The 113,310-nt window shown below is 71.2% G+C and carries 97 protein-coding genes and 13 pseudogenes (2 of these 110 running past the window's edge); 43 read left to right on the plus strand and 67 right to left on the minus strand.

Annotation, left to right across the window (positions count from 1 at the left end; genetic code table 11):
- Positions 1-1,544, minus strand: the 5' portion of a protein-coding gene (gene tkt, locus ACIBNA_RS10095) for a transketolase (RefSeq protein WP_399164760.1). It extends 532 nt beyond the left edge of the window; only the first 1,544 of its 2,076 coding nucleotides appear in the window; it begins with the start codon at positions 1,542-1,544; its stop codon lies off the left edge, out of view.
- A 157-nt stretch (positions 1,545-1,701) separates the two neighbouring features.
- On the opposite strand from tkt, the gene ACIBNA_RS10100 reads away from it, so the two are divergent.
- Positions 1,702-2,589, plus strand: coding sequence for a helix-turn-helix domain-containing protein (locus ACIBNA_RS10100; RefSeq protein ID WP_399164761.1), 888 nt, complete (start codon positions 1,702-1,704; stop codon positions 2,587-2,589).
- Positions 2,590-2,653: 64 nt separating this feature from the next.
- Here ACIBNA_RS10100 and ACIBNA_RS10105 read toward each other — a convergent pair whose 3' ends face one another.
- From ACIBNA_RS10105 to ACIBNA_RS10115, 3 genes and pseudogenes are all read right to left on the minus strand, one after another.
- A complete protein-coding gene (locus ACIBNA_RS10105; protein ID WP_399164762.1) occupies positions 2,654-4,048 on the minus strand; it encodes a glycoside hydrolase family 16 protein in 1,395 nt (464 codons plus the stop codon).
- 230 nt (positions 4,049-4,278) lie between these two features.
- Positions 4,279-5,211: pseudogene (locus tag ACIBNA_RS10110) on the minus strand (glycoside hydrolase family 16 protein); the annotation flags it as partial.
- A 101-nt stretch (positions 5,212-5,312) separates the two neighbouring features.
- Positions 5,313-5,546 carry a hypothetical protein gene (locus ACIBNA_RS10115; protein WP_399164763.1) on the minus strand — a complete coding sequence of 78 codons (234 nt, stop codon included), beginning with the start codon at positions 5,544-5,546 and terminating at the stop codon, positions 5,313-5,315.
- Positions 5,547-5,701: 155 nt separating this feature from the next.
- Here ACIBNA_RS10115 and ACIBNA_RS10120 point away from each other — a divergent pair, with 155 nt between their 5' ends.
- Complete coding sequence (locus ACIBNA_RS10120) at positions 5,702-6,157, plus strand: VOC family protein (RefSeq protein ID WP_399164764.1); 456 nt, start codon at positions 5,702-5,704, stop codon at positions 6,155-6,157.
- 58 nt (positions 6,158-6,215) lie between these two features.
- Here ACIBNA_RS10120 and ACIBNA_RS10125 read toward each other — a convergent pair whose 3' ends face one another.
- From ACIBNA_RS10125 to ACIBNA_RS10140, 4 genes are all read right to left on the minus strand, one after another.
- On the minus strand, positions 6,216-7,007 hold the full coding sequence (locus ACIBNA_RS10125; RefSeq protein ID WP_399164765.1) for an IclR family transcriptional regulator: 792 nt from the start codon (positions 7,005-7,007) through the stop codon (positions 6,216-6,218).
- A complete protein-coding gene (locus tag ACIBNA_RS10130) occupies positions 7,004-8,332 on the minus strand; it encodes an alpha/beta hydrolase family protein (protein WP_399165023.1) in 1,329 nt (442 codons plus the stop codon). The genes ACIBNA_RS10125 and ACIBNA_RS10130 overlap by 4 nt, the downstream gene beginning before the upstream one ends.
- A gap of 35 nt (positions 8,333-8,367) precedes the next feature.
- Positions 8,368-9,717 (minus strand): MFS transporter, encoded by a 1,350-nt coding sequence (locus ACIBNA_RS10135; protein WP_399164766.1) that lies wholly within the window; start codon positions 9,715-9,717, stop codon positions 8,368-8,370.
- A 79-nt stretch (positions 9,718-9,796) separates the two neighbouring features.
- Complete coding sequence (locus ACIBNA_RS10140) at positions 9,797-10,222, minus strand: MarR family winged helix-turn-helix transcriptional regulator (RefSeq protein ID WP_399164767.1); 426 nt, start codon at positions 10,220-10,222, stop codon at positions 9,797-9,799.
- 226 nt (positions 10,223-10,448) lie between these two features.
- Here ACIBNA_RS10140 and ACIBNA_RS10145 point away from each other — a divergent pair, with 226 nt between their 5' ends.
- The 4 genes from ACIBNA_RS10145 to ACIBNA_RS10160 are packed head-to-tail and all read left to right on the plus strand — an operon-like array spanning position 10,449 to position 14,227.
- Positions 10,449-11,366: an SDR family NAD(P)-dependent oxidoreductase gene (locus ACIBNA_RS10145; RefSeq protein ID WP_399164768.1), complete on the plus strand. Its 918-nt coding sequence runs from the start codon at positions 10,449-10,451 to the stop codon at positions 11,364-11,366.
- Positions 11,366-12,241, plus strand: a complete 876-nt coding sequence (locus tag ACIBNA_RS10150; RefSeq protein WP_399164769.1) for an amidohydrolase family protein — start codon at positions 11,366-11,368, stop codon at positions 12,239-12,241. The genes ACIBNA_RS10145 and ACIBNA_RS10150 overlap by 1 nt, the downstream gene beginning before the upstream one ends.
- A 10-nt stretch (positions 12,242-12,251) precedes the next feature.
- Positions 12,252-13,760 carry a long-chain fatty acid--CoA ligase gene (locus tag ACIBNA_RS10155; protein ID WP_399164770.1) on the plus strand — a complete coding sequence of 503 codons (1,509 nt, stop codon included), beginning with the start codon at positions 12,252-12,254 and terminating at the stop codon, positions 13,758-13,760.
- 11 nt (positions 13,761-13,771) lie between these two features.
- Positions 13,772-14,227, plus strand: a complete 456-nt coding sequence (locus ACIBNA_RS10160; protein WP_399164771.1) for a MaoC family dehydratase — start codon at positions 13,772-13,774, stop codon at positions 14,225-14,227.
- Here ACIBNA_RS10160 and ACIBNA_RS10165 read toward each other — a convergent pair.
- From ACIBNA_RS10165 to ACIBNA_RS10210, 10 genes are all read right to left on the minus strand, one after another.
- On the minus strand, positions 14,218-15,045 hold the full coding sequence (locus ACIBNA_RS10165) for a PaaX family transcriptional regulator C-terminal domain-containing protein (protein WP_399164772.1): 828 nt from the start codon (positions 15,043-15,045) through the stop codon (positions 14,218-14,220). The genes ACIBNA_RS10160 and ACIBNA_RS10165 overlap by 10 nt on opposite strands.
- 24 nt (positions 15,046-15,069) lie before the next feature.
- Positions 15,070-15,918: a hypothetical protein gene (locus tag ACIBNA_RS10170; RefSeq protein ID WP_399164773.1), complete on the minus strand. Its 849-nt coding sequence runs from the start codon at positions 15,916-15,918 to the stop codon at positions 15,070-15,072.
- 4 nt (positions 15,919-15,922) lie between these two features.
- Entirely contained in the window at positions 15,923-17,596 is a 1,674-nt protein-coding gene (locus ACIBNA_RS10175; protein ID WP_399164774.1) for a PHP domain-containing protein, read from the minus strand.
- A 17-nt stretch (positions 17,597-17,613) separates the two neighbouring features.
- The gene (locus ACIBNA_RS10180) at positions 17,614-19,449 is read right to left on the minus strand and encodes a LamG-like jellyroll fold domain-containing protein (RefSeq protein ID WP_399164775.1); all 1,836 of its coding nucleotides are present in this window, start codon (positions 19,447-19,449) and stop codon (positions 17,614-17,616) included.
- Positions 19,450-19,480: 31 nt separating this feature from the next.
- Positions 19,481-22,414, minus strand: a complete 2,934-nt coding sequence (locus ACIBNA_RS10185) for a glycoside hydrolase family 2 TIM barrel-domain containing protein (protein WP_399164776.1) — start codon at positions 22,412-22,414, stop codon at positions 19,481-19,483.
- A complete protein-coding gene (locus ACIBNA_RS10190) occupies positions 22,411-23,319 on the minus strand; it encodes an alkaline phosphatase family protein (RefSeq protein ID WP_399164777.1) in 909 nt (302 codons plus the stop codon). The genes ACIBNA_RS10185 and ACIBNA_RS10190 overlap by 4 nt, the downstream gene beginning before the upstream one ends.
- A 141-nt stretch (positions 23,320-23,460) precedes the next feature.
- Positions 23,461-24,309 carry a carbohydrate ABC transporter permease gene (locus ACIBNA_RS10195; protein ID WP_399164778.1) on the minus strand — a complete coding sequence of 283 codons (849 nt, stop codon included), beginning with the start codon at positions 24,307-24,309 and terminating at the stop codon, positions 23,461-23,463.
- Complete coding sequence (locus ACIBNA_RS10200; RefSeq protein ID WP_399165024.1) at positions 24,306-25,190, minus strand: carbohydrate ABC transporter permease; 885 nt, start codon at positions 25,188-25,190, stop codon at positions 24,306-24,308. Before ACIBNA_RS10200 ends, ACIBNA_RS10195 begins: the two co-directional genes overlap by 4 nt.
- A 124-nt stretch (positions 25,191-25,314) precedes the next feature.
- Positions 25,315-26,592 carry an ABC transporter substrate-binding protein gene (locus ACIBNA_RS10205; protein ID WP_399164779.1) on the minus strand — a complete coding sequence of 426 codons (1,278 nt, stop codon included), beginning with the start codon at positions 26,590-26,592 and terminating at the stop codon, positions 25,315-25,317.
- A 46-nt stretch (positions 26,593-26,638) separates the two neighbouring features.
- Positions 26,639-27,691: a carbohydrate kinase family protein gene (locus tag ACIBNA_RS10210; protein ID WP_399164780.1), complete on the minus strand. Its 1,053-nt coding sequence runs from the start codon at positions 27,689-27,691 to the stop codon at positions 26,639-26,641.
- A gap of 149 nt (positions 27,692-27,840) precedes the next feature.
- Between ACIBNA_RS10210 and ACIBNA_RS10215 the strand changes: the two genes are divergently transcribed.
- The 5 genes from ACIBNA_RS10215 to ACIBNA_RS10235 all read left to right on the plus strand — a co-directional run bounded on the left by ACIBNA_RS10215 (position 27,841) and on the right by ACIBNA_RS10235 (position 35,271).
- Positions 27,841-28,605: a DeoR/GlpR family DNA-binding transcription regulator gene (locus tag ACIBNA_RS10215; protein WP_399165025.1), complete on the plus strand. Its 765-nt coding sequence runs from the start codon at positions 27,841-27,843 to the stop codon at positions 28,603-28,605.
- On the plus strand, positions 28,602-29,939 hold the full coding sequence (locus ACIBNA_RS10220) for a 6-phospho-beta-glucosidase (RefSeq protein WP_399164781.1): 1,338 nt from the start codon (positions 28,602-28,604) through the stop codon (positions 29,937-29,939). Before ACIBNA_RS10215 ends, ACIBNA_RS10220 begins: the two co-directional genes overlap by 4 nt.
- Before the next feature lie 20 nt (positions 29,940-29,959).
- On the plus strand, positions 29,960-33,004 hold the full coding sequence (locus tag ACIBNA_RS10225; RefSeq protein WP_399164782.1) for an alpha-mannosidase: 3,045 nt from the start codon (positions 29,960-29,962) through the stop codon (positions 33,002-33,004).
- Positions 33,005-33,007: 3 nt separating this feature from the next.
- On the plus strand, positions 33,008-34,258 hold the full coding sequence (locus ACIBNA_RS10230; RefSeq protein ID WP_399164783.1) for an alpha-L-fucosidase: 1,251 nt from the start codon (positions 33,008-33,010) through the stop codon (positions 34,256-34,258).
- 143 nt (positions 34,259-34,401) lie between these two features.
- Positions 34,402-35,271 (plus strand): sulfotransferase family protein, encoded by an 870-nt coding sequence (locus ACIBNA_RS10235; RefSeq protein WP_399164784.1) that lies wholly within the window; start codon positions 34,402-34,404, stop codon positions 35,269-35,271.
- 31 nt (positions 35,272-35,302) lie between these two features.
- Here the strand turns inward: ACIBNA_RS10235 and ACIBNA_RS10240 are convergent, their stop codons facing one another.
- Entirely contained in the window at positions 35,303-36,439 is a 1,137-nt protein-coding gene (locus ACIBNA_RS10240) for an ATP-grasp domain-containing protein (RefSeq protein WP_399164785.1), read from the minus strand.
- Positions 36,440-36,700: 261 nt separating this feature from the next.
- Here ACIBNA_RS10240 and ACIBNA_RS10245 point away from each other — a divergent pair, with 261 nt between their 5' ends.
- Together ACIBNA_RS10245 and ACIBNA_RS10250 are read left to right on the plus strand one after the other, a co-directional pair.
- Positions 36,701-37,561, plus strand: coding sequence for a metallophosphoesterase family protein (locus tag ACIBNA_RS10245; protein ID WP_399164786.1), 861 nt, complete (start codon positions 36,701-36,703; stop codon positions 37,559-37,561).
- Positions 37,558-38,238, plus strand: a complete 681-nt coding sequence (locus ACIBNA_RS10250; protein ID WP_399164787.1) for a 4'-phosphopantetheinyl transferase — start codon at positions 37,558-37,560, stop codon at positions 38,236-38,238. The genes ACIBNA_RS10245 and ACIBNA_RS10250 overlap by 4 nt, the downstream gene beginning before the upstream one ends.
- Positions 38,239-38,928: 690 nt before the next feature.
- Here the strand turns inward: ACIBNA_RS10250 and ACIBNA_RS10255 are convergent.
- From ACIBNA_RS10255 to ACIBNA_RS10265, 3 genes are all read right to left on the minus strand, one after another.
- Complete coding sequence (locus ACIBNA_RS10255) at positions 38,929-39,159, minus strand: hypothetical protein (RefSeq protein ID WP_399164788.1); 231 nt, start codon at positions 39,157-39,159, stop codon at positions 38,929-38,931.
- A gap of 158 nt (positions 39,160-39,317) precedes the next feature.
- Positions 39,318-39,848 (minus strand): toxin-antitoxin system, toxin component, encoded by a 531-nt coding sequence (locus tag ACIBNA_RS10260; RefSeq protein ID WP_274822242.1) that lies wholly within the window; start codon positions 39,846-39,848, stop codon positions 39,318-39,320.
- A 32-nt stretch (positions 39,849-39,880) separates the two neighbouring features.
- Complete coding sequence (locus ACIBNA_RS10265; protein ID WP_274821039.1) at positions 39,881-40,540, minus strand: helix-turn-helix transcriptional regulator; 660 nt, start codon at positions 40,538-40,540, stop codon at positions 39,881-39,883.
- A 238-nt stretch (positions 40,541-40,778) separates the two neighbouring features.
- On the opposite strand from ACIBNA_RS10265, the gene ACIBNA_RS10270 reads away from it, so the two are divergent.
- From ACIBNA_RS10270 to ACIBNA_RS10300, 7 genes are all read left to right on the plus strand, one after another.
- Positions 40,779-41,438 carry a hypothetical protein gene (locus tag ACIBNA_RS10270; protein ID WP_399164789.1) on the plus strand — a complete coding sequence of 220 codons (660 nt, stop codon included), beginning with the start codon at positions 40,779-40,781 and terminating at the stop codon, positions 41,436-41,438.
- Positions 41,439-41,538: 100 nt separating this feature from the next.
- The gene (locus ACIBNA_RS10275) at positions 41,539-42,693 is read left to right on the plus strand and encodes an NAD(P)/FAD-dependent oxidoreductase (RefSeq protein ID WP_399164790.1); all 1,155 of its coding nucleotides are present in this window, start codon (positions 41,539-41,541) and stop codon (positions 42,691-42,693) included.
- A complete protein-coding gene (locus ACIBNA_RS10280; protein WP_399164791.1) occupies positions 42,690-43,034 on the plus strand; it encodes a (2Fe-2S)-binding protein in 345 nt (114 codons plus the stop codon). The genes ACIBNA_RS10275 and ACIBNA_RS10280 overlap by 4 nt, the downstream gene beginning before the upstream one ends.
- Positions 43,024-44,388, plus strand: a complete 1,365-nt coding sequence (locus tag ACIBNA_RS10285) for an FAD-dependent oxidoreductase (protein WP_399164792.1) — start codon at positions 43,024-43,026, stop codon at positions 44,386-44,388. The genes ACIBNA_RS10280 and ACIBNA_RS10285 overlap by 11 nt, the downstream gene beginning before the upstream one ends.
- Positions 44,385-45,275 carry a dihydrodipicolinate synthase family protein gene (locus tag ACIBNA_RS10290; protein ID WP_399164793.1) on the plus strand — a complete coding sequence of 297 codons (891 nt, stop codon included), beginning with the start codon at positions 44,385-44,387 and terminating at the stop codon, positions 45,273-45,275. The genes ACIBNA_RS10285 and ACIBNA_RS10290 overlap by 4 nt, the downstream gene beginning before the upstream one ends.
- A gap of 5 nt (positions 45,276-45,280) precedes the next feature.
- A complete protein-coding gene (locus tag ACIBNA_RS10295) occupies positions 45,281-46,282 on the plus strand; it encodes a proline racemase family protein (RefSeq protein ID WP_399164794.1) in 1,002 nt (333 codons plus the stop codon).
- A 41-nt stretch (positions 46,283-46,323) separates the two neighbouring features.
- A complete protein-coding gene (locus ACIBNA_RS10300) occupies positions 46,324-46,998 on the plus strand; it encodes a GntR family transcriptional regulator (RefSeq protein ID WP_399164795.1) in 675 nt (224 codons plus the stop codon).
- On the opposite strand, the gene ACIBNA_RS10305 is transcribed toward ACIBNA_RS10300, so the two are convergent.
- The 8 genes from ACIBNA_RS10305 to ACIBNA_RS10340 all read right to left on the minus strand — a co-directional run bounded on the left by ACIBNA_RS10305 (position 46,970) and on the right by ACIBNA_RS10340 (position 54,044).
- On the minus strand, positions 46,970-47,836 hold the full coding sequence (locus ACIBNA_RS10305) for an SDR family oxidoreductase (RefSeq protein ID WP_399164796.1): 867 nt from the start codon (positions 47,834-47,836) through the stop codon (positions 46,970-46,972). The two genes, ACIBNA_RS10300 and ACIBNA_RS10305, sit on opposite strands and share 29 nt — an antisense overlap.
- A 48-nt stretch (positions 47,837-47,884) precedes the next feature.
- Positions 47,885-48,364 carry a MarR family winged helix-turn-helix transcriptional regulator gene (locus ACIBNA_RS10310; protein WP_399164797.1) on the minus strand — a complete coding sequence of 160 codons (480 nt, stop codon included), beginning with the start codon at positions 48,362-48,364 and terminating at the stop codon, positions 47,885-47,887.
- An 11-nt stretch (positions 48,365-48,375) separates the two neighbouring features.
- A complete protein-coding gene (locus tag ACIBNA_RS10315; protein ID WP_399164798.1) occupies positions 48,376-49,437 on the minus strand; it encodes an alkene reductase in 1,062 nt (353 codons plus the stop codon).
- Positions 49,438-49,513: 76 nt separating this feature from the next.
- Entirely contained in the window at positions 49,514-50,419 is a 906-nt protein-coding gene (locus tag ACIBNA_RS10320) for an NADP-dependent oxidoreductase (RefSeq protein ID WP_399164799.1), read from the minus strand.
- Positions 50,420-50,706: 287 nt separating this feature from the next.
- Positions 50,707-51,486, minus strand: coding sequence for an ABC transporter ATP-binding protein (locus ACIBNA_RS10325; protein WP_399164800.1), 780 nt, complete (start codon positions 51,484-51,486; stop codon positions 50,707-50,709).
- Positions 51,487-51,506: 20 nt separating this feature from the next.
- Complete coding sequence (locus tag ACIBNA_RS10330) at positions 51,507-52,286, minus strand: ABC transporter permease (protein ID WP_399164801.1); 780 nt, start codon at positions 52,284-52,286, stop codon at positions 51,507-51,509.
- A complete protein-coding gene (locus tag ACIBNA_RS10335; RefSeq protein ID WP_399164802.1) occupies positions 52,283-53,056 on the minus strand; it encodes an ABC transporter permease in 774 nt (257 codons plus the stop codon). Before ACIBNA_RS10335 ends, ACIBNA_RS10330 begins: the two co-directional genes overlap by 4 nt.
- Before the next feature lie 13 nt (positions 53,057-53,069).
- Complete coding sequence (locus ACIBNA_RS10340; protein WP_399164803.1) at positions 53,070-54,044, minus strand: ABC transporter substrate-binding protein; 975 nt, start codon at positions 54,042-54,044, stop codon at positions 53,070-53,072.
- Between the two features lie 192 nt (positions 54,045-54,236).
- Between ACIBNA_RS10340 and ACIBNA_RS10345 the strand changes: the two genes are divergently transcribed.
- Positions 54,237-55,088 carry an IclR family transcriptional regulator C-terminal domain-containing protein gene (locus ACIBNA_RS10345; protein ID WP_399164804.1) on the plus strand — a complete coding sequence of 284 codons (852 nt, stop codon included), beginning with the start codon at positions 54,237-54,239 and terminating at the stop codon, positions 55,086-55,088.
- On the opposite strand, the gene ACIBNA_RS10350 is transcribed toward ACIBNA_RS10345, so the two are convergent.
- From ACIBNA_RS10350 to ACIBNA_RS10375, 6 genes and pseudogenes are all read right to left on the minus strand, one after another.
- Positions 55,003-55,938 carry a PDR/VanB family oxidoreductase gene (locus ACIBNA_RS10350; RefSeq protein ID WP_399164805.1) on the minus strand — a complete coding sequence of 312 codons (936 nt, stop codon included), beginning with the start codon at positions 55,936-55,938 and terminating at the stop codon, positions 55,003-55,005. The two genes, ACIBNA_RS10345 and ACIBNA_RS10350, sit on opposite strands and share 86 nt — an antisense overlap.
- A complete protein-coding gene (locus tag ACIBNA_RS10355; protein WP_274821056.1) occupies positions 55,935-56,114 on the minus strand; it encodes a hypothetical protein in 180 nt (59 codons plus the stop codon). The genes ACIBNA_RS10350 and ACIBNA_RS10355 overlap by 4 nt, the downstream gene beginning before the upstream one ends.
- Complete coding sequence (locus ACIBNA_RS10360; protein ID WP_399164806.1) at positions 56,111-57,181, minus strand: Rieske 2Fe-2S domain-containing protein; 1,071 nt, start codon at positions 57,179-57,181, stop codon at positions 56,111-56,113. Before ACIBNA_RS10360 ends, ACIBNA_RS10355 begins: the two co-directional genes overlap by 4 nt.
- 202 nt (positions 57,182-57,383) lie before the next feature.
- On the minus strand, positions 57,384-58,010 hold the full coding sequence (locus ACIBNA_RS10365; RefSeq protein WP_399164807.1) for a cation:proton antiporter: 627 nt from the start codon (positions 58,008-58,010) through the stop codon (positions 57,384-57,386).
- A gap of 133 nt (positions 58,011-58,143) precedes the next feature.
- Positions 58,144-58,377 (minus strand): annotated as a pseudogene (locus ACIBNA_RS10370) (cation:proton antiporter); the annotation flags it as partial.
- 80 nt (positions 58,378-58,457) lie between these two features.
- Entirely contained in the window at positions 58,458-58,724 is a 267-nt protein-coding gene (locus ACIBNA_RS10375) for a hypothetical protein (RefSeq protein ID WP_399164808.1), read from the minus strand.
- Positions 58,725-59,028: 304 nt separating this feature from the next.
- Here ACIBNA_RS10375 and ACIBNA_RS10380 point away from each other — a divergent pair, with 304 nt between their 5' ends.
- From ACIBNA_RS10380 to ACIBNA_RS10405, 6 genes and pseudogenes are all read left to right on the plus strand, one after another.
- Positions 59,029-59,904, plus strand: a complete 876-nt coding sequence (locus ACIBNA_RS10380; protein WP_399164809.1) for a thioesterase II family protein — start codon at positions 59,029-59,031, stop codon at positions 59,902-59,904.
- A pseudogene (locus ACIBNA_RS10385) lies at positions 59,901-60,302 on the plus strand (beta-ketoacyl synthase N-terminal-like domain-containing protein); the annotation flags it as partial. The gene ACIBNA_RS10380 and the pseudogene ACIBNA_RS10385, both read left to right, overlap by 4 nt.
- 22 nt (positions 60,303-60,324) lie before the next feature.
- Positions 60,325-61,572: a polyketide synthase dehydratase domain-containing protein gene (locus tag ACIBNA_RS10390; RefSeq protein WP_399164810.1), complete on the plus strand. Its 1,248-nt coding sequence runs from the start codon at positions 60,325-60,327 to the stop codon at positions 61,570-61,572.
- A gap of 212 nt (positions 61,573-61,784) precedes the next feature.
- Positions 61,785-62,999, plus strand: a pseudogene (locus ACIBNA_RS10395) (SDR family oxidoreductase); the annotation flags it as partial.
- Between the two features lie 198 nt (positions 63,000-63,197).
- The gene (locus ACIBNA_RS10400; RefSeq protein WP_399165026.1) at positions 63,198-63,695 is read left to right on the plus strand and encodes an acyl carrier protein; all 498 of its coding nucleotides are present in this window, start codon (positions 63,198-63,200) and stop codon (positions 63,693-63,695) included.
- 31 nt (positions 63,696-63,726) lie between these two features.
- Positions 63,727-64,005, plus strand: a complete 279-nt coding sequence (locus tag ACIBNA_RS10405) for a ferredoxin family protein (RefSeq protein ID WP_399164811.1) — start codon at positions 63,727-63,729, stop codon at positions 64,003-64,005.
- Between the two features lie 194 nt (positions 64,006-64,199).
- On the opposite strand, the gene ACIBNA_RS10410 is transcribed toward ACIBNA_RS10405, so the two are convergent.
- Complete coding sequence (locus tag ACIBNA_RS10410) at positions 64,200-65,057, minus strand: alpha/beta fold hydrolase (RefSeq protein WP_399164812.1); 858 nt, start codon at positions 65,055-65,057, stop codon at positions 64,200-64,202.
- A 113-nt stretch (positions 65,058-65,170) separates the two neighbouring features.
- Here ACIBNA_RS10410 and ACIBNA_RS10415 point away from each other — a divergent pair, with 113 nt between their 5' ends.
- Entirely contained in the window at positions 65,171-65,797 is a 627-nt protein-coding gene (locus ACIBNA_RS10415) for a winged helix-turn-helix transcriptional regulator (RefSeq protein ID WP_399164813.1), read from the plus strand.
- A gap of 288 nt (positions 65,798-66,085) precedes the next feature.
- Here the strand turns inward: ACIBNA_RS10415 and ACIBNA_RS10420 are convergent, their stop codons facing one another.
- Positions 66,086-66,508 carry a nuclear transport factor 2 family protein gene (locus ACIBNA_RS10420; protein ID WP_399164814.1) on the minus strand — a complete coding sequence of 141 codons (423 nt, stop codon included), beginning with the start codon at positions 66,506-66,508 and terminating at the stop codon, positions 66,086-66,088.
- A gap of 214 nt (positions 66,509-66,722) precedes the next feature.
- A pseudogene (locus tag ACIBNA_RS10425) lies at positions 66,723-67,303 on the minus strand (TetR/AcrR family transcriptional regulator).
- Positions 67,304-67,745: 442 nt separating this feature from the next.
- Between ACIBNA_RS10425 and ACIBNA_RS10430 the strand changes: the two are divergent.
- From ACIBNA_RS10430 to ACIBNA_RS10440, 3 genes are all read left to right on the plus strand, one after another.
- On the plus strand, positions 67,746-68,981 hold the full coding sequence (locus ACIBNA_RS10430; protein WP_399164815.1) for a PP2C family protein-serine/threonine phosphatase: 1,236 nt from the start codon (positions 67,746-67,748) through the stop codon (positions 68,979-68,981).
- Between the two features lie 95 nt (positions 68,982-69,076).
- Complete coding sequence (locus ACIBNA_RS10435; RefSeq protein WP_399164816.1) at positions 69,077-69,505, plus strand: peptidoglycan-binding protein; 429 nt, start codon at positions 69,077-69,079, stop codon at positions 69,503-69,505.
- Between the two features lie 119 nt (positions 69,506-69,624).
- Positions 69,625-70,710, plus strand: coding sequence for a hypothetical protein (locus ACIBNA_RS10440; RefSeq protein ID WP_399164817.1), 1,086 nt, complete (start codon positions 69,625-69,627; stop codon positions 70,708-70,710).
- Between the two features lie 14 nt (positions 70,711-70,724).
- Here ACIBNA_RS10440 and ACIBNA_RS10445 read toward each other — a convergent pair whose 3' ends face one another.
- Positions 70,725-72,008, minus strand: a complete 1,284-nt coding sequence (locus ACIBNA_RS10445; protein ID WP_399164818.1) for an MFS transporter — start codon at positions 72,006-72,008, stop codon at positions 70,725-70,727.
- Positions 72,009-72,177: 169 nt separating this feature from the next.
- Between ACIBNA_RS10445 and ACIBNA_RS10450 the strand changes: the two genes are divergently transcribed.
- Entirely contained in the window at positions 72,178-74,229 is a 2,052-nt protein-coding gene (locus ACIBNA_RS10450; protein WP_399164819.1) for a phosphocholine-specific phospholipase C, read from the plus strand.
- Here the strand turns inward: ACIBNA_RS10450 and ACIBNA_RS10455 are convergent.
- Together ACIBNA_RS10455 and ACIBNA_RS10460 are read right to left on the minus strand one after the other, a co-directional pair.
- The gene (locus ACIBNA_RS10455; protein ID WP_399164820.1) at positions 74,219-75,166 is read right to left on the minus strand and encodes a hypothetical protein; all 948 of its coding nucleotides are present in this window, start codon (positions 75,164-75,166) and stop codon (positions 74,219-74,221) included. The two genes, ACIBNA_RS10450 and ACIBNA_RS10455, sit on opposite strands and share 11 nt — an antisense overlap.
- A 7-nt stretch (positions 75,167-75,173) precedes the next feature.
- Positions 75,174-75,977 (minus strand): annotated as a pseudogene (locus tag ACIBNA_RS10460) (phosphatase PAP2 family protein); the annotation flags it as partial.
- Between the two features lie 151 nt (positions 75,978-76,128).
- On the opposite strand from ACIBNA_RS10460, the gene ACIBNA_RS10465 reads away from it, so the two are divergent.
- The gene (locus tag ACIBNA_RS10465) at positions 76,129-76,737 is read left to right on the plus strand and encodes a TetR/AcrR family transcriptional regulator (RefSeq protein ID WP_274821064.1); all 609 of its coding nucleotides are present in this window, start codon (positions 76,129-76,131) and stop codon (positions 76,735-76,737) included.
- A gap of 186 nt (positions 76,738-76,923) precedes the next feature.
- Here ACIBNA_RS10465 and ACIBNA_RS10470 read toward each other — a convergent pair.
- From ACIBNA_RS10470 to ACIBNA_RS10485, 4 pseudogenes are all read right to left on the minus strand, one after another.
- Positions 76,924-77,811 (minus strand): annotated as a pseudogene (locus ACIBNA_RS10470) (hypothetical protein); the annotation flags it as partial.
- 531 nt (positions 77,812-78,342) lie between these two features.
- Positions 78,343-78,456: pseudogene (locus ACIBNA_RS10475) on the minus strand (DUF2510 domain-containing protein); the annotation flags it as partial.
- 57 nt (positions 78,457-78,513) lie between these two features.
- Positions 78,514-78,789, minus strand: a pseudogene (locus ACIBNA_RS10480) (anhydro-N-acetylmuramic acid kinase); the annotation flags it as partial.
- A 1-nt stretch (position 78,790) separates the two neighbouring features.
- Positions 78,791-79,012 (minus strand): annotated as a pseudogene (locus ACIBNA_RS10485) (MFS transporter); the annotation flags it as partial.
- Between the two features lie 243 nt (positions 79,013-79,255).
- On the opposite strand from ACIBNA_RS10485, the gene ACIBNA_RS10490 reads away from it, so the two are divergent.
- Positions 79,256-81,940: an ATP-binding protein gene (locus tag ACIBNA_RS10490; RefSeq protein ID WP_399164821.1), complete on the plus strand. Its 2,685-nt coding sequence runs from the start codon at positions 79,256-79,258 to the stop codon at positions 81,938-81,940.
- Between the two features lies 1 nt (position 81,941).
- On the opposite strand, the gene ACIBNA_RS10495 is transcribed toward ACIBNA_RS10490, so the two are convergent.
- The 8 genes from ACIBNA_RS10495 to ACIBNA_RS10530 all read right to left on the minus strand — a co-directional run bounded on the left by ACIBNA_RS10495 (position 81,942) and on the right by ACIBNA_RS10530 (position 89,285).
- Positions 81,942-82,733 (minus strand): SDR family NAD(P)-dependent oxidoreductase, encoded by a 792-nt coding sequence (locus tag ACIBNA_RS10495; protein ID WP_399164822.1) that lies wholly within the window; start codon positions 82,731-82,733, stop codon positions 81,942-81,944.
- A 64-nt stretch (positions 82,734-82,797) separates the two neighbouring features.
- Positions 82,798-83,919: a 3-oxoadipate enol-lactonase gene (gene pcaD / locus ACIBNA_RS10500; RefSeq protein WP_399164823.1), complete on the minus strand. Its 1,122-nt coding sequence runs from the start codon at positions 83,917-83,919 to the stop codon at positions 82,798-82,800.
- Positions 83,916-85,211 carry a 3-carboxy-cis,cis-muconate cycloisomerase gene (gene pcaB, locus ACIBNA_RS10505; protein ID WP_399164824.1) on the minus strand — a complete coding sequence of 432 codons (1,296 nt, stop codon included), beginning with the start codon at positions 85,209-85,211 and terminating at the stop codon, positions 83,916-83,918. Before pcaB ends, pcaD begins: the two co-directional genes overlap by 4 nt.
- Positions 85,208-85,813 (minus strand): protocatechuate 3,4-dioxygenase subunit alpha, encoded by a 606-nt coding sequence (gene pcaG / locus ACIBNA_RS10510; RefSeq protein ID WP_399164825.1) that lies wholly within the window; start codon positions 85,811-85,813, stop codon positions 85,208-85,210. The genes pcaB and pcaG overlap by 4 nt, the downstream gene beginning before the upstream one ends.
- A gap of 6 nt (positions 85,814-85,819) precedes the next feature.
- Positions 85,820-86,593, minus strand: a complete 774-nt coding sequence (gene pcaH / locus ACIBNA_RS10515) for a protocatechuate 3,4-dioxygenase subunit beta (protein ID WP_399164826.1) — start codon at positions 86,591-86,593, stop codon at positions 85,820-85,822.
- A gap of 93 nt (positions 86,594-86,686) precedes the next feature.
- Entirely contained in the window at positions 86,687-87,889 is a 1,203-nt protein-coding gene (locus ACIBNA_RS10520; RefSeq protein ID WP_399164827.1) for a thiolase family protein, read from the minus strand.
- Entirely contained in the window at positions 87,886-88,530 is a 645-nt protein-coding gene (locus ACIBNA_RS10525; RefSeq protein ID WP_399164828.1) for a CoA transferase subunit B, read from the minus strand. The genes ACIBNA_RS10520 and ACIBNA_RS10525 overlap by 4 nt, the downstream gene beginning before the upstream one ends.
- Positions 88,530-89,285 carry a CoA transferase subunit A gene (locus tag ACIBNA_RS10530; RefSeq protein ID WP_399164829.1) on the minus strand — a complete coding sequence of 252 codons (756 nt, stop codon included), beginning with the start codon at positions 89,283-89,285 and terminating at the stop codon, positions 88,530-88,532. The genes ACIBNA_RS10525 and ACIBNA_RS10530 overlap by 1 nt, the downstream gene beginning before the upstream one ends.
- A 208-nt stretch (positions 89,286-89,493) precedes the next feature.
- Here ACIBNA_RS10530 and ACIBNA_RS10535 point away from each other — a divergent pair, with 208 nt between their 5' ends.
- Complete coding sequence (locus ACIBNA_RS10535) at positions 89,494-89,958, plus strand: MarR family winged helix-turn-helix transcriptional regulator (protein WP_274821073.1); 465 nt, start codon at positions 89,494-89,496, stop codon at positions 89,956-89,958.
- Positions 89,959-89,975: 17 nt separating this feature from the next.
- On the opposite strand, the gene ACIBNA_RS10540 is transcribed toward ACIBNA_RS10535, so the two are convergent.
- Positions 89,976-90,980: a DUF3048 domain-containing protein gene (locus tag ACIBNA_RS10540; RefSeq protein ID WP_399164830.1), complete on the minus strand. Its 1,005-nt coding sequence runs from the start codon at positions 90,978-90,980 to the stop codon at positions 89,976-89,978.
- 182 nt (positions 90,981-91,162) lie between these two features.
- Between ACIBNA_RS10540 and ACIBNA_RS10545 the strand changes: the two genes are divergently transcribed.
- A complete protein-coding gene (locus tag ACIBNA_RS10545) occupies positions 91,163-92,353 on the plus strand; it encodes a zinc-dependent alcohol dehydrogenase (protein WP_399164831.1) in 1,191 nt (396 codons plus the stop codon).
- A gap of 12 nt (positions 92,354-92,365) precedes the next feature.
- On the opposite strand, the gene ACIBNA_RS10550 is transcribed toward ACIBNA_RS10545, so the two are convergent.
- A complete protein-coding gene (locus ACIBNA_RS10550) occupies positions 92,366-93,430 on the minus strand; it encodes an ATP-dependent DNA ligase (protein ID WP_399164832.1) in 1,065 nt (354 codons plus the stop codon).
- 74 nt (positions 93,431-93,504) lie between these two features.
- Here ACIBNA_RS10550 and ligD point away from each other — a divergent pair, with 74 nt between their 5' ends.
- On the plus strand, positions 93,505-94,536 hold the full coding sequence (ligD, locus tag ACIBNA_RS10555) for a non-homologous end-joining DNA ligase (protein ID WP_399164833.1): 1,032 nt from the start codon (positions 93,505-93,507) through the stop codon (positions 94,534-94,536).
- On the opposite strand, the pseudogene ACIBNA_RS10560 reads toward ligD, so the two are convergent.
- Positions 94,523-96,385 (minus strand): annotated as a pseudogene (locus ACIBNA_RS10560) (OmpL47-type beta-barrel domain-containing protein); the annotation flags it as partial. The gene ligD and the pseudogene ACIBNA_RS10560 sit on opposite strands and share 14 nt — an antisense overlap.
- Positions 96,386-96,575: 190 nt before the next feature.
- Here ACIBNA_RS10560 and ACIBNA_RS10565 point away from each other — a divergent pair.
- Positions 96,576-97,613, plus strand: coding sequence for a LacI family DNA-binding transcriptional regulator (locus ACIBNA_RS10565; protein WP_399164834.1), 1,038 nt, complete (start codon positions 96,576-96,578; stop codon positions 97,611-97,613).
- 17 nt (positions 97,614-97,630) lie between these two features.
- Here ACIBNA_RS10565 and ACIBNA_RS10570 read toward each other — a convergent pair whose 3' ends face one another.
- Positions 97,631-98,416, minus strand: coding sequence for a VOC family protein (locus tag ACIBNA_RS10570; protein WP_399164835.1), 786 nt, complete (start codon positions 98,414-98,416; stop codon positions 97,631-97,633).
- 234 nt (positions 98,417-98,650) lie between these two features.
- Between ACIBNA_RS10570 and ACIBNA_RS10575 the strand changes: the two genes are divergently transcribed.
- The gene (locus ACIBNA_RS10575) at positions 98,651-98,896 is read left to right on the plus strand and encodes a WhiB family transcriptional regulator (RefSeq protein ID WP_274821082.1); all 246 of its coding nucleotides are present in this window, start codon (positions 98,651-98,653) and stop codon (positions 98,894-98,896) included.
- A 91-nt stretch (positions 98,897-98,987) separates the two neighbouring features.
- On the opposite strand, the pseudogene ACIBNA_RS10580 reads toward ACIBNA_RS10575, so the two are convergent.
- Positions 98,988-99,104, minus strand: a pseudogene (locus tag ACIBNA_RS10580) (NPP1 family protein); the annotation flags it as partial.
- A 308-nt stretch (positions 99,105-99,412) separates the two neighbouring features.
- Here ACIBNA_RS10580 and ACIBNA_RS10585 point away from each other — a divergent pair.
- On the plus strand, positions 99,413-100,237 hold the full coding sequence (locus tag ACIBNA_RS10585) for a recombinase family protein (RefSeq protein ID WP_399164836.1): 825 nt from the start codon (positions 99,413-99,415) through the stop codon (positions 100,235-100,237).
- A 55-nt stretch (positions 100,238-100,292) separates the two neighbouring features.
- A complete protein-coding gene (locus ACIBNA_RS10590; protein ID WP_399164837.1) occupies positions 100,293-101,291 on the plus strand; it encodes an aminoglycoside phosphotransferase family protein in 999 nt (332 codons plus the stop codon).
- A 31-nt stretch (positions 101,292-101,322) separates the two neighbouring features.
- Here ACIBNA_RS10590 and ACIBNA_RS10595 read toward each other — a convergent pair whose 3' ends face one another.
- The 6 genes from ACIBNA_RS10595 to ACIBNA_RS10620 all read right to left on the minus strand — a co-directional run bounded on the left by ACIBNA_RS10595 (position 101,323) and on the right by ACIBNA_RS10620 (position 108,271).
- Entirely contained in the window at positions 101,323-101,622 is a 300-nt protein-coding gene (locus ACIBNA_RS10595; protein ID WP_399164838.1) for a hypothetical protein, read from the minus strand.
- Positions 101,623-101,692: 70 nt separating this feature from the next.
- Complete coding sequence (locus ACIBNA_RS10600; protein WP_399164839.1) at positions 101,693-102,220, minus strand: DUF4158 domain-containing protein; 528 nt, start codon at positions 102,218-102,220, stop codon at positions 101,693-101,695.
- A gap of 147 nt (positions 102,221-102,367) precedes the next feature.
- The gene (locus ACIBNA_RS10605; protein WP_399164840.1) at positions 102,368-102,493 is read right to left on the minus strand and encodes a hypothetical protein; all 126 of its coding nucleotides are present in this window, start codon (positions 102,491-102,493) and stop codon (positions 102,368-102,370) included.
- Between the two features lie 348 nt (positions 102,494-102,841).
- Entirely contained in the window at positions 102,842-103,819 is a 978-nt protein-coding gene (locus ACIBNA_RS10610) for an acyl-ACP desaturase (RefSeq protein WP_399164841.1), read from the minus strand.
- Between the two features lie 191 nt (positions 103,820-104,010).
- Positions 104,011-104,787 (minus strand): dimethylargininase, encoded by a 777-nt coding sequence (gene ddaH / locus ACIBNA_RS10615; RefSeq protein WP_399164842.1) that lies wholly within the window; start codon positions 104,785-104,787, stop codon positions 104,011-104,013.
- A gap of 1,099 nt (positions 104,788-105,886) precedes the next feature.
- Entirely contained in the window at positions 105,887-108,271 is a 2,385-nt protein-coding gene (locus ACIBNA_RS10620; protein WP_399164843.1) for an Orn/Lys/Arg decarboxylase N-terminal domain-containing protein, read from the minus strand.
- Between the two features lie 776 nt (positions 108,272-109,047).
- Between ACIBNA_RS10620 and ACIBNA_RS10625 the strand changes: the two are divergent.
- Together ACIBNA_RS10625 and ACIBNA_RS10630 are read left to right on the plus strand one after the other, a co-directional pair.
- A pseudogene (locus ACIBNA_RS10625) lies at positions 109,048-109,332 on the plus strand (ABC transporter substrate-binding protein); the annotation flags it as partial.
- Positions 109,333-109,576: 244 nt separating this feature from the next.
- Positions 109,577-110,164, plus strand: coding sequence for a hypothetical protein (locus ACIBNA_RS10630; protein WP_399165027.1), 588 nt, complete (start codon positions 109,577-109,579; stop codon positions 110,162-110,164).
- Here the strand turns inward: ACIBNA_RS10630 and ACIBNA_RS10635 are convergent.
- Positions 110,148-112,466 carry an ATP-binding cassette domain-containing protein gene (locus ACIBNA_RS10635; RefSeq protein WP_399164844.1) on the minus strand — a complete coding sequence of 773 codons (2,319 nt, stop codon included), beginning with the start codon at positions 112,464-112,466 and terminating at the stop codon, positions 110,148-110,150. The genes ACIBNA_RS10630 and ACIBNA_RS10635 overlap by 17 nt on opposite strands.
- 10 nt (positions 112,467-112,476) lie before the next feature.
- Positions 112,477-113,310, minus strand: partial view of an ABC-F family ATP-binding cassette domain-containing protein gene (locus ACIBNA_RS10640; RefSeq protein ID WP_399164845.1) — the 3' portion only. It continues 792 nt past the right edge of the window; the window shows 834 of its 1,626 coding nt (coding positions 793-1,626); its start codon lies off the right edge, out of view; the stop codon is at positions 112,477-112,479.

Genomic DNA, 113,310 nt, shown 5'->3' on the forward strand with positions numbered 1-113,310 from the left:
CGTACGACGTTCAGGCCCGGGATGGCCCGCAGCGACGCCAGGTGCTCGACCGGCTGGTGGGTCGGGCCGTCCTCGCCCAGGCCGATGGAGTCGTGCGTCCACACATACGTCACGGGCAGCTGCATCAGGGCCGACATCCGCACGGCGTTGCGCATGTAGTCGGAGAACACAAGGAAGGTGCCGCCGTAGATGCGCGTGTTGCCGTGCAGCGCGATGCCGTTCATCTCCGCGGCCATGGAGAACTCGCGGATGCCGAAGTGGATCGTCCGGCCGTACGGGTCGGCCTCCGGCAGCGGGTTGCCCCGCGGCAGGAAGGACGACGTCTTGTCGATCGTGGTGTTGTTCGAACCGGCCAGGTCGGCTGAGCCGCCCCACAGCTCGGGGACGACGGCGCCGAGGGCCTGGAGCACCTTGCCGGACGCGGCACGGGTGGCGACCGCCTTGCCCGGCTCGAACACCGGCAGGGCGTCCTCCCAGCCCGCGGGCAGCTCGCCCTTGCTGACCCGGTCGAACGTCGCGGCGCGCTCCGGGTTCTCGCCGCGCCAGGCGGCGATCCGCTTGTCCCAGGCGGCGTGCGCCTCGGCGCCCCGGTCCAGGGCCCTGCGAGTGTGCGCCAGCACCTCGTCGGCGACCTCGAAGGTCTCCTCCGGGTCGAAGCCGAGGAGGCGCTTGGTGGCGGCGACCTCTTCCTCCCCGAGCGCCGAGCCGTGGGAGGCCTCGGTGTTCCGCGCGTTCGGGGCGGGCCAGGCGATGATGGTGCGCATCGCGATGATCGAGGGGCGCCCGGTCTCGGCCTGAGCCTCCCTCAGCGCCGCGTACAGCGCGTGCACGTCGACGTCGCCGTCCTCCCGCGGCTCGATCCGCTGCACGTGCCAGCCGTAGGCCTCGTACCGCTTCAGCACGTCCTCGGAGAACGCGGTCGCGGTGTCGCCCTCGATGGAGATGTGGTTGTCGTCGTAGAGGAAGACCAGGTTGCCGAGCCTCTGGTGGCCGGCCAGCGAGGAGGCCTCGGCGGAGACGCCCTCCTGGAGGTCGCCGTCGGAGACGATGGCCCAGACGGTGTGGTCGAAGGGGGATTCGCCCTCGGGGGCGTCGGGGTCGAACAGACCGCGCTCGTAGCGGGCGGCCATGGCCATGCCGACCGCGTTCGCGACGCCCTGGCCGAGCGGGCCGGTGGTGGTCTCCACGCCCGCGGTGTGCCCGTACTCGGGGTGGCCGGGCGTCTTCGAGCCGTGCGTGCGGAACGCCTTCAGGTCGTCCAGCTCCACCTCGTAGCCCGCGAGGTACAGCTGCGTGTAGAGGGTCAGCGACGTGTGGCCGGGGGACAGGACGAAGCGGTCACGGCCGGTCCACTCCGGATCGGCCGGATCGTGCCGCATCACCTTCTGGAAGATCGTGTAGGCGGCCGGGGCCAGGCTCATCGCGGTGCCGGGATGGCCGTTTCCGACCCGCTGGACGGCATCGGCCGCCAGCAGACGGGCGGTGTCGACGGCACGCCGGTCGAGTTCGGTCCATTCGAAGCTGTCCGCTGTCTGCGTGCTCATCTTCAAGAAGTCCTCGATAGGAACGAAGTGGCTGGTCTGACGTGTTCAAAACTAAAAGTCTGACTTTTTCGGCGGAAGGTCGCGGTGTGCCAGCCTGTGGTGAAAGTGGGACACCCACAGGCAGCGCGGCACGCGAACGGGGCGGTACGAGGCGGACATGGCAGACAGAAGCATCCAAGGCGGCGACGGGATCAGAACGTTCCCCTTCCCGGTCGAGCTGAGCGTCGGCGGCGTCGGCATGCAGGTCGGCCCGATGGGCACCGGCCGCACCTGGCACGCCGACGCGCCCCTGGAGCGCGTGCACCGCATCGACTTCCACGTCGTGCTGCTGTTCGGCGAGGGCCCGGTCCGGCACATGGTCGACTTCACCGAGTACGAGGCCGCGGCCGGGGACCTGCTGTGGATCCGCCCGGGGCAGGTCCACCGCTTCTCCCGCACGAGCGAGTACCGCGGAACGGTGCTGACCATGCAGCCGGGCTTCCTGCCCCGCGCGACCGTGGAGGCCACCGGCCTGTACCGCTACGACCTGCCGCCGCTGCTGCGCCCCGACGCGGCCCAACTCGCCGGTCTGCGCAACGCGCTCGGCCAGCTGCGACGCGAGTACGAGGACACGGCCACGCTGCCGCTGAGCCTGCACACCGCCGTCCTGCGCCACTCGCTGACCGCGTTCCTGCTGCGGCTCGCCCATCTCGCCGCCAGTTCGGCGGAGTCGGTACGGCAGCCGTCCGACTCCACCTTCACCCTCTTCCGGGACGCCGTGGAGAAGGACTTCGCCACCAACCACAGCGTCAGCGCCTACGCCGACGCGCTCGGCTACTCCCGCCGCACCCTGGTCCGCGCGGTCCGCGCCGCGACCGGCGACACCCCCAAGGCCTTCATCGACAAGCGCGTGGTCCTGGAGGCCAAACGGCTCCTCGCCCACACCGACCTGCCGATCGGCCGGGTCGGCGCGGCGGTCGGCTTCCCCGACGCCGCGAACTTCTCCAAGTTCTTCCACCAGCACACGGACCTGACGCCGGCGGCGTTCCGGACGGAACTGCGCTGAGGCCTCGGAATCCGGGCAGCGAACAGGGGCCCCACGCGCGCGTGGAACCCCCTGCCGAGGATCGTCAGTGCCCGAAGGTGAACCAGTTGACGTTCACGAAGTCCGCCGGCTGTCCGCTGGTGAAGGTCAGATACACGTCGTGCGTGCCCGTCACGGAACTGATGTTCGCCGGGATCGTCCGCCACGACTGCCAGCCGCCGGTGTTGCCCACCGCGAAACTCCCGACGGGGGCGTTGCTCCGGCTGTCCAGCCGCACTTCGACCAGTCCGCTGACGCCGCCCGCCGCACCGCTCGCGACCCGGGCGCTGAACTGCCGGGCGGCCGTGGAGCCGAAGTTGACGCCCTTGAAGTGCAGCCAGTCGCCGTTCGCCAGCGAGCCGACGTTCTGGCCGCCGCCGGAGTCGGACGTCGTCTCGGTGCTCACGCCGGACTGGCCGTCGTAGGACTCGGCCTGGATGGTGGAGTAGGCGTCGCGGTTGCCGGTCGGGGGAGGCGTGGTGCCGCCGCCGGACGACAGCACCTGGACGTAGTCGACGACCATCGGGTGGCCTGCTTGCGTCCCGGCGTCCGGGCCGCCGCCGAACGCGTCCGGGAAGCCGCCGCCCATCGCGACGTTCAGGATGATGAAGAAGCCGTGGTCCGTGGCGTTGCGCCAGGTCGTCGCGTCGACCTGGTTGGCGCGCACCGTGTGGAAGTTGACGCCGTCGAGGTAGAAGCGGATCTCCTCGATACTCGTCGAGCGGTCCCACTCCATCCGGTAGGTGTGGAAGCCGGCCTGGCAAGTGGTGCCCTGGCAGGTGGTCGAACTGCCGATGCCGCTCGTCTCGTTGCAGGGGCCGCCCGGCGAGGTGCCGCAGTGCATCGTCGCGAACACCGTGTTCTGGCCCTGGGTGTTCTCCATGATGTCCAGCTCGCCGACGCCCGGCCAGTTCCAGTAGTTGCCGCGGTAGGGGGCGCCCAGCATCCAGAACGCCGGCCAGTAGCCCTTGGCCGCGGCCCCGGTGACGTTCGGCACCTGGATGCGCGACTCCACGCGGAGCTTGCCGCCGGCCGGGGGCTGGAAGTCGGTGCGGTTGGTCTCGATGCGGCCGGAGGTCCAGTTGCCGGCACCGTCACGCCGGGGGGTGATGCGCAGATTGCCGTTGCCGTCGAGGGAGACGTTGTCGGTGCTGTCCGTCATCGTCTCGATCTCGCCGGTGCCCCAGTTGGCGGGGCCGCCCGGGTAGCCCTTGCCGGTCGCGTACTGCCAGTTGGACGTGTTGACGCCGCTGCCCGCGGGGCCGTTGAAGTCGTCGAGGAAGACCTGGCTCCAGCCCGACGGGGGCGGCGGCGCGGAGGCGCTCGCGGACGGAGTCGCGGCGGTGGCGGCGACCGCGGCGAGGCCGAGTGTGCTGACGACGGCGACGAACGCCCGCCGCAAGGGGCGCCGTGCGCGGGGTCTGCCGGAGGTGTCACTCATGTGGGGATGCCTCTCGGATACGGATGCGGGATGGTGAGAGCGCTCTCAGAGTGTCGTCAATGTGCTCCACGTCACCCGCGTCGTCAAGAGGTGAAACCCGGAAAAGTGTGAGGCGGCTGGTGAGTGCACGTCCTGAAGGGGCTCTGCCGGCCGGGGTGTTGCGGGCATGACGGAGGGGCGGGCCGTGGGGTGCCCGCCCCTCGTGCGGTGGGTGGTCAGCTCGCCGTCTGCAGGACCCGGACGTAGTCGACCACCATCGGCCGGCCCGGCTGGGTCGCGGCGTCCGGCCCGCCGCCGAAGGCGTTCGGGAGGGCGCCGCCCATCGCGACGTTGAGGATGATGAAGAAGCCGTGGTCGGTCGCGTTCTTCCAGGTGGTCGCGTCGACCTGGCTCTCCTTGACGGTGTGGTAGGTCGTGCCGTCGACGGAGAAGCGGATCTCCTCCGCGGCGGCCGACCTGTCCCACTCCAGGGCGTACGTGTGGAAGCCCGCGTTGCACGCCGTGCCGGGGCAGGTGGTGGTGCCGCCGATGCCGCTGTTCTCGTTGCAGGGGCCGCCCGGCGAGGTGCCGCAGTGCATGGTGCCGAACACCGTGTTCTGGCCCTGGGTGTTCTCCATGATGTCCAGCTCGCCGACGCCCGGCCAGTTCTGGTAGTTGCCGCGGTAGGGCGCGCCGAGCATCCAGAAGGCCGGCCAATAGCCCTTGGCGGCAGCGCCGTTGACGTCCGGCGTCCGGATCCGGCCCTCGACGCGGAGTGTGCCGCCGGCCGGGGGCTGGAAGTCGGTGCGGTTGGTCTCGATGCGGCCGGAGGTCCAGTTGCCGGCGCCGTCGCGCCGCGGGGTGATGCGGAGGTTGCCGTTGCCGTCGAGGGAGACGTTGTCGGTGCTGTCCGTCATCGTCTCGATCTCGCCGGTGCCCCAGTTGGCGGGGCCGCCCGGGTAGCCGGTGCCGGTGGCGTACTGCCAGTTGTCCGTGTCGACCTTGGAGCCCGCCGGGCCTTCGAAGTCGTCCGCGAACACCTGGGTCCAGCCCGACGGGGGCGGCGGCGCGGAGGCGTTCGCGGGCAGGGTGACGGCCGTTGCGGCTGCCGCCAGACCCAGCGTGCCGAGGACGCCGGCGAGCAGCCGTCGACGGGGGATGCGTTTGCTGTGGTTTCCGCTCATGGGGCCTCTTCATCGAGGAGTGGGGGGAATGCGGACCTCCTCTGAGAGCGCTCTCAGAGGAGGGCTAGCGGTGCACAATGTGCTCCCTGTGACACCAGTCGTCAAGAGTTGGCGTCGTCCCGGGCCGACTGCGCCTTCGGGTCGGTGCCCCACTTCTTGACGTACCAGTGCAGCACGTCGTCGATGATGAGCAGCAGGACGATCCCCACCGCCAAGGTCCACTCGGGAAGCCCGGCCCAGGCAAGGACGAGACCCGTCAGCCCCGCGAGGACGAGCAGGAGAAGCAGCCGCAGCACGTGCTGCCACCCGGTGTGGCGCGCCAGCCATCTTGCCAACCGCTGCGGCTTTCCCGGCCGTTGAGGCTTTCCCGACCGCACCATCGCCGATTCCCCCGTCTCAGGTGTTGTGGGGCTTTGCGGGGTTCGACTTCCGGCGGGGCGCGACGGTTGTCCCAGGGGCCGTTGTCAGACCCTGCTGCGATGCTCACGGCATGGACGTCACCTTGCAGCTGACCATCGACTGCGCCGACCCGGCGAAACTCGTGACCTTCTGGACCGAGGCCCTCGGATACGTGCCCGAACCGGCCCCCGGCGGGCACCCCACCTGGCGGGCCTACTGGGCGGACATGGGGGTGCCCGCGGAGGAACTGACCGAGGGAGTGGGTGAGGTCCCCGAGTCGATCGTCGATCCGGAGGGACAGGGGCCCCGCATCTGGTTCCAGCGGGTGCCGGAGGGCAAGACCGTCAAGAACCGGGTGCATCTCGACCTCAAGGTCGGCGGCGGCAGAGGTGTTCCCCTGCCGGAGCGCACCCTGAGGATCAGGGCCAAGGTGGACCGGCTGACCTCGACCGGCGCGACGGTGGTGCGGGTCATGGACGAGCCGGACATGGACTACTACGGCGTCGTGCTGCGGGACCCGGAGGACAACGAGTTCTGCGTGGCCTGAGGGTCACGGACCGCTTCGCCCGGAAACCCGAGGCCGGGCGACTGCTGAAGCCGCCCCCTCAGGCCCGCTCCGGCTGCCACCCCAGGGCCCGTGAGATCCCGCGCGCCGCCACCCGTACCGCCGGAGCCAGCACCGGCACCTGGGCGTCGGCGTGCGGCACCACGATGGACACGGCGGCGGCCACCGAGCCGTCCGTCGAGCGCACCGGCGCGGCCACCGACAGGGCGTCCTCCGTTACCTGACGGTCGCTCACCGCGACGCCGGCCCGGCGCACTTCGGCGAGTGCCCGCCGCAGCCGCGCCGGGTCGGTGATCGTGTACGGCGTGAAGGACGCGAGTTCGCCCGCGCAGTACTCCTCCTGGAACTCCGGGTCCCCGTGGGCCAGCAGGGCGAGCCCGACCCCGGTGGCGTGCAGCGGCCAGCGCGCGCCGACGCGGATGTGCACGCCGACCGCCGAGCGCCCCGACAGCCATTCGATGTAGACGACGTCCGAGCCGTCCCGCACCGCCAGCTGCACGTTCTCGTGCGTCGCCTCGTACAGGTCCTCCAGGTACGGCAGCGCGATCTGCCGCAGGGCGAGGCCGCGCGGCGCCAGTGCGGCGATCTCCCACAGCCGGAGCCCGACGTGGTAGACGCCGGACTCGTCCCGTTCCAGGGCACCCCACTCGGTGAGCGCGCCCACCAGCCGGTGCGCGGTGGTCAGGCTCAGCCCGGCCCGCCGGCTGATGTCGGTCAGGCACAGGGCCGGGTGCTCGTGGTCGAAGGCCGCGAGGACGGACAGCAGCCGGTCGGTCGCCGTGGGCGCGCCCCCTGTGCCGGAGGAGCCGAGAACTCGGGGCAGAGCGGTCATGGCCGGGTGTCTCCCGGGTGGGCGAGGTCGTAGGGGCGGGGGTAGGAGCTCGGCCGGTACGGGACGTAACGGGGCTCGGCTGTCGGATCCTCCGCCCTGGACCGGGAGTTGAGGGCGCCGGGCGAGGTGTCCCAGCGGCCGGTGTCGAGGCGGTGTTCCAGGGTGTGCAGGGCGGCCAGGGTCTCGCCGGGGGTGAACGTGCAGTGGCCGGGGGCGTCGACGTAGGCCTGGCGGAACAGCGGCCCTGAGTCGGCCGCGGTGGCCGCCCGCCGGTAGGCGCTCTCCGCCTGCACCGGTATCAGCGCGTCACCGGTCGTGTGGATGTTCAGCTGGGGGTCGGCGAGCCGGCCGGAGAGCACGCTGGTGTTCCGCATCCACCGCACGGCCGGCGGATCGGCGAAGACTCGGGGTGCCCGGCCCAGGGCCGAGAGGTCGGTACGCAAGGACAGTCCCGCCTCCTTGTAGAGCTCGCTCACCTCTTTGTACAGCGGGGAGCGGGCGAGCATGGCGGTGTAGTCGACACCGGTGTTCCACGACGGGTTGCCGCCCGCCCGGCTCTCGGCCTCCTGCCGCCAGCTGAACGCGGGCATCTGGATCAGGCCCCGCACGGCGGTGTACTGGTTGGCCTGCTGCGTCTGCCAGTCGGTGGGGCCCGGCTCGGTCTGCGAGGCGTCGTTGTAGCCGGGGATGTCGTGCAGGGCGGCGGCCAGGGCGATCCGCGCCCGGCCCTCGGGGGTCCGCTGCGCGGCGTCGACCTTCGTGGTGAGCGCCTTCCCGGCGGCGACCGCTTCCGCCTGGCCGTCGAAGCCGGTGAGCCGGATCTCGGAGTCCGGCGCGAGGAGCGTGCGCAGCGCGAACACCGGGTCCAGGGTGCTGTTCCAGTTGGCGACGCCGCCCTGCACCAGCCCGCACATCGACAGCGAACCGTCGAACCGGCCGGCGTGCCGTTCGGCGAGCATCGTGGTGACGAAGCCGCCGTACGAGGTGCCCCAGGCGAGCGTCCGCCGCGCCGCCCCGAACTTCTCGGTGAACAGGTCCAGCGTGGCGAGCTGGTCGGGCACCGCCTCGGTGACGGCCCAGCCGTTCGTCGCGTACGAGGAGCCGATCAGGGCGTAGCCCTCGGCCAGCAGCTTGTCCCGGGCGGCCGCACCCGGGGTGTTCTGGGCCGGGTTGGGGGCTCCGGCCGGGGTGTAGCCGTGGCTGTACAGCAGCACCGTGCCGTTCCAGGACGCGGGGACGTCCATCACGTACGCGGCGCCGGAAGGGAGCCGGCCCTCCAGGTGCGTGTCCGTGGCGGCGGCCTGCGCCGGCAGTGCGGTCGCCATGGACAGGCAGGCGGTCAGTAAAGCGAGGCGGATCCTCAACGCGGGGTCCCTTCCAGGGTGGGGGTGGTGGCGGCGGGGGAGTCCAGGGCGTCGGTGTGCGTCTCGCGCAGCCGCCACACGGTGACGGCGGTGATCGCCGCGCCCGCGCACAGCAGCAGCGAGACGGGCGTGCTCCCGCCCCCGTACGAGGCGAGGAGGCTGCCGGCTATCAGCGGAGAGAACCCGGCGCCGACCAGGGTGGCCGCCTGGTAGCCGAGCGAGGCGCCGGTGTAGCGGACGCGGGTGCCGAACATCTCGGTGAGCAGGGCGCCGAGCGGCCCGTACATCGTGGACTGGGCGACACCGTGACCGAGGGCGAGGGCGAGGATCAGCAGTCCGGGCGAGCCGGAGTCGACCAGCGCCAGGACGGGGAAGGCGAGCGCGGCGGAGGCGACCGCTCCGGCGAGCACGACGGGCCGGCGGCCGACCCGGTCCGACAGCGCGGACGCGGCGGGCAGCACGGCGAGGGCCACGCAGGAGGCGAGGGTCACCGCGGTCAGCACCTGCGGGCGGGTGTACCCCTGGTCGACGGCGTAGGAGATCATGAAGCTGGTCAGCAGCGACTGCGTGGTGAACGCGCCGATGCCGACGCAGGCGGCCAGCAGGACGGGCTTCGGGCGGCGCAGCACCTCCACGATCGGCGGCTTGTCCACCGGGCCCCGCTTGACCTGGGCGAACAGCGGGCTCTCGGCGACCTTCAGGCGCACGAACAGCCCGACGGCCAGCAGCACGATGCTCAGCAGGAACGGCACCCGCCAGCCCCAGGAGCGGAACTCGTCGTCGGGCAGGCCGGCGACGATGGTGACCACACCGGCTGACAGCACGGAACCGAGCGGGGCGCCGAGCTGGGTGAAGCTGGACCACAGGCCGCGCCGGGAACCCTGCGTGTGCTCGGCGTGCTCGACGACCATCAGCATGGCGCCGCCCCACTCGCCGCCGATCGCGATGCCCTGCACCACACGCAGGGCGACCAGCAGGACCGGTGCCCAGATGCCGATCGCGTCGTACGTCGGCAGCAGGCCGATGAGGAAGCTGCCGCAGCCCATCAGGACCATGGTCAGCAGCATCATCGACTTGCGGCCGATCCGGTCGCCGAAGTGGCCGAAGACGATGCCGCCGAGCGGACGGGCGAGATAGCCCGCGGCGAAGGTGCCGAACGCCGCGATGGTGCCGACCGCCGGGTCGGCCTGAGGGAAGAACAGCTCGCCGAAGACGAGCGCGGCGACCGTGCCGTAGACGAGGAAGTCGTAGAACTCGACGGCCGTACCGAGCAGGCCGGAGACGGCCACGCGGCGCAACTGCCGGGAATCGGGGGCGGGGTGAGCGGCGGAGGGGGATGGCTGCACGGGAGCTCCCTGGGGACGGGTCTCGGTTAGCCGGTGAAGTTATGCATACGCCGTGCAGCCGTCAATCATTTGCACAACATCAGTTCAGTCCGTCCTCGGCGATCCGCAGCAGCAGCGCGTGCAGCGCCTCGCGCTCGGCGGGGTCCAGCGGGCCCAGGAGTTCGTTCGTCACCCGTTGGCCGGCCTCGTCGATGTCGCGCAGGAACGCGCGGCCGCTCTCGGTCAGCACGACGATCCGGCTGCGGCGGTCGTCGGGGGAGGGGCGGCGCTCGGCGAAGCCCTGCTTCTCCAGGTCGTCGACGAGGCCGACGATCGCGCTCGGGTCGTAGCCGAGCCGGGTGCTCAGCTCGCGCTGGAGGACGCCCTCGGAGGTGGCGAGGAAGCGCAGCACCGCGTAGTGGCGCAGGCGCAGGCCCGACTCCTGGAGGCAGGCGTTGAACAGCTGCCCCGAGCGCAGGCCCAGGCGGTACAGCAGGTAGCCCGTGTCGGCGTGCAGAGCGCGCATCCACGGCTCGTGCGCGTCGATGGGGGCCGGGTTCGTGACGTGCTGGCGGCTGATGGCGGGCTCCCTGGTCGTGCGGCGGTCCGGCGGTGCTGGGCACAGTCTTGCGCACCCCGCGGTCAGCAACAACTATTGACGTCAACAATTATTGCTCTTAGCTTCGATCTCGAAGCCGCGCCGCATCCCGTGGATGCGCACCACCCGCATCACCATGTGAAGGGACCCGCCCGTGCCCAGCATCGATCTCACCGGCAAGGCCGCCGTCGTCACCGGAAGCGGCCGGGGCCTCGGCCTCGCCTACGCCCACGCCCTGGCCGCCCACGGCGCGTCCGTGGTCGTCAACGACGTCGACGAGGCGGTGGCCGAGGCGGCCGTGAAGTCCATCTTGGAGGCGGGCGGCAAGGCCGTGGCGGAGGTGGTCCCGGTCGGTACGACCGAGGCGGCGGACCGGCTGGTCGCCCGAGCGGTCGAGGAGTTCGGCCGGCTGGACGTCCTCGTCACCAACGCGGGCATCCTCCGCGACAAGGTGCTGTGGAAGATGACCGACGAGGACTTCGACGCGGTGATCACCACGCACCTCAAGGGCACCTTCACCTGTGCCCGCGCCGCCGCCGTCCGGATGCGCGAGCAGGGCGAGGGCGGCTCGCTGATCCTGGTCGGCTCCCCGGCCGGACAGCGCGGCAACTTCGGCCAGACGAACTACGCCGCCGCCAAGGCCGGCATCGCGGCGATGACCCGCACCTGGTCCATGGAGCTGGGCCGCGCGAACATCACCGTCAACGCGATCGTGCCGGTCGCCGCGACCGCGATGACCGAGACGATCCCGGCCTTCGCCCCGTACATCGAGGCCATGCGCGGCGGCGAGCCGCTGCCGGACTTCCTGCGCAAGGGCGAGGGCTTCGGCACCCCCGAGGACTGTGCCGCCCTGGTCCCGTTCCTGGCCTCCGAGGCCGCGCGCGGCGTGACCGGTCAGTGCATCGGCATCGGCGGCGACAAGGTGGCACTCTGGTCGCATCCGCAGGAGATCAGGGCGGCGTACGCCGACGGCGGCTGGACACCCGGAGCCCTGGCGGACGCCTGGCTCACCTCGGTCGGTGCCGAGCTCCAGTCGGTCGGCATCCCGGCGCCGAAGTTCCCGGAGGCGTGATGGACCTGAACGACCTCGTCGCGATCGACGTCCACACCCACGCGGAGGTCTCCTCCAAGGGCCACTCCTCCCTGGACGACGACCTGCACGACGCCTCCTCGGCCTACTTCAAGGTCGAGGGCAAGCGGAAGCCGACCCTGGAGGAGACCGCCGCCTACTACCGCGAGCGGAAGATGGCCGCCGTGATCTTCACGGTCGACGCCGAGTCCGCCACCGGCACGGCGCCCGTCCCCAACGAGGAGGTCGCCGAGGCCGCCGCCGCCAACGCCGACGTCCTCATCCCCTTCGCCTCCATCGACCCCTTCCGCGGGAAGGCCGGCGTGAGGCAGGCCCGGCGCCTGGTCGAGGAGTACGGGGTGAAGGGCTTCAAGTTCCACCCCAGCATCCAGGGCTTCTTCCCCAACGACCGGTCGGTGGCGTACGACCTGTACGAGGTGATCGAGGAGACCGGCACGATCGCCCTGTTCCACACCGGCCAGACCGGCATCGGCGCCGGCGTGCCCGGCGGGGGCGGCATCCGCCTCAAGTACTCCAACCCGCTGCACGTGGACGACGTCGCCGCCGACTTCCCGCACCTGAAGATCATCCTGGCGCACCCGTCGTTCCCCTGGCAGGACGAGGCCCTGGCCGTCGCCACGCACAAGCCGGGCGTGCACATCGACCTGTCCGGCTGGTCGCCGAAGTACTTCCCGCCGCAGCTCGTGCAGTACGCGAACACGCTGCTGAAGGACAAGGTCCTCTTCGGCTCCGACTTCCCCGTCCTCACCCCCGACCGCTGGCTCGCCGACTTCGACAAGCTGACGATCAAGGAAGAGGTCCGGCCGAAGATCCTCAAGGAGAACGCCGCCCGCCTGCTCGGGCTGACGAAACCGTAAGGGGCGTGACATGCGCAACGAGGGACTGGGGTCGTGGCCCGCACGCCGGGCCCGCAAGACCCCGCACCGCACCGCCCTGATCCACGGCGACACCACCCGCACCTACGCCGGCCTGTACGACCGCACCACCCGCCTCGCCCACGCCCTGCGCGAGCGGGGCGTCCGCCGCGGCGACCGCGTCGCCTACCTCGGCCCGAACCACCCCTCCTACCTGGAGACGATGTTCGCGGCCGGCACGCTCGGCGCGGTCTTCGTCCCCCTCAACATCCGGCTGGCCGGCCCGGAGATCGCCTACCAGCTCGCCGACTCCGGCGCCAAGGCCCTCGTCTACGGCCCCTCGCACGCCGGTCTGGTCGCGGGACTGCCGGGCAGCACGGACGTCCGTACGTACGTCGAGGTGGGCGCCGAGTACGAGGAGGCGCTGGCCTCGGCCTCCCGGGAGCCCATCGACACGCCGGTCAGCCCGGACGACACCTGCATCATCATGTACACCTCGGGCACGACCGGCCGTCCCAAGGGCGCGATGCTCACCCACGGCAACCTCACCTGGAACGCGATCAACGTCCTCGTCGACCACGACCTGGTCGCCGACGAACGCGCCCTGGTCTCCGCCCCGCTGTTCCACACCGCAGGCCTGAACATGCTGACGCTGCCGGTCCTGCTGAAGGGCGGCACCTGCGTCCTGGTCGAGGCCTTCGACCCGGACGCCACCTTCGACCTGATCGAACGGCACCGGATCACCTTCATGTTCGGCGTGCCCACCATGTTCGACCAGGTGGCCCGGCACCCACGCTGGCCGGCGGCGGACCTGTCGTCGCTGCGCATCCTGACCTGCGGCGGCTCCCCGGTCCCCACTCCGCTGATCGCGGCGTACCAGAGGCGCGGCCTGACCTTCCTCCAGGGCTACGGCATGACCGAGGCCGCCCCCGGCACTCTGTTCCTGGACGCCGAACACGCCGTCGGCAAGGCGGGGTCGGCGGGCGTGCCGCACTTCTTCAGCGACGTACGCGTCGTACGGCCCGACCTCGCGCCGGTCGAGGTCGGCGAGGTGGGCGAGGTCGTGGTGCGCGGGCCGCACGTCATGCCCGGCTACTGGGGGCTGCCCGAGGAGACGGCCGCGTCCTTCGCGGACGGCTGGTTCCGCAGCGGCGACGCCGCCCAGGTCGACGAGGACGGCTACGTCCACATCGTCGACCGCATCAAGGACATGATCATCTCCGGCGGCGAGAATATCTACCCCGCCGAGATCGAGGACCAGATCCTCGCCCACCCGGACATCGTCGAGTGCGCCGTGATCGGCGTCCCGGACGACAAGTGGGGCGAGGTGCCCCGCGCGGTCGTCGTACCCCGCGAGGGCGCCGCACTCGACCCCGACGAGGTGCTGGCGTCGCTCGCCGGCCGCCTCGCCAAGTACAAGATCCCGAAGTCGGTCGTGGTGGCGGACGAGCTGCCCCGCACCGCCTCCGGGAAGCTCCTCAAATCCCGTGTGCGCAAGCGCTACGGCACCGACTCCCAGTGAAGGACGGCTCCATGAGCATCACCGTCAACGGCCTCGACGAACTGAAGAAGCTCGCGGGCAGCGACCTCGGCACCAGCGAGTGGATCGAGGTCACGCAGGAGCGGATCGACACCTTCGCCGACGCGACCGGGGACCACCAGTGGATCCACGTGGACCCCGAGAAGGCCAAGGAGGGCCCCTTCGGCGCCCCCATCGCGCACGGCTACCTCACGCTCTCCCTCTTCATCCCGCTGTTCACCGAGCTGCTGGACGTCCAGGGCGTGACGACGAAGGTCAACTACGGCCTCAACAAGGTGCGTTTCCCCTCCCCCGTGAAGGTCGGCTCCCGCATCCGGCTGGCGGCGAAGCTCGCCGAGGTCGAGGAGGTGCCGGGCGGTGTGCAGATCACGGTCGACGGCGCCATCGAGATCGAGGGCGGCACCAAGCCGGCCGCGGTGCTCCAGAGCCTGTCGCGGTTCTACGCCTGAGGCCGCGCGGGCACCAGGTCGAGCAGGCGTTCCGAGGCGTCACGCGCGAGAGGTGAGAGCCGCTCGTGCACGGCCCGGAACGTCTTCTCGGCCTGTTCCGCCGGCCAGTCGTCCGGCAGGTGCTTGACGGGCAGGCGCGGATCGCGCCGGACGATCCGCAGCCACTCGGTCGCCAGCCGCAGCCGCAGCACGAGAGCGTCGTCGGCGTCCGGCAGCCCCTCCTCCCACGACTGCCAGCGCCGTACGAACGCCTCGTAGCGGCCGGCCAGGTCGGACAGCTCCCAGGTCTCCTCGATCATCTGGCCGATGTCCATTCCGGCGTCGGCGTGCGCGCGGAAGACCTTCACATGGGCGGACAGGCCGAGCTCGGCGACCAGCGCCGACACGTCGACCTCGCCCGGCGCGATCCACAGGCCGTTGAACAGCGGACCGAAGCCGCTCCAGGTCAGCCGGGAGCGCAGGTCGTGGCGTTGGCGCTGCCAGGACTCGGGCAGGGAGAAGCCGAGCAGGGTCCAGGTGCCGTCCCAGTGCCGGTTGACGGCGCCGGTCTGCCAGATGCGCCGCTCGCCGTCGCGCAGCACGGCTTCCGAGCGCTCGGTCAGCCCGAAGTACATCCGGCGGCCCTCACGCTGGCGGCGCAGCAGGTCGCGGCCCACCATCCGGGTCAGCGTCGAGCGGGTGGCCTGCTCGCCGATCCCGGCGCGGGCGAACACGTCGATGACGCTGCCCGAGTACACGCACACGTCGCGCCCGAGTACCTGGTCGCCCAGGAACGTCAGCATGAGGGACTGGGGCCGCAGCGACTCTTCACCGGTCACGCGGCCCACCGTACCTCCGCTCGATCAGTCCGTGAGCTGCTGGTACGCGTGGACGGCCGTCGTCACGGCGCACACGCCCGGCGGGATCATCTGCGCCCGCAGGGTGCCGCTGTCCGGGTCGTAGTCGACGCCCTCCGTCTCGAAGGTGCCCGTGCACACGCTGCGCTGCGGCAGCGCGAACAGGCTCTGCACCGTGCCGGTGACCGGCTGCCCGTCCGGCTCGCGGGGCAGGTCGACCTGGAGCAGCGGCCGGACCTCCGGGAACAGGGTGCCCGAGGCGTCGTTCGAGGCGCACAGCAGGCGGGTGTCGGTGACGAAGTCGCAGCCCTGGATGTCGCGCACGGGCTTGTCCAGGGTGATCTGCCCGGCCTCCCTCAGCTTGCCACCTGTGGGCGGCGTGGAGGGGTTGAGCAGCGGCGCCGGGAAGACCTGGAGCCGGTTCTGCACACCCCACTCGCCCGACACCAGCCACTGGCCGTCGGGCGAGACGGTGGCGAAGGAGTTGTTCAGCTTCTCGCCCGGGTTCAGCGGGTGGACGTACTCGTAGCGCTTTCCGGCCGGGGTGGTGACCGCGAACATCTTGGAGGTGGCCGTGTCCGGGCCCTGGTAGGCGTCGAAGACATGGCCGCGCGCGATGTCCGGGTCGCCTATGTGGTTCCAGCCCTTGACCCGCAGGTCCAGCGGGATGGAGGCCAGCCCGCGGTACAGCAGGGAGCCGTCCGCGCGGCTGGCCAGGCCCTGCCCGCCGCCGAGGGTGTCGGTGTACGCCGTGCCGGTCTGCGCCCACTGCGGGGCACCGGCGGCCGAGGCCGTACCGGCGCCCAGCGTGCAGGCGCCCAATAACGCGGTGACGGCGAGCAGTTGACGTCTCATCAGGTCAGGCACCTTCCACGTCGACGAATACCGGGTTCGAATAGAACCACGTATCCGCCCACGGGTCACCGTCCCCGGGCGCGTGCGGAACGGGCCCGTGCGGGTCGACCGAGGCGCCGAGGTAGCCGGTGCCGTTCCGGTTGCCGTCGCTGCCGCGCAGCCGGACGTAGAAGGACTCCTCGCCCGCGGTCAGCGGGATGCGCAGGGTGTAGGTGCCCGTGCGGCCGGAGACGTCCTGCGAGCGGACGACGCGCGTGTCGGGGGCCTTCCAGGTGTCGCGGTCGGCGACCGGGCCGCGCACCGCGCCGCGGATGACGTCCACGTGTGCCAGCTCGGGCAGGATGCCCTGCGGGTTGGGCCGCGAGGCGGTCGTCACGGTGACGTCCAGGGTGAGCCTCTCGCCCTTGCGGACCCGCAGCCGGCCGCCGAGCGTCACGCCCCGGCCCCGGTCGCGGTCCCGCTTCAGCCGGACGTCGAGCCCGTCGAGCAGATGCCCGTGGTCGAGCCAGACCCGGCCCGCGCGCAGGCCCGCCATGACCGCGCGGTAGCCGTACCGAGTCACGCCCACATGAGTACGGCTGAACTGGCCGGGCCAGAAGTCGCTGCCCGGCTGCGGGGTGTCCGTGTTCACCGGGTCGGGCAGCTTCCCGGTGCTGTCGAAGGTCTGGCCTGGCTGCCAGTCGCCGTTCTTCCAGGTGTCGAAGACGATCCGGTGGGCGTCGGAGTTGGTGGTGATCGTGAGCAGCCGCCCCTCGGCGAGCATCGAGTCCCACAGACCGCCGACGGTGGCGGTCGCCCAGTCGAATCCGCCGTAGGTCAGGTAGGCGTCCGCCGGGTAGCCCGGCCAGGACTGCGCGGACGGCTTGTTCTCGTACTCGCCGCGGATCGACGCGGCGCCCCGCCAACCGGGGATGGCGGCGCCCTGGGCGCCCGGCGCGCCCTCCATGCCGATCATGATCCCGGGCGCCGCGTCCCGCCAGTTGCGCATCTCGTGCGGGGAGTCGATGCCCAGGCGCATCGGGTGGTTGGCGAGGACCAGCACGTCGTCGACGTATCCCGAACTTCGCTGCTCGGCCAGCCACTTGAGGGCCTTGACGGCATGTGCCTCGTTGCGGGCGGTGTCCGCGTCGGCGGGGCCTCCCTTGTCGTAACCGAGGAGCTTGCCGTCGTAGGCGCGCTCGAACCGGGTCAGCAGGTCGACCTCGTGCGGGCCGGGCGCGGTGAACACCGTGCAGTGCTCGGCCGCCGGGATGTACCACTCCAGGCCCTGGAAGATCAGCTGACGCGGGTTCTCGGCACGCGCCTTCAGGATCTCCCGGTGCTCCAGCGCGGCCCCGAAGTCGGCGTGCCCGAAGTTGGAGTGCTCGGTGAACACCATCCAGTCCAGGCCGTACTTCGCGCCCGCGGCGGCCAGTTGGGAGAACGTGTACTTGGCGTCGTGGCTGTAGACGGTGTGGATGTGGTGGTCGCCGACGAGGTAGGCGAGGCGGGGGTCCTCGCCGCCCAGCCGGCTGCTGTCGCGGTCGGCGGCCAGGGCCGGGGCCGCCGGGCCCAGGGCGAACGCGGCGCCGAACAGACCCGCGCGGCGCAGGAGCCCGCGGCGGGAGACGCCCTGGGGATCGAGGGCGGCGGGGGAGACGGACGGGTCGGCCCAGGCGGGCAGCTGCTGCTCGGTCATGAAGGTTCCCTGGGAGGTCAGTGGTTCATGAAGGAGGTGACGGGCAGCGCCCGGGCGACGATCCGGACGTCGCCGAGCCGGCCGCGGAAGATCTGGTCGATCTTTCCGCCGTACTCGTAGCCGCCGAGCAGCCACGGCAGGCCGACGGAGGTGATGCCGACGGAGGACGCCCTGGGGTTGCGCAGGACCGGGCAGCCCTCGACGTACATCGTGGTGTGTCCGCCGTCGTTGACGACCGCGAGGTGCCACCAGGTCTCCAGCGGGGTCTCCTGGCCCCAGTTGGTGGCGATGCCCTGCTGGTTGAGCGGGCGCATCGCCCACTGCGGTTCACGGTCGTTGGACAGGGACAGCGTCGCCAGCGGCTCGTCGGGGTCGTCGGCGGTCTTCCCGGCGGCTCCGCCCGTGCCCGTGCGCCCGACCAGACCCGACCAGGCGTTGTGGTCCGGGTCCCAGTCGGCGGGCAGCCGGTAGAACGCCTCGATGGTGTAACCGTCCTCGAAGGTGGCCGAGTTGAGCGGGGCCCCGTCGACCGTGCGCAGACAGGCGCCCTTCAGCGGGGACTTGAAGCCCTGGAACTCCAGGCTGCCGTGGCCCGGCTGGTCGGGGTGGTGGTCCGCCGACCAGCCCAGCGCGCCGCCGCCCACCGTGACGAGCGAGAGGTCGTTGCCGCGCCCGGACAGGTCCCGGACCGTTCCGGCCGTGCCGTCGACGGGCTTCTCGAATCGCCAGTACGCCACCGTGCCCGGCACCAGCATCTTCGCGGCGGGCCGCGCCGGCCGGGCGGGCACCGGCGCGAAGCCGGAGAAGCGCTCCTGGAAGTCGATCTCGACGGAGAACCGGTCGGCGTCGCCGCTCAGCTCCATCTCCTGACGCTCCAGCTCGTTGAGCCCCTTCTTCGCCCGGCCCAGGATCCACGGGGAGACCGTCTCCACGTCGATGACGTTGCGGTCCAGGTCGAACCGGTAGAGGCGGATCATCGCCGCGCCGCCGAAGTAGCGGTTCTGGTAGTTCGTCAGATGCAGGTGGACGTCGTGCCCGGCCGCGTTCTTCCGCGTCGCGCGGGCGGCGGGCCAGTAGTGCCCGTTGAGGGTGAGGAAGATCTGGTCGTGGTCCTCGATCAGCCGGTCCCACAACTGCTGCCCGTACGCCGACAGGGAGTCCTGCTCGGCGACCAGTTCATGGGTGGTGAGGATGACGGGCGTCTTCGGATGCCGTGCCATGACCTCCTTCGCCCATGCGTAGCCCTGCGGCGACAGCCGCCAGTCCAGCGCGAGCACCATCCACTCCCGGCTGCCCCCGGTGAACAGGTGGAAGGTGTTGTAGCCGTCCGGGGAGGCACCGCCGAACGCCGGCTTCCCCTTGAACCGCTGCGGCCCGAAGGCGTCCAGATACGGCGTCGCACCGCGCTGGTCGGTCGTCGACGACTGCACGTCGTGGTTGCCGGCCAGGACGCTGTAGCCGACGCCCCGCCGGTCCAGCAGCGAGAACGCCTCGCCGATCGCGGCGAACTCCTCCATCGCGCCGTTCTGCGTGAGGTCCCCGAGGTGGGACAGGAAGACGATGTTCTCCTGACTGCCGTGCTCCAGCAGATAGCGCAGCGACGCCTCGACCGGCGCTTTGTCGATGCTCGGCCCGTCGAAGAGGTACTGCGTGTCCGGCATCACGGCGACGGTGAAGCGGCGGCTGCGCGGGTCGGGGCGCGGGCTCGCCGGTGCCGCCGCGGCGGTGACGGCCGGCAGCGCGGCCACCGCCGTGGCGGTCGCGCCGAGCAGCGCGGTCGCGCGCAGGAAACCGCGTCTTCCGGCACCGGCCTGGGGAGCCTCGCCCAGGTCGTGGTCATGCGAAGTGCACACGGGTGCTCCATGGGGTGAAAGAGGGGAGAACTCAGAGAACGCGCAGCGTCCAGCTCCAGCGATGGACACCGGCCGCGACGAGGTAGGCGGCGAAGGTGTCGGGCCCGCAGGAGGCCGTGCCCAGCCCGCGGTGCGCCGCGTCGACGTGCACCACGCACCCGGCCCGCGGCACCAGTTCGTCGTGATGCGCGGCCGAGGCGAGGTCGGTCGCGCGATGGCGGGTCACGCAGACCTGGCGGGGCCGGTCCAGCCGCACCGCGAGTCCGGTGGCGTCCGGCGCGGACAGCGTGAACCGCCGTACGCCGTGCCGCCCGCCGCTCTCCTGCGGCCGCAGATACGGGGCGAACAACTCGTCCACCGGCAGCGCGTGGTGGCCGACGGGCGCGCCCGCGCACCGGTCCGGATACGACTCCCAGGGGCCCCGCCCGAACCACTCCAGCAGGTTCAGCCCGGCGGCCGTCTCGAAGACCGACCCCACCCGGGCCACGTCGTCCAGCGCCTCGGGCAGCTCGGCGCACTCCTCCACCAGCAGCCCGCCCTCGACCGCCGTGAACACCTGCTCGTGCCGGACGGTCCCGCCCCGGCAGAGGTAGTCGCAGACCACCGCCACCCGGCCCCGGTCACGCCGTACGGCGACGACCTTACGGGTGGGCGCGTCGAGCCCCCAGTCCCGCCAGCGGGCCGCCATGCCGCCCAGTTCGTCGTTGTCGGTGGGCGCCCGCCACAGCGACAGCGTCGGCCCGGCCGTCAGCAGCGGATGGACCAGCAGCCCGTCCTCGTCGACCTCCACGGGGCGGTGCGTGACGGGGGCGTGCCGCACCGAGGGAGCATGCCGCAGCCGTACCTGCGGCATGCACACCACCGTGCCGCGCGGCGCCCACGGCTCGTCCCCGGCCGTCGTGACCCGCAGCGTCAGCCACGCCTCGCCGCCGTCCTCCGGCAGCTCGAACGGCAGCGGTACGGCGGCCGTCTCGCCCGGCCGCAGACCGGGCAGCTCGGCGGGGGCGGTCAGGGTGCCGCCGTCGGCGAGGGCCAGCTCCCACTCGCCGGACAGCCAGTCCAGGCCGCGGAAGTGCTGGTGGTTGCTCAGCACGACGCCCTCGTGCCGGAAGCGCTCGATGCGCACCGGCGCGGCGATCTCCCGGTGCTCGAACATCACGGGCTTGGGGGTGCGGTCGGGGAAGACGACACCGTCGGCGATGAAGGCGCCGTCGTGGACCGTCTCCCCGAAGTCGCCGCCGTACGCCCAGCGATGCCCGGGCGCGGCGACGCCGTTGTCGTAGAGCCCGGCGCCCCCACGCCCGGCCGGTCTGCCGTCGTTCACACGCTGGAGGATGCCGTGGTCCCAGAACTCCCAGATGAACCCGCCCTGAAGACCCGGGGTGGCCTCGATGGCCGCCCAATGGTCCGCGAGCGTGCCGTTGCTGTTGCCCATGGCGTGCGAGTACTCGCACTGGATGAGCGGCTTGGTCTGCCGCCCGGACATGGCGTGCGCGAGGCACTCCTGCAGCGGCGCGTACATCGGGCAGGCGATGTCGGAGGCCAGGTCCGGATCGGCCCAGCCGCGCTTGGCCGCGCCCTCGTACTGCACCGGCCGGGTCGGGTCGTGCCGGCGTACCCAGCCCGCCGCCGCGTCGTGATTGGCGCCGTAGTCGGACTCGTTGCCCAGCGACCAGATGATGACGGACGGGTGGTTCTTGTCCCGGAGCACCATCCGCGCGACCCGGTCGACGAAGGCGCCCAGATAGCGCGGGTCGTCGGCGATCTCGTGCGCGTGGTCGTGGGACTCGATGTCGGCCTCGTCGACGACGTAGAAGCCGAGCTCGTCGGCCAGGTCGTACAGGGCCGGGTCGTTCGGGTAGTGCGCGGTGCGGATCGCGTTGAAGCCGAACCGCTTCAGCAGGACGAGGTCGGCGCGCATGTCGTCGTACGACACCGTCCGGCCCGTCAGCGGATGGAAGTCATGCCGGTTGACGCCCCGGATGAACACGCGCTCGCCGTTGACCAGCAGGTCCCGGCCGGTGATCTCGACGTCACGGAAGCCGATCCGGTGGCGCGAGGTGTCGGCGACGGTGCCGTCGGCGCGGTGGAGGCGGACGGTCAGGCCGTACAGCTCGGGCGTCTCGGCGTTCCAGGTGCGCACGTCCGGCACGGCGGCCCGCAGCCGGGCCTCGCCGAGGAAGCCGGAGACGCGCTCGTCCTCGGCGCACGCCCGGTCGAACTCCGTGTCCTGCGTGAGCAGCTGCCCGTCCAGCTCCCCGCTGACGTACCAGCCCTCGGGCAGGGCCCCGCCGGAGTCCCGCACGAGGCAGTCCACGCGCAGGTCACCGTCCCGCCGGGCCCGCACGGTCACGTCCGCGAGATACAGCGGGTCCCTCGCGTACAGCAGCACCGAGCGGGTGATACCGCCGTGCCACCACTGGTCCTGGTCCTCGATGTGCACGGCGTCCGACCACTTCACGACGGTCAGGCGCAGGGTGGCCCGCTCCCCGGGGCGCACCACGCCCGTCAGATCGAACTCGGCGGCCAGGTGGGAGTCCTTGGAGAGTCCGACCGGCCGCCCGTCCACGTGCACCAGCAGCACGCTCTCCGCCGCCCCGACCTGGAGCACGATCCGCCGCCCGGCCCACTCGGCCGGCATGTCCACCGCACGCTCGTACACGCCCGTCGGATTGGCGGCGGGCACGTCCGGCGGGAACTCGTCGAACGGCATGCGGACATTGAGGTACCGCGGGAGATCGTACGTGCCCTGCATGGTCCACACGCCGGGCACGTACGACGACGACCAGACCTCCCCGAGCGGGGCGTCCGGGGCGGGCAGCAGCTGGAAGCGCCAGTCGCCGTCCAGACAGACGGCCCCGGCCCGCCGGTCGACGGCGTTCATCGGCAGCCGCCCCCAGGAGGTCACCTCGGGTGCCTCCCAGGGGCGCAGGGCGATCAGGGGGTCGGGGTGTGCGTCGGTCATGACCATTCCGAAGTCGGTGCGGTGCGCCGGGGCAGGACGCGCCCTTGCAGGTCCCAGAGGGGGTCGACGGGGATGCCGAGACGGTCGAGGACGGTGGGGGCGATGTCGATGAGACGGGGCGTGTCGAGCCTGGTGCCGGCGGGCCCGCCGGGCTCGGCGAGGATGACGAAGACCTCCCGTTCGGCACGTGTGTCGCCGCCGTGGCCGCCGGTGTCGAGGTGACCGTGGTCCGTGGTGACCAGCACGGTCCAGTGCTCGTAGGCGCGCCGCGCGTCGATCGCCTCCAGGAGCCGCCCGAGGTGGGCGTCCTGGGTGAGCAGGGCCCGGTCGTAGGCGGGGGAGAGGGGGCCCGTGGCGTGGCCGGCCTCGTCGGTGGCGCCGAAGTACACGAACAGGGCGTCCGGGGCGTCCTCGGTGAGCCGGCGGGCGGCGGTGTCGGCGACGAGGCGGTCCGCGGTTTCGTAGCCGTCGGACTCGCCGTCGTAGCGCACCCGCCGGCCGACGGCGGTGCCGAGGACGCCCCGGACGACCAGTTCCGGCCAGGACACCACCGCCGCCGTGCGCAGACCGGGCCGGGCGGTGGCGGCGCGGCTGAGGAAGTCGGGGTAGCGGGCGTAGTCGGCGCCGAGGAAGTCGTTGTCGGTCACCCCGTGACGGTCGGGCCACACCCCGGTCAGCACGCTCGACCAGCCGGGTCCGGAGTCCGTGTAGGCCGTGCCGGCCGACGGCCCGTCCTCGGCCCGGCCGTAGGGCAGCATGCTGGTGCCGTGGGCGCCCGCGGCCATCAGGCCGTGCAGCACGGGTGCGTTGGACGGCGAGCGGGTCACTCGGTCGTAGCGCAGCCCGTCCATGCCTACGACGAGCACCTTGGCGCGTGCGCTGCTGTCGGCGTCGATGTCCGTCACTCCTCCCTCGTCGCTCGTGTGTGCTGCACTGGCCCGATCACCACGAGCTCGGGGCGGCTTGTCCGTTGTCGGCTGCCGGGACGCTGTGGCTGATCGCGCAGTTCCCCGCGCCCCTTGGGGGCGCCCCCCCAAGGGGGCGCGTCAGCTTCCCTGCACCGCTCCCTCGGTGGCTCCCGCGATGAAGCCGCGGGCGAAGATCGTGAAGACCACGACCAGCGGGACGGACGCCATGAGCACACCGGCCATCACCATGCTGTAGTCGGTGGTGTGGCCCACATGGAGCTGGGCGAGCGCCACCTGGAGGGTGAGGTGGCCGGGGTCGGTGAGCACGACGAGCGGCCAGATGTAGTCGTTCCAGGCACCGACGAAGGCGTAGATGGCGAGGAACGACAGCGCGGGTTTGATCATCGGCAGCACGATGTTCCAGTACTGGCGGAAGAAGCCCGCGCCGTCGATGCGCGCTGCGTCGAGGAGTTCGTCCGGCACGCCGTTCTCGATGTACTGGCGCAGCCAGAAGATGCCGAAGGCGTTGGCGAGGGCGGGCGGGATCAGCGCCTTGAGCGTGCCGACCCAGCCGAGGTCGGACATGAGGATGAACTGCGGGAGGACGGCCAGCTGGAGCGGCAGCATCATGAACCCCACCAGCATGGCGAACAGCACCTTGCGTCCGGGGAAGTCGAACTTGGCGAAGGCGAAGGCCGCCAGGGAGTCGACGAACAGGACCAGGACGGTGGTGACGGTCGCGACGACGAGCGTGTTCAGCATCGACCCGAAGAAGTCGATGGTGTCGAGCACGTGCCGGACGTTCTCCAGCAGCTGGGAACCGAAGGTCAGCTTCGGCGGGCTCTTGTAGATGTCCTGGGTGGTGTTCGTCGCCATGACGATCGTCCACACGAACGGGAAGACCGAGATCAGGACGGCCAGGACGAGAACGATGTGCGCGGTCATGCCCCTGGGGCGCCGGGACCGCCTCGTGACCGCTGCGGTCATGACTTCCTCCCGCGCTGGACGAGACGCCAGTTGACGACGACCAGCACCATGATCAGTACGAAGAAGGCCCACACGATGGCCGCGCCGTAGCCGTAGTCGTTGTTGACGAAGGCCGACTGGTAGAAGTACAGCAGCGTGGTCAGGCCCGCCTGGCCCGGGCCGCCGAGGTTCGGGTTGGCGGCGTTGCTGCCGAACAGGACCTGGGGTTCGCTGAAGCTCTGCAGGCCGTTGATGGTCGAGATGATGACGGTGAACAGGATGATGGGCCGCATGATCGGCATGGTGATCTGGAAGAACGTACGGACGGGTCCGGCGCCGTCCAGCTTGGCGGCCTCGTAGATCTGCGTCGGGATGGCCTGGAGACCCGCCAGGTAGATGATCATGTTGTAGCCGGTCCACATCCAGGTCATCAGCAGCGCGATGACCAGTTTGATCAGCCACGGGTTGCTCAGCCACGGGACGGGTGAGATGCCGACCGTGCCCAGGATCGCGTTGACCAGGCCGAAGTTGTTGCTGAACACCGCGCCGAAGAAGATCGACACGGCGACGATCGAGGTGACGTTCGGTATGTAGAGGGCGATGCGGTAGAAGCTCTTGAAGCGGCGCACCGAATGCAGCAGCGTCGCCAGCACCAGGGCGCCGAACAGCGTGGGGACGGTGGACAGGACCCAGATCACCAGGGTGTTGCGGATCGACATCCAGAAGACCGGGTCCGACCACAGGAACCGGAACTGGTCCAGACCCACGAACTGCATGGTGCCCATGCCGTCCCAGCGCTGGAAGGCGAGGTACAGCGAGTAGAAGACCGGGAAGAACGAGAAGACGCCGAAGATCACGAAGAAGGGTGAGATCGCCAGGTACTGCCGCCAGTGGGACAGCACCCCGCGACGGCTTGGCCGCACGGTGCCCGCGGGCGGCGTGCGCCGCGGGCGGAAGCGGGCCGGGCCCGGCCCGCCGCGGTGCCGGGGCACTGCGGCGGGACCGGTGACCGGAGGTGACGTCACCTCACTTCACCCCCTGCCGCCGGGCGATCTGCCTGGCCTGGCTGACCGCGTCCTTCCAGGCGTCCTCGGGCTTCTTGCCCTTGGCCTCGATGCTGGTCAGCTCGGTGAAGTAGGGAGCCATGACGGCGGCGTCCGCGGGTGCCTCGTAGCTGGCCGGGATGGCCTTGGCGGCCGGGCCGAACACCTCGATGACCTTCTGCCCGCCGAAGAAGGGGTCGCCGCCCGTCATGGCCGGCATGGTGTACGCCGCCGGCGCGGCCGGGAAGATGGCGGCGTCGGCGAAGCCGCGGGCGTCGTTCTCCGGGCTGAGGATCCAGCTGATGATCTTGAATGCCTCTTCGGGGTTCCGGCACTGCTTGGGCAGGGCCAGGTAGGAGCCGCCCTGGTTGGCCGGTCCGCCGGGCGTCGCGCAGACCCGCCACTTGCCCTTGGTGTCCGGGGCAGCCTGCTCGATGTCCAGCGCGTGCCAGGCCGCGCCGAGTTCGGTGGTCAGGCTCTTGCCGATGGCGGCGTTCCAGGTGTTGTCGTTGATCTTGGCGTCGATGCCGAGGGTGTAGGGGCGGATCGCCGTGGTCCACGCGGTGCGGATGTGGTCCTGGTCGCCGATGAAGCGGTTGTTCTTGTCGATGAACCGCTCGGTGCCCTGGCCGACCGCGATGTTGAACACCGAGCTGATGTTGTTGACCAGGTAGGTGCCGGGCAGCTTCTTCCGCAGCTCGGTGCCGAGCGCGAAGTACTCCTCCCAGGTCCCGGCCTGGGCGGCGACCTCGTCGGGGTCGGTGGGCAGCCCGGCCTTGTCGAACAGGTCCGCGCGGTAGAAGAGCGCGGTGGGACCGATGTCGATCGGGAAACCGATCTGCTTGCCGTCCTCGGTCTGGGCGAGCTTGGTCTTCCAGTCCAGGTACTTGGACGAGATCTCCTTGAAGCCCAGGTCGTTCAGGTCGAGGAAGCGGCCCGCGTTGGGCAGGAAGGACGCCATGTCCTCGCCCTTGATGCCGGTGATGTCGGGCACGGAGCTGCCCGCCGCGAGCGTGGTGGTGAGCTTCTGCTTGAAGTCGCCGCCGATGGATGCGGCGGTCAGCTTGACCCGGCCGCTGAAGTGCGTCTTGGCTTCGGCGACCACCTTGTCGCTGAGCGCACCTCCCCAGTACCACAAGGTGAGGTTCTTGCCGTTCTTGCTGCCGGCCGATCCTGAGCCGTTGCCGCATGCGACGGTCAGACCGGAGGCGGCCGCGGTGAGCGCGGCTGCCTGGAGGAAGCCTCTACGAGAAAGGTCCACGGGTTACTCCTGTTGTTCCTGTTCGACGTGCCAAGGGGTGGGAGAGTCAGTGCCGCCGTTCCCAGGCCCGTGGGCCGACGGACGTGTGAGGGGCCGGCGGGGTGGCCGGGGCGTATTGCACGGGCGGTCCCGGGTTCGCCGGGAGCCGGTCCGCCAGGAAGCCGTAGGCCCGCTTCAGTTCGGGGTCGGTCAGGGAGCGCCACCAGCGGTCCACGCCGTACCAGCCGGGTGCGGCCAGCGCCCCGCCGTGGTGGCCGACGGACAGCCCGGCGGCGAGCACCGCGAACCGCAGCCGCTCCACGAGCGGCCAGCCGCCGAGCGAGGCGGTGACGAACGCGGCGCCGAAGACGTCCCCGGCACCCGTCGCGTCCAGCACCTCGACGTCGAGGGCGGGCACCTCGGCGTACTCGCCGGTCGTCTGGTCGACGGCCACCGCGCCGTCCCCGCCCCGGGTGACCACCGCGACCGGCACCAGCTCGGAGAGCGTGCCGAGCGCGGCCACCGCACTGTCGGTGCGGGTGTAGGCCATGGCCTCCGTCTCGTTCGGCAGGAAGGCGTGGCACAGGGCGAGCTGGTCCAGGAGGGCCGTCGACCACTCCTGGGCGGGGTCCCAGCCGACGTCGGCGTAGACCTGGGTGCCGCCCGCGGCGGCCTTGGCGAGCCACTCGCGCGGCTCGGCCTCGATGTGCACCAGGGCGGTACGCGCCTCGGGCGGATCGCCCATCAGCACGTCCTGCGAGAACGGCGGCTCCTGGCCGTGGGTGAGCAGGGCCCGGTCGTGGCCGTAGGCGACGGAGACGGTGACCGGGTTCGGCCAGTCGTCCGCCGTACGGGAGAGCGAGAGGTCGACACCCTCCTGGTCGCACAGGACGTCCCGGCAGTACTCGCCGTAGAAGTCGTCGCCGAACACCGTGGCCAGGGAGGTCCTGAGGCCGAAGCGGGCGGCGGCCACCGCCAGGTTGGCGATGCCGCCCGGGCCGCAGCCCATGCCCGTCGTCCAGATCTCCTCGCCCGGGGTCGGGGGCTTCCCGAGCCCTGTGAGGACGAGGTCGTAGAAGAGCAGCCCGGTCAGCAGCACATCGGGCCGGTCGTCGTCCACGGAGGCGTCCTCTCGCTCGAAGCTTCGACGGAGATCGTCAAAACTCTTCATTTCCGTGAGCGGAATCGTGCGCTGATCGGAGAGATTGGTCAATACCCGAGCAGAAATGAGCATGGCGATGATTGGAGATGACGAGTAATGTGCACGGCGTGCTGGCAGAACGACGACACCAACTCATCCTGCGGGCCCTGCGCGCCGGTGGCCCCGCGGCTGTGACCGACCTCTCCGAGCAGCTGGGCGTGAGCCCCGCCACAATCAGGCGTGACCTGGTCAAACTGGAAGAAGACGGGCTGCTCACGCGCGTCCACGGCGGCGCCGTGGTCGAGGAGGGCGACCAGCCCTTCGCCGAGGTCGCCGAGGTGCGCGTGGCCGAGAAGGACGCCATAGCCGAGCGCGCGGCGGCGATGGTCAGGGACGGCCAGTCGGTGCTGCTCGACATCGGCACGACGGCCTACCGCCTGGCCCGGCAGCTGCACGGCCGCCGGCTCACCGTGATCACCAGCAACCTGGTGGTCTACGAGGAACTCGCCGACGACGAGGGCATAGAGCTGGTCCTGCTCGGCGGCATGGTCCGCCGCGAGTACCGCTCCCTGGTCGGCTTCCTCACCGAGGACAACCTGCGCCAGCTGCACGCCGACTGGCTCTTCCTCGGCACCAGCGGCGTGCGGCCCGGCGGACAGGTCATGGACACGACGGTCGTGGAGGTGCCGGTCAAGCGCGCCATGATCAAGGCCGGCGAGAAGGTCGTGCTGCTGGCCGACGCGGCGAAGTTCCCGGGGCACGGGATGGCGAAGGTCTGCGATCCCGAGAACCTGGACGTGGTGGTGACGAACGAGCCGGTCGACACGGTGACGCGGGCCTCCTTGCAGGAGGCAGGCGTCGAGGTCGTCGTGGCGGGAAAGGTGCAGGCGTGAAGCTGACGATTCTGGGCGGCGGAGGATTCCGCGTGCCACTGGTGTACGGGGCGCTCCTGCAGGATCACGCCGAGGGCCGGGTGACGCACGTCGTCCTGCACGATCTGGACTCCGCGAGACTGTCCGCGGTGACGCGCGTGCTCGCCGAGCAGGCGGCCGGTGTCCCCGACGCGCCCGAGGTGACCGCCACCACCGATCTGGACGAGGCCCTGCGCGGCGCCGACTTCGTGTTCTCCGCGATCCGCGTCGGCGGTCTGGAGGGCCGGGCGAACGACGAGCGCGTGGCCCTGGCCGAGGGCGTCCTCGGCCAGGAGACGGTCGGCGCGGGCGGCATCGCCTACGGCCTGCGCACCGTCCCGGTCGCCGTCGACATCGCCCGGCGGGTCGCCCGCCTGGCGCCGGACGCCTGGGTCATCAACTTCACCAACCCGGCCGGCCTGGTCACCGAGGCCATGTCCCGCCGCCTCGGCGACCGCGTCATCGGCATCTGCGACTCGCCGGTCGGCCTCGGCCGCCGCATCGCCCGGGTGCTGGGCGCGAACCCCAAGGAGGCCTGGATCGACTACGTCGGCCTCAACCACCTCGGCTGGGTGCGCGGCCTGCGCGTCGCCGGCCGCGACGAGCTGCCGCGACTGCTCGCCGACCCCGACCTGCTCGGCTCCTTCGAGGAGGGCAAGCTCTTCGGCGTCGACTGGCTCCGGTCCCTGGGCGCGATCCCGAACGAGTATCTGCACTACTACTACTTCAACCGGGAAGCCGTACGGGCCTACCAGCAGGCCGAGAAGACGCGTGGTGCCTTCCTGCACGAGCAGCAGGCCCGTTTCTACGCGGAGATGAGCAACCCGGACGCCCCCGCGTGGAAGGTCTGGGACCAGACCCGCGCCGAGCGTGAGGCCACCTACATGGCCGAGAACCGCGAGAGTGCCGGTGCCGGCGAACGCGACGAGGACGACCTGTCCGGCGGCTACGAGAAGGTGGCCCTCGCACTGATGCGGGCCATCGCCAGGGACGAGCGCACGACCCTGATCCTGAACGTCCGCAACCAGCGCACCCTGTCGGTCCTGGACACGGACGCCGTCATCGAGGTTCCCTGCCTTGTCGACGCCAACGGCGCCCACCCCGTCACCGTCGACCCGCTGCCCGGCCACGCCACCGGACTGGTCTGCGCGGTCAAGGCGGTCGAGCGCGAGGTGCTGGCCGCCGCCGACTCCGGCTCCCGCACGACCGCTGTGAAAGCCTTTGCCCTGCACCCGCTCGTCGACTCCGTCAACGTGGCCCGGCGCCTCGTCGACGGGTACACCGCCGTCCACCCCGGCCTCGCCTACCTCAAGTAGAGCCTCAGGAGACCTGTCCCATGCATGACGAAAGCCGCCGGATCGAAGAGCGCGTGCAGCGCCTCCACGACCAGCGCATCAAGACCGCGATCCACGCGGCCACCGTCCCCTTCGAGGTGGAGGCGTGGCAGGCTCCGGGGGAGCCGGTGCCCTTCGAGGAGGCGGCCGCCGCGTCCTACGAGCCGTTCGCGATGGGCACCCCCTGGGGCCCGCCCTGGGGCACCACCTGGTTCCGTATGCGCGGACAGGTGCCCAAGGAGTGGGCGGGCCGCCGCGTCGAGGCCGTCATCGACCTCGGCTTCGTGGGCGACTGGCCCGGCAACCAGGCCGAGGCCCTCGTCCACCTCACGGACGGCACCCCGCTCAAGGCCGTGAACCCGCTCAACCAATACGTCCCCATCGCCAACCCGGCGACCGGCGGCGAGACGATCGACTACCTGGTCGAGGCCGCCTCCAACCCGGACATCCTCGCGGACAACTTCTCCAAGGTCACGCCCCTCGGCGACAAGCTGACCGCGGGCGACAAACCGCTCTACACCTTCCGCAGCGCGGACATCGCCATCCTCGACGAGGAGGTCTGGCACCTCGACCTCGACGTCCAGGTGCTGCGCGAGCTGATGCTGGAGCTCGGCGAGCACGACCCGCGCCGGCACGAGATCGCGCACGCGCTCGACCGGGCGATGGACCTGCTGGACCTGGACGACGTCTCCGGCTCCGCGCCCGCCGTCCGCGAGGCCCTCAAGCCCGTCCTCTCCCGCCCCGCGCACGCCAGCGCGCACACGATCTCCGGCGTCGGCCACGCCCACATCGACTCGGCCTGGCTCTGGCCGATCCGGGAGACCAAGCGCAAGACGTCCCGCACGTTCTCGAACGTCACGTCCCTGGCCGACGAGTACGACGACTTCATCTTCGCCTGCTCCCAGGCCCAGCAGTACGAGTGGGTGCGCGACAACTACCCCAAGGTCTGGGCCCGCATCCAGGAGTCGGTCAAGAAGGGCCAGTGGGCGCCGGTCGGCGGCATGTGGGTCGAGGCCGACGGCAACCTGCCCGGCGGCGAGGCCGTCGCCCGCCAGTTCATCCACGGCAAGCGGTTCTTCATCGAGAACTTCGGCATCGAGACCAAGGGCGTGTGGCTGCCGGACTCCTTCGGCTACAACGCGGCCTACCCGCAGCTCGCCAAGCTCGCCGGCAACGAGTGGTTCCTCACCCAGAAGATCTCCTGGAACCAGACCAACAGGTTCCCGCACCACACCTTCTGGTGGGAGGGCATCGACGGCACCCGCATCTTCACCCACTTCCCGCCGGTCGACACCTACAACGCCCGCTTCAGCGGCGCGGAGATGTCCCGCGCGGTCCGCAACTACCAGGAGAAGGGCGGCGCCAGCCGCTCCCTGGCCCCCTTCGGCTGGGGCGACGGCGGTGGCGGCCCCACCCGCGAGATCATGGAACGCGCCCGCCGGCTGGCGGACCTGGAGGGCTCCGCGAAGGTCGTCGTCGAACACCCCGACGAGTTCTTCGCCAAGGCCCGCGAGGAGTACCCGGACGCGCCCGTCTGGGTCGGCGAGCTCTACCTGGAGCTGCACCGCGCCACCTACACCTCCCAGGCCCGCACCAAGCAGGGCAACCGCCGCTCCGAGCACCTCCTGCGCGAGGCCGAGCTGTGGGCGACCACGGCCGCGCTGCACGCGCCGGGCTACACGTACCCGCACGAGAAGCTGGACCGGCTCTGGAAGACGGTGCTGCTGCACCAGTTCCACGACATCCTGCCCGGCTCCTCCATCGCCTGGGTGCACCGGGAGGCCGAGGCCGAGTACGCCCGCGTCGCCCGCGAGCTCCAGGCACTGACCGCCGAGGCGGTGGCCGCGCTCGGCGCCGACGGGACGCGCGTCTTCAACACAAGCCCCTACGACCGCGCCGAGGTGGTCCGCACCGCCGACGGCGCACCGGTGTACGTGGAGGTGCCCGCGAGCGGCTCCGCGCCTCTCGCCGACGCCGAGCCCCCGCAGCCGGTGACGGTGAGCGGCCGGGTGCTCGACAACGGGCTGGTCCGGGTGGAGGTGGCCGAGGACGGCACCCTGTCGTCCGTCCGCGACCTGCGCGCGAACCGCGAGGTCCTGGCCGACCAGGGCAACCTGCTCCGCCTGCACACCGACCTGCCCAACTACTGGGACGCCTGGGACATCGACAAGCACTACAAGAACCGCTACACCGACCTCCTCGACGCCTCGTCCGTCACGGTCGTCGAGCAGGACCGGCTGGTCGGCGCGATCCGCGTCGAGCGGGCCTTCGGCAAGGGCTCGACGATCACCCAGACGATCACCGTCCGCGCCGGCAGCCCCCGTATCGACATCGAGACGGACATCGACTGGCACGAGACCGAGAAGATCCTCAAGGCGGCCTTCCCGGTCGACATCCGGGCCCCGCACTCCTCCGCCGAGATCCAGTTCGGCCACATCCAGCGCCCCACCCACACCAACACCAGCTGGGAGGCGGCCCGCTTCGAGGTCTCCGGCCACCGCTGGGTGCACATCGGCGAACCCGGCTACGGCGTCGCGGTCATCAACGACTCGACGTACGGCCACGACGTCTCCCGCACGGTGCGCGAGGACGGCGGCACCACGACCACCGTCCGCCTCAGCCTGGTCCGCGCCCCGCGCATCCCGGACCCCGAGGCCGACCAGGGCCGCCACCGCTTCACCTACGCGCTGCTGCCCGGCGCGAGCATCGAGGACGCCGTCGCCGAGGGCTACGCCCTCAACCTTCCGCTCCGGGTGGCCGACGCGGCAGGCGCCCCCGCACCGGTCGTCTCCACCGAGGGCGAGGGCGTCACCGTGGAGGCGGTCAAGCTCGCCGACGACGCCTCAGGCGATGTCGTCGTACGGCTCTACGAGTCCCGCGGCGGCCGGGCCCACGGCGTCCTGCGCACCGGCTTCCCGCTCGCCGGCGCCCAGATCACCGACCTGCTGGAGCGACCACTTCATCAGGCGCGCGTGGACGGCGACGGCGGAGTCCCCGTCGCACTGCGGCCCTTCCAGATCCTGACATTGCGTCTGCGCAGGGGCTGACCCATGGCCATGCAACCCTGGTTCAACGACGCCAAGCTGGGGATCTTCATCCACTGGGGCATCTACGCCGTCGACGGCGTCCAGGAGTCCTGGTCGTTCTACGACGGCATCGTCCCCTACGACCAATACATGTCCCAGCTCGACCGCTTCACGGCCTCCCGCTACGACCCGCGCGACTGGGCGAAGCTCTTCGCGCGGGCCGGCGCGAAGTACGCCGTGCTGACCAGCCGCCACCACGACGGCGTCGCCCTGTGGGACACGGCGTACGGCGACCTGAACGTGGGCCGCGACCTGATCGCCGGCTACGCCGACGCCCTGCGCGAGCAGGGCCTCAAGGTCGGGCTCTACTACTCGCACTCGGACTGGAGCCACCCCGACTACGCCTCCACCCGCAAGCCGGGCCGCCCACCGGAACTGGAGGACAACCGCTACTCGGAGGTCGCCGCCGAGGACGAGGACCTTCAGGCCTGGGAGAGGTTCCTCGCCTACCGGGACGGCCAGATCCGCGAACTGACCTCCCGCTACAAGCCGGACCTGCTGTGGTTCGACGGCGAGTGGGACCGCAGCGAAGAGCAGTGGCGCATCCCCGAACTCGCCGCGCTCATCCGCTCCGAGGTACCGGACGTCGTGTTCAACGCCCGCATGCTCGGCGAGGGCGACTACGCGACACCGGAACAGGGCGCCCCGGTCGTCCCGCCCGAGGGCCCCTGGGAGTTGTGCCTGACGATCAACGACTCCTGGGGCCACCAGCACCACGACCACAACCACAAGTCGGTCGACCAGCTGATCCGCTACTTCACCGAGACCATCGGCGGCGGAGGCAACCTGCTGCTCAGCGTCGGCCCGCGGGAGGACGGCACGATCCCGGCCGAGCAGGCGGAGCGGCTGGAAGGGCTCGGCGACTGGATCGCCAGGCACGCGGAGGCGGTGTACGGCACCGGACGAGGACTCCCGCCGGGCCACCACTACGGCCCGAGCACCCTCTCCAAGGACCTCCGCACCCTCTACCTGATCCTCTTCGACGCCCCACGCGCCGAGATCAACGTGCGCGGCCTCCTCGGAAACGTCCGCAGGGTCTCGGTGCTCGGCAGCGGCACCGAACTGGCCCACCGCGTCACCGGCGGTCTCCACGAGACACCGGGCGTCCTGTGGATCGAGCCTCCCGCCGCGCCGGACCTCGACCCGCACGCCACGGTGCTGGCCGTCGAACTGGAAGCGGAACTGGAGCTGTACCGCGGAGCCGGCCGATTCTGACGAAAGTTTAAGAAACGGGTAAACGGCCTGCTCACGGGCGGTATGTGGACGCCCGTGAGCACGCCGGTTCGCCTTCCGGACACCTGAAGTTCGCCCGTTCCCCCTGGGATGCGGAATGTACAACGCGAACGAAAGGTGTCACCGTGCGAGACCCGCGTATGGCTGCGATCGGCAAGGGCCTGAAGCGTCGCGGAAGGCTGGTGATGCAGGCGGTGAGTCCACCCCGCCGGAACCTCGACGCCATCCCAGCCCCTCGCCCGGCCGCCGACACCTACACCGCCCCGCCCGCCCCCCGGCTGGTGGACTCGCCGGTCTTCGTGCTGTCGTCGGTGCGCTCCGGTTCGACCCTGCTGCGCGTCCTGCTCAACAGCCACAGCCGCATCCGAGCCCCGCACGAGATGCATCTGCGCACGGTGCACGTCAACCTGTCCCGCGACTTCACCGCGGACGCCATGCGGGCGCTCCACCTCGACAAGGACGAGCTGGAACACGTGCTGTGGGACCGGGTGCTGCACCTGGAGCTCACCCGCAGCGGCAAGGACGTCATCGTCGACAAGACCCCGCCGAACACCCTCATGTGGCCCCGCCTGCGCCGATGCTGGCCGAACGCCCGCTACATCCTGCTGCTGCGCCACCCCGGCGCGGTCGTCACCTCCCTCACCGCCCGGCGCGCCGACCCCGATCACGAAGCCGTCCGCGCCGAGGTCCTCGACTACAGCGAGAAGCTGGAGGAAGCCCGCCAGAACCTCGCCCCCCACGTGATCACCTACGAGGAGCTCACCGCCGAGCCGGAGAAGGCCACCCGGGGCATCTGCGACCACCTCGGCGTCCGCTGGGAGCCCGGCATGCTCGACTACGGCAGCAAGGACCACGGCACCTTCCGCCCTCAGCTCGGCGACTGGTCCAGCACCATCAAGTCCGGCCGCATCCAGTCGGCCCGCTGCGCCGACCCGGGCGTCGAACTTCCCCCACGCCTGAGGGAACTGGCCCAGGCGTGGGGGTACAGGGACTGAAGGGGTACAAGCGGATGGAGAGGTACAGGGGCTAGAGAGGCAGGGCCCCGACCGTGCCCCGCGGGGCCGCCGTCTCGACGGAGCCGGCCGGCACCGCGGGCAGCGGCTGCTGCTCCGTCGCCTCCGCCCGCTGCTGCGACAGCTGCACCGGCCGCAGCGGACGCGGCCCCGACACCACCGTGTAGTCCTGGCCCAGGAACGGCGGCACCACCTCGCCCGGGTCCTCGCCGAGCGCCAGCTGGACGGCCGCCCAAGGGGCGTTGACACCGCACAGCGACAGCTGGTGCAGGCCGCCGGCCGGGCGGGTGTTGACGTCCATCAGGACCGGCCGGTCGCCGAACATCCGGAACTGGATGTTGGACAGGTAGTGCAGGCCGAAACCCTCAGCGATCCGCCGTGCCGGGTCCAGCCACTGCTCGTGCAGCGTGAAGCCCCGGCGGCGGCCGTTCTTGGTGCGGCCGATGGCCAGCCGGACCCGGTTGTCCGGACCGGTCAGGCAGTCCACCGACACCTCCGGCTGCTCCAGGCGGGGCATCACCAGCCAGTCGACCGGCTCCTCGGCCCGCCGCAGTGCCTCCAGCACCAGGTCGAGGGGCACGTACGGGCTCGGGAACCCGCTCAGGTGCATCAGCGAGAAGGGCGAACGCGTGATCACGCGGAAGCCCACCCCGCCCGCCCCGGACGCCGGCTTGAAGCACGCCTTGTGCCCCGCGGCCTCCAACTCGCCGACGGAGGCGAGGAGTTCGTCACTCGACCGGACCCGCCACCACGGCGGCACCGGCACGCCGATCGCCTGGACCGCCTCGTAGGCGATCACCTTGTCATGGAAGACGGCCACAGCCTCGGGCGGCGGTGCCAGCACCGCGGTACCGGCCGCCTCGAACTCGGCGCGGTGCGCCACGATCGCCGACTGGTGCAGCCGGGGCACGAACACGTCGATACCGCGCCGCGCGCACTGGTCCAGCGCGTACTCGACGTACCCGGCGGGGGAGAGGTTCTCGGGCTCCAGCTCGGCGGTGTCGGCGGCGGCCAGCACGGGGGAGTCGGGGTCGCCGTGCGTGGCATGGATCTCGACGGCCCGGTCGCTGGGATTTCTCCGCAGCTGATCCATGAAGAACACGTTCTCCGCGTACGTGCGGTTGAGCCAGACGCGTACGCGAGAGACCATGCAGGCCGCCTTTCACGGTTCGCGGGCAGGGCTCAGCAGCCCGTGCCCGGGCAAGATGAATGGAGGGTCACCAAACCGCCCCTGTGAGAGGGAAGTTCTTAGCGGTGGTGTTGGGGCAGATCATACGGCTTCGCCGGGCCGTGTCGTGCAACACGCGGGTTACGGATTTGTGATCACGGTCGTCCGGCCGCCCTTGTCCCCGGCCCCGGTGATGTGATCTCGTGGTGGCGTTCGCGTTCGGGCGCGCGGAGGGGGGCAGGGGTGACGTCGACGGCCGGTGGCGCCGCACAACTACTGGCCATCAGCGATCTGCACATCGGATATCCGGACAACCGCGCCCTGGTCGAGCGGATGCGGCCCGGGACGGACGAGGACTGGCTGCTCGTGGCCGGGGACGTCGCCGAGACCGTGGCCGACGTCCGCTGGGCGCTCAAGACGCTCGCCGGCCGCTTCCGCAAGGTCGTCTGGGTGCCAGGGAACCACGAGCTGTGGACCCATCCGAGCGACCCCGTCACCCTGCGCGGCGTCGCCCGATACGACTACCTGGTCGAGCTGTGCCGGGACCTCGGCGTGACGACACCGGAGGACCCCTATCCCGTCTGGGACGGCCCCGGTGGTCCCGTCGCCGTCGCCCCGCTGTTCCTTCTGTACGACTACTCGTTCCTGCCGGCCGGGTGTGCGACCAAGGAGGAGGGCCTGGAGTACGCCCGGGGCACGGGCATCGTGTGCGCCGACGAGCATCTGCTGCACCCCGACCCCTACCCGAGCCGGGAAGCCTGGTGCCGGGCCCGGGTCGCCGAGACCGAACGCAGACTCGCCGAGCTGCCCGAAGACCTGCCCGTGATCCCCGTCAACCACTACCCGCTGCACCGGCATCCGACGGACGTGCTGTGGTACCCCGAGTTCGCCATGTGGTGCGGCACCGGCCTGACCGCCGACTGGCACCACAGGTTCCGCGTCCACACGATGGTCTACGGCCATCTGCACATCCCCCGCACCACCTGGCACGAGGGCGTGCGCTTCGAGGAGGTGTCGGTGGGCTACCCCCGCGAGTGGCGCAAGCGGGCCGGGGATCCGGGGCGGCTGCGGCGTATCCTGCCCCGGGAGGCCGAGGAGCGGTGATCGGGGAACTGCTGCCACAGACCGTCGTCACCGTGGAGGCCTACGGCCACGAGGGCGCGGACGCCCCGCTGTACCCCGAGGAGGCGGCGCTCATGACGCGGGCGGTCGCCAAGCGGCGCCGGGAGTTCGCCGTCGTCCGCGCCTGTGCCCGCCGTGCCATGGAGAAGCTCGGCGTGCCGCCGCAGCCGATCCTGCCCGGGGAACGCGGCGCCCCGTGCTGGCCGGCCGGGCTGGTCGGCAGCATGACCCACTGCGACGACTACGGCGCCGCCGCCCTGGTCCGTGCCACCGACCTGGCCTCTCTCGGCATCGACGCCGAGGCCCACGGGCCGCTGCCCGAGGGCGTCCTGTCCGCCGTGGCCCTGCCGGCCGAGGCCGAGCGCCTGCGGCGGCTGGCCGCACAGCGCCCCGACGTCCACTGGGACCGGCTGCTGTTCAGCGCGAAGGAGTCCGTCTACAAGGCGTGGTTCCCCCTCACCGGCAAGTGGCTGGGCTTCGAGGACGCCGACATCGAGCTGTCCGCCGGCGGCCCAGCCGGACGGCCCCGCGGCACCTTCCGCGCCACGCTCCTCGTCCCCGGCCCACGGGTCGGCGACCGCCGCCTCGGCCATTTCGACGGCCGCTGGACCGCCGACCGCGGCCTGATCGCGACGGCGGTCGCCGTACCACACGACTGAGACCGCCGCACGGGGGCGGTCCTGCGGACCTCGACTCAGGGCTTCGCTGCCCGACGTCGCCATAGCCAGCGGCTGTCGGGTCGGGGCCCACCACTGGCCTTCGGCTCAGGCCCCGCCACTGGCCGTCGGTTCGGTTCCCTGCCGCCGGCTGTCGGTTGGTTACCCGCACCGGCTGTCGGTTCGAGCCTCCGCCGCCGGCCGCCGGTTCGGATCCCCGCACCGGCTGTCGGCTCGGCCAGCCAGTGGCTGTCGGTTCGGGTCTCCGCCTCCCGTCGCGAGCTCAGGGCCCGGCGGTCGACTGTCGGTGCGGATCCCCGCCACCGGCTGTCGGCTCGGGGCCCGTCACCCGCCATCGGCTCGGGTCTCGGCCCCCGGCCGCGAGCTCAGGGCCCTGCGATCGGCTGTCGGTTCGGGCCTCCGCCGCCGGCCGTCGGCTAGGTTCCCCGCACCCGGCTGTCGGTTCGGGCCTTCGCCGTCGGCTGTCGGTTCGGGGTCCGCCACTGGCAGCCGGTACGGGTCCCTGCCACTGGCCGTCGGCAGGCTCCCCGCACCCGGCTGTCGGTTCGGGCCTCCGCCACCGGCCGCCGGTTCTGTTCCCCGCGACCGGCCGTTGGCTGAGGTCCCTGCCCGCCGGCCGTCGGCTGAAGTCCCCTCGGCCGCCCGCTCAGGGCCCCGTCACCGACCGCCCGCTCAGGGCCCCGGCTCCGGGCACCAGCTCTGGAGCAGGCGGAAGAACGTCTCCTCGTTGCCGGTCAGGCCGGCTTGTTCGAGGGCCTCTTCCGCCTCGGCGAGGACGCTGGGCGGGACGACCGGGGGCTGGTGGGCGGTTTCCAGGTCGAAGGCGGCCCGGACGGTGTGGAGCAGCCGCAGATAGGCCTGGACGGCGGTGCGTTCGCGGTCGGTCAGTACGGCGGTGGGCATCGGTCGGCTCTCCCCGTGTCGGAGTCATCGGTCACGCCCCGCACACAAGGGGCGCCCCTCCAGCTTGCCGCCCACCACTGACAATCCGGTCCCGCCGCCCGTCGGTTCGCCCGCTCGGCGGAGGGGAAACCCCACCCTCGGCCCGGGGCACCGGCCTGTCAGCCCTGCGGCCCCGGATACCCCAGCGACGCCTCGATCCGCCCCGCCAGATGATCCCGCTGCACCGGCCCCCGCGACGACGAACCCGCAAGCCACGCCCGGCACTTGCTGGCCAGCAGCAGGCCGAAGCTCTCGGCCTCCTTCTCGTCGTCGAGGTCGAAGCGGGTGCGCGCGGCGACCTTCAGCACCGTCGCCTGGAGGTCGGCGTCGTCGTGGAGCAGCCGGGCCGCGACGGAGGCGCCCTCGACGTGGTGGGAGCAGTGCCCCGCCTTCATGTGCCACAGCTCGTGACCCAGGATGACCAACTGGTGGTCGGGAGCCGTGCGTTCCTCGATCACGACGAGGTCCTGCTCGGCCATGTCGAGCCACAGCCCGCTCGCGGTCCCGGGCGGGAAGGCGGCCGTACGGAAGTGGACGGGGCGGCCCCGGCGTCTGCTCATGGCGTCGCACAGCGCGGCGTACAGCTCCTCGGGCCGCGCCGGCGCGGGGAGGGTCAGCTCCGCCACCAGTTCGCCGCACAGGCGGCGCATTTCCTTACCGATGCCCACAGTTCTCCCCACGGTCACGACTCGGGCCGCTTGACGCTCTCCAGGAGCATGTCCAGCCACTCCGCCACCTTGTCGCGGTGCTGGTCGGTGGGCAGCTGCGCGGCCCGCCAGGCGATGCCGCGCACGCCGTGGTCCTGCAACAGCCGCTCCAACGGGTCGTCGGCCGCCGCGGCCGCCTCCCGCTCGCGGTCGGCGAGCTTCTGGAGCAGCTCCTGCTCGGTGTGCTGGAGGGCGCTCACCAGCGCCTCGGGGTCCTCGGCCGTGAGGAAACCGGCATGCACCCGGAAGAACCGCTGCAGGGCGTCGCAGTGCTCCATGGTCGGCCGCCGGTCGCCGTTGATGAGGGCGCCGGCCTGCTGCCGGGACATGCCCGCGCCGTCGGCGATCTCCTGCTGGGTGTACTTGCGGCCGTTGGGCTTGAGCCGGGTCCGGCGCAGCAGGTCCAGGCGCTGCAGGAACCGGGCCTGCACATCGGGCTCGCCCGCCGGCCGGCCGCTCAGCAGGGCCTTGACCACGGGCTCCGGGACCCCGGAGGCGACGGACAGCCGGCCGATGTCGAAGACCTCGGCGTGCGGCACGCCGAGCCGGTCGGCGAGCGCGGTGACACGGGAGACGACGGCCGCCGGCACGGCCGTCGGCGTGGCGCCCGGACCTTCGACGAAGCCACCCGTCACCGACAGATCTCCTACGTCTCTCACAGGCTTCTCACAAGCGGATGCCGCGATCTACCCCGGCGTGAACTTCCCGGAGCGTAGCCGGTGGTTCGAACTCACATCCAGGTCTCGCCACAACTGTGGCCAATTTCAGCCGTCAACAGGCACAGAATGCCACGATAGTTGACACGCCTCAGTTCGGGGCAGCAGGATCGGGGCGCCGCGTCAAGGCCGCACAGGCAAGAGGGGTGACCTCCCGATGGCATATCAGGCAGGAGGGCAGCGGCCGGCACCGCGGCCCGTCCCCGAGACTCCCGATGTCCAGGCCTACCTGGAGGACTACGCCGGGCTTCTGGAGGCCGTCTCCTTCCCCTCGCTCGTCGTCGACCACTGCTGGGACGTGGTGCTGACCAACAGCGCGTTCCGGTCACTTTTCGGTGGCGTCGGTCCGCACCCGACGGCCATGCCGGGCGACAACTTCCTCAGGTTCGTGCTGTTCCACCCCGACGCTCCCACGGTGCTCGGTGAGCACGAGTCCAGCTGGTGCCTGCCGATGCTCGCGCACTTCGCGCGGACCGTGGAGAGCCACGGCCCCGACCACGGGCTCCAGGCCATCCGCCGCGACATCGCCCAGGACCCGATCATGGAGGCCGCCTACCGGCACGGCCTGCCGCACTGGATCCGCTCGGTCGGCGAGGGCGCCGTCGAGCAGGACGGTGCCGTACGGCCGCTGCTGCACCCGGATCCGCGCTGGGGCGCCACCGACTGCCGGATCGTCGTCGAGACCTCCAGGACGCTCCGGGAACTGGGCTGCACCCGGCTCACGTTCGTCCTGCGCGAGATCCGCCGCACCTCGTCCCGGGACCGCCGGACGCGCCGTACGGCTTCCCATCTGAGGGTCGTCCCGGCGGTCGACTGAGCCCGGCCGGTTCCCCGCATCATCAGCGAGCCTTGCGGGCCCCCGCATCATCCGCTTCCGCCCCATTCCCAGAGAGTGTGGCGTGTGACATAGTACTGGCGTGAGCGAGCCGCTGACCTGCGATGTCGTGGTGGTCGGAGCCGGAGTGGTGGGCGCCGCCTGCGCCTTGTACGCGGCCCGCGCGGGCCTGGACACGATCGTGGTGGACCGGGGCCCGGTGGCCGGCGGTACGACCGGCGCGGGGGAGGGCAACCTCCTCGTCTCCGACAAGGAACCCGGCCCCGAGCTCGACCTGGCCCTGCTGTCCGCCCGGCTGTGGGCCGAACTGGCCCAGGAGGGGCTGGGGAAGGCGGTCGAGTACGAGGCCAAGGGCGGGATCGTCGTCGCCGGCACCGACCAAGCGCTGGCCGGGCTGCAGAGACTCGCCGCCGGGCAGCGCGCGGCCGGGGTCGAGGCGGTCCCGGTGCCCCCCGACCGGCTCCCCGACCTGGAGCCGTATCTGGCCCCCGGCCTCGCGGGCGGCGTGCACTACCCGCAGGACGCCCAGGTGATGCCCGCCCTGGCGGCGGCGCACCTGCTGCGCGCCTCGGACGCACGGCTGCTCACCGGCCGTGAGATGACGGGGGTGTTGCGCGGCCCCGACGGTGCGGTGCGCGGGGTGCGAACCGACGGGGGCGACATCCACGCCCCGGCGGTCGTCAACGCGGCCGGCACCTGGGGCGGCGAGGTGGCCGCCCGCGCCGGGGTGTCGCTGCCGGTGCTGCCCCGGCGCGGCTTCGTCCTGGTCACCGAGCCGCTGCCGCCCCGCGTCCGGCACAAGGTGTACGCCGCCGACTACGTGGCCGACGTCGCCAGCGACTCGGCGGCCCTGCAGACCTCCCCGGTCGTCGAGGGCACACCCGCCGGGCCGGTCCTCATCGGCGCCAGCCGCGAACGGGTCGGCTTCGACCGGTCGTTGTCGCTCCCGGCGCTGCGGGCGCTGGCGGCGGGCGCGACGCGGCTCTTCCCGTTCCTCGCCGGAGTCCGGGCCATGCGGACGTACGCGGGCTTCCGGCCGTATCTGCCGGACCATCTGCCCGCGATCGGTCCCGACCCCCGGGCGCCCGGACTCCTGCACGCCTGCGGGCACGAGGGCGCGGGCATCGGTCTCGCCACCGGCACCGGGCAGCTGATCGCCCGGGTGCTGACCGGGCGGACGCCCGACCTGGATCTCGTCCCGTTCCGGCCCGACCGCTTTGCCGAGGAGGCCGAGTGAATCCACTGGAGCCGGCGGGAGCCAGGCCCGGCCCCGCCTTCACGGTGACGTTCGACGGGCGGCCGGTCCGGGCGCTGCCGGGGCAGACGGTCGCCGCCGTGCTGTGGGCGGCGGGCGTCACCTCCTGGCGCACCACCCGGGGCGAGGGCCGTCCGCGCGGGGTGTTCTGCGGGATCGGCGTCTGCTTCGACTGCCTCGTGACCGTCAACGACCGCCCCAACCAGCGCGCTTGTCTGGTGCCGGTGCGGCCCGGTGACGTGATCGGCACGCAGGAGGGGACGGGCCGTGAAGGGGCGGACCACGACGGGGCGGACGACGGGGGAGACGGTCATGCGGGCTGAACTCGTCGTGATCGGGGCCGGACCGGCCGGACTGGCCGCGTCGCTGGCGGCGAGCGCGCGCGGCACGCGGGTCGCGCTCGTCGACGCGGCGACGGAGACCGGCGGGCAGTTCTACCGGCAGCCCGCCACCGGGCTCGGGGCCGGGCGGCCCGAGGCGCTGCACCACCGGTGGCGGACCTGGGAGCGGCTGCGGGACGGCCTCGCCGCCAGCTCCGTACGCGTGCTGACGGATCATCATGTGTGGTGCGTCGAACGGAAGTCCGGCGGCTTCACCGTGCACGCGCTGCTCGGCCCGGAGCAGCAGGAGCCGGCCGAGGTGCACGCCCGTGCCGTGCTCCTGGCCACCGGCGGCTACGAACACGTGCTGCCCTTCCCCGGCTGGACGCTCCCGGGTGTCGTCACCGCCGGGGGCGCCCAGGCCATGCTCAAGGGCCAACTGGTGGTGCCGGGGCGCAGAGCCGTCGTGGCCGGGACCGGGCCGCTGCTGCTGCCCGTGGCGAGCGGGCTCGCGGCAGCCGGCGTCGAGGTCGCCGCGCTCGTCGAGTCCACGGGCCCCGGGCGCCTGGCCCGCCACGGCCGGGCCCTGGCCGGCAAGCTCCCCGAGGGCGCCGGATACGCCGCCCGGCTGCTGCGCCACCGCGTGCCGGTCCTGGCCCGCCACACCGTCGTCCGCGCCCACGGCGACGACCGGCTGACTGGCGTCACGGTCGCAGCCCTCGACACCGCCGGTCGCGTCCGACCCGGCACCGAGCGGCAGTTGCCCTGTGACACCCTGGCCGTCGGCCACGGCATGCTCCCGCACACCGACCTGGCCTCGGGCCTCGGCTGCCGCCTGGACGGGCTCGCCGTGGCCGTGGACGCCGAGCAGCGCACGGACGTACCCGGCGTGTGGGCGGCCGGGGAGTCCACCGGCATCGGCGGCGCGGCCCTCGCCCTCGCCGAGGGGCACATCGCCGGGTGCTCCGCCTCCGCCCACCTGCGCGGCACCGCCCCCGACCCGGCCCCCGCCGCCCTCAAGGCCCGCACGAAGCTCAGGAGTTCAGCGGCCGCCCTCGACGCCGCGTACGCGCCGCCCGCGCACTGGCCCGAGCAGGTCACCGACGACACCGTGATCTGCCGCTGCGAGGAGGTCACCGCCGGCGCCGTGCGCGACGCCCTGGACCTCGGAGCGGGCGACGAGCGCACCGTGAAGCTGCTGACCCGGGCCGGAATGGGCTGGTGCCAGGGCCGGATGTGCCAGGCCGCCGTCGCGGGTCTCGCCGGCTGCCCGCCCGCCCCGTCCAGAAGGACGTTCGCCCGTCCCGTCCCGCTCGGCGTCCTCGCACGGCAACACACCCAGGAGGAACTGTCATGACCGACCACCGCCCCTGGCGCGGAGTCCTCGTCGCCACCGCGCTCCCGCTGAACGCCGACCTCTCCGTGAACTACGACAAGTACGCCGAGCACTGCGCCTGGCTGGTCGAGAACGGCTGCGACGGCGTCGTGCCGAACGGCTCCCTCGGCGAGTACCAGGTGCTCGCCCCCGAGGAGCGCGCCCGGGTCGTCGAGACGGCCGTCGCCGCGATCGGCGGGCAGCGCGTCATGCCCGGCGTCGCCGCGTACGGGTCCGCCGAGTCCCGGCGCTGGGCCGAGCAGGCGGGCGAGGCGGGCTGCCGGGCGGTGATGCTGCTGCCGCCGAACGCCTACCGCGCCGACGAGCGTTCCGTCCTCGCCCACTACGCCGAGGTCGCGAAGGCGGGCCTGCCGGTCGTCGCGTACAACAACCCCATCGACACCAAGGTCGACCTCGTGCCGGAGCTGCTCGCCCGGCTGCACGGCGAGGGGTACATCCGGGCGGTGAAGGAGTTCTCCGGAGACGTCCGCCGGGCCTACCGCATCGCCGAACTCGCCCCCGAACTCGACCTGCTGATCGGCGCGGACGACGTCCTGCTGGAGCTGGCCGTCGCGGGCGCCAAGGGCTGGGTGGCGGGCTATCCGAACGCGCTGCCGCAGGCGTCGGTCGAGCTGTACCACGCGGCCGTCGAGGGCGACCTCGACACCGCGCGGGCCCTGTACCGGCAGCTGCATCCTCTGCTGCGGTGGGACTCGCGGGTGGAGTTCGTCCAGGCCATCAAACTGTCCATGGACCTCGTCGGCCGCCACGGCGGACCCTGCCGCCCGCCGCGCATGCCCCTGCCGCCCGAGCAGGAGGCCGCCGTCCGAGCCGCCACCGAGAAGGCCGTAGCGGCCGGATTGGCGTAGGGATCATGCGCAGCAAACTCGTCCTGCACGCCGTCGACTCGCACACCGAGGGCATGCCGACCCGCGTGATCACCGGCGGCATCGGCACCATCCCCGGCGCCACCATGAACGAGCGGCGGCTGTACTTCCGCGAACACCGCGACGACATCAAGCAGTTGCTGATGAACGAGCCACGCGGTCACTCCGCCATGAGCGGCGCGATCCTCCAGCCGCCGACCCGGCCGGACTGCGACTGGGGCGTCGTCTACATCGAGGTCTCCGGCTATCTGCCGATGTGCGGGCACGGCACGATCGGCGTGGCGACCGTGCTCGTCGAGACCGGAATGGTCGAGGTCGTCGAGCCGGTCACCACCATCCGGCTCGACACCCCGGCGGGCCCGGTCGTCGCCGAGGTGGCGGTGGCGGACGGCGCGGCCAAGGCGGTCACCCTCCGCAACGTGCCCTCCTTCGCCGTCGACCTCGACCGCAAGGCGACCCTCGCCGACGGCCGGACGGTGACGTACGACCTCGCCTTCGGCGGCAACTTCTACGCCATCCTGCCGCTGGAGCGGTTCGGCCTGCCCTTCGACCGGTCCCGCAAGGACGACATCCTCCGGGCCGGCCTGTCCCTGATGGCCGCCGTCAACGCCGAGGACCCGCCCGTCCACCCGGAGGACCCGTCCATCCACGGCCTCCACCACGTCTACCTGGCCGCCCCCGGCTCGACCGCCCGCCACTCCCGGCACGCCATGGCCATCCACCCCGGCTGGTTCGACCGCTCGCCCTGCGGCACGGGCACCAGCGCCCGCATGGCACAGTTGCACGCGCGCGGCGAACTCCCGCTGCACACCGAGTTCGTGAACGAGTCCTTCATCGGCACCCGGTTCACCGGCAGACTGCTCGGCACCACCGAGGTGGCCGGACGCCCGGCCGTACTGCCCAGCTTCTCCGGACGCGCCTGGATCACCGGCACCGCCCAGTACCTGCTGGACCCCGAGGACCCGTTCCCGGCGGGGTTCGTCCTGTAAGCCGAACCCGGCCCGAGCACAAGAGAGGGACCCCGACCGTCATGGCCCCGCAGCACACCCCCGCCCTGCCCGTGCTGGGCAGCAGGAAACCCAGCCACCGGGAGCGGGTCGCGGACGCGCTGCGGGCCGCCCTGATCGCCGGCGAGCTGCTCCCCGGCGAGGTCTACTCGGCCCCCGGCCTCGCCGCCCGCTTCGGCGTCTCCGCCACCCCCGTGCGCGAGGCCATGCTCGACCTCGCCAAGGAAGGCCTCGTCGACACCGTGCCCAACAAGGGCTTCCGGGTCACGGCCGTCTCCGAGAAGCAACTGGACGAGTACACCCACATTCGCGCGCTGATCGAGATCCCCACCACGGCGGGCCTCGCGGCCACGGCCGACCCGGTGACGCTGGAGGCGCTCCGGCCGGTCGCACAGGAGATAGTCACCTCCGCCGCGGCCGGCGACCTCATCGCCTACGTCGAGGCCGACCTGCGCTTCCACCTCGGCCTGCTGGCCCTCACCGGCAACGACCACCTCGTCGACGTCGTACGGGACCTCAGACGCCGCTCCCGGCTGTACGGACTGACCGCGCTCGCCGAACAAGGGCGGCTGGAGGCGTCGGCGGAGGAACACCTGGAGATCCTGGACGCGCTGCTCGCCCGGGACGAGGAGGCGGTACGGGCGGTGATGACCCGGCACCTGAGCCACGTCAGGGGCCTGTGGGCGAGTGCCTCCTAGGGGCGCGGGGCTGTGAACAGCATGCGGCTGCGCCGTTCGTAGCGGCCCGTGTCGAACCAGCCGAACATCGCGACCATGTCCTTGACCAGGGGGATGAAGCGGCCGGCGACGGCTCCCGAGGCGCGGGCGACGGCGGAAGGGACGGCCCACACCTTGATGTTCTTTCCGGCCCGGTGCCCATCAGTTCGGCCATCTCGCGCATGCCGACCGGACGGTCCCAGCCGATGTCGATGCGCTCACCGTCGTCGGCCTCGGCGTCGACCGCGGCCGCCGGGTACGCCGCGAGATCGGAGGTGTGGACGAAGGTCAGCGGGACGGTGGTCTTGCCCGCCCATATCAGGCGGCCCTGGTCGATCGGGTCGCCCGCCATGTTCGCGATCTGGTCGACGAACGCTCCCGGGCGCAGTGCGACGAACGGGACGCCGAGCTGTTCGAGCTTGTCCTCGGCGACCTTCTTGTGCCAGAAGTGCGGGACATGGGGCGTCCGGTCGCTGGTGAGGATGCTGGTCAGGACGAACCGCCGGATGCCGGCGCGGTGGGCCGCCTCGGCGAGGTTGGCGATGCCGACGGTGTCGATGTCGTGCGCGTTCTTGCCGCCTCGGGTGTGGCCGGCAGCGGTGGCGATGACGGCATCGGCGCCGTTCATGGCGGCGACGAGCGAGTCGACGTCGAGCATGTCGCCGCGGGCGATCTCGCCCCCCCCCGGGCTTTCGAGCCCGTTCGCGTCGGTGGCCGGCCGGACCAGGGCACGGACTTTCTTACCGCGCCCCAGCAGTTCGTCGACGACCTTGCCCCCGAGGGAGCCGGTCGCCCCGCCGCATACGCCGGCTCGGCTCACCGGGTTTTCCCAGGAGTTCGGGGAGCCTGTCTCCGTTGAGCACGGGACTTACGTGGACTCTTCCGGCGGAAGAGCGCTGCTGCTGATCGCGTCGGCGATGGCGTAGGCGGTGTGGACGAAGGACTCTGCCTGCTGCGCCGACAGGTTCCGCGCGGAGGTCTCCTCCAGGGCCTGCCACATGGCCGCGAGGGGCTTGCGCATGGCACGGCCCTTGTCGGTGAGGTGGACGACCATGACGCGCCGGTCGTGTTCGGCCGGCTCGCGGATGAGCAGGCCGGCCTCCTGCATGCGGCGTAGGGACTTGGAGACGGTGGAGTGGTCCAGGCCGACGCTTTCGAGCAGCTCGGACTGGCTCTGGCCGTCCCGGTCCAGGAGTTGCATCAGCAGAAGTTCCTGTCCGGGATGCAGGTCCATCTCGCGGAGCATCGCGGCGGCGCGGGCGCGGTGAGCGCGGGCCAGGTGGAAGATCGCGTAGCTCACCTGCCCCCCGCTGGCCGTGGTGGGGATGTGGGGTGTGGGGGCAGGCATGGGTCGGTTCCTCAGACTGTGTAGGTGGGGTAGTCGGTGTAGCCGGCCGCTCCGCCGCCGTAGAAGGTCGCCGGGTCGGGGGTGTTCAGCGGCGCGTCAGAGAGTAGCCGCTCGACCAGGTCCGGGTTGGCGAGCGCGAGGGCGCCGACGGAGACAAGGTCGGCCGTGCCGTGCTCGATGTCCTTGGCACGGGTGGGCAGGTCGGTGCCGGCCCGGTTGAGGATCAGCGTGGTCGGCCACAGCGCGCGCAGGGTGTCCAGCAGCGCGTCGTCGCCCGCGTGGAGGACGTGGAGGTAGGCGAGGCGGAGCGGGCTGAGGGCGCGCATGAGCGCCGGATACAGCTCGGCGGTGTCGGACTCGGCGATGTCGTTGTACGGGTTGCCGGGGGAGATGCGCAGGCCGGTGCGGTCGGCGCCGATCTCGTCGGCCACGGCAGCGGCGACCTCGACGGCGAAGCGGATGCGGCCCTCGAGGGAACCGCCGTAGCGGTCGGTGCGCTGGTTGGTGTTGTCGGACAGGAACTGGTGCACGAGGTAGCCGTTGGCGGCGTGGATCTCCACGCCGTCGGCACCTGCCGCGACGGCAGCCGCTGCGGCGCGGCGGAAGTCGTCGACGGTCGCCGCGACCTCCTGCGTCGACAGGGCACGGGGTGTCGGCATCTCCTGGGGCCCGGACGCGGTGAACATCGTGCCCGCCGGCCGGATCGCCGAAGGGGCGACCGGCCGGCGCCCGTGGGGGGTGTTGTCGGGGTGGGCGATGCGTCCGGTGTGCATCAGCTGGACGACGATCCGGCCGTCGGCCGCGTGCACGGCGTCGGTGACCTTGCGCCACCCGGCGATCTGCTCGTCATTGTGGATGCCGGGCGTGAGGAGGTAGCCCTGGCCGTCGGTGGAGGGCTGGGTTCCCTCGGTGATGATGAGCGCGTGCGAGGCCCGCTGGGCGTAGTACTCGGCGTTCAGCTCGGTCGGTACGCCTTCCGGTGTGGAGCGGTCACGGGTCATGGGGGCCATGACCAGGCGGTGCGGGAGGGAGATGTCACCGACGGTGGTCGGTGTCCACAGGGAGTTCAGCATGAGTGATCCTTCGGTTCGGTGAATAAAGGCGGTGATCGGGAAAGCGGGGGCGTGGCGGAAGGAGAGGCGGGCGTGATCAGTCGAGGGTGAGGACGAGCTTGCCCCGGACATGCCCGGTATCGCTGACCTGCTGGGCCGTGGCGGCCCGGGCGAGCGGGTAGGCGGTGACCGTGGTGACGACCTTGCCGGTCGCGGCATCCTGCGCCAGGGCGGCCAGAGGGGCAGCCGAGCGTTCCTGGGGGCCGTTGGCGAAGGTGATGCCGAGCTGGTGCGCGCGGAAGTCGGCGATGGTGACGATGCGCCCGGTGCCGCCCCGCAGGGTGATGGAGTCCTCAAGGGCTCCCTTCCCGGCCAGGTCGAACACCGCGTCCACGCCGTCGGGGGCGAGCGCCCGGACCCGCTCGACCAGGCCCTCGCCGTAAACGGTCGCGGTGGCGCCGAGCGAGGCGAGGTATTCCTGGTTGGCGGGGCCGGCGGTGCCGATGACTCGCGCTCCGCGGGCCGTGGCGAGCTGGACCGCCAGGGTTCCGACCGCTCCCGCCGCGCCGTGCATCAGTACGGTCTCCCCGGCGGCGACGCGCAGCAGTTTCAGGACCCGCTCGGCCGTCTCGCCCGCCACCGGCAGCGCGGCCGCGTGCTGCCAGCCGAGGCCGGCGGGCTTGGGGGCCACGGTGGTGGCCAGCGCGTACTCGGCGTACGAGCCGGTGTCCGACCAGCCCAGCACCTCGTCACCCACCTGCACGTCCCGCACGCCCTGACCCAGGGCGTCCACCACGCCGGCGAGCTCGCGACCGGGGACGGAGGGGAGCGGCGTGGGGAACAGGGCCTCCAGTGCCCCGGAGCGGATCTTGCCGTCCAGCGCGTTCAGCCCGGCCGCCCTGACGCGGACGCGGATCTGCCCGGGGCCGGGCTGCGGGACCTCGATGTCCGCCTCGTGCAGCACTTCCGTGCCGCCGAAACGGTCGAACAGGATGGCTTTCATGACGACTCCTCTCGTGCCACCAGCTATTTGGTGGCTAGCCACATAAACGTATCAGTGAATCTGTGGCTAGCCAAGTAATTCGGGCTGCCCGGTCCGCGAACTGCGCCGGCCGAGCCGGGCTGGATCACGCCGGCCCAGCCGGATTCCCGGCCCGGCGCGGAGCCGGGACGGATACCGCTGAGCCGGCAGTGCGCGCCGCGGCATCGGGCGCACGCCGGGCACGCCAAGCGTGAGGCGTACCCCGAGGCCGTCGAACAGGCCCACGCCGACTTCGCCCCGAGGCCGTCTCAGGACACGGCAGTTCCCTTCTTGGCGGCCTGGATCTGCTCGTACACATGCGTACGCAGCTCGGCGAAGCGCGGATCCACCCTCGTGTGCAACTGATCGCGCTCCTCCGGCAGGTCGACCTTCAGCTGCTCCCGGACCACGGTGGGGGAGGCGGACAGCACCATCACCCGCTCCCCGAGGTAGACGGCCTCGTCGATGTCGTGGGTGACGAACAGGATCGTGATGCCGCGCTCCCGCCACAGCCCCCGGACCAGGTCCTCCAGGTCGGCCCGGGTCTGGGCGTCCACCGCCGCGAACGGCTCGTCCATCAGCAGTACACGGGGCTCGTACGCCAGTGCACGGGCGATGGCGACCCGCTGCTGCATACCGCCGGACAACTGCCAGGGATACGCCCCCGCGGCGTCCGCCAGCCCCACCGACTCCAGCGCGTCACGGACCAGTTCCCGGCGTCGGGTTTTGCTCAAGTCCTTCTGCTTCAGCGGGAGTTCGACGTTCTCACCGACCCGCATCCAGGGGAAGAGGCTGCGACCGTACTCCTGGAAGACGAACGCCATACCGGGCGGCGGACCGCTCACCTTCCGCCCCTCCAGGAGCACTTCACCCCCGGTCGGCGCGAGCAGCCCTCCCACGCACTTCAGCAGCGTCGTCTTGCCACAGCCCGACGGCCCGACGAGACAGACGAGTTCTCCGGCGTCGACGGTGAAGGTGAGGTCGCGGACCGCCTCCACACGCCGCCCCGACCCCTCGTAGACCTTCTTCAGACCCCGTACGTCGAGCATGGACCGCCCTTTCAAGAGGTTCACGGCGACCGCCGGGCCGAGGCACGCAGACCGTGGTACCAGCCGAGCGCCCGCCGCTCGACCGACCGGAAGACAACCGACAGCAGGAAGCCGAGCAGACCGAGCACGAGGATGCCGGTCCACATGTCCGGGATCGCGAAGCCGCGCTGGAACTGGACGATGGTGAAGCCGAGTCCGTTGCTCGCGGCGAACATCTCGCTGATCACCATGAGGATGATGCCGATGGACAGGGCTTGGCGCAGGCCCGCGAAGATCTGCGGGCTCGCCGACCGCAGCACCAGGTTCCTGAGCCGCGCCACGCCCGTGATGCCGTACGAGCGGGCCGTCTCGGCCATCACCGGGTCCACCGCCCGCACGCCCTCGACCGTGTTGAGCAGGACGGGCCACACGCAGCCGGCCGCGATCACCGTGACCTTCATCGAGTCGCCGATCCCCGCGAACAGCATGATGACCGGCACCAGCACCGGCGGCGGCACCGCCCGCAGGAACTCCAGGACCGGCTCGCACACCGCCCGCACCCGCCGGTAGGACCCGATGACCGTACCGAGCGCCACCCCCAGGGCCGCCGCCAGCGCGTAACCGCCCGCCAGCCGCAGCACGCTCGGCAGGACGTCGCCCCGCAGGCGCTGCGCCGTCCACACGTCCGGGAAGGCCTCCAGGATCGTCCGCAGGGGCGGCCAGTACACGTCCGTACTGCCCGCGGACGCCACCCACCAGACCGTGACCAGCAGGGCCGGGAGGGCGACGGCGAACACCAGCCGCAGCAGCAGACCCCTCACACCGCCACCTCCCCGCGCACCGACTGATGCCAGGCCAGCGCCCGCCGCTCCACCGTGCGCGCGCCGACGTTGATCAGCAGCCCCAGCAGCCCGGTCACCGCGATCAGCGCGTACATCTCGGGCACGGCCTGCGAGGCCTGTGCCACCCCGATGCGCTTGCCCAGCCCCGGTGCTCCGATGACGAGTTCGGACGTGATGGCGAGGATCAGCGCGACCGCCGCCGCCAGCCGGACGCCGGTCATGACGTACGGCAGCGCGGTCGGCCACAGCACATGCCGGATCCGCGCCCAGGTACCGAGGCCGTACGACCGCGCCGTCTCGTCGGCGACGGGGTCGACGTCCTGGACGCCGTACAGAACCTGGATCAGGACCTGCCAGAACGACGCGTAGACGACGAGGAGGAGCACCGAGCGCAGTTCGGTGCCGTACAGCAGCACCGCCAGCGGGATCAGCGCGACCGACGGGATCGGACGCAGGAACTCGATCGTCGAGGCCGTCGCCGCACGCAGATGCGGCACGACCGAGATCAGCACGCCCACCACGACTCCCGCACAGGAGGCGATCGCCAGGCCTAGCGCCCAGCCGGTGAGCGTGTCGCCGAGCGCCGTCCAGAAGGCCGAGTCGGCCGTCTCGGCCGCGAGCGCTTCGGCGATCCGGCTGGTGGGTGGGAAGTAGGTCTCCTCGACCAGACCGAGCCGCGGCACCGCCTCGCCCAGGGCGAGGAAGGCGGCGAGCCCGGCCGCACCGAGTGCGGCGTTCGCGCCCCTCATGCGTCTGTGTCCCTCACGGCAGCAGCTTGTCCAGGTCCGGCGTCGACTTGAACAGGCCGTCGTCCTCGCCGAGCTTCATCAGCGCTTCGATGGAGGCACGGTTCGGCTCCGCCGGCCACTTCGGCAGGGTCACCTTCTCCAGCACCGCCGCCGGGATCTTCGTGTACGTGGTGACGATCTGGCGGGCCTCGTCCGGGTGGGCGTCGGCGTAGGCGAGGGACTCGGCGGTGGCCTTTTGGAACTTCTCGACCACGTCCGGGTTCTGCTGGGCGTACCGGGTCGAGGTGAAGTACAGCGCGACGGTGAGGTCGGGTGCCACGTCCACCAGCGGTGAGGAGATGACGCGTCCACCCTGGCTCTTGACGGTGGCGAGGGCGGGCTCGACCACCTGGGCGGCGTCGATCTGCCCGCTGTCGAGGGCGGCCGGCATCTGGTCGAAGGCGAGCTCGACGAACTTGACCTTGTCCGGGTCGCCGCCCGCCTTGCGCACCGACGCGCGCACGGACGTCTCGTTGATGTTCTTCAGGGTGTTGATGGCGACCCGCTTGCCCTCCAGGTCCTTCGGCGACCTGATCGGACTGTCCTTGCCCACGGTGATCGCGCTGAAGTCCTCGCCCTCGACACCGGTCGAGGCGATCGCGTTCGCGACGGCCTTGATCGGCACGTTGTTGGACTGGGCGATCATCAGCGACGTCACGTTGGAGAACCCGAACTGGAACTGGCCGCTGGCCACCCCCGGCACGATCGCCGCGCCGCCCTGCGCGGTGGTGAACCGCAGCTTCAGGCCCTGCTTCTCGAAGAAGCCCTTCTCCTGCCCCAGATAGAGCGGTGCCACATCGACGATGGGAATGAGCCCGACCTCGACGGTGGTCACCCCGCCGGACGAGGCGCCCGCGTCCGAGGTGCCACCGCCGTCGGACGAGCCACAGGCCGCCGCGGCGAGCAGGACGGACACGGCCGCGAGACGGGTGAAGAGATGACGACGCATGACTCCTCCTGTGGGACCGGCTGTGGTTCTCCGACAGGTTGTGCGCAGACAGCACGCTTGTGCTCAGCGAGAACGTAAAGCCGGGGTCGATCCATGGTCAATGCCCTTGTCGACACCACTCGTTGACATCACGAGATCCGCACTCCTAGCGTGCGCGGAGCGCACGGTCGTTCGTCACGCCGGAGGCCCAGGATGTCCGCTGAAGCCCGCGCACCGCATTTCGTCCGGTCCTTCGAGCGCGGCCTCGCCGTGATCCGAGCCTTCGACGCCGAGCATCCGGCGCTGACCCTGAGCGAGGTCGCGCGCGCCTGCGAACTGACGCGCGCGGCGGCCCGCCGTTTCCTGCTCACCCTCGCCGACCTCGGCTACGTCCACACCGACGGCCGTCGCTTCCGCCTCACCCCGCGGGTGCTGGAACTCGGCTACTCCTACCTCTCCAGCTACACGCTGCCCCAGATCGCCGAGCCCCATCTGGAGCAACTCGTCGCGCGGGTACGGGAATCGTCCTCGCTCTGTGTCCTCGACGGCGACGACATCGTGTACGTCGTCCGGGTCCCCACCCGCCGCATCATGACCGCGTCCATCACGGTCGGCACCCGCTTCCCGGCGTATGTGACCTCGGTGGGCCGGGTGATCCTCGCTCATCTGCCGGACGAGGACGTCGAAGCCAGGCTCGCCCGGACGGAGTTGAAGCCCCTCACCACGCGCACGATCGCCACGCCGGGGGCCCTGCGGACGGAGCTGCGCCGCGTCCGCAGGCAGGGCTACGCCGTCGTCGACCAGGAGCTGGAGGAGGGGCTGAGGTCGGTCGCCGCCCCGGTGCGGGACCGGGACGGCGACGTGGTCGCGGCCGTCAACATCGCCGTGCACGCCGGCCGCAACTCCGTCGATTCCGTACGCCGCGACCTGTTGCCGCACCTGCTGGCGACCGTCGCCGGGATCGAGGCCGACCTGCGGATCACAAGTCCAGCACCAGCCGCCGCCCCCGGCACCGCGACACGCAGATCATCATCGTCTCGCCGCTCTCCCGCTCATCCGGGGTGAGCACGGAGTCCCGGTGTTCCGGGGTGCCGTCGAGGACGTCGGTCTCGCAGGTCCCGCAGGTGCCCTCGGTGCAGGAGTAGAGCACCTCGACCCCCGCGGCACGCACGGTGTCCAGGACGGACACGTCCGGCGCGACGGTGAGCGTCCTGCCGCTCCGCGCCAGCTCCACCTCGAACTCGGTGTCGCCGCCGGTCTCCTGCTCCTTCGGCCGGAACCGCTCCACACGCAGCACTCCCGACGGGCAGCGCTCCTCGACCGCGTCCAGCAGCGGCCCGGGGCCGCAGCAGTACACGAGCGTGCTTTCGGGTACGTCGTCCAGCACCGAGGGCAGGTCCAGCAGCCCCGTCTCGTCCTCGGGCGCGATCGTCACCCGGTCCCCGTACCGGGCCAGTTCCTCGCCGAACGCCATCGACTCGCGGGTGCGACCGCCGTACAGCAGCGTCCACTGGGCGCCCGCCGCCTCGGCCGCCGCCAGCATCGGCAGGATCGGGGTGATGCCGATGCCGCCCGCGACGAAACGGTAGCGGGGGGCGGGCTCCAGGCCGAAGTTGTTCCGGGGCCCGCGCACGCGGACCTTGTCGCCCTGCCCCACCTGCTCGTGCACATGGGCCGAGCCACCCCGGCCGTCCGGCTCGCGCAGCACCGCGATCCGCCAGGCCGACCGGTTCGCCGGATCGCCGCACAGCGAGTACTGCCGCTCCAGCCCGGGGCCGAGCACGACGTCGATGTGGGCGCCCGGTTCCCACTTGGGGAGCGGCTCGCCCAACGTGTGGCGCAGCGTGAGGGCGAGCACGCCGTCGGCGACGAACTCACGCCGCTCGACGATGAGTTCGGCTTCGTACACGCTCATGAACTGTTCCCTCGCGGCTCGTCGACGTCGTGCCCCTGCGGGTGGGCGAGCATCCACTCCCACATCTCCACCGGATCCTGCGCGGTGTGCTCGCGGCCGCAGTGGCAGGTGCCGTGCAGGATGTCGGTGCCGGGCAGCCAGTCGATGCGGTAGATCTCGCCGGTCGGACTCGTCACTGGACCTTCTCCACGGGCTTCTCGCCCTCCTCGACCAGCCGGGCGAGGATACGGCGGGCGGCCAGGCCGCCGGTGTCGATGTTGATGCTCAGCTCCTGGTAGCCGGTGCGCTCGGTGCCGAGGGTCTTCTGGAGCAGGTTGAGGGCGGTGACGTCCTGCATCACGACCGTGTGGTTGTTGCCGCGCAGGAACTCGGTGACCTCGGCGTCGTCGGTCGCCCAGTCGCGCGAGACGGCCCAGAAGTCGTACACCTTGCCGTCGCCGGACGGTGTGATCGCGTACGTGATCTCGGTGTGGAAGCCGTTCGGGTCGCTGCCGTCCGGCTCCGGCAGCACACCGACCGGGGCGATGCGGCTGTGCAGCAGATACAGGTAGGGCGCGTGGTACTCGATGTCCTGCCAGCGGGTGATCCGGCCCTCGATGCCGGTGGACTTGGCGTAGAACGGCGGGCACTCGGCGTCGTCCATGTGCCGGCTCACCCGGACGATCCCGGCGCCCTCGTCGACCTCCGTCGTGATCGGCGTCTCGGCTACCTCGGGGGTGCCGATGTACCCGCCGTGCAGATACGTCTCGTGGGACAGGTCCAGGAGGTTGTCGACGAGGAGTCCGTAGTCGCAGTCGATGGGCTCCATGCCGCGCACGGTGACCCAGCCGGGGGAGTCGAGGTGCCTGGCCCGCGGGATGCTCTGCGGATCGGCGAGCGCGGGGTCACCGATCCACACCCAGATCAGCGAGTCCTGCTCGACGACCGGGTAGGAGGCGACCCGGGCCGTGCGCGGCACCCGCTTCTGCCCCGGCACGTACACGCACGTACCGGTCGTGTCGTACGTGAACCCGTGGTACCCGCACACGATCCGGTCGCCGTCGAGGCGCGTCGGGGCCTCGGACAGCGGGTACCGGCGGTGCACACACCGGTCGTGCAGCACGACCGGCGTGCCCTCCTCCTCGGTCCGGTAGAGCACGAGCGTCTCACCGAGAATCGTCCGTCCGAGCAACTCCCGCCCGACCTCGTGACTGTAGGCGGCGACGTACCACTGGTTCCTGGCGAAGGCGGTGGTGTGAGGCATGGGGTTTCCCGTCCCTGTCGGCAGGGCGTCGTCGCCCCGCGTACCGTGGTTGGGACCAGGGTCCCGACGGCGGGGGGCACCAGGCAAGGCGGCTTCCGTCAGACGGAAGGGCTCTGGCCGGGTGAGACGCAGGAGCGGCATCAAGGCCACGAGCCCGAGCGGATCGACCAGATCAACGGCCGCATTGCGGCCGGCCGATGAGTCAGGCGCGAACGGGGTCTGCCTCGGGCGAGGCCGTTCCCGAGGCGGCCTTGGGTTCGGGTGCCGAGGGGGACATGCGCTGTTCGAGCTGCTCGGGCAGCGCCCAGCGGTACAGCGGCATCGCGCCGGCAGTGGTGAAGACCGCGACCAGGACCAGCATGGAGAAGACGTCCTTGGTGATCATTCCCTGGGCCAGGCCGATGTTGATGAAGATGAGGATCATCAGGCCGCGAGCGTTCATCAGGCCGCCGACCGCCCAGGACTCGCGCCAGGAGAAGCCGATGCCGCGCATCGCCGTCGCGCAGCCCACGTACTTGCCGACGAACCCCGCCACCAGGATCAGCAGGAACGGGCCGATCATGGCCCAGCCGGCGAGGCCGCCGAGCTCGGTATTGAGCCCGGAGAAGGCGAAGAAGATCGGCAGGAGCAGGACGCAGACGAGGTCCATCATGCGGCTGTGCAGGGCCTCGCGGAAGGCGGGGTTGCGCGGCATGGCAAGTCCGGCGATGAAGCCGCCGAATACGGAGTGGATGCCGATGTAGTCGGTGAACAGTCCGGACAGCAGGACGATGCCCACGATGATGTACATCTGGTCGAAGCCGGGCGAACTCGAACGGCGTGACGTCACGGCGGGAGAGCCGGTCGTAGAGGAGGTAGGCGGCTCCGGCGCCGAGCATGAGGGACGGCAGGATGCCGGAGACGGCGAGGACGGCGGCGTTCTTGGTGTCCTTCTTGCCGTTGCCGCCGCCGTGGTCGAGGCCGGCACCGACCAGGAACATGAAGATGGTCAGGCCGATGCCGCTCAGGACGTAGAGGATGGGCTTCGCCTCGGGGGTGAAGATCACCTTCTGCGCTGTCGGGAAGAGGGCGCCGAACAGCGTGGGGCCGAGGAGGACGCCTGCGACCATCTCGCCCAGCACCCGTGGCTGTTTGACCAGGAGGGCGAGACGTCCGCAGAGGGCCGAGGCGGCCAGGATGACCACGATCGCGGGCATGACGTTGAGGACGAGTTCGAGGTTCTTGTCAGTAGTGGCGGCCAGATAAGTCGTGTGGGGCACGACAGCTCCCGTGGTCGTCAGGAAAGTGCGGGGACAGAGGGCCGGTGCGGACCGTCGGCAGCCGGTCCTTCGGCGGCGGGGCGGCCGGTGCGCGGATCGTCCTCCAGATCGGCAGGCTGCACGGCGACGATGCAGCGGTGCAACGGATCATCCGGCGGCGCCGGATGATGCCACAGGCGCTCGAAGCCCTGCTCGCCCTGCGGTTCGGACGGCAGGCCGAGGTCCTTTCCGAACGTCACCGCGATCGGATCGTCGCGCGCCTCGCGTCGCGTGTTCGGGTCCACATTCACCTCCTCAGCCCCAGTCGAACGATCGTCACCGTCGGCAGCCCGGACTTCTGGCCGCTACCGATGCCACGAGCGCACGTCGGCGATCGTGTCGTGCCACCGGTCGCGCATCCGACCGGCATACAGCCGAACCGACGGCGGCAGCACGGATGTTGTGGGCCGGGGCCTTGCGCGCGCCGAGTCGTCCCCGGCGGCCAGGCCGGGCGACTTTGCCGATTGCCTTGCGCCGTATGCCCTTTCGGCCAGCTTCGAGGATGGCCGCCCCGGTCGACGACCATCCCACCCGGACACAGGACCGCCGATGACCGGACCGACCGGCACCGAACAGCGCCTCCGAGCGCGACTCGCGGCCCTGCCTCCCGAACGACGCGCCCGACTCGCCGAGCGCCTGCGCCGAGGACGGTCGCAGGCCCCGGCCGGCCCGGCGTGGTTCGTCCGGCACGGGAGCGCCGATCCGGCATTGCGGCTGTTCTGCTTCTCCTACGCCGGCGGCGGCACCACGGTCTTCCGTGCCTGGAGCGACCACCTGCCCGACCAGGTCGAGGTGTGCGCGATCCAATTGCCGGGGCGCGAATCCCGGGCCGCCGAGCCCTCCTACCGGCGGTTGGTCCCGCTCGTGGCCGACCTCCACGCGGCCATCACACCGTTGCTCGACCGGCCGTTCGCGCTGTTCGGGCACAGCATGGGTGCGCTCGTGGCATTCGAACTGGCCCGGCAGTTGAGGCGGGCCGGTGCTCCGCAGCCAGAACGCCTGTTCCTGGCCGCGTTTCGGGCGCCACAGCTGCCCAACCCCAACATCCGGATCTATCACCTGCCCGACGAGGTGCTCAAAACGGTCCTCGCCAAGGAAGGCACACCGCAGAACGTGCTCGACAACGACGAGCTCATGCGCGCCTTGCTGCCGACGCTTCGCGCCGACTTCGAACTGTGCGACACCTACGAGTACGTGCCCGAAGCCCCGTTGGCCGTGCCGGTGTCGGTCTTCGGCGGCCGGCACGACGTGCGGGTCGGGCGCGCGGACCTCGAACAGTGGAAAGTCCAGGCAGACAACGAGTTCGGCCTCACCATGCTGCCCGGCTCGCACTTCTTCATCCACGGCAGCCAGGACCTGCTCCTGGCACAGCTCACCACCGAACTCCAGTCCACGATGATCTCCGAGGGGGATGTACCCGCATGAGCGGTCGACAGCAGGGCAATCCCCGGCGCGAACCCATCGCGATTGTCGGGATCGGATGCCATTTCCCCGGCGGAGCCGTTACCCCGGACACCTACTGGGACCTGCTCTGCGCAGGGGTGGACGCCACCCGCGAACTCCCGCAGGACCGCTGGGAGATCGGCAAGTTCTACGATCCCGACCCCGCCAAACTAGGCAAGATGAGTACCTTCCGCGGCGGATTCCTCGATCGGGTCGACCAGTTCGACGCCCAGTTCTTAGGCATCTCGCCGCGCGAGGCGATCTGGCTCGATCCTCAGCAGCGCCTGCTGCTGAGGGCCGTCTGGGAAGCCTTCGAAGACGCAGGCCAAGACACGGACCGCCTCGCCGACAGCGACACCGGCGTGTTCGTCGGCGGTTTCACCCTGGACTACAAGCTGCTGAATGGATCCGCTGCGGGCGGACCTGGAGGCCGGCCTGGCCGACCTGCGCCCGAAAACCGCCAAGCTGCCCCTGTACTCGACGGTCACCGGCAGCCGCATCGACGGACGCGGAGCCGACGCCCACTACTGGTGGCAGAACGTGCGCGCCACGGTCCTGTTCTCGGCCGCGTTCAGCGAGATGGTCGACGACGGCTGCACCCACTTCGTCGAACTCGCACCACACCCGGTCCTGGCAAGCTCGATGCGGGAACTGCTCACCCGGCAGGAAGGTCTGGTCGTCCCGTCACTGCGGCGCGAGGAACCCGACGACGAGGTCCTGCTGCGGACGTTGAGCTCGCTGCACAGCCATGGTCACCAGGTGAAGTGGGAGACCTTCCATTCGGCCGACGCCAGGTTCGTCAAGCTGCCGAACTACCCGTGGCAGCTCAAGACCTATTGGAACGAATCGGCAGAGGCGCGTGAGGACCGCCACTACCGGCAGGTGCACCCGTTGCTGGGACAGCGGATGAACGCCGCGCACCCCACCTGGGAGGTGGAACTCAACACCGGTCACTTGGCTTACCTGGCCGACCACCGCATTCAGGACAACACACTGTTGCCGGGCGCGGCGTTCATCGAGATGACGTTGGCGGCTGCCCACCAGGTGTACGGGCCCGGCAACTACAGCGTCGACAGTCTGCAGCTGCGCAAGGCGCTGGTCCTGTCACCGGTGTCGGACGCGCGGTTGCGGACGACGCTGTACCAGGAGCAGGCACGTGTCGAGATCGCCAGTTACCTGGCGCTGCCCAGCGGCGAACGGCAGTGGACGGTCCACGCGACCGCCCAACTCGGCACGAGCGCCGCGGTACCAGCGTCGCGCGACGTCGCCGGCACCCGCGCCCGGTGCGGCAACCACGTCTCCCAGGACGAGTTCTACACGCAGACGCGCAGCATGGGGTTTCAGTACGGGCCCGCATTCCAGGGCGTACGCGACATCGCCATCGGCGACCGGGTGGCAGTCGGCGCCGTCGCGATTCCCGACGAGATCCGTGCCGGGGTCGGCGACTACCTGTTCCATCCGTGTCTGGTCGACGCCGCCTTCCAGGTCCTGCTGATCGCCGCGACCCCGCCCGACACGAATCAGGAGCGAGTCACACCGTACCTCCCGGTCCGGGTCGACCGGATCCGCGTGCTGGCGCCGCCCTCGGGGGACATGGTCGTCGTCGCGCACGTGGTGGCAGCCGATCGGTCGCAGATCGTCAGCGAATAGCCCTGTGCGACGACACCGGACGGGTCCTGGTGGAGATCGAAGGGTTCAGGGCACAGTCGCTCGTAGCCGCGGCAAGCCTGTCCCCGGAACGCATCGACCGCGACCTCTACGAGCTGGCATGGCATCAGGCGCCCCGAGAGACCACGGTCACCGACGACGTTGCGGCGGCGCAGGTCCCGCCGCCGGGCGCGACCGGTACCGGCGGCGCGTGGGTGATCTTCACTGACGCGGCCGGCGTCGGCGCCGAAGCGGCGGCCATCCTGCGAGCCGACGGACGTCGCGCCTTCTGTATCACGCACGCCGACGTCGGGGAACTCGTCGACGACGGCGACGGTTCCTACACCATCGACTGCGCCAACCAAGCCCACTACCTGGAGTTGATGCGAAGGCTGCGTGACCACGAGATCGGCGAAGTGGTGCACCTGTGGAGCCTCGACATCGACTTCGACGAAACCCGGTCGGCCGACCACCTGCAGGCCTCCCAGGAGATCGGTGTGTTGTCGGTCATGAGGCTGATGCAGGCCTTGTCGGCCGAGCTGTCCCAGGTGCCGAAGGTGTGGCTGGTGACCCGTGGAGCGCAATCCGTCGGCGCCGACAACTACCGACCGAACATCGCGCAGGCTCCGCTGTGGGGACTGGGCCGCGTCATCGGCCACCAGGAATTCGCGCCCCTGTGGGGTGGTCTGTGCGACCTCGACCCGCAGGACAGCGACGCTGAGCAAGCCCGCCGGTTGGTCGACGAGATCACCGGGGGCGATGTCGAGGACCAGGTTGCGATGCGGGGGAGCGGACGCTACGTCGCCCGTCTCGCCGAGAGCGCCGATCTCACGCCGCCGTTCCCGGCCCGCATGCGTGACGCCGGCAGCTACCTGGTCACCGGCGGCCTGGGCTCGCTGGGCCTGCTTGTCGCGCGGTTCCTGGCCGAGCGAGGCGCGCGCGACGTGGTCCTGATGGGCCGCACCCCGGTCCCGGCTCGGCAGTCCTGGGACGAGTTGCCCGAGGACCACCCGCAGTGGAGCCTCGTCGGCAAGCTCCGTGAGCTCGAATCGCTCGGCGCCAGGATTCACCTGGCCGCCGTCGACGTGGCCGACCCCGACGAGCTGCGACAGTGGCTGAGCGCGCACCACGAATAGGGCCTGCCGCCGATCGCCGGCGTCATCCACACCGCCGGTGTCGTCGACGATGAACTCCTTGTGCGGATGGACCAGGCGACATTCAGGAAGGTCCTGCGGCCCAAGCTGATCGGCGGATGGCTGCTGCATCGTCTCTTCCGGGATACGGCTCTGGACTTCTTCGTGCTGTTCTCGTCCACCGGCTCGGTGATCGCCTCACCGGGCCAAGGCAACTACGCGGCCGGCAACGCCTTCCTGGACGCCTTGGCGTTCTACCGGCGCGGGCTCGGGCTGCCCGCCCTCAGCATCGGGTGGGGGCCGTGGTCGGTCGGCATGGTCGAAAAGCTCGACCTCGAACAGATGTACGCTCGTCGCGGCATCGAACTCATCACTCCCGAAGCGGGTATGCAGATCCTGGGCCGCGTCCTGCACCAACGCCCAGCCCACCTGGTGGCGATCACCGTGGACTGGGCGACGGCACGGGAGACCTCGCCGGCGGGCCAACTGCCGCGGATGTTCACCCAACTCGAGGTCCACGGCCAGGGCGACCAGCCCGACGACGGCGGCGCGGACGCCCAATCTCTGCTCGCGGCGCTGCGGCAGGCAGGCGAAGGCGAGCGTGCCGCAGTTCTGGGCGACCACCTGCGCGACGTGACAGCACGGGTGCTCGGTCTGGAAGCTGAGCAGATCGGCACCGAGGAAACGCTCAGCAATCTCGGGCTGGACTCCATGATGGCGATCGAGATGAAACACCGCATCGAGGCCGTCCTGCAGATCGATGTCTCGGTCCTCGACCTGCTCCAAGGCGCCACCATCACCGGGCTCTCGGAAGGGCTGATCTCGCGGCTCAGGCTCGGCGGAGCCGACGCTGCTGACGACGCGGACGAGTCGAAGCCCGTCGAGGCCGGCGACGTCGGCGATCAGCTCGATGAACTCGAACAGCTGCTCGCCGAAGCCACTCCCGACGAACTCGAGGCGCTCCTACGGGAGTTGGAGGCCGGCCAGCGTTGATTTCTTGCTCACAGATTCCAGGGAGGTGTGTATGACGTACGTGATCACCGAGCTGTGCATCGACAGCAAGGACTCGTCGTGCTACGACGTGTGCCCGGTCGATGCGATCCAGCCCGCGCCCGACGGGCCGGACTTCGACAAGCACGAGCAGCTGTTCATCGACCCGGTGGCTTGTGTCGAGTGCGGTGCGTGCGAGGCGGTCTGCCCGGTCGAAGCGATTTACGACGAAGACGATGTTCCGGAACAGTGGCGGTCGTCGATCGCGAACAACAGGCAGTTCTTCGTCGACGAGGAGGCACCGTCGCAGTAGCCGGTGGGCCCGTGGTCGGCGACTGCGGGCCGATCGGTTCGTGACACGTCGTAGGGGTTGCGGCGCAAGCGAGGTCGAGTCGACCAGGGCCGGGTGCGGCCGAGGTTCGGCACGGCCTTCTCGTCGATCTGTCCACCCGGCGTAGAGCCGATCGCGGCTTCCTCGGAGTCATCTCCCGCGCAGCCGTTGGGCGGCTACTCGGTTGCCGAGTTGCCCCACCAGGTCCGGATGGCTTCGCTCATCTCGTCGGCGGCGTCGGACTGAACGAAGTGACCGGCGCCATGAACCACCACGGTGGTGTGGTTCGGGAACTTCTCCTCCAGGCGCGCACGGTCTTTGTCGCCGAAGGCCATATCGCCGTCCGCCCATACGATGAGCGTGGGGAGCTGGTCGAGCAGCGTCAGGTGGTCCTCGATGTCGGCGAGAAACGCGCGACTGTCGGTGATGGCGCCCGGCAGGATCGCGCAGGCGTTGCGACGTTCCCGCGTGGCCAGAGCCTCCCTGTAGTGCGTCATCTCGGGCTGGGAGACCTTGCGGCGCCGGTGGCCCGCGGGGATCAGCGCGTTCACGAACAGGTTGACCCGTCTGATCAACTCACGTCCGATGGGTCCGCCCATCACCCGGGACGCCATTTCGGCGCGCAGTTCGCCATTCACCGGCCATGCCCAGGTATTCGCCAGCACCAGCCGCTCGAACTTGTCCGGCCGCTGCTCGGCTGCGTGCAGGCCGATCGGACCTCCCCAGTCGTGTGCGACCAGGGTGAGATTCGACAGTCCCATGCGGTCGAGGAACGCCACGACCACGGCGGCATGGTCGTCAGGCTTGTAGCCGTACTCGGGCGCCGCGACCGACAGCCCGAACCCGGGATAGTCCAAGGCGATGCAGCGGAACCGATCACGCAGGGCCGCGATGACTTCGCGGTACACGAACGACCACGTCGGGTTGCCGTGCAACATCAACAAGATCGGCCCTGAGCCCTCGTCGATGTAGTGCACGACGTGTCCGTCGAGCTCGACGAAGCGGCTCTCGAAGGGATACAGATCGGCGTCCACCCAAGAGGGGCGTGTGCCTGCAGGTTGCTGGATCGACAACTGCTGGGCCTCCGTCCAGCTGATTTATACTAAAGCAAGTATGAGAAAGTCAAGCATAGTGGTTGAGGAGAGCAATGCCTAAACGGTCTTATGGTCAATATTGTGGTCTCGCCCGGGCGCTCGACGTCATAGGCGCGCGCTGGAGTCTGCTGATCGTCCGGGAGTTGCTCGTCGGCCCGGCTCGCTACAGCGAACTGCTGGCCGGGCTGCCCGGCATCTCCACCAACCTGCTCATCGATCGCCTGCGGGAGCTGGAAGAAGCCGGCGTCGTCCAACGCACGCTCGACACCGACAGGAACAGCGTCGCGTACATGCTCACCCCCTGGGGCAGCGAACTTCGGACCGCCGTCGGTGCCCTGGTGAACTGGAGCACCCCGCTGATGATCTCGGGTCCGCAAGAGGACAGCTTCCGGACGCATTGGCTGGTCGTGGCACTGGATTCGCTGCTGCGAGACAGGCGATCCGACGAGCCGACGACGGTCGGGCTGGCCGTCGACGACGCGATCGTCACCGTGAGCGTCGACAGGACGGGCGTGCGCGTCGAACTCTGCCGTGGGGAGGCGCCGGCGACCGTGCTTCGCGGCGATCCTGCGGTCGTGTTGGGCTTGGCATCAGGCATGCTGACGGTCGAACAGGCGATCGCCGGGGGTCAGTTGCTCGGACAGGAAAAGGATCTTGCCGTCGCGTTCGGGCGCAGTTGATTCGTGGGGAATCCCGAAGGTCTCCAGGGCGTCCGCGCGCGGCGGCAGGACGCGAGTCGCCGTCGGCCGGCCTGACGCCCAGCGTCGGCGACGTCGCGGGGGATCGCCGGTCGTCGCTCGCCTCGCGGGCAAGCCGCTGCGGCCGTCGCGGGATCATCGGGGGTTGTGCGGACTCCTGAAGATCCTTCGGTGGCCGCAGGCCAAGCGCAGGCCCAGGGCCCTTGAGTGCCCCTATGGGCGTGGAGGTAGGTCTGAACCGATCGGGCGGACTCGTGGCCGAGTCGGAGGTCACTTGCCTCGCATCGCGCGGCGCATGACCCCAGGATGCCGCATCAGCTTGGGCCCCAGGACCATCGCGGATACCGTCAACCCCAGCCACGGCCGGACATGCGGTGTCACTCGACGGATACGGCCGTCCGCGTCCTGTTCGATCAGCATCGCGTCCTCGACGCGCACGCCTCCGAGTCGAGCCTCGGCCACGGCGACGGTCGTGTCGGCATTTCCGACTCGAATACGCCAGTGCAGGTCCTGCGACAAAGCCGGCAGAAACGCGGCGAACACTATGCGCAGATCGTCGTGGCCCCGGATCACCACGCGGCTGGATAACGGTGTCACCATTTCGGCGTCCTCGGCCATCGTTTCGATCACGGCGTCGGCATCGCCAGCCGCGACCGCGGCGCAGAATCGAGCTACAAAGTCGTCGGTAGCCACGTCTTGAGCGGCCACATGTTCGGACGCAACGTCAAGTTCACCCATCAAGACCAAACCAGGTTATGAGACGTTGGGTGTCAGCGTAGCGGTATCGGCGCGACCGTGCCCTTGGAATGGGATCTCCGTTGAGGAAACTTACGGATGAGGGGCGAGCTGATCGCCGGTGGGTTCGGGCTGGGCTTCGAGTGCGTATCAATTGCCCTTTGTTGCGTGGTCAGCCCGCTGGGGTGCCGGCGATCTGAGTGACGAGGAAATCGAGCCGCTCCTCTTGGCCGTCCGGGGGGATGCGGCCGCTGTCGGACAGGGCAGCCATGCCGTGCAATGCGCTCCAAGTGACTTCGGCGACCAGTTCGCGTCGCTCGTTGTCCAGGCGGAAGCAGCTGACGAACTCGCCGAAAGCGGCCCGTAGCGGGGGCGGTGTCTCGGTGCTCGCGAACTTCAAGTCAGTGGGCAGGACGAACATGGCCTGGTACAGGGCAGGCCGCTCGGTCGCGAACTCCAGATAGGCGCGGCAGACGGCGCGCAGGGCATGCCCCGTCTCTGGGGTGGCCTGCGCGTGCGGCGCAGATGGGCGGCGAGTTCGCTGAAGCCGTCGAGGGCGACTGCGCTCACGATGGCGTTCTTGCCGTTGAAGTGGCTGTACAGCACCGGCTGGCTGTACTCGACGCGTTCCGCCAGCCGTCGTGTGGTCACTGCCTCCCAGCCTTCGGCCTCCGCGAGTTCGCGCGCGGCTGTGATGATCAGCTGATGACGGTGGGCGCGTTCACGTTCACGGCGCTCGCTGACGGCGGACATGACGGTATCCTAGCAATGCTAGATATCCTGTCGAAGCTAGGTCTATCGTAGCCGTCGCAGTCGGCGCTGCCAGGAATTGCTCCGGGCACTGTCCCGCGGTTGGCTTCGGCATCCCCGGCACGCCGACCGAGGACCGGAACTTCCAGGCCTGACTGTCCGTCAAGGCCGTGCGCGCCGTGGCCGCGAACTCCGACTCGATCAAGTTCGGCCAGGATCAGTGGGTCGGTAGGGAGACCGGCTCGACGTCGTTGTCAGCGGCCCAGTTGCGGACCTCGGCATGCTTGAACCACTCCTCAAGTGCCGGGTCGGGGGCTGAGTGGTCCGGAAACCCTCGTGCTCGGCCGGCCGTGCTCGGCGACACGGTCCGGCGGGCGCGTCCGGCGGGCGGCTCGTAGGTTGGAGATGCAGCGGTCGCGCTTGGAGAGATCGGCAGGGCACGCGCGTGACGACAGCGGAGATCGATTTCGAGGAGCTGTTCGACGCCGCACCGAACCCGTACCTGGTGCTGGACGCCGACCTGGTGGTTCGCCATGCCAACCGGGCCTATCTCCAGGCCGCCGGCAGGACCCGCGCGGAACTGGCCGGGCGGTACGTCCTGGAAGCGTTCCCGGACACCCCTGGTGAGCCGGATGCGGCGCGTGAATTCGGCGCCTCACTCCAGCGCGTGCTGGACTCCCACGAGCCCGACATGGTGGCACCGCGGCGATTCGACATTCCCGTCGCCGGCCGGCCGGGGGAGGTGGAGGAGCGCTGGTGGTGCGGGATGTCCAGCCCCGTTCTGGGGCCGGACGGCGCCGTGAAATGGATCATCGCGCGCGCCGACGACGTCACCGAGCTGATGCATTCCCCCGTCATCCGTGAGCTCACCCCGCCGCTGAGCAACCAGGCGACAGGGATCGCGGCCCAGGTGTATGCCCGGTCGCACGACCTGGAACGGTTGAACGAGCAGCTGCGCCAGGCGCATGCCCGCGAACGCGAGATCGCCGTCACCCTCCAGGAGGTCATGCTCCGCTCGCCCGACCTGGACAGACACCGGGACATCGCCGTGCGCTACCTGCCGGCCAGCGGATCGCTCAACGTGTGCGGCGACTGGTACGACGTGGTCGATCTGCCGCCCGACCGCTGCGCCATCGCCATCGGGGACGTCGTCGGCCACGGTATCGAGGCCGCCGCCGTCATGGGCATGCTGCGCAGCGCCCTGAGCGCAGCCATCCGGGCTGTGCCCAGCCCCGCACAGGCCCTTGAGGTACTGGGCCTGTACGCCCGGGCGGTCGACGGCGCGCTCGCCACCACCGTGGCCAAGGTGCTCATCGACCCGCGCAGCCGGCTGATCATCTACAGCAACGCCGGCCACCCACCGCCGGTACTGCTCAGTCCGGACGGCAGTTGCCGACTACTGGACCAGGCCACGGACCCGCCGCTCGGCGCCCGGCCGGAACATGTCCCCCGCCCCCAGGCCGGCCTGCCCTACACCCGAGGGGGCACGCTCGTGCTCTACACCGACGGCCTCATCGAACGCCGCGGCGAGGACATCGACATCGGCCTGGCGCGGCTGATCGACACTCTCGCCCAGTGCGGCACGCTCCCGGTGGAAGAACTCGCCGACGGACTGCTCGCCCACATGGGTGTCGCCGACGGTGGCCGGGACGATATCGCCCTGGTCATCGCCCGCCTGTGAGCCGGTTTCGACGGAAGCCGTTTCCGAATCAAAAAGTGAAATTGAAACGGAATTCTCGACTTTTTCGTGGCGGGGAATTCATTTAGTGTGGGTGCATGGAAAGGGCAGCGGAGTTCTACATGGTGAAACGGGGCGACACGCTCGGCAAGATCGCGGCCATGCACCGCGTGACGCTGGACCAGATCCTGGAGTGGAACCCCCAGATCGAGAATCCGAATATCATCCACCTCGGACAGCGGATCCGTGTGGCCCCACCGGAAATGCATGGTGAGTACGAGCCCTTCCCGGGCGCCGATTTCTTCCAGTCGTCCGTGACCAGCCCGGTCATCGAGGCCATGGGCTATCGCCTCGTCGAGGAGGGCTGTTCGGTGTACGCCGACGGGCCCGACTCGCAGTGGAGCGAAGCGGACCGGAAGTCGTACGCGAATTGGCAGCGCAAACTCGGATTCAAGGGTCAGGACGCTGACGGCACGCCGGGCCGGAAGTCGTGGGAGAGGCTGCGCGTGCCCGCCGTCTACGGGTGAACGGCACCGCTCCGGGCCGGCCGCCGCCGACCGCATGGCGCGCCCGGGCGAAAACCCGGATCGCCTATCTCGAAGCACAGCTGGAACGTGAGAGCGTCCGGCCCTGCCCTGAAGACCGTATGACGCTCGTCGCGGGAATGCGGAGCCATCTGGAAAAGGCCGGCTCGGCCGCCGAGGCGGATTTCGGATGGCGGCGTCTGTGGTCGGGGTCGGCCGCGCGTGAGGGCGTCTGGTCGAATGTGCGCAGCGCGGAGGTGATGCTCCTGCAACTGGTCTCCGACGAGGAAGCCGCCGGCCGTGCCAGCGAGGTCATGGCGCTGGTCAAGGATCATCTGGACAAGGACGACCCGCGACGGGTCCGCCTCGCCCGGCGGCTGCGTTCCATCATCTCCGGCGAGATGTCACCGAGCGACCGGGACCTCATGGTCCGGGCGCTCGACGCCGCCTACAACGCGCTGGACGACGAACTCGCCCGGGTGCGCAGCCTGCGCAACATCCTGTGGACCGCGACGTTCCTCGTCCTGCTCGGTGTGGCGGGCCTCGCCGTCTACGGCTGGTTCTTTCCCCGGTCGCTGAGCATGTGCTTCGCGCCCAAGGTCAGCCCCGGGGACCTGAGCGGGGTCGATGTCGTGTGCCCCACCGCGGAGCGTCACAACGTCCCGGTGGACACCCCCGCCAGCAGCCTGGCCCAGCCGAGGGACATCCTCACCGTCGAGATCGCCGGGCTCGCCGGCGCGGCACTCACCGTCATCGCCTCACTGCGGCACATCCGGGGCACCGACTCTCCCTACATGCTGCCCCTGGCATCGGCGGTGCTGAAGTTCCCCACCGGCGCCCTGTCCGCCTTCCTCGGACTGCTGCTGATCCGGGGCGCCTTCGTCCCCGGGCTCAGCGATCTCGACAGCAGGGCGCAGGTCCTCGGCTGGGCCGCGGCCTTCGGCGCCGCCCAGCACCTCGTGACCCGACTGGTCGACGACCGCGCCCAGATGACGCTGTCGGAGGTGGGCAGGACGACCGACGCCGTGGTCGACCCCGAGAGAGCCGCCGTCCGGGAGCACAACGTGCTGGGAGAGACCGGCGCGCCCGGACCGCCGACCGTCTTCCACGACGGCGCGGGACCGCACGAAGGGCCACAGGAGGGAGCGCGCGAGGGGGCGCGCGCGGACGAAGGGGCGGAGGGGCCCCGCCCGCGAGCCGGGCCCTGACCGGCCGCCCCCGCTCACCGCCGGAGAGGTGTGTGAGCCGTTTCCGGCAGCCGCAGGTACACCAGCGACGACAGCAGGCAGAGCACCGCGACGTACCACGGGAAGAGCCCGGCGTGGCCCATCTCCTTGAACAGCGTGCCCACGTACGGAGCCGTGCCGCCGAAGAGGGCGACCGTCAGCGAGTAGGGGAAGCCGATGCCGGCCGCGCGGACCCGGGGCGGGAAGATCTCCGCGTTCACGGCCGCGCTGATCGAGGTGAATCCGGTCAGCAGCACCATGCCGGCGCAACTCACGAGCAGCAGCACGGCGAAGGAGTCGCGCAGGGCGTGCAGCAGGGGCACCGTGAGCAGGGCGAAGCCCAGGCCGAAGAAGAGGAGCAGGGGGCGGCGGCCGAAGCGGTCCGACAGCAGGCCGCCGAGCGGTTGCAGCAGCGCGAAGAAGGCCAGTGAGATCGTGCTCACGAGCAGCGTGTCCGACTTCTCCAGCCCCGTGTTGAGTTCGGCGTACGTCGGCAGATACGACGTCCACGTGTAGTAGGCGATGGTGCCGCCCGCCGTGATGCCGCCGATGAGGAGCGACTCGCGCGGGTGCCGGCGCAGCGCCTCGAACAGGCCGGGGCGCGGGGCGTTCTGCTGCTCGGTGCTGCGGGTCTCCTGCGCGCCCTGCCGGATCCAGAAGCCGACCAGGCTCAGCACGGCCCCGAGGACGAACGGCACCCGCCAGCCCCAGCCGTTCATCTGCCCGTCGCTCAGCGTGTCCACCAGCAGCGTGGCGATGCCGGAGGCGACGAGCTGCCCCACGGTCGTCGACACGTACTGGAAGCTGGAGAACAGACCGCGCCTGCCGGGGCCCGCCGACTCGACCAGGAAGGTCGTCGAGGCCGCGAACTCGCCGCCCACGGACAGGCCTTGCAGTAGCCGCGCCAGGACGAGGATCACCGGCGCCAGCACGCCCACCGCCGCGTACGTCGGGGTCAGCCCGACGAGCAGGCTGCTGCCGCCCATCAGCAGGATGGTGACCGTCAGCGCGGCCCGTCGCCCGTGCCGGTCCGCGACCGCGCCCATCAGCAGCCCGCCGACCGGCCGCATGAAGAAGCCCACCGCGAACACCGCGAACGTGGACAGCAGCGGCACCAGTGAGTTGTCCGCGCTCTTCGGGAAGACCTGGGCGGCGATGTAGGTGGCCAGAAACGTGTAGGCGTACCAGTCGTACCACTCCACCGCGTTGCCCACGGAGGCGGCGAGGAGCTGGCGAACGGGCCGTTTCGTCGGCGGGGAAACCGTCTGCGTCTCTGTCACGTCCATGCCCCTCCCCGGGCAGCGCCCCGGCACACCTCACGTACCGGCGACTTTCACACGAGTGTCACCGGCCCCTTCCTTGACGTTTGGTGTCCCTGAAACACTCCTTCCGCGCAGATTCCGTCATGTTCCGGCCATCCCGTACCTCAGGATGAGAGGTCTGTCCTTCATGTCCGAAGTCAACCGGCGCCGCTTTCTCCAACTCGCGGGTGCCACCACGGCCTTCAGCGCACTGTCCGCCAGCATCCAGCGCGCCGCCGCGCTCCCGGCCAACCACCGCACCGGGTCGATCGAGGACGTCGAGCACATCGTCGTCCTGATGCAGGAGAACCGGTCCTTCGACCACTACTTCGGCACCCTGAGAGGCGTCCGCGGCTTCGGCGACCCGCGTCCGGTCACCCTCGACAACGGCAAGCCGATATGGCACCAGGAGAAGGACGGCAAGGAGCTCCTGCCCTTCCACCCGGACGCCGACGACCTCGGCATGCAGTTCCTGGAGGGCCTGCCGCACTCCTGGCCCGACGGCCAGCAGGCCTACAACGGCGGCAAGTACGACAAGTGGCTGCCCGCAAAGGGCACCACGACCATGGCGTACCTGACCCGCGAGGACATCCCCTTCCACTACGCCCTCGCCGACGCCTTCACCGTCTGCGACGCCTACCACTGCTCGTTCATCGGCTCCACCGACCCGAACCGCTACTACATGTGGTCCGGTCACACGGGCAACGACGGCACCGGCGGCGGCCCGGTCCTCGGCAACGACGAACTCGGCTACGGCTGGACGACCTACCCCGAACGCCTGGAGCAGGCCGGCATCTCCTGGAAGATCTACCAGGACATCGGCGACGGCCTCGACGCGAAGGGCTCCTGGGGCTGGATCGAGGACGCCTACCGCGGCAACTACGGCGACAACTCCCTGCTGTACTTCGACAAGTACCGCGACGCCAAGCCCGGTGACCCGTGGTACGACAAGGCCCGCACGGGCACGAACGTCAAGGCCGGCGACGGCTACTTCGACCAGCTGAAGGCCGACGTCAAGGCGGACAGGCTGCCGCAGATCTCCTGGATCACCGCCCCCGAGGCCTTCAGCGAGCATTCCAACTGGCCGTCGAACTACGGCGCCTGGTACATCGCGCAGGTCCTGGACGCCCTCACCGCCAACCCGGAGGTATGGGCGAAGACGGCCCTGTTCATCACCTACGACGAGAACGACGGCTTCTTCGACCACGTCGTACCGCCCCTGCCGCCGAAGGACGCCTCCCGCGGCAAGTCCACCGTCGACGTCTCCCTCGACCTCTTCCCCGGCGACGGCAAGAACACGGTCGGCCCCTACGGCCTCGGGCCGCGGGTGCCGATGCTGGTCGTCTCGCCGTGGAGCAAGGGCGGATACGTCTGCTCGGAGACCCTCGACCACACCTCCATCCTGCGGTTCACGGAGCGCCGATTCGGCGTGCGCGAGCCCAACATCTCGCCGTGGCGCCGGGCGATCTGCGGTGACCTGACCTCCGCGTTCGACTTCTCCCGCAAGGACACGCGACCCGCCCCGCTGCCCGGCACCGACGAGTACGAGCCGCAGGACCGCGAACGCCACCCCGACTACCGTCCGACCCCGCCCGCCGACCCGCGCATGCCCCGGCAGGAACGCGGCCTGCGCCGCGCCCGGCCGCTGAAGTACGCACCGTACGTGGACGCCTCGGTCGACGCGGTGGCCGGGGAGCTCACCCTCGCCTTCGCCTCCGGGCCGAAGGCCGGCGCCGCCTTCCACGTCACCTCCGGCAACCGCACCGACGGCCCCTGGATGTACACCACCGAGGCCGGCAAGGCGCTCTCCGACACCTGGAACTCGGCCTACTCGGCGGGCTCGTACGACCTGACCGTGCACGGACCGAACGGCTTCGTGCGGGTCTTCAAGGGGTCGAACAGGACGGCCGGCTGCGAGGTCACCGCGCGCCACACCGGTGACGACATCGAGCTGACCTTCGCCAACAAGGGCTCCGGCGCGGCACGGCTGAAGGTCTCCGACGGTTACGGCGGCCGGCCCTCGACCGTCACCGTCCGCCCGGGCGCGAAGGTGCGGCGGACCGTCGAGCTCGCCGCCAGTCGCCGCTGGTACGACCTGACCGTCACGGCCGAGGGCGATGCGGCGTTCCTGCGGCGGTTCGCGGGACACGTCGACAACGGTCGGCCGGGCGTGAGCGACCCGGCGTTCATCACCGCGTAGCCGTGGTGAGGTGCCCCGGGTCGCGCGGGCGGGGCACCAACGCCGGTTCGGTCGCGGCCGAACCGGGTTCCAGGGCCAGGACGGCGGCCACCGGATGGTCGTCGTCCGACGGGGCGTGCCGGGGCGTCGCCCGGCTGAGCAGCACCACGCCCCAGGACGCCAGACCGCCCCCGGCGAGCGCCAGCAGCACGCCCGCCGGGCCGCCCTGGAGGCGCTCGCCCAGCAGCGACAGGCCGATCACCGCGGCGGCCAGCGGGTTGGCCAGGGTCACCACCGCGAGCGGGCCGCCGAGACCGCCCCGGTAGGCCGTCTGCGACAGCAGCAGCCCACCGGCCGCGAAGGCCGCCACGAGCAGCGCCACCGCGACCACCTGGACGCTCAGCAGCGGACCTGACCGGTCCGTCGCGGCCACGGTCACGGTCTGCGTGAGGGCCGAGGCGACCCCGGAGGCCACGCCGGACGCGCTCGCGTGCCGCAGCCCCGGGCGGGCGCCCGGCCGGGACAGCACCCCGATGAGGACCGCCGTGGCGCCCTCGACCGCCAGCGCCTCCGGAACGCTCAGCACGTCGTCGGGCGCCGGACCGGACGCCGAGACCAGGATCGCGCCCAGGCCGAGCAGCGTCAGCGCGGTGCCCCGCCACTCGACGGCGCTCACCCGCCGTCCCGCGAGCCGCGCGCCCATCGGCACCGCCGCGACCAGGGTGAGCGCGCCGAGCGGCTGGACCACGGTCAGCGGGCCGTACTTCAGCGCCACGACGTGCAGCAGCGCGGCAGCCGCGTTCAGCCCGACCGACCACCACCAGGCGCCACTGCCGAGCAGCCGCGGCGTGCCCGCGCCGGGCGAGCGGGAGGCGAGTCGCTCCTGGGCGACCGCGGCGGCCGCGTAGGCGACGGCGGAGACGAGGGACAGGACCACGGCGACGAGGACGGCGCTCATCGGCCGGCCCCGCGAGCACTTGCTCCTCGGTCCGGATCCGGGCTTGGGCCGGTACGAGCCTGCCCTGCCCGCGGTCCGCCGTCGTCGCCGTGCGGTGCGGCAGGTGGATCGCCGCGAGCGCGACACCCAGCAGGCCCGTCGCCGCGATCGCGTCGAGCCAGTAGTGGTTCGCGGTGCCGACGATCACCAGCAGCGTCAGCAGGGGATGCAGCAGCCACAACCAGCGCCACCGCGAGCGGGTCGCCACGACCAGGCCGACCGCCACCATCAGGGCCCAGCCGAAGTGCAGCGACGGCATCGCGGCGAACTGGTTCGACAGGGAGTCGGTCGCGGGACTGCCGTACACCGACGGACCGTAGACCTGGGCCGTGTCCACCAGGCCGGTCGCGGCCGGCATGCGCGGCGGGGCGAGCGGGAACAGCAGGTGTAGCACCAGGGCGGCGGCGGTGACGGCGGCCAGCACCCGGCGGGCCCACACGTAGTGGGCCGGGCGGCGCAGGTAGAGCCAGATCAGGAAGGCGGCCGTGGCCGGGAAGTGGACGGCCGCGTAGTAGGTGTTCGCGAGGTGCACCGGGCCGTCGCCGTGCAGGAGCAGGGACTGCACCGTCCCCTCGCCGGGCAGATGGACCGCTCGTTCGAAGTCCCACACGCGGTAGGCGTTGTGGAAGGCCTCGCCGGTGTGCCCCGTGGCCAGCTGCCGGCCGAACTTGTAGACGAGGAAGAGCCCTGCGACGAGCAGGAACTCCCGGACGAGCGGCGGTCGCGCTATCGCGTCGGACCCCGCCGGCGCAGGCTCGGTCCGGGCATTCATCCCCCGGCCCCTTCGGTGACGGTGATGCTGTTATCGGTACGAGTGCGTACCGATACGGTCTCGTACCGGTACACTGGCGTATCGATAGATGAAAGACACACCGCCGGCCGGGAATTTTCCGGCCGTCCGAGGAAGGCCAGGAGCACAGCCCGTGACGTCGCAGGCTGCGGACCGACCCGAGCCGGTCGGTTCCTCTCGCCGCTCCAAGATCACGCCCGAGCGTGAGCAGGAGTTCTACGACGCCGTGCTGGAGCAACTCCGCGAGTGCGGCTACGACTCCGTCACCATGGAGGGGATCGCGGCCAGCACCCGGTGCAGCAAGTCCACGCTCTACCGTCAGTGGAAGACCAAGCCCCAGTTCGTGGCGGCGGCGCTGCGCTCCCACCGGCGGACGCGCTGCATCGACACCGGCTCGCTCGCGGACGACCTGCGCGAGGCCGCCCGGGCGGCGGGCGAGCTGTCGGGCCGGGACACCAAGCTCCTTCAGGCGCTCGCCCATGCCGCGCCCCAGGACGCCGAGCTGCAGCGCGCCTTGCGCGAGGCGCTGGTCGAACCGGAGATCGCCGCGCTGAAGGAGATCATCCGGCGGGGGGTCGAAAGGGGGGAGGTGCCCGCCGATCATCCGGCGCTGGAGTACATCCCGGCGCAGATGTTCGGCGTCCTGCGCATCCGGCCCGTCCTGGAGGGCGAGGACGCGGACCCCGACTACCTTGTCCGGTTCGTGGAGGCGGCCGTGCTGCCGGCACTCGGCCTCACGTAAGACCCGGGCCGCCGTCCACGGATGACCGGACGGCGACCCGACCGCGCCGACCCGTGGGGACGGGGGCGGCGCGCACCCTCCGGCCGGGTGGGGTTCCCCTGTGAGCGGCGGGGGCGCCCCACCCGGCCGACGGCGTCCGGGGAGCGCGCGGGCCGTCTGGTCCCCATGCGTTGGCGTCCGGGCCGGTCAGACGTCCTGGCCGTTGCCGCCGTCCGTCGACACCTTGATGCCCCTGGTGATCTCGTCCAGGACGGACTCCTTCTGGTCGGCGTCGATGCCGAAGCGCACGACGACCATCTGCCCCGCGTTCGCGGGGGAGGGGAACGCGAGCGACTCCACGATGCCGTCGGCGCCCTTGCTCGTGACGGCCTTCCAGCGGACCAGATAGCCCTTCTGCCCGGCCACGGTCACGGACTTGGCGGCCAGCACGTCGTGGGAGGTGATCCCGCCGTAGGACTTGCCGCCGTAGGACTCCTCGGCGTTCGCCGCGATGTCCGCCTTCGCGACCTCCTCGGCGGTGCCGCCCTTGATACCGAGGGCCAGGGCCGGTGCCGAGTAGGCTCCGCCCTTCGTGCAGGTCGAGGTGGTGTCGCCGGGGCACTTGTAGGAGTCGTCGGATGTCATCTGGGCGCCGGCCGTGATCTCCTGGCCGTACCAGCCCTGCGGGATCGGCAGGCTGATCCCGCTGACCGCGTCGGTCACCGACCCGCTCCTGATCTTCGGCGGCTCGGACTGCTCGGGCGCCGGGCTGGGCCCACCGGAGCCGCCGGAGCCACCTGATCCGCCGTCACCGCCGGAACCCCCGGATCCGCCGCCGGGCCCGCCGAACGGACCGCCCTGGCCCCCGGGTCCGCCCGGGCCGCCCGGCGCCTGCGAGGTGGCGGAACCGCCGCCCGAGCCGCCGTTGTCGGTCAGGGCGTACACGCCGACACCGATGCTGGCGAGCACGACGACGGCTGCCGCCACGGCTATCCCGATCCGCAAGCCTCGCCCTCGGCCGGCGGCCGGAGGCGCGGCGGGGTAGGCGGGATACCCGGGAGCGGCCGGATGCCCAGTGCCGGGCGGGTATCCGACGCCGCCTGGATACCCGGCGCCGCCTGGATACCCAACGCCGCCTGGATACCCGGCGGCTCCCGGTTGTCCGGCATTGCCCGAATGCCCGGAGGCTCCTGGGGCTGCGGCGCCGGTCGGCTGCCCGGCGCCGGCCGGACTCCCGGCGGCTGCGGGTTGTCCGGTATGACCCGGATACCCCGGGGCTCCTGGCGCGCCGGCACCACCCGGACTCCCGGCAGCCCCCGGTGCCCCGGCACCAGTCGGCTGCCCCGCTTCCGGCTGTCCAACGCCGGTCGGCTGTCCGGCGCCAGCCGGATCCCCGGCACCACCCTGATGCCCGGCGGCTCCCGGTGCCCCCGCATCACCCGGCTGCCCAGAGGGCCCCGGCTCCCCCGCGGACGACGTGGCCCCGGAGGACGACGTATCCCCTGAGGACGACGTATCCGCTGAGGGTGCCGGACCCGACAACGGCGCATCACCAGGCGCCGGATCCGTCGGGGAGGCCCCCGCCGTCGGCCGCTGCGTAGGGGGACCCCAGGTCGCGGTCGGCTCCGCCGGACGGATGCGGTCCGTCCAGGCCCTGCCGTCCCACCAGCGCTCGGTGGCGGGCCCGTCACTTTTCTGTCCGGGGTCGGGGTACCACCCGGGAGGAGTCTCCTGCGTCATGCCCCCACCGTATGAGGCGTGGGTGAAAGTGGCATGAGAGGAGCCGAACGGATCGCGTCAGCCCAGCGGCAGGCGCGTCGGCCTGCGGCCGGCCGGCGGGGGAAGGCGCAGCCCGTCCCGGCCCGGGGTCACCGACCCGAGCACGCTCGGATGCCGGGCCCCGGTGCTCGTGGGCTCGGTGCCGGGCAGGCAGTGCAGGGTCAGGAACCCCAGGACCGCGAAGGCGTAGGCCTCCTTCGCGTCGGACGGCAGCCCGAGTTCGTCCGAGGTGCGTACCGCCACCCCCGGCAGCAAGCCCCCGAGCATCTCCATCAGCACCGGGTTGCGGGTCCCGCACCGGACGACGGCCGCCCCGGTCGCCCAGGTGGCCGAAAAGCGCCGCACCGACGGGCCGGAAGAAGAACGCCGGCGCGAACGACGCGTACGTCTTCACCAGCCCCTCGGCCTCGCTGCCGCCCTCCGGCGTGAAGAACCGCGCCGCGATGATCGTCGCGAAGTAGCCGTAGACGCCGAACTCGTACCACTCGATGAGATTGCCCACCGACCCCGCGACCAGCGCCCGGCGGCTAGCGCCCGGCGGCCGCGCCGCGTGTCCCGTTCCCGGTGAATGAACGTCACCTCCCGTGCCAGCGCGCGCCGTTGACCCCGGTGGCGCCTGGTGACGGGCCGACCGCGTCGTCCGGCCGCACCCCGTGTCACCCGTCACGGCAACAGGTGCCCTGTCCGCGCTGCACTCAGGCAATCGGAGGACTACGCTCGACGTCCGTACGTCATTCGGGCGACTTGGGGAGGTAGCGGTATGACGGAGGTACGGCCCACGGCCGGCGCCTCGGCTTCCCTGTGGGAGCGCGACGAGGAAGTCGCCGCCGTCGCGCGGGCGGTCGACCGCCTGTGCGCGGACCGCTCCTCGTCCGGCGGGCTGCTGGTCTTCCGCGGCGAGGCAGGACTCGGCAAGACCGCGCTGCTGGCCGAAACCCGCCGCATCGCCGAGGCACGCAACTGCACGGTCTGGTCGGCACGCGGCGGCGAGACCCTCAGGTCGGTCCCCTTCAACGTCGTACGGCAGTTGCTGCAACCGGCGCTGGTGTCGATGCTGCCGGAGGAGGCACGCGAGTACCTCGGCGACTGGTACGACATCGCCGGGCCAGCTCTCGGCATAGCGGACCCCGGCGACCGGCGGGCCGACCCGCAGGGCGTGTGCGACGGCCTGGTCGCCGCCGTGCGCCGGCTCTCCCGCCGGGAGTGGCCGCTGGTGCTGCTGATCGACGACGCCCACTGGGCCGACCAGGAGACCCTGCACTGGCTCGCGGGGCTCGCCGAGCGCCTCGACGAGATGTCCCTCCTGGTCGTGGTCACCCGCCGCCCGGGCGCGGTCTCCGGCGCGAGCGCCCGGCACCTCGACACCGTCGCCGCCGCCGCGGACGGCCCCGTCACGACCCTCAGCGCCCTCACCCCGGACGCCACGGCCGGACTCACCCGCGCCGCCCTGGGCGAGCACGCCGACGCCGCGTTCTGCCGCGAGGTGTGGGCCGTCACCGCCGGCAACCCCTACGAGACCGTCGAACTCCTCGCCAAGGTGCGGGACAGCGAACTCGAACCGGTCGAGGCCAGGGCCGGGGAACTGCGCGAGCTGAACCGCTCGGCCCGCGGCGGCGGCCTCGTCGCCCGCCTGGAGGAACTCGGCATCGATGCCACCAGGTTCGCCTGGGCCGCCGCCATCCTCGGCACCGGCATCTCCATCGACCTGGTCGCCAAGCTCTCCACCCTGAAGCCCGACCAGGCCCGGCGCTGCGCCGAACTGCTGCGCACCGCCCGCATTCTCACCGCCCCCGACCCGACGACCGGCCGCCCCGGCGAAGGCGACCTGGAGTTCGTCCACCCGCTGATCGCCACCGACGTCTACAACTCCATCCCGGACGCCCTGCGCACCGCCATGCACGGCATCGCCGCCCGCATCGTCACCGACGAGGGACACGGCGCCGCGGCCTCCGCCCGCCACCTCCTCGAAGTCCACCCGGACGACGACGAGGAACTCGTCGGGCAACTGCGCGAGGCCGCCCGCGAGCACCTCGCCGTCGGCGCGCCCGACGCGGCCCGCCGCTGCCTGGAACGCGCGCTGGAGGAACCACCCCGGCCCGAGGTCCACGCACACGTCCTGTACGAACTGGGCTGCGCCACCCTCCTGACCGTGCCCGCCAGGACGATCGGCCACCTGCGGACCGCGCTCGGCATGCCCGGCCTCGACGGTGACGACCGGGTGGACGCCGTCGTCCGCCTGTCCCAGGCACTCGTCCACAACGACCAGTTGGAGGAGGCCGTCCGCATGGTCGAGTCGGAGGCGGCCCGGCTGGAACCCGGACCCGCCCGGATGCGGCTGGAGGCCGTGCGCATCATGTGGCAGGGGATCCACGCCGGTGAGGTGGCCTCACCGGGCCGCTCCGAGCGCCTGGCCGAGCTCGCGCGGACCTGCACCGGCCGGGACAACTCCGAACGTGCGCTGCTCATCCTGCGCGGCTTCGACGCCCTGATGCACGGTGAGAACGCCGAGGAGGTCGTCGAGCTGTGCGACCGCGCCCTCGTCAACGGCCGCCTGGCCCCCGGACTCGGGTGGACCGGCAGCGAGTGGGGCATCGAACTGCTGCTGATGCTGGCCAACGCGTACGCCTTCACCGACCGCATCGACCGCGCCGAAAGCCTCTTCAACGAGGCCGTGCGTACCTACGAGATCGCCGGCTGGACCGGCGGACACCTCGCCCTGGCGCACGCCTACGTCGGCGTCGCGCACCGCAGGCGCGGCCGTCTGCAGGACGCGGAACAGTCCCTGCGCGAGGCGCTGCCCCTCGCCGAGCGGGTCGGTCGCGGACTGCCCCTGTACTGGACCGTGACCTGCAATCTCGTCGACACGCTGCTCGCCCGCGGTCATGTCGACGAGGCCTGGGACGTCGCCGAACGGTATGGCTTCGCCCCGCCCTACCCGTCGACGATAGTGCTTCCGGATCCGCCGGCGGTGCGCGGCCGGCTGCTGCTCGCCGTCGGCCGCACCAAGGACGGCATCAACGAACTGGAGGCCGCCGAGAAGGCGGCGGCCGCGCGCGGCCACCACAACCCCGTGCTCGTCCCCTGGGCGGCCGACCTCGCCCGGGCCCTGGCCACCGAGGACCCGGCCCGCGCAGCCCGGCTCGCCGTCGATGTCCGTCGGCAGGCGGAGCGCTTCGGCACGCACACCGCCATAGGAGAGGCCCTGCGCTGCGCCGCGGCGCTGGAGGCCGGCCAGCGCGCGGTCCGCCTCGCCGCCCAGGCCGTGACCTACCTGGAGTCCTCGCCCTGCCAGTACGAGCACGCGGCGGCCCGCATCGAGTACGGCATCGCCGCCCGCTCGGCGGCCGACCTCCACCGCGGCCTGGACCTGGCGGTCTCCTGCGGCGCGGACGGACTGGCGGACAGGGCACGGGCGGCACTGGAGGCGGGTGCCGGACCCGGGTAGCTCAGGCGCCGAGCAACTGGTCGGTCACCGCGGCGAGTTGCTTGCGCACCCCGGGGTCGTACGCCGTCTCATGGGCCCGTGCCGGGCTCGTCCCGTCGTAGTACCGGCCGCTGCCCAGGTCGCGCGTGGCCAGGGCCAGCACACCGGCCGCCCCGTCGGCGACCGTGTTCCACGGCGTGACGTCCGCCTCGCGGACCATCGCCGTGTCCATGTAGGTCGCCGGGTGCAACACGTTCACCGAGACGCCGGTGCCGTCCAGTTCCCCGGCGAGCGCGAAGGTGTGCGCGGCGAGCGCGAACTTGCTGCGGCAGTACGCCGACACGCCGTCGTAGCCGCGGGTGAACTCGGGGTCCTCGACGTCGAGGGGTTCCTGACCGGCCGAGCCGACGTTGACGATCCGCGCCGGCGCGTTCGCCCGCAGCACCGGCAGCAGGGCCCGGGTCAGCACGACCGGCGCCAGATAGTTCACCGCCAGCCGCAACTCGTGCCCGTCGGCGCTCAGCTCACGGCCCGCACCGGGCCTCCCGGACCCCACGCCCGCGTTGTTGACCAGCACGTCGAGCTCGGGGTGCGCGTCGGCGACGTGCCCGGCCAGCTCGCGCACCCGCGCCAGCGAGGCCAGGTCGGCGACGAACGCCTCGGCGTCCCCCTCGGCGCGCAGTTCCCCGGCCAGCCGCTCGGTGCGGCCCGCGTCCCGGCCGTGGACGAGGACGACATGCCCGGAGCGGACGAGTTCGAAGGCGACGTACCGGCCGAGCCCCGAGGTGGCGCCGGTGATCAGGATGGTGGGCATGCCTCCACCGTAGGCACGTCGTGCGGGACTGAGCGAGATTCCGCCGGGACTACGACCAGCGGGGTCACCCTGCGGCCCCGTCCTCTTCGGCCAGCACCCGCTGCGCCGTCGCGAACGCCGAGTTCGCCGCCGGCACCCCGCAGTACACCGCCGTCTGGAGCAGCACCGCGCCGATCTCCTTGGGCGTGAGCCCGTTGCGGCGCGCCGCCCGGACGTGCATGGCCAGTTCTTCGTAGTGGCCGTGCGCGACGAGCGCGGTCAGGGTGATCATGCTGCGCTCGCGGCGCGACAGCGTCGGGTCGGTCCAGATCTCGCCCCAGGCGTAGCGCGAGATGAAGTCCTGGAACCGCGCCGTGAACGGGGTCTGCCGGGCCTGCGCCCGGTCGACGTGCGCGTCGCCGAGCACCTCGCGCCGCACCTCCATACCGCGCCCGGCAGGCCCGTCGAAGTGCGCGCGCAGCGCGGTCAGCACCGCCTGAGGGCACTGCGCGGGCGCCAGGTGCGAGGCGCCCGGGATCTCCACGAGCGCCGCACCCGGCACCGCGTCCGCGATCTGACGCAGATGCGCGGGCGGTGTCGCCGGATCGTCCCGTCCGGCCACCAGCAGGGTCGGCACGGCGATCTCGGGCAGCCGGTCCCGCAGATCGAAAGCGGCGAGCGCGTCACAGCAGGCGGCGTACGCGTCCGGGTCGGCGCGACGGTGGTCGTCCACCAGCTCGGGCACTGTGAAACCGGACGTGAACCAGCGCGCGTCCGCACTCTCCGCCAACCCGGCCAGCCCTTCCCGTCGCACCAGCGCGGCCCGCTCATCCCAGGGCTTCGCCCCGTTGAAGTGCGCGGAGGAGCAGATCACGGCGAGGGACGACAGCCGCTGCGGACGGTGTACCGCGAGATGCAGCCCCACGGCCCCGCCCAGCGACACCCCCGCGTACGCGAACCGCTCGATGCCGAGCGAGTCGGCGAGCGCCAGCACCAGGTCGGCGAGGTCACCGACCGTCGCGCCCGCACGGATGAGATCGGCCGCCGAGCCGCCGTGCCCCGGCAGATCCCAGCGGACCACCCGATGGGTGATCGACAGCTCGGGCGCCACCTTGTCCCACAGGGCGTTCGACGTGCCCAGCGATGGTCCGAGCAGCAGCGGGGGTGCGGAAGCGGGCCCTTCGGCACGGTGGGCGAGGAGTTTCAACGTCGCTCCAGAGCACGGTCGGTGAGGGCTCCGGCGGAGCCGGTGTAGTGGGTGGGATCGAGGTCGGCGTCCGCCAGCTCCGGTGCCCGATCCAGCGGGCGCCCCTCGGAGGCCAGCCGGGTCAGGAGTTCCTTGGCGCGGGCGCGGCCCAGCACCGGGGCCAGCTCGGCGGACAGCCGCTCGGAGACGATCAACCCGTGGGTGAGATCCAGGTGTTCGCGCATGACCTCGGGCCTGACCCGCAGTCCCTCCGCCAGCTCGACGGCGTCCCGGGCGGCCCCGCCGGCCAGCCGCAGCAGGTCCCGCAGCGGCTCCCACTCCGCGTGCCAGGCCCCGGCCGGCCGCTCGTCCTCCGCCGCCAGCGACCCGTACAGCGTGGCCGCGAGCTGCGGTGCCCGCCGCGCGGCGGAGGCGATGAGGGTGGACCGCACGGGATTGGACTTGTGGGGCATGGCGGACGAACCCCCGCCGCTGCTCTCCGCGACCTCGGCGATCTCGGTGCGCGACAGCGTGAGGACGTCCACGGCGACCTTGCCGAGCACGCCGGCCGTGAACGCCAGGCACCCCGCGAGATCGGCGATGGGCGTCCGCAGGGTGTGCCAGGGCAGGCCGGGTGCCCGGAGGCCGAGTTCGCGGGCGTACGCCACCGGCAGCGCGGTCGGATCGCTCGCGCCGTACGCCCCGAAGGCCGCCAATGTTCCCGCCGCGCCGCCGAGTTGGACGGGCAGAGACTCTCGTACGGCCTTCACCCGATCCCGCGCGTCGAGGACCAGCGACCGCCACCCGGCCGCCTTCAGCCCGAACGTCGTCGGTACGGCGTGCTGGGTGAGTGTCCGCCCCGGCATCGCGGTGTCACGGTGCTCGGCGGCCAGGCGGGACAGGGCCTTTGCGGTGCGGCCGAGGTCGGCGAGGACCAGGTCCAGGGTGCGCACGGCGACCAGCACCGTCGCGGTGTCCATGATGTCCTGGCTGGTCGCGCCCCGGTGGACGTAGGGGCCGTACTCCTCGCCGACGGTCCTCGTCAGCTCCGCGACCAGGGGAATGACCGGATTGCCGCCCGCGCGGGCCCGCTCGGCGAGGGACCGGACGTCGAAGGCGCCGGCGTCGGCCGCCTCGGTCACAGCCGTCGCCGCCTCGGCGGGGGCCAGCCCGAGCGCCGCCTGGGCCCGGGTCAGCGCGGCTTCCGCGTCGAGCAGCGCCCGCAGATACGCGTGGTCGCTCGTGGCGGACGCGGCCGCCGAGTCGGCCCACCCGGGGGCGAGCAGGCCGGTGTCGCCAGGGGCAGCTGTCACTGGAACTCCAGGAAGACCGTCTCGCCTTCGCCCTGAAGGCGGATGTCGAAACGGTACGTGCCGCCCGCCTCCGCCACGGCGATCAGCGTGTCGCGGCGTCCGTCCTCCAGCCGGGACAGCAGCGGATCGGCGGCGAGCACCGCCTCGTCGCCCGGCAGGTAGATGCGGGTGTACAGGTGCACGAGAAGCCCGCGCGCGAAGACGCACACACTGATGTACGGGGCGCTCCGCCCGCGCGCGCCGGGCCGCAGGGTGCGCGCGTACCAGTGGCCGTTCGCATCGGTCTGGATACGTCCCCAGCCCGTGAACTCCACGCCGTTGCGCCCCAGGAAGCCGCCCGAGGCCGGGTCGCGGCGCATCGAACCGTCGGCCGTCGGCACGTTGCCGTCCGGGTCCGCGCCCCACAGCTCGATCAGGGCGTCGGGCAGTGGGTTGCCCGCGCCGTCGGTGACGTACCCGTGCACGGTGACCGTGTCCGGATGCCCGAGGGGCGCGATGTCCTCGCCGCCGCGGAACGGCAGGGCGTGGCCGTAGAACGGGCCGACGGTGTGCGACGGGGTGGGCAGCACGCTCTCCGGCCTGCTGGTGTCGATCTTCGTCATGGCAGGTCAGCGCCCTTCTTCGATCCAGGTGGCGTTCGGGCCGTCCAGCACGATGTCCCAGTGGTAGCCCATCGAGAACTCCGGCACCGACAGGCCGTGGTCGTACGTCGCGATCAGCCGCTGCCGGGCCGCGTCGTCGGTCACCGACTGGATGATCGGGTCGTAGGGGAACAGCGGATCGCTCGGGAAGTACATCTGCGTCACGAGCCGCTGGGTGAACGCCGTGCCGAAGACCGAGAAGTGGATGTGCGCGGGCCGCCAGGCGTTGAGGTGCTGGCGCCACGGGTACGGGCCCGGCTGGATGGTGGTGAAGTGGTAGCGGCCCTCGGCGTCGGTGAGCGTGCGGCCCACGCCGGTGAAGTTGGGGTCCAGCGGGGCGTCGTGCTGCTCGCGCTGGTGGGCGTAGCGGCCCGCCGAGTTGGCCTGCCAGATCTCCACGAGCTGGCCGCGCACCGGGCGGCCGTCGCGGTCCAGCAGCCGCCCGGAGACGGTGATGCGTTCACCGATCGGCTCGCCGTCGTGCTGCCGGGTGAGGTCGTTGTCGATCTCGGTGATGTCCCGCTCCCCGAAGGCCGGGGAGGCCAGCTCCACCAGCTCCGGGTCCTTGCTGACGTCGATCGTGACCGGCGGCTGCTTGGGATGGCGGAGCACCGAGGAGCGGTACGGGGCGTAGTCGCGACGCGGCTGGTGCTCGACGGGCCCGCCGTCGGCGAGCCGCTTCTCGTACGCGGCGCGCTCGGCCGCGATCTCCTGGTCGATGTCGTGCTGGGTGAGAGTCATGGGGTCCCCTGAAAGGTTCTTCCGGATCGCGCACCAAAGGGGCGCGGGGAACTGCGCGACCAGCCACAGACGGCCTGGAGTCGCGCGGCTCGCCTAGCGTTCCAGTACGAGGGCGAGTCCTTGGCCCACCCCGATACACAGCGTGGCGACACCGACACCGCCGCCACGCCGGGCCAGCTGATGGGCAACCGTGCCGGCGAGCCGAGCCCCGGACGCACCCAGCGGATGCCCGAGAGCGATCGCACCACCCTGCGGATTGAGGATCGCGGGATCGAACTCGGGCCACTCGGCCACACAGCCCAGTACCTGGGCCGCGAAGGCCTCGTTCAGCTCCAACACGGACAGGTCGCCAAATCCCCTGCCCGCCTTGGCCAACGCCCGGTTGACAGCCTCGACCGGGGCGAGCCCGAAGTAGTGCGGGTCGCTCGCCGACACACCCGTCGCACGGATCCGGGCCAGCGGCTCGCGCCCCGTGGCCTTCAGTCCCTCCTCGTCGACGAGCAGCAGCGCCGCCGCACCGTCGTTCAGCGGCGACGCGTTGCCCGCCGTCACCGTGCCGCCCTCCTGACGGAACGACGGCTTCAGCTTGGCCATCGCCGCCCGGGAGGCATCCGCACGGACGCTCTCGTCGGCGGCGAAGAGCACCGGGTCACCCTTGCGCTGGGGAATCGTCACGGGGGCCAACTCGCCCTCGAACAGGCCCTGTCGCTGTGCCGCCGCAGCTTTTTCGTGACTGCGCAGCGCGAACTCGTCCTGCTGCTCCCGGCCGATCTTGTGCTTGTCGGCGATGAGTTCCGCGCTCTCGCCCAGCGGGATCGTCCACTGCGGCTCCATGCGCGGGTTGACCATGCGCCAGCCGAGGGTCGTGGAGTACAGCTCGGTGTGCCCGGCCGGGAAGGGCTTGTCGCTCTTCGGCAGGACGTACGGCGCCCGGGTCATCGACTCGACCCCGCCGGCCAGCGCGATCGAGGCGTCGCCGAGCGCGATGGCACGGGCCGCCTGGATCACGGCCTCCAGTCCGGACGCGCACAGCCGGTTGACGGTCACACCCGGCACGGAGGTGGGCAGGCCCGCGAGCAGGGCGGCCATCCGGCCGACGTTGCGGTTCTCCTCACCGGCGCCGTTGGCGTTGCCGAAGTACACGTCCTCGATTCGCCCCGGGTCCAACTGCGGGGTACGGGTCAGGAGCTCGCGGATGGCGTGCGCGGCCAGGTCGTCCGGGCGCACGCCGGCCAGTGCGCCGTTGTAGCGGCCGATCGGCGTGCGGACCGCGTCGACGATGTAGACGTCCTTCACTTCACGCCCTCCGGCACGGTCAGTTCGGCGTCGGTCCTGGCGACGATCTCGGCGGCGGTCACGCCCGGCGCGGTCTCGACCAGGACGAGCCCGTCGTCGGTGACGTCGAGGACGCCGAGGTCGGTGATGATCCGGTTCACGCACCCCTTGCCGGTCAGCGGCAGGGCGCACTCGGTGAGGATCTTCGGGGAGCCGTCCTTGGCGGTGTGCGTCATGACGACGACGACCGTGCGGGCGCCGTGCACCAGGTCCATCGCCCCGCCGATCCCGGTGATCAGCTTGCCGGGGATCGCCCAGTTGGCCAGGTCGCCCCGCTCGGACACCTGCATGGCGCCGAGCACGGCCACGTCGATGTGCCCGCCCCGGATCATCGAGAACGACAGCGCCGAGTCGAAGAAGGACGCGCCCGGCAGGACCGTCACCGTCTCCTTCCCGGCGTTGATCAGGTCCGGATCGACCTGGTCCTCGTTGGGGTAGGGGCCGGTGCCCAGGATGCCGTTCTCCGATTCGAGGACGACCTCCACGCCCTCGGGCAGGTAGTTCGGGATGAGCGTGGGCAGGCCGATGCCGAGATTGACGTACTGGCCGTCCCTCAGCTCCCGCGCCGCCCGGGCGGCCATCTCCTCGCGACTCCAGGCCATCAGGACCTCACCGTCCGCTGCTCGATCTTCTTGTCCGCCGCCTGCTCAGGGGTGAGCGCGAGCACCCGCTGCACGAAGATCCCCGGCAGATGCACCGCGTCCGGGTCGATCTCGCCGGGCTCCACCAGCTCCTCCACCTCGGCGATCGTGACCCGCCCGGCCATCGCGGCCAGCGGGTTGAAGTTCCGGGCGGACTTGCTGAACAGCAGGTTGCCGTGCCGGTCGCCCTTCGCGGCTCGGACCAGGGCGAAGTCGGTGCGGATGCCCCGCTCCAGCACGTACTCCGTGCCGTCGAACTCCCGGACCTCCTTCGCCGGCGAGGCCACCGCGACACCCCCGGAGCCGTCGTAGCGCCACGGCAGTCCGCCCTCGGCGACCTGCGTGCCCACCCCCGCCGGGGTGTAGAAGGCGGGGATCCCGGCGCCGCCGGCCCGCAGCCGCTCGGCCAGCGTGCCCTGCGGGATCAGCTCGACCTCCAGCTCACCGGCCAGGTACTGCCTGGCGAACTCCTTGTTGGCGCCGATGTAGGAGCCCGTCACCCGGGCGATCCGGCCGGCGGCCAGCAGGACCGCCAGGCCCGACTCCATCGCCCCGCAGTTGTTGGAGACCACCGACAGCCCGGCCACCCCGCGCTCGTACAGCGCCCCGATGAGCACGTTCGGCACACCGCTCAGCCCGAAACCGCCCACCGCGAGCGACGCGCCGTCCGGTACGTCGGCCACCGCCTCCAGGGCTGTGGCGACCACCTTGTCCATCCGAGAAGCCCCATCTCTTCCGAGCGTCCCGACCCAGATTTAGTCAGGGCACTGAGTATTTCCGCGAAGCTTTTCTCACGCTGCCACCGGGACGGCAGGGCGTCAAGACCTCGGTGTTTCCGTCTCTGATCCCTTGCGCGGACGGCAGACAGTCCTGGAGTAGCCGAGTATTGTTCAGTGCACCGACGAAAACGAGCTAGGGGTGCACATGGCGGCGGCGGACCTCACCACCCACCCCGGGCACCTGGCCCGGCGGCTCCAGCAGGCGCACTACCTGCTGTGGAACACGATGGTCTCCGAGGAGATCACCTCGCCCCAGTACGCGGTCCTCAACACGCTCGTCGCCGAGCCCGGCCTGGACCAGCGCACGGTGGGAGAGCGGGTGGGGCTGGACCGGTCGACCATCGCCGAGGTGATCAGCCGGCTCAGCCGGCGCGGACTCCTCGACAAGGTCCGCGACCCGGAGGACGGCCGCCGTTTCCTGCTGCGTCTGACGGAGGAGGGCGTGCGCACCCACCGCAAGCTGACCGTGCGCACCGCCCGGATGAACCAGGTGTTCCTCGCCCCGCTGACCGCCGAGGAGCGGACGGTGTTCTTCGACCTCATCCGGCGGGTCGCGGACGCGGCCGAGGGTCTGCGCAACCCGGGGGAGTCCCTGGTGGCGCCCCGCTGACGGACGCGGCCCGCGGGTCAGGACGCCTTGGCGTACACCACCCACACCTGGCCCTTCGCGAAGTTCACCGGGCTGCCGTCGCCGGTGGTGAACGCCGTGCCGTCCGCGGCGTCCGCACGCTTCCAGTTCACGTCGTAGGCCCGCCCGTCACGCAGCACCTTGGCCTTCCCGGAGCCCACCGTCTCGGTGTACGGCGTGTTGTTGCCGAGGAAGTCGCGGAAGACGGACGCGCGCACCTTCACGTACTGCACGACGACCGTCGCGGCCGCCATCTGCTTCCCGTCGGCCGTCGTGGCGGGCGCGCCGTCCATGCCGACCAGCCAGCGGTCCCGCGAGTCCGACCAGGTGAAGGTGAAACGGGCCGCCGGGTAGCGCACCGTCTGCGAGGTCGTCGCCGTGCCGCCGGCCGGGGCGGAGCCGTAGCGGAAGCCGGTGGTCAGGGCGTCCTGTCCGGGTGCTTCGGGCAGGAGCCGCTCGGGCCGCAGATAGAGGTTGTGCGGGGCGGGTTTGCCGGAGCCGCGGAAGAAGGCGTCGGAGGCGCTGCCCGGCGTCTCCGGCCGCAGCGGTGCCCTGTCGATCAGCGGCAGGAGCTTCTTCTGCGCGCCGGAGAAGGCGAGGATGGGCCGGTCGAACTGGCGCAGCAGCTCCAGATCCGACTCGCGTGCGCTGCGCACCGGGCCGACCGTCTTCGGCAACTGCGTCGCGTACACCGCGATCAGCCGGCTCAGCCCGCCCTCGACCTGCTCCGCGTACACCACGTCCGCGGCGTCGACGCCCGTGTGCGGCCGGGCCGCGGCGGCGTTGTCGAGCTTGACGGCGAGCACGGAGGCGCCGGTCGCCGAGGTCGATGTCCCCTGCTCCACCTCCCTGGGGGACCCCCGTCCGTCGTCGCCGGGACCGCCCCCGCCGGTGCAGCCTGCCGTCAGGGCGGCCGTCACCGTGGCGGCCAGCAGCGCCGCTGTCGTCGCGGCGCGCCGTCCGCGCGCCCCTCGTTCCCTGCCCACCGTCGCCACCGGCCTCATGTCATCGATTTGTCTCGATTGTGCACTTGTATGTCCACCGATGGCCATACTCGATCGATTGTGATGGAACGTCTTCGCTTCGTCCGCCGATCGGCTCAAGGTCAAGGTTCAGCGCGGGACGCCCGGGTACCCGGGCCTCGCCGGCCGACCGACGCGCACGCTGACGGAGGGAGCGCGAGGCGATGAGGGCAGTGACCTGGCAGGGCAAGCGGGACGTCCGGGTGGAGAACGTGCCCGATCCGGAGATCCAGGAACCGACGGACGCGGTCATCCGCATCACCTCCAGCGGGCTGTGCGGCTCCGACCTGCACCTGTACGAGGTGCTCACGCCGTTCATGACCCCCGGGGACATCCTCGGCCACGAACCCATCGGCATCGTCGAGGAGGTCGGCGCCGGCGTCCCGGACCTCCAGGCCGGAGACCGGGTCGTGGTGCCCTTCCAGATCGCCTGCGGCAACTGCTGGATGTGCCTCACCGGCCTGCCCACCCAGTGCGAGACCACCCAGGTGCACGGCGAGGGCATGGGCGCCGCCTTGTTCGGCTACACCCGCCTGTACGGCGCGGTACCGGGCGCCCAGGCCGAGTACCTGCGCGTCCCGCAGGCGCAGTACGGCCCGATCAAGGTGCCACAAGGCCCGCCCGACGACCGTTTCGTCTACCTCTCCGACGTCCTGCCCACCGCCTGGCAGGCGGTCGCCTACGCCGAGGTTCCGCAGGGCGGCAGCATCGCCGTGCTCGGCCTCGGACCCATCGGCGACATGGCCTGCCGCGTCGCCCAGGTACGGGGCGCCGGGCGGGTGTTCGGCGTGGACCTGGTCACGGAGCGGCTGCGCCGGGCGCGCTCGCGCGGTGTGGAGACGTACGACCTCAGGTCCTTCGACAACGAGAAGGAACTCGTCGCGGCCATCCGCGACGAGACCGACGGCCGCGGACCCGACGCCGTGATCGACGCGGTCGGCACCGAGGCCCACGGCAGCGCGGCGGCGCGCATGATGCAGAACGCCTCGGCGATGCTGCCCCGCAAACTGAGCGGCCCGCTCGCCGACCGCTTCAGCGTCGACCGCCTCGCCGCCCTCTACACCGCCATCGACCTGGTGCGCCGCGGCGGCACCATCTCGCTGTCCGGTGTCTACGGCGGCACGGCCGACCCGATGCCGCTGCTCACCCTCTTCGACAAGCAGATCCAGATCCGGATGGGCCAGGCCAACGTCCGCCGCTGGAGCGACGACATCATCCCGTACCTCACCGACGAGGACCCGCTCGGCGTCGAGGACTTCGCCACCCACCGGGTGCCGCTGTCGGATGCCCCGCACGCCTACGAGATGTTCCAGCGCAAGCAGGACGGCGCGGTCAAGGTGCTGATGCAGCCCTGAGCCCCTGAGCCCTCAGGCCCCGAAGATCTCCGCCAGGTCGTAGCGGACCGGCTCCTGAAGCTGCGCGTACGTGCAGCTCTCCGGAGTCCGGTCCGGGCGCCAGCGGCGGAAACGGGCGGTGTGCCGGAAACGCTGCCCGTTCTCCATGTGGTCGTACGCCACCTCGGCCACCCGCTCCGGCCTCAGCGGCACCCACGACAGGTCCTTGCGGCCCGACCAGCGGCTCGGCGCCCCGGGCAGCCGGGCCTTCTCGTGCGCCGCCTCGTCGGACCAGGCCGCCCACGGATGCCCCTCGACGTCGTCCATGCGCAGCGGCTCCAGCTCCTCCACCAGCTCGGCGCGCCGCTTCATCGGGAACGCGGCGGACACGCCCACGTGCTGGAGAGTGCCCCGGTCGTCGTACAGACCGAGCAGCAGCGAGCCCACCACGGGGCCGCTCTTGTGCAGGCGGTACCCGGCGACGACCACGTCCGCCGTCCGCTCGTGCTTGATCTTGAACATGGCGCGCTCGTCCGGGCGGTAGCGCACGGTCAGCGGCTTGGCGATGACCCCGTCCAGGCCCGCCCCCTCGTACTGCTCGAACCAGCTGCGCGCCACCTCGATGTCGGTGGTCGCCGGAGCCAGGTGCACCGGCGCCGTCACGCCCGACAGCTCCCTGGTCAGCTGTTCCCGCCGGTCGGTCAGCGGGACGTCCATCAGCGACTCGTCCCCCAGCGCCAGCAGATCGAAGGCGACGAACGAGGCCGGTGTCCGCTCGGCCAGCATCCGCACCCGCGAGTCCGCCGGGTGGATCCGCTCCGTCAGCGCGTCGAAGTCCAGCCGCCCCTCCCGGGCGATCACGATCTCCCCGTCCACCACCGAGCGCTTAGGCAACCGCTCCCGCACGGCCGTCACCAGCTCGGGAAAATACCTTGTCAAAGGCTTACCGGTACGGCTGCCGAGCTCGACCTCGTCCCCGTCGCGGAAGACGATCGCCCGGAACCCGTCCCACTTCGCCTCGTACTGCATGCCCGCCGGGATCGCCGCCACGGACTTGGCGAGCATCGGCAGCACAGGGGGCATCACCGGCAGATCCATGGTCCGATTCTGCGCCTGTATTCCCTAGTACGCCCGATGTGCGAGGTATGCGGCGTGCGCCTACCGTGGCTCGCATGGGTGACGCGGTGGAACTGGAGGTCGGCGGCCGGATCGTACGGCTGTCCAGCCCGGACAAGGTCTTCTTCCCCGAGCGCGGCTTCACCAAGCTGGACCTCGCCCGCTACTACCTGGCCGTCGGCCCCGGCATCCTGCGCGCCCTGCGCGACCGGCCCACCACCCTGGAGCGCTACCCCGAGGGCGTCACCGGCGAGAACTTCTTCCAGAAGCGGGCCCCGAAGAACATGCCCGACTGGATCCCGACCGCGCACATCACCTTCCCCAGCGGCCGCAGCGCCGACGAGATGTGCCCCACCGAGGTCGGTGCCGTGGTGTGGGCCGCCCAGTTCGGCACCCTCACCTTCCACCCCTGGCCGGTACGCCGCGACGACGTCGACCGCCCGGACGAACTGCGCATCGACCTCGACCCGCAGCCCGGCACCGACTACGAGGACGCCGTCCGCGCCGCCCACGAACTGCGTGCCGTGCTCCACGAGTTCGGCGGCCTGCGCGGCTTCCCCAAGACCTCCGGCGGCCGGGGCCTGCACGTCTTCGTGCCCATCGAACCGCGCTGGACCTTCACCCAGGTCCGGCGCGCCGCCATCGCCGTCGGCCGGGAGATGGAGCGGCGGATGCCGGACCACGTGACCATCAAGTGGTGGAAGGAGGAGCGGGGCGAGCGCATCTTCCTGGACTACAACCAGACGGCCCGCGACCGCACGATCGCCTCCGCCTACTCCGTACGCCCCCGCCCGCACGCCCCCGTCTCCGCACCCCTGCGCTGGGACGAGGTGGGGGTCGCGCACCCCCGGGACTTCGACCTCGCGACCATGCCCGCGCGCTTCGCCGAACTCGGCGACGTGCACGCGGACATGGACGACCACCGCTTCTCCCTGGAGGCCCTGCTCGACCTCGCCCGCCGCGACGAACACGACCACGGGCTGGGAGACCTGCCGTACCCGCCCGAGTATCCGAAGATGCCGGGGGAACCGAGGCGGGTACAGCCGAGCAGGGCCAGGAAGACGCCCGAAGGGCCTACAGCTCCTTGATCCGGATGTCCCGGTACGAGACCAAGTCCGTCGTGCCGTGCACCTGGAGCCCGATGTAGCCGGAGGCGAACCGCCGCCCGTCCGTGCCCGGGTCGTCCGAGCGGGGCGGGGTGAACTCCTGGCCGCCGGTGTTGTCGAACTCGTTGATCAGCACGCCGTTGCGGAACACCGAGCAGTGCTGGCCCTCCACACGGATCTCGTAGTCGTTCCAGGTGCCCTTCCGCGTCCCGCCCGTGCCGGCGAGCCCCACCCGGTCGAAGCCGTAGACCGACCCCGTCTTGTACATGTCGCCGTCGGGCCGGTCGAGCACCTGCACCTCGTGCCCGTACTTGATGGCGACCCACTCAGGGCGGGACTCCTCCGGGTGGTCGTGGACCCACGGGAAGCGCACGAAGACGCCCGAGTTGGCGTTGCCGGTGCCCGGGGCGTCGTCACGCCACTGGAGCCGCAGCGAGAAGTCGCCGTACTTGCGCTGCGGGAACCACAGCATGCCAAGGCCGGGCTTCGTGGTGCCGGAGGTGATCGTCCCGTCCGGATTCAGCCCGAACGAACCGCCGCCCACCTGCTGCCACTTGCCGAAGGACTCCGCGCTGCCGTCGAAGATCGCGCGATAGCCCTCGGTCTGCCCGGGCTTGCCGATACCGGACTGGCGGGCGGCCTTGCGGATGGCGTCGTACTCGCGCTGGTCGATCACGCCCACCTTCAGCAGCGCGTCGAGGACGGACGTCACGTGCTTGAGGAACAGCGCGTGGGACGTCCACTCCTTCTCGTCCTCGATCAGCTCGCCGATGCGGCAGCGGTTGTCGGTGACCCGGTTGCGCACCCCGGAGTCGACCGTGCCGACGATCACCGTCAACCGCTCGTCGTACTCGGGCAGTCGGGCGCGGGGACCTGGTCGGAGACGACCGTGAAGGTCGCGGTGAGTGCCGCCGAGGTGTTGCCCGCCTTGTCGGTCGCCCGGTACGCCACGGTGTGCGCGCCCGCCCGGTCGACCACCACCGGAGCCGTGTACGCCAGGTACGGTCCGCCGTCCAGCGAGTACTCGATCCTCCCGACGCCCGAGCCGTGCTCGTCGGTCGCCGTGACGGTCACCCGGGCGCTGTTGACGTACGCCCCGTCGGAGTTCTTCGTGCCCTCCACGGTCACGCCCGTCACCGGCGGGGTGGTGTCCTGCGGCGGAGCCGCGACGACCGTGAACCGCACGCTCTTCTCGGCCGCCACGTTGCCCGCCTTGTCCGTGGCGCGGTAGCGGACGGTGTGCGCGCCCGCCTCGTGCACCATCACGGGCGCGGTGTACGGCTGCCAGGCGCCGGCGCCGACCGCGTACGCGATCGTGTTGACCCCGGAGCCCGTGTCGGACGCGGAGACGGTGACCGTCGCCATGTCGATGTACGCCCCGTCGGGGTCGCGCTCGCCGCTCACCGTCGCCGAGGTCTCCGGCGCGGTCGTGTCGTCCGACTGCGGCGCCACCACCGTGAACTGCACGCTCTTCTCGGTGGACACGTTCCCCGTATTGTCGAAGGCGCGGTAGCGCACCTTGTGGGCGCCGACCTGGTCGACGACGACCGGCGCCGTGTACGGCTGCCAGGCGTCCGCGTCGCCGATCGCGTGCTCGATCTTCTCGACGCCGGAACCGCCCTCGTCGGTGGCGTGGACCGCCACGCTCGCCGAACCGACGTACTCGCCCCGCGCGTTCTGCGTCCCGCTCACGTGCGCCGACGCCTCGGGCGCCGTGGTGTCCTCGCCGGCGCCCTCGGTCACCGAGGATGCCCTGCATCTGGCCGTGGCCGGGAATCGTGCAGTGGTAGAAGTACCGGCCGGGCGTGAGCGTGACCTGGGCGCCGTGCCTGGTGAAGAAGCCGGACGGGACGATTCCCGGCTACGACCCGCACGAGCACGGTCAGGAGCCGCCGGGGGGCGGTCACGAACACTGACGGGCGTGTGCGCCCGGGCGCTCCCCGGCAAGCGGGAGAGCGCTCTCACCGCTCTCCGCCACCGGGGCTATCCTGATCCGCAACCGCAGGTGAGGAGCCCCCGAAGTGACCGACACAGCGCCGCGTCCCACCCTGGAGGCCGTGGCCGCCCGGGCCGGTGTCTCGCGGGCCACCGTCTCGCGCGTGGTCAACGGCGGTGACGGGGTCAGGGACATCCTCGTCGAGCGGGTCCGCAAGGCGGTGGAGGAGCTCGGGTACGTGCCCAACCAGGCGGCCCGCAGCCTGGTGACCCGGCGGCACGACGCCATCGCGGTCGTCGTCGCCGAACCGGAGACCCGCGTGTTCGCCGACCCGTTCTTCGCGCTCCAGCTGCGCGGCATCAGCAAGGAACTCACGGCCCACGACAACCAGCTCGTGCTGCTGCTCACGGAGGGCCGGGACGACCACGCCCGGGTCGGCCGGTACCTCGCCGGCGGGCATGTCGACGGGGCCCTCGTCTTCTCCCTGCACCTCGACGACCCGCTGCCGGAGCTGATCCAGCGGGCCGGCGTCCCCACCGTCTTCGGCGGGCGGCCCGGCTGGAGCGGAGACCGGCGCGGCGTGGTGTACGTCGACAGCGACAACCGCGGGGGCGCCCGCGACGCCGTGCGCCACCTGGCCGGCCTCGGCCGCACCCGGATCGCGCACATCACCGGCCCCCTCGACCAGACGTCCGCCGTCGACCGGCTCGACGGCTACCGGGACGTCATGGTGGACGCCGACCCACGGCTGATCGCCGAGGCCGACTTCACCCCGGCCGGCGGCGAGCGGGCGATGCGCGAGCTCCTCGACCGCTGCCCGGACGTGGACGCGGTGTTCGCCGCCAACGACCTCACCGCCGCGGGGGCGCTGCGCGTGCTGCGCGAGGCCGGACGGCGTGTCCCCGACGACGTCGCCGTGATCGGCTTCGACGACATGCTGCCCGTCGCGGAACAAACCGACCCGCCTCTCACGACGGTCCGCCAGGACATCGAGGAGATGGGCCGCCTGATGGCCCGCCTGCTGCTGCGGGGGCTCGACCGCGGCACTCCGCGGGAGGGCGTGGGCGGCGCGCCCTCCAGTGTGGTCCTGCCGACGACGCTGGTGCGGCGGGCGTCCGCTTAGGGGGCGTCCGACGTGCCTCAGCCCGGCTGCGGCTCGCTGCGGATCACCGCGAAACGCGCCCCGTACGGGTCCGTGAGTTTGGCGACGCGGCCGACGTCCGGCAGGTCCGTGGCGGGCATGCGGACCGTGCCGCCCAGTTCCCGGGCCTTGGCGACGGTGGCGTCCGTGTCGGTGACCTCGAAGTACGGCAGCCAGTGCGCCTCCTCCTCGGCCGGGTCCTCGGCCAGCGGGACGATGCCGCCGAACATGGCGTCCTCGCCCTCTCCGGCCGGGGCGATGGTGGTGTAGGTGCCGCCGGGGAAGTCGACGCCGTAGGTCTCCAGGCCGAGCACGGAGTGGTAGAAGGCGGCAGCGGCCGGGACGTCCGCCGTGTACAGCTCCAGCCAGCACAGCGAGCCGGGCTCCTGGACGACGTCCAGTCCCTCGTTGCGGCCCGGCTGCCACAGACCGAAGGGCACCCCCGCCTGGTCGGCGAGGATCGCCATGCGGCCCAGGTCCTGCACGTCCATGGGCTGCATCCGCACCGAGCCGTGCGCCTGCCCGGCCGCCCGCGCCGTGGCGTCCGCTTCCGGGGCCTGGAAGTACACCGTCCAGGAGGGCGGGCCCTGCTCCGGGGTGGTCTGCATGCCGCCGGCGGCGGTCCTGCCGCCCAGCTGGAAGAAGCCGTAGCCCCCGACCTCGGGCCCGCCGGGCCGGAACTCCCAGCCGAACAGGCCGCCGTAGAAGGAGGCGGCGCCGTCGATGTCGGGGGTGCCGAGATCGATCCAGTTCGGAGCGCCGGTGACATAACGGGTGGTGAGCATGATCGCCCTCCTCGCGCAGGGGCCCGTCCGTCCGCTCTGCCGAGTCTCGCACCGCCCACTGACAACCGCCGCCGGAGCGCCGCCGGGGTGTGGTTTTCGAGGTTTCCGATGTTTCCGCGCGCCGCCGTGCGCCGGCTCGTCCGGCGGGCGACCATCGAGGCGGCCGGTGGCCTGTGAACGCGGTGTTGATCCCGCGTTGATCGAACGTTTTGCGCCGACCGCGACGCTCGGGCCATGCACATCGACACGATCACCTCGCCCGAACTCGCCTGGCAGCAGGAGGCGCTGTGCGCGCAGACCGGTGCGGACTTCTTCTTTCCCGAGCCGGGCAGCTCGGTGCGCGAGGCGAAGCGGATCTGCGGTATGTGTCCCATCCGCACGGCCTGCCTCGAGTACGCGATCGACAACGACGAGCGCTTCGGCGTCTGGGGCGGCCTGTCGGAGAAGGAGCGGCTGGAGCTGCGGCGTACGTCGCGGTAGCCGCGGGGTGCCCACCTCCCGGCGGGAGCGGGGACATCTCACGCCCGCCGGGCGCCTGGGTGGGTGAGGCCTCGCCGAGGTGTCCGGTCCGGCACCCACCGCCGAGCGAACCGGTGTTGTCGAGACCGCCGTTGAGCCGGCCGCTCGGGTCGACGGCGCCCGCGGGGAAACAGCCGTCCGCGTCGTAGCCGAACTCCGGCTGGAACATCTCCTGCTCAGGGGTGGGACCGGAATACGAGCGAAACGTGCCACACGCCAGCGGTCAGGGAGGGGGGACGTCACGGGCACGAACCGGTGTCGTCGGCGGTGGCGAGGACGTCCGCCGACTCGAAGAGACGACAACGCGGACACTGAGGTTGTTTCATAGGTGTTCACCTGTGAAACACCGTCATCCGGCGGACGTGTCCAGGGCGAACCATGTTTCATGAGTTGTTGCAAACGGCTCGACAGTTTGAAACCACTCATGAAGCAATCGGGGCTCGTGAGCGACGACTTCAAGCGCGTAGAATCGCACGATTGTCCGATGTCCACCTGCGCCGCCCCTGCGGGCTCGCCGTGCCGCACCGGCAAGGCAAGGTGGCGATCCAGTACCACACCGCCCGCTTTCGCCTCGTGCCCCAACTCGCCAAGGCCCTCAACGTGCCGACTCCTGCCGTGCGCAAGCCCGGCTCCTCCTGGGCAGAGCTGCCCCGACCGAGGCGCGCCGATGCCGAACCCGTCGGGCACGCCCGTCCGGGGTACGCCCGTGCGTCCACCGCCCGGCAGTCCCTCGACTCCCAGCTCGACTCGCTCGCCGAAGCCGGGGTTACCCGGATCTTCTCCGAGAAGATCTCCACCCGCGCCATCCAGCGCCCCGAACTGGACAAGGCCGTCGCGCTCGCCAGCGAACTGCGCGACTCCGGGGTTCGCGTCACGCTCGTCGTGCACGAGCACAAGCGGCTCGGCCGCGGCATCGAACTGGCGGCCCTGGCTGAGGAACTGAAGGCGAGCGACGTCGGCCTGGAGTTCCTCACCGGTGAACTCCAGGGCTCGCACGACCCCTCCGGCATCGTGTTCACCGTGCTGGCCGCCCTGTCCGGTATGGAACGCGAGTACATCCGCGACCGAACCCTGGAAGGCCACGAATCCGCCCGCAAGCGCGGCAAGACCATCGGCGGAGCGGGCGTCACCGACGACCACATGCTTTCCATGGCCCTCCACCTGTGCGAGCAAGAGATGACCCTGCGCGACATCGCCTCCCGGCTCGTCATCACCACCGGCAAGAAGACGGGACAGCACCCCTCGCCCGCGACCGTCATGCGCATGCTGCGCGAGCACGACGAACAGACCACCGCGCCGTAGGCGTCGTAGGTAATTGGCTGCCCTCCGCCTCCGGCGAGGCGGCAAGATCGTCCCCATGACCGCTGAACGAAAATTCGCCGATGCCGAAACCTTGACCCCGGTGATGCGGGAGGTCTTCGGCACCGACCGCCGCATCGCCGCCGTCGACCGCCTGCTCAACGGCACCAAGAAGGGCGTCTACCGTGTCACGCTGGACGACGCCACGAGCACGATCGTCTATGTCTGGAACGCCGACGAGGACTACTGGGACGGGCTGCTTCCGGACGGTCACGACGACCCGTCGAACCCGTTCGCCCACGCCTCCGGCATCGAGTTCTTCGAGGGTGCCACCCGTCGGCTGGAAGCGGTAGGAGCTCGTTCACCGCGGCTGTTGCTCGCCGACCGCAGCAGGAATCTGTACCCGGCCGACATCGCCGTCGCGGAGGACGTCCGCGGCGGAACGCTGGAGGCGCTGCTGGAACACGATCCGGACGCCGGCCGGCGAACGCTCGCGCAGCTCTCAGACATGCTTCGGCGCATGCACGCCTACCGCGCGCCGGCGTTCGGGCGGGTGGCGTGGATCGATGGCGGGGGCGCCCCGCCGGACACGACCTGCGAGCAGGCATACCTGGAGCGCACGCTGGTGAACATCGCCACCGCCGTGCCCCGCGACGCCCGCGCGGCCGAAGGCGAGGCCATGCTGGAGGAGAAGCTCCGCATCCTGCACGCCGCACTCGAACCGCGCGCAGAGCTGGGCGTGGTCCACGGCGAGCTCTGCGCGGAACACACCCTCGTCGGGCCGGACGGGGAGCCCGTCATCATCGACATCGAGGGCCTGATGTACACCGATGTCGAAGTGGACCACTGCTGGATGCGGATGCGCTTCGGCCCGCACTACGAGGCACTCCGCAACCCAGACCTCGACCCGCGGCGCGTCAAGTACTACCAGTACGTCATGCACCTGGACTTGGTCGGCGGCCCGCTTCGCATAGCCGAGGGCGACTTCCCGAACCGGAAGTGGATGCTCGACGTCGCAGACTTCCATCTACAGAAGGCGCTCGCCTACGAGGCATGAGCCGGCCGTAGGTCTTCGGCCGATCGCGGCTTCACACCGGCGCGGTGGGAAACAGCGCTCCGGGGGCCAGGTCCAACCTGGTGGCGATGACGTCCTTGGGCGGGGTGTCGACGGTGCCGCGGCCGGTCGCATCGATCGTCGCGGCGCCGGTGTCCTTCTCGGCGTCGGGCTCGTTCGCCGTGTCGGCCGGTTCGGCAGCCTCGCGCACCGCGGCCAGGACATCGCCGAACACCTCCAGCAGCCGCTCGGACTCAGCGCGGTGCTCCTCACGCAGCGCCTCCAGCCGGGCCCGGCCCTTCCTGTGGATGACCGCCATACGCTTGCAGAACATCTCGGTCACCTCATCCCGAGCGGACGTGCGCACCACGTGGATGAAGCTGGCCAGCAGCGTAAACCGCTTCTCATCGCCGATCTTGACGAAGTCCGCGACGTCGGTGGACCCGCGCCTCGCCAGCGAAGTGCGAGATCTTGCCCGGCGGGACCCCCTGCAACCATTCGCCGGTCGGCCCGAGCGCGTCCAGGTCGGCAAGATGCGCCAAGCTGGCCTTGAACTTGCCGATCGTCGCGGCCTTCGCCGGGTCCTTCAGCCGGTCGAGCCGGCTGCGCCGACTGGACGGGTCCACCACCAGCAGCTCGGCCAGCCTCGCGCGCTGCCCCGGAGTGATCCGCCCGGCGACAGTGGCGAGCACGTCCCGGTTCACCTCGGCGCGGATCTTGGCCACCATCCGGTCCAGCGTGGTGTATCCGGGCAACTCCCGACCAGATTCCAGCAACTCCTCCAACGCCACGTTGATCAGGTCGGCCGGGTTGTCCTTCGTGGCCGCTGCCGCTCGGATCGCCGTCTCGGCGATACCGCGCACATCCGCCGCGTCGTACTTCACCCCCATGCGCTCACGCACGTAGTCGCGATACCGCGCAGCTGACCGCACCGCTTCCCCCCGACCGCCACGCTGTCCGGCAGCCCCAGCGCAGTGCGTATGTGACCGGCCACCGCGTCAGGAACCTCGTCCAGGACGGGGAAATAGCGCATCCGCTGGTAGCACTTCAGCCATATCACCAGCACGAGGAAGGTCTGGTCAGCGGTCGTCTTCCCCCGCGCCCAGCCAGCCCTCATCCACCGTGGGTGTGAACGACTCGACCAGCTCCGGCGCCGTGACGGTCTCGCGGAACCTCGGGTAGGCGGTGCGGTCGATCGATGCCACCACACACCTCGAAGATCACAGGGACCAGGATGACGGAATCCTAGCGATCCCTATCAAGACGACCGCGCTGGCCTCTACCAGCGACGGAACAAGGCCGTGGCATGTTTCGCTCGTATTCCGGCCCCACCCCTCAGGGCCACCGTCGCCCATGTACGCCCATGTACGCCCATGTACGGCAGATGCTGCAACAGGGTGGCGTGGGCGCTGCACCTGCTTTCCCCGGTCCGGCGCGGAAGTGTTCCCGCGGGCGTCGTGATCCGCATCTTCGGCGTTGCCGGTCGTTCACGCGTGAGGCCCCGACCGCTCGCGGCGGTCGGGGCCTCACCGAGGTATGTGCCGGGTCGGCCGTCAGGCGCCGGCCCGGGCTGCCATGCGGGCCTTGCGCGCGGCCAGCTTCTCGTCGAACTTCGTCGCCTCGCTGTCCAGCCCGCCCATGTACAGGCCGAGTTCCTCCTGCGCCTTGCGGCCCTCGGCGCCCAGCCCGTCGATCTCCATGACCTTCAGGAAGCGCAGCACGGGCTGGAGCACGTCGTCGTGGTGGATGCGCAGGTTGTAGACCTCGCCGATCGCCATCTGCGCGGCGGCGCGCTCGAAGCCGGGGATGCCGTGGCCGGGCATCCGGAAGTTCACGACCACGTCCCGCACGGCCTGCATGGTCAGGTCGGGGGCGAGCTCGAACGCCGACTTGAGGAGGTTGCGGTAGAAGACCATGTGCAGGTTCTCGTCGGTCGCGATGCGGGCCAGCATGCGGTCGCAGACCGGGTCGCCGGACTGGTGGCCGGTGTTGCGGTGCGAGATGCGGGTGGCCAGCTCCTGGAAGGCGACGTAGGCGATCGAGTGCAGCATCGAGTGCCGGTTGTCCGACTCGAAGCCCTCGCTCATGTGCGACATGCGGAACTGTTCCAGCTTGTCCGGGTCGACCGCGCGCGAGGTGAGCAGGTAGTCCCGCATCACGATGCCGTGCCGGCCCTCCTCGGCCGTCCAGCGGTGCACCCAGGTGCCCCAGGCGCCGTCGCGGCCGAAGAGCGAGGCGATCTCGTGGTGGTAGCTGGGCAGGTTGTCCTCGGTCAGCAGGTTCACGACGAGCGCGATGCGGCCGATCTCGGTGACCTTCGACTGCTCCTTGTCCCAGGCCTCGCCGTCCTCGAAGAGGCCGGGGAAGTTGCGCCCGTCGCTCCACGGCACGTACTCGTGCGGCATCCAGTCCTTGGCGACCTCCAGATGCCGGTTGAGTTCCTTCTCGACCACTTCCTCCAGTGCGTACAGCAGCTGAGCGTCGGTCCAGGCGCCGGCGGGGCTGCCGAGGTGGGGAGTGGTGATCGTCATGGACTCTCCAGGGGGACATGCGTACGAGCGATGAGCAGTAACCTACGGCATCGTAGGCTACGTATCCGTAGGTTACGATGCCGTAGGTTAAGGGCGCTGTAAAGGCCGCTGATCGGCGGTGTCGCCCCTACGCACACCACCGCCCCCGGAGCCGCAGGTCGAGGGGCCGCACAGGTGCCGTGCCCGGCCTGTCAGGCGTACAGCCCCCGCAGCCGCACCGAGAGGCACGTCACACAGCCCTCGAGCTTCTCGAACTCGCTGATGTCCACGACGACCGGTTCGTACCCCAGGTCCGCGAACAGCTCCGCGGTCTTCGGCGCGCTCGCCGCCATCAGCAGTTTGTCACCGCCGAGCAGCACCACGTGCGAACCGGCCTCCTCCGGCACCGGCAGGAAGCGCGCGAACAGCGACGGCACGTCCATCTTCGGGATGTGCCCGATGACCGTCCCGTCCGGCAGCGCCGTGACCGCCGACTTCAGGTGCAGCACCTTGCTCACCGGCACGGCGACGACCCGCGCGCCCAGCGGCTCGAACGCGGCCCGCAGCTGCTGGACGCCGGCGGCGCTGGTGCGCCCGCCCCGGCCCACGTACACGGTGTCGCCGATCTTCAGTACGTCGCCGCCCTCCAGCGTGCCCGGCTCCCAGATCCAGTTCACCGAGCAGCCCAGACCGGCCACGGCCTCCTCGACCCCGGCGGTCTCCTCACGCCGGGACTCGGCGCCCGGGCGGGCGATCAGCGCCACGTTCTTGTACATCACGACCGTGTCCTCGACGAACACCGAGTCCGGGCAGTCGTCGGCCGGGTCCACCTCGACGGTCTCCCAGCCGTGCGTGCGCAGGGCCTTCACGTACGCCTCCCACTGCTCGAGCGCGAGGTCGGCGTCGACCCGCTCCCGCTCGATGTGTGTCACCAGCCCTTCGGCAAGACGCGGGCTGGGGCGGCGGACGAGGGCCTTCTTGCTGGGCACGAGCGTGACTCCGTATCGGATGGGACGTGTCTGGACGGCGCCGACGGAACCTCCGGGATCGGCCGGCCGGAACCCATCGGGCGTCAGCCGACCATCATGCAGGGCGATGCCGGGACACGACACCCCCGGGGGAGGGGGGAGGGAGCGGGGCGGCACCTGACCTGGCGGACAGCGGGGTGAGCGCCGGCCTCCGCCCCGGCCGCCCACCAGCCCGGCCTGCACCCGGCCCGGAGTGTCAGCGGGGTATCCGGGCGGGTGTAGATCCTGGCCGGGTCTGGTTTGGGCCCGGGCGGTTCTTGGCCGGGTGTCGCAGCGGGGGGATTCGGGCGGGTGCTGCTCCGGGGCTGGTCTGCTGTCGGCCCGGTGGCATGGGGCGGCGGCGGTTTATGGTTGGGGGTGTTCGACGCGGGCGCCGGCCCGGGTGGCATCTGGTCTGGGTAGTTCTGGGCCTGGCGTCTCAGCGGGGCTCCGGGCGAGCGCTGATCCCGGACCTGTGTGCTGTCGGCCCGCCTGGCATGCGGCCTGGGCGGTTTTTGGTCTGGCGTTTCAGTGGGGGGCATTCGACGCGGGCGTCGACCCGGGCGGTACCTCACATGGGCGGTTCTGGGCCGGGCGTCTCAGCGGGGCATCCGGGCGAGTGCCGATCCCGCCCGCCGATCCGCTGCCGACCGGAGCGGCACCTGGTCCCGTCGGCTCCCGACCGGTGTCTCAGCGGAGCATCCGGGCGGGTGCCGGTTCCAGTCGCGGTCCGCTGCCGATACGGCCGGGCTCCCGGCCCGGGCCTGCATCCGGCCGGTCTGCACCCGGCGCCGCTGGGGCGGTGGTCTGCCCTAGGCCCTGTCGTCAAATTCCCGCCTGCCCCGCGGCGTCATGCACGCACTCTCGCCGCACCGGGCACAGACCCACGTACAACCAGTACGAGGGCCTGCGCCCGGCACGGCGAGAGCACGCACCTGACGCCGCGGGGCCCGCCCTCCGGGCGGACGACGGGACCTTGCGGACATCCTCTGGGCGCGCTGGCGCAGGCCGGCAGGACCAAGTCCCGGTCAACTCTCGGGACCCGGCCGGGCGTTCGGGCCAAGCCGTCGCTGCCCCGGACTCAGCCCACCGGCTCGGCGCCCTCCGGGGCGCTTCGCTGGGCCGGTGTCGTCGTGGTGCCGGCACGCTCGGGTGTGTCGGGGCGGAGGCACTCGATCAGGTAGTCGCCGGTGTCGGGGTCGCGGACCACTCCGTGGGTCTCGCTGCCGAAGCCGGGGAAGCGGCGGTCGAAGGACTCCAGCGCGGTCAGGTACCGCAGCAGCGGGCCGTCGGCGGCGCCGGCGCTCTCGCCGGGCATGAGGACGGGGATGCCGGGCGGTGTGACGGTGACCATGGCGGCGGCGACCCGGCCGGGCGCGTCGGTCAGGCGGATCCGTTCCGTGCCGCCGCGGATCAGGCGCTGGTAGCACAGCTGGGGCGGGACGACGGGCTCCGGCAACTGCCGGAAGGCGGTGTCGAGGAGCTCGACCAGGCGGAGCTCGCGCAGATGGTCGTGCATGTCCTGGCACAGCTCGCGCAGGGTCAGCCCGGCGTAGCGCCGCGGGTGCTCGGCGACCCGCGCGGGTAGCACCCGCTCGAGGGGGGCGTCACCGTCGTAGAGGTCCTTGAAGTCCATCAGGGCGTCCAGCAGAGTGCCCCACTTGCCCTTGGTGATGCCCATGGAGAACAGCACCAGCGTGGTGTAGCTGTCGGTCTTCTCCACGACGATGCCCCGCGTCCCCAGATACGCGGTGAGCACCCGCGCGGGAATGCCCCAGTCGGACACCTCACCCTTGGCGCTGATCCCCGGGCAGGTCAGCGTGACCTTGATCGGGTCGAGCATGCAGTAGCCGTCGGTCAGGCCGGGGAAGCCGTGCCAGTCCGCGCCGGGCTCCAGGTGCCAGCAGGACGGCTCGGTCCGCAGCAGGTCCGCCGGAGCCTCGTCGAAGGGCAGGCGCGCCCCGCTCTCCGGATCGGTCACCTCGCCCGGCTGCCACACGCCGAAGAACCAGGGCGGCCGGTCCCCGGCGGCCTCGATCCGCCGCCCGATGCGCACCATCTCCTGCCGGAACCGCACCGCCTCGGTCACCGCCTCGTCGAGCAGCCAGTGCCCCTGCGGACCGTCCATCATCGCCGTGGCCACGTCGAGCGAGGCGATCATCGGGTACAGCGGCGACGTGGTGCCGTGCATCATCAGCGCCTCGTTGAACCGCTCGTGCTCCACCGGCGCCCGTGGCGCGGGCCTGACGTGCACCATGGCGCTCTGCGACAGCGCCGCCAGCAGCTTGTGCGTGGACTGGGTCGAGAAGACCGTCGGCCGGTCGGGCCCGGGGAAGCTCTCCTCGTCCACCGACATGCCGTAGCGCCCGGCGTACAGCGGGTGGAAGCGGGCGTAGGCGAACCACGCCTCGTCGAAGTGCACCCGGGGCGTACCGGCGGCGAGGGCCCGGGCCGCCGCGACCGCGTCGTAACACAGCCCGTCGTACGTGGAATTGGTGAACACCGCGTACTGCGCGCGCGATGACGCGGCGTCCCTCGCCAACGGACTCGCGGCGATCCGCGCCGCCATCGAGTCCGCCGCGATCTCGGCCGGCGGCAGCGGTCCCGCGAGGCCGTAGCCGTTGCGGGTGGGAACCAGGTACACCGGCAGGGCGCCGGAGACGACCAGGCCGTGCAGGACCGACTTGTGGCAGTTGCGGTCCACCAGGGCGATCTCGTCGCGGGTCACGCTGAAGTGGCCGACCACTCGGTTGCAGGTGGAGTCGCCGTGCAGCACGAAGTACGTGTGGTCGGAGCCGAAGACCCGCGCGGCGTTGCGCTCGGCCTCGCCGATCGGCCCGGTGTGCTCGAACAGCGAGCCGAGCTCCTCGACCGAGATCGACAGATCGCTGCGCAGCAGCCGCTCCCCGAAGTAGTCGTGGAACGCCCGGCCCACGGGCGACTTCAGGAAGGCGACACCGCCCGAGTGCGCGGGCGTGTGCCACGAGTACTCGTGCGCGTCGTCGAAGCGGCGCAGCGCCTTGAAGAACGGCGGCAGCAGGGCGTCCTGGTAGCCGCGCGCGGCGGTGGTGATCCGCCCCGCGATGAACGCCGGAGTGTCCTCCAGCGGCCACACGTAGCCCACCACCGACTGCGACACCCACAACGGCAGGTCGCGCAGTCCCTCGTCCGCCATGACCAGGAACACCGGAAGGTTCTGGAAGCGGCGCCCGATCCGCCGCAGCACCGCCGCACCGCCCGGTTCACCGCCGGCCCCCGGCCCGGGCGGAAGATCCCAGGCGACCACGGCGGCGGCGAGACCGGCCTCGGTCCTGAGCACCGCCTCGGCGTCGGCGACGCTCACCACCCACCGGACCTGTAAGCCGCGCCCCCGGATCGCCTCGGCGATCCTCGCCAGCTGCCCGGCGGCCGCGCCCCCGTCCTCCGGACCCTCCGCCACCGCCACCAGAACCGTGCTGTCGGCCATGTCTCTCCCTCCCGGTGGCCCGCGCCACCCCCACACCCCAGTCTTCGCGGGCCCGCACGTGTGATCGGTGGGCGGGAGCGCCAAACCACCCCATCGGTCCACGGCAAGGACCGCACCTTGACGTGTCAACGCCCGCACACCCGGCATCCCGTCGGAGTACCTGATCAACCGTCTTGCAGATGATTCACCTGGTCGCGGCCCATTCCGATCTTCCGAGGCGTCGTCAGGCGAAGTGATCCCGGCCGAACCGGTCGGGACCGACCCAGCGGAAGGAACCGACAGAGATGTACGGCACGCGACGTATCGCGGTAGTGGCCTCGATCGTGGGGATGCTGATGGCTGTTCCCGCCGGCATGGCCACGGCCCAGGCCGGTGACGGCGACGCGGGGGCGGGCGGTGTGCTGTCCAACCTCTCCGGCAGGAACTCCTCCGGCCACGCCAACCTCTGCGGCACCGGCAAGGTGGCGCTGTTCAAGGACCGCACCGGTGTGACGAGGACGACGGCAAGGGCGGCGGCGACCAGGCGGGCCCGAGCGGCGGTGTCCTGTCCAACCTGCTCTTCGCCCGGAACGCCTCGGGCCACAGCAACAACTGCGGCAACGAGACGGTGGCGGTGTTCAGCAAGACCGCCTGCGTGACCAAGGACCGCTCCGGCCACTGACGGCCGCACCGATTCAGTGAAGAGAGGGGCCTCGGTGCCGTCAAATTCCTTGTGTGTGGGCGTCGTAGCGCCACTGACGGGTCGACTGGCCCCTCTCGGGTCACCGTTGTCCTATGTGCTGCGCAGGCTCGCGCCCCTGCTCGCGTACGTCCGCAACGGCGGCCGCCGCCACGACGTGACCGTCGCCGTGCGCGACAGCCGCTCGGATCCTGACGCGCCCCGGCAGGCCGTACGGGACCTGGCCGACGCCGACGGGGCGAACCTCGTGCTCACCATGGCCGGGACCCGGGTGCTGCCCGCCGTCACCGACGCCTGCGAAGAGGCCCGGGTCCCCTGCGTGTCGACCACGTTCCCGTGGCAGGCGTACGTCGACGCGCGCGCTGCCGAGCCCGGGCACCGTTTCCGGTGGACGTACCACTTCGCGTGGGGACTGGACGACATCGCCGCCGTCTTCGCCGACCTGTGGGAGCGCGTCGACGACACAGGCGCCGTCGGCTGCCTGTGGAACGACGACCTGCAAGGCCGGCTGCTGCGCCACGACCGGTACGGCTTCGCCCCGGTGACGTCCGCGCGCGGGCACACCCTGGTCGACCTCGGCGCCTACCCGGGAACCGGCCGACGGCTTCCGCGCACAGGTCGGGCGGCTGCGGGAGCACGGTGCCGGCCTCGTCACCAGCGCCGCCACCGCCACCGACCTGGCCCTCTTCCACCGTCAGGCCCGCCAGGCGGGGCTGCGTCCGCGGCTGATCACCTGCTCGCGCTGGCTGACCTACCCGCACACCCACACCACCCCCGCCCCCGACGTCCACGGCGAGCTCGCCGACGCGCGCGTGGCCACCCTCGTCTACTGGAGCCCCGGCCACCCCTACCGCTCCAGCCTGGACGGCACCACCTGTGCCGAACTCGCCCACGCCCACCGGCAGGACACCGGCGCCGCCTGGCTCCAGCCCCTCGGCCTCGCCCACGCCCTCGTGGAGACCGCCCACCACGCCCTCGCCGTCGCGGCCGATCCCACCGACCGGGCGTCCGTCGCGCAGGCCCTCGCCGGCACGACCCTCGACACCATCGCCGGCACCCTCGACTGGACCGGCGGACCGACCCCCAACATCGCCCTGCTGTCCCTGGTCGGCGGGCAGTGGCAGAACGGCCCGGGCGGTCCGCGCCTCGCCGTCGTCAGCAACTCGGCGCTCCCGGGCGTCGCGCTCACCGGGGAGCTCACCCCGGCACGGTGACGGCCGACGCCGCCACCGCCCGCCGCAGGTGCTCCCCGGTGAACGACCCCCGCGCGTCCAGCAGCTGTCGCGGCGTCCCCTCGAAGACGATCTCGCCGCCGTCCCGGCCGCCGTCCGGGCCGAGGTCGATCACCCAGTCGGCCCGGGCGATCACGTCCGGATTGTGCTCCACGACGACGACCGTGTTGCCCGTGTCGACCAGCCGGTCCAGCAGGGCGACGAGTCCCTCCACGTCCGCCATGTGCAGCCCGGTCGTCGGCTCGTCGAGCACATAGACCGCGCCCGTCCGGTGCAGCCGTGTGGCCAGCTTGATGCGCTGCCGCTCGCCGCCGGAGAGCGTGGACAGGGCCTGGCCGAGCGTCAGATACGTCAGTCCGACGTCCCGCAGGGCGCGCAGCCGGCGCCGTACGCCCGTGTCGTCGAAGAAGCCGAGCGCCTGTTCGGCCGTCATCTGAAGGACGTCGGCGATGGAGCTGCCCCGCACGGTCAGCCGCAGCACCTCCTCCTTGAAACGCCGCCCCTCGCAGTCGTGGCAGGTCGTCGTCACCGGGTCCATGAAGGCGAGATCGGTGTAGATGATGCCCCGGCCCTCGCAGGTGCCGCAGGCGCCGCTGGAGTTGAAGCTGAACAAGCCCGCTTCGGCTCCCGTCTCGCGGGCGAAGACCTTCCGTACGGTGTCCATGATCCCCAGGTAGGTCGCCGGAGTGGACCGGCCCGAGATCCCGATCGAGGACTGGTCGACGACCACGGCGTCGGGGTGCGTGGCGGTGAACTCCCCGACCAGGGTGCTCTTCCCCGACCCCGCCACCCCGGTCACGGCCGTGAGCACACCGGCCGGGAACCGCACGGTCACGTCGCGCAGGTTGTGCCGGTCGGCGCTCTTGACCCACAGTTCGCCGTCGGCCTGCCGCACCTGTTCCTTGACCGCCGTACGGCGGCGCAGACAGCGCCCGGTGAGCGTGTCCGACGCGGCCAGTTCGCCCGGCGTGCCCTCGAACACCACGCGGCCGCCCTCGGCGCCGGCCCCGGGCCCCATGTCGACGACGTGGTCGGCCAGCGCGATGACGTCCGGGTCGTGCTCGACGACCAGCACGGTGTTGCCCTTGTCGCGCAGCCGCAGCAGCAGATCGCCGAGGCGGCCCACGTCGCGCGGGTGCAGGCCGACACTCGGCTCGTCGAAGATGTACGTCATCCCGCTCAGGCTGGAGCCGAGGTGGCGCACCGTCTTCAGCCGCTGCCCCTCCCCGCCGCTGAGCGTCGCCGTCTCCCGGTCGAGGCTGAGGTAGCCGAGGCCGATCGCCTCGACGCGCTCCAGCGCGGCCACGGCCGCTCCCGCGATGGGCCCGGCCACCGGGTCGTCGATCTCCTTCAGCACGGCGATCAGGTCCGTGACCTGCATCCGTGTGCAGTCGGCGATGTTCCGGCCGCCGATCCGGGTGGCGAGCGCCGCCGCGCTGAGCCGCGCTCCGTGACAGACCGGGCAGGTGCCCTCCACCAGGAACTCCCGGACCAGGTCGCGGGTCTTCTGGCTCAGGGCCGACAGGTCCCGCTTCAGGTACAGCCGCTCGAAACGGTCGGCCAGCCCCTCGTAGTCGGTGGTCCAGGTGCCGCCGCCGTTGACGGCGACCTTGCTGCCGGGCCGCCCGCGCAGCAGGAACTCGCGCTCGGCGGCGGTGAACCGCCCCACCGGCTTGTCCGGGTCCAGGTCGGCGCTGTTCGTGTACGCCTGGCCCTGCCAGGTCCCCGCGGCGAACGGCGGGAAGCGGACCGCCCCGTCCGCGAGGGAGCGGTCCGGATCCAGGATGCGGTCCCAGTCGGGCCGTACCGTCCGGCCGAGACCGTCGCACTCGGGGCACATGCCCGACGGGTCGTTGAACGAGTACGCGGTCGCCGGCCCGGCGCTCGGGGTGCCGTGCCGGGAGAACAGCACACGGATCACCGAGTAGATGTCCGTCATGGTGCCGACGGTCGACCGGGAGTGGCCGCCGACCGGCCGCTGGTCGACGACGATCGCGGGGGAGAGGTCCTCCATGCCGTCCGCGTGCGGCCGCTCGTACTTGGGCAGCCGGTTGCGGACGAACCACGGGAACGTCTCGTTCAGCTGGCGCTGCGACTCCACCGCGATCGTGTCGAAGACGACGGACGACTTCCCCGACCCCGAAACGCCGGTGAACACGGTCAGCCGGCCTTTCGGGATGCGGAGGGTGACGTCCTTGAGGTTGTTCTCGCGGGCTCCGGTCAGGGTGATGACATCGTGCGTGACGACATCGTGCCTGACGACATCGTGCTGGAAGTCGGTCATGCCGGCGACGCTAGGCGGGAAACCCGACAGCCTCTGGCGTGATTTCCTTCAGTTCTCCGTCCTCCAGCAGCAGCCAGCGCGTGACGCCGATCGACTCCATGAACGGCAGGTCGTGACTGGCCACGATCAGCGCCCCCTCGTACGACTCCAGCGCCGTGGTCAGTTGCCGCACGCTCGCCATGTCGAGGTTGTTGGTCGGCTCGTCCAGCATGAGCAGTTGCGGCGCGGGCTCGGCCAGCATCAGTGCGGCCAGCGCCGCCCGGAAGCGTTCGCCGCCGGACAGCGTCGCCGCCTTCTGGTCGGCCCGGGCGCCCCGGAACAGGAAGCGGGCCAGCCGCGCCCGGACCCGGTTCTTGGTGGCGGCCGGCGCGAACCGGGCGACGTTCTCGGCGACCGTCAGTTCCCCGTCGAGGACGTCGAGCCGCTGCGGCAGGAACCGCAGCGGGACGTGCGCCTGCACCTCGCCCGACTCGGGAGCGAGCTCCCCGGTGATCGTGCGCAGCAGCGTGGTCTTGCCCGCGCCGTTGCGTCCGACCAGCGCGACCCGCTCGGGACCGCGCAGGTCGAGACCGCCCTTCACCCGGGCGCCGTACCGGAGCCCGAGATCCTGGAGGGTGAGGACCGTACGCCCCGGCGGCACCGCCGTGTACGGCAGGTCGACGCGGATCTCGTCGTCGTCCCGCACGGCCTCCACCGCCTCGTCCAGCCGCTCTCTGGCCTCGGCGAGCTTCTCCTCGTGCATGATCCGGTGCTTGCCCGCGGACTCCTGCGCCGCGCGCTTGCGCGCCCCCATGACGATCTTCGGTTCCCGCTTCTGGTCCCACATCTTCTGCCCGTACCGCTT

This window comes from Streptomyces sp. NPDC050164, assembly GCF_044459945.1.
In the GTDB taxonomy this organism is placed as follows: domain Bacteria; phylum Actinomycetota; class Actinomycetes; order Streptomycetales; family Streptomycetaceae; genus Streptomyces; species Streptomyces coeruleorubidus_A.

What these genes read in the sequence shown, in the direction of transcription:
- ACIBNA_RS10255 (WP_399164788.1), bottom strand. Translation starts at nt 39,159, where the DNA reads ATGCCCACCGCCGTACTGACCGACCGCGAACGCACCGCCGTCCAGGCC.
- ACIBNA_RS10360 (WP_399164806.1), bottom strand. Translation starts at nt 57,181, where the DNA reads ATGCCTCACACCACCGCCTTCGCCAGGAACCAGTGGTACGTCGCCGCC.
- ACIBNA_RS10495 (WP_399164822.1), bottom strand. Translation starts at nt 82,733, where the DNA reads ATGCCCACCATCCTGATCACCGGCGCCACCTCGGGGCTCGGCCGGTAC.
- ACIBNA_RS10260 (WP_274822242.1), bottom strand. Translation starts at nt 39,848, where the DNA reads ATGCGCCGCCTGTGCGGCGAACTGGTGGCGGAGCTGACCCTCCCCGCG.
- ACIBNA_RS10320 (WP_399164799.1), bottom strand. Translation starts at nt 50,419, where the DNA reads ATGAAAGCCATCCTGTTCGACCGTTTCGGCGGCACGGAAGTGCTGCAC.
- pcaG (WP_399164825.1), bottom strand. Translation starts at nt 85,813, where the DNA reads ATGACGAAGATCGACACCAGCAGGCCGGAGAGCGTGCTGCCCACCCCG.
- ACIBNA_RS10270 (WP_399164789.1), top strand. Translation starts at nt 40,779, where the DNA reads ATGGCATATCAGGCAGGAGGGCAGCGGCCGGCACCGCGGCCCGTCCCC.
- ACIBNA_RS10155 (WP_399164770.1), top strand. Translation starts at nt 12,252, where the DNA reads ATGCGCAACGAGGGACTGGGGTCGTGGCCCGCACGCCGGGCCCGCAAG.
- ACIBNA_RS10185 (WP_399164776.1), bottom strand. Translation starts at nt 22,414, where the DNA reads ATGACCGACGCACACCCCGACCCCCTGATCGCCCTGCGCCCCTGGGAG.
- ACIBNA_RS10390 (WP_399164810.1), top strand. Translation starts at nt 60,325, where the DNA reads ATGGATCCGCTGCGGGCGGACCTGGAGGCCGGCCTGGCCGACCTGCGC.
- ACIBNA_RS10120 (WP_399164764.1), top strand. Translation starts at nt 5,702, where the DNA reads ATGGACGTCACCTTGCAGCTGACCATCGACTGCGCCGACCCGGCGAAA.
- ACIBNA_RS10535 (WP_274821073.1), top strand. Translation starts at nt 89,494, where the DNA reads ATGGCGGCGGCGGACCTCACCACCCACCCCGGGCACCTGGCCCGGCGG.
- ACIBNA_RS10590 (WP_399164837.1), top strand. Translation starts at nt 100,293, where the DNA reads ATGACCGCTGAACGAAAATTCGCCGATGCCGAAACCTTGACCCCGGTG.
- ACIBNA_RS10240 (WP_399164785.1), bottom strand. Translation starts at nt 36,439, where the DNA reads ATGGTCTCTCGCGTACGCGTCTGGCTCAACCGCACGTACGCGGAGAAC.
- ACIBNA_RS10530 (WP_399164829.1), bottom strand. Translation starts at nt 89,285, where the DNA reads ATGGACAAGGTGGTCGCCACAGCCCTGGAGGCGGTGGCCGACGTACCG.
- ACIBNA_RS10315 (WP_399164798.1), bottom strand. Translation starts at nt 49,437, where the DNA reads ATGCTGAACTCCCTGTGGACACCGACCACCGTCGGTGACATCTCCCTC.
- ACIBNA_RS10290 (WP_399164793.1), top strand. Translation starts at nt 44,385, where the DNA reads ATGACCGACCACCGCCCCTGGCGCGGAGTCCTCGTCGCCACCGCGCTC.
- ACIBNA_RS10635 (WP_399164844.1), bottom strand. Translation starts at nt 112,466, where the DNA reads ATGACCGACTTCCAGCACGATGTCGTCAGGCACGATGTCGTCACGCAC.
- ACIBNA_RS10450 (WP_399164819.1), top strand. Translation starts at nt 72,178, where the DNA reads ATGTCCGAAGTCAACCGGCGCCGCTTTCTCCAACTCGCGGGTGCCACC.
- ACIBNA_RS10225 (WP_399164782.1), top strand. Translation starts at nt 29,960, where the DNA reads ATGCATGACGAAAGCCGCCGGATCGAAGAGCGCGTGCAGCGCCTCCAC.
- ACIBNA_RS10140 (WP_399164767.1), bottom strand. Translation starts at nt 10,222, where the DNA reads ATGCGCGCTCTGCACGCCGACACGGGCTACCTGCTGTACCGCCTGGGC.
- ACIBNA_RS10230 (WP_399164783.1), top strand. Translation starts at nt 33,008, where the DNA reads ATGGCCATGCAACCCTGGTTCAACGACGCCAAGCTGGGGATCTTCATC.
- ACIBNA_RS10310 (WP_399164797.1), bottom strand. Translation starts at nt 48,364, where the DNA reads ATGCCTGCCCCCACACCCCACATCCCCACCACGGCCAGCGGGGGGCAG.
- ACIBNA_RS10350 (WP_399164805.1), bottom strand. Translation starts at nt 55,938, where the DNA reads ATGAGCGTGTACGAAGCCGAACTCATCGTCGAGCGGCGTGAGTTCGTC.
- ACIBNA_RS10345 (WP_399164804.1), top strand. Translation starts at nt 54,237, where the DNA reads ATGTCCGCTGAAGCCCGCGCACCGCATTTCGTCCGGTCCTTCGAGCGC.
- ACIBNA_RS10540 (WP_399164830.1), bottom strand. Translation starts at nt 90,980, where the DNA reads ATGAGGCCGGTGGCGACGGTGGGCAGGGAACGAGGGGCGCGCGGACGG.
- ACIBNA_RS10400 (WP_399165026.1), top strand. Translation starts at nt 63,198, where the DNA reads ATGTTCACCCAACTCGAGGTCCACGGCCAGGGCGACCAGCCCGACGAC.
- ACIBNA_RS10405 (WP_399164811.1), top strand. Translation starts at nt 63,727, where the DNA reads ATGACGTACGTGATCACCGAGCTGTGCATCGACAGCAAGGACTCGTCG.
- ACIBNA_RS10570 (WP_399164835.1), bottom strand. Translation starts at nt 98,416, where the DNA reads ATGCTCACCACCCGTTATGTCACCGGCGCTCCGAACTGGATCGATCTC.
- ACIBNA_RS10130 (WP_399165023.1), bottom strand. Translation starts at nt 8,332, where the DNA reads ATGGCGACCGCACTGCCGGCGCAGGCCGCCGCCACGGACACGCACCTG.
- ACIBNA_RS10620 (WP_399164843.1), bottom strand. Translation starts at nt 108,271, where the DNA reads ATGGCCGACAGCACGGTTCTGGTGGCGGTGGCGGAGGGTCCGGAGGAC.
- ACIBNA_RS10595 (WP_399164838.1), bottom strand. Translation starts at nt 101,622, where the DNA reads ATGTTCTGCAAGCGTATGGCGGTCATCCACAGGAAGGGCCGGGCCCGG.
- ACIBNA_RS10295 (WP_399164794.1), top strand. Translation starts at nt 45,281, where the DNA reads ATGCGCAGCAAACTCGTCCTGCACGCCGTCGACTCGCACACCGAGGGC.
- ACIBNA_RS10285 (WP_399164792.1), top strand. Translation starts at nt 43,024, where the DNA reads ATGCGGGCTGAACTCGTCGTGATCGGGGCCGGACCGGCCGGACTGGCC.
- ACIBNA_RS10175 (WP_399164774.1), bottom strand. Translation starts at nt 17,596, where the DNA reads ATGACCGAGCAGCAGCTGCCCGCCTGGGCCGACCCGTCCGTCTCCCCC.
- ACIBNA_RS10100 (WP_399164761.1), top strand. Translation starts at nt 1,702, where the DNA reads ATGGCAGACAGAAGCATCCAAGGCGGCGACGGGATCAGAACGTTCCCC.
- ACIBNA_RS10105 (WP_399164762.1), bottom strand. Translation starts at nt 4,048, where the DNA reads ATGAGTGACACCTCCGGCAGACCCCGCGCACGGCGCCCCTTGCGGCGG.
- ACIBNA_RS10170 (WP_399164773.1), bottom strand. Translation starts at nt 15,918, where the DNA reads ATGAGACGTCAACTGCTCGCCGTCACCGCGTTATTGGGCGCCTGCACG.
- ACIBNA_RS10490 (WP_399164821.1), top strand. Translation starts at nt 79,256, where the DNA reads ATGACGGAGGTACGGCCCACGGCCGGCGCCTCGGCTTCCCTGTGGGAG.
- ACIBNA_RS10610 (WP_399164841.1), bottom strand. Translation starts at nt 103,819, where the DNA reads ATGACGATCACCACTCCCCACCTCGGCAGCCCCGCCGGCGCCTGGACC.
- ACIBNA_RS10550 (WP_399164832.1), bottom strand. Translation starts at nt 93,430, where the DNA reads ATGGATCTGCCGGTGATGCCCCCTGTGCTGCCGATGCTCGCCAAGTCC.
- ACIBNA_RS10300 (WP_399164795.1), top strand. Translation starts at nt 46,324, where the DNA reads ATGGCCCCGCAGCACACCCCCGCCCTGCCCGTGCTGGGCAGCAGGAAA.
- ACIBNA_RS10455 (WP_399164820.1), bottom strand. Translation starts at nt 75,166, where the DNA reads ATGAGCGCCGTCCTCGTCGCCGTGGTCCTGTCCCTCGTCTCCGCCGTC.
- ligD (WP_399164833.1), top strand. Translation starts at nt 93,505, where the DNA reads ATGGGTGACGCGGTGGAACTGGAGGTCGGCGGCCGGATCGTACGGCTG.
- ACIBNA_RS10125 (WP_399164765.1), bottom strand. Translation starts at nt 7,007, where the DNA reads ATGACCGCTCTGCCCCGAGTTCTCGGCTCCTCCGGCACAGGGGGCGCG.
- ACIBNA_RS10545 (WP_399164831.1), top strand. Translation starts at nt 91,163, where the DNA reads ATGAGGGCAGTGACCTGGCAGGGCAAGCGGGACGTCCGGGTGGAGAAC.
- ACIBNA_RS10340 (WP_399164803.1), bottom strand. Translation starts at nt 54,044, where the DNA reads ATGCGTCGTCATCTCTTCACCCGTCTCGCGGCCGTGTCCGTCCTGCTC.
- ACIBNA_RS10335 (WP_399164802.1), bottom strand. Translation starts at nt 53,056, where the DNA reads ATGAGGGGCGCGAACGCCGCACTCGGTGCGGCCGGGCTCGCCGCCTTC.
- ACIBNA_RS10380 (WP_399164809.1), top strand. Translation starts at nt 59,029, where the DNA reads ATGACCGGACCGACCGGCACCGAACAGCGCCTCCGAGCGCGACTCGCG.
- ACIBNA_RS10415 (WP_399164813.1), top strand. Translation starts at nt 65,171, where the DNA reads ATGCCTAAACGGTCTTATGGTCAATATTGTGGTCTCGCCCGGGCGCTC.
- ACIBNA_RS10440 (WP_399164817.1), top strand. Translation starts at nt 69,625, where the DNA reads ATGACGCTCGTCGCGGGAATGCGGAGCCATCTGGAAAAGGCCGGCTCG.
- ACIBNA_RS10325 (WP_399164800.1), bottom strand. Translation starts at nt 51,486, where the DNA reads ATGCTCGACGTACGGGGTCTGAAGAAGGTCTACGAGGGGTCGGGGCGG.
- ACIBNA_RS10435 (WP_399164816.1), top strand. Translation starts at nt 69,077, where the DNA reads ATGGAAAGGGCAGCGGAGTTCTACATGGTGAAACGGGGCGACACGCTC.
- ACIBNA_RS10525 (WP_399164828.1), bottom strand. Translation starts at nt 88,530, where the DNA reads ATGGCCTGGAGTCGCGAGGAGATGGCCGCCCGGGCGGCGCGGGAGCTG.
- ACIBNA_RS10195 (WP_399164778.1), bottom strand. Translation starts at nt 24,309, where the DNA reads ATGACCGCAGCGGTCACGAGGCGGTCCCGGCGCCCCAGGGGCATGACC.
- ACIBNA_RS10575 (WP_274821082.1), top strand. Translation starts at nt 98,651, where the DNA reads ATGCACATCGACACGATCACCTCGCCCGAACTCGCCTGGCAGCAGGAG.
- ACIBNA_RS10150 (WP_399164769.1), top strand. Translation starts at nt 11,366, where the DNA reads ATGGACCTGAACGACCTCGTCGCGATCGACGTCCACACCCACGCGGAG.
- pcaH (WP_399164826.1), bottom strand. Translation starts at nt 86,593, where the DNA reads ATGACTCTCACCCAGCACGACATCGACCAGGAGATCGCGGCCGAGCGC.
- ACIBNA_RS10160 (WP_399164771.1), top strand. Translation starts at nt 13,772, where the DNA reads ATGAGCATCACCGTCAACGGCCTCGACGAACTGAAGAAGCTCGCGGGC.